This is a genomic window from Bradyrhizobium sp. T-12, assembly GCF_058314695.1.
The window spans coordinates 3,782,884-3,892,715 of sequence record NZ_CM177756.1; the positions used below are offsets into that span (position 1 = coordinate 3,782,884).

General features: G+C 64.7%; 116 protein-coding genes, 5 tRNA genes and 1 pseudogene (1 of these 122 running past the window's edge). 51 read left to right on the forward strand and 71 right to left on the reverse strand.

Translation table 11 applies throughout. The features are described 5' to 3' along the window. Positions 1-161: 161 nt before the first annotated feature. The 7 genes from AC0WRY_RS17765 to AC0WRY_RS17795 form a co-directional block, all read right to left on the reverse strand. A complete protein-coding gene (locus AC0WRY_RS17765) occupies positions 162-341 on the reverse strand; it encodes a hypothetical protein (RefSeq protein WP_194402124.1) in 180 nt (59 codons plus the stop codon). A gap of 214 nt (positions 342-555) precedes the next feature. Then, a tRNA-Asn gene (locus AC0WRY_RS17770) sits at positions 556-630 on the reverse strand. Positions 631-766: 136 nt separating this feature from the next. After that, positions 767-1,135 (reverse strand): hypothetical protein, encoded by a 369-nt coding sequence (locus AC0WRY_RS17775; RefSeq protein ID WP_194402125.1) that lies wholly within the window; start codon positions 1,133-1,135, stop codon positions 767-769. A 210-nt stretch (positions 1,136-1,345) separates the two neighbouring features. After that, a complete protein-coding gene (locus tag AC0WRY_RS17780; protein ID WP_194402126.1) occupies positions 1,346-3,046 on the reverse strand; it encodes a flotillin family protein in 1,701 nt (566 codons plus the stop codon). 20 nt (positions 3,047-3,066) lie between these two features. After that, a complete protein-coding gene (locus AC0WRY_RS17785; protein WP_194402127.1) occupies positions 3,067-3,729 on the reverse strand; it encodes an OB-fold-containig protein in 663 nt (220 codons plus the stop codon). A 10-nt stretch (positions 3,730-3,739) separates the two neighbouring features. Continuing rightward, the gene (locus tag AC0WRY_RS17790) at positions 3,740-4,903 is read right to left on the reverse strand and encodes a PspA/IM30 family protein (RefSeq protein ID WP_194402128.1); all 1,164 of its coding nucleotides are present in this window, start codon (positions 4,901-4,903) and stop codon (positions 3,740-3,742) included. 402 nt (positions 4,904-5,305) lie between these two features. Beyond that, positions 5,306-5,566: a hypothetical protein gene (locus tag AC0WRY_RS17795; protein WP_194402129.1), complete on the reverse strand. Its 261-nt coding sequence runs from the start codon at positions 5,564-5,566 to the stop codon at positions 5,306-5,308. Between the two features lie 263 nt (positions 5,567-5,829). Between AC0WRY_RS17795 and AC0WRY_RS17800 the strand changes: the two genes are divergently transcribed. Beyond that, a complete protein-coding gene (locus AC0WRY_RS17800; RefSeq protein ID WP_194402130.1) occupies positions 5,830-6,027 on the forward strand; it encodes a hypothetical protein in 198 nt (65 codons plus the stop codon). An 86-nt stretch (positions 6,028-6,113) separates the two neighbouring features. On the opposite strand, the gene AC0WRY_RS17805 is transcribed toward AC0WRY_RS17800, so the two are convergent. The 7 genes from AC0WRY_RS17805 to AC0WRY_RS17835 form a co-directional block, all read right to left on the reverse strand. Continuing rightward, complete coding sequence (locus AC0WRY_RS17805) at positions 6,114-6,260, reverse strand: hypothetical protein (RefSeq protein WP_194402131.1); 147 nt, start codon at positions 6,258-6,260, stop codon at positions 6,114-6,116. 203 nt (positions 6,261-6,463) lie between these two features. Next, positions 6,464-6,537 (reverse strand) — tRNA-Cys (locus tag AC0WRY_RS17810). 98 nt (positions 6,538-6,635) lie between these two features. Continuing rightward, positions 6,636-7,367, reverse strand: coding sequence for a tRNA-uridine aminocarboxypropyltransferase (locus AC0WRY_RS17815; RefSeq protein ID WP_194402132.1), 732 nt, complete (start codon positions 7,365-7,367; stop codon positions 6,636-6,638). Positions 7,368-7,404: 37 nt separating this feature from the next. Continuing rightward, the gene (locus AC0WRY_RS17820) at positions 7,405-10,509 is read right to left on the reverse strand and encodes an efflux RND transporter permease subunit (protein ID WP_491120187.1); all 3,105 of its coding nucleotides are present in this window, start codon (positions 10,507-10,509) and stop codon (positions 7,405-7,407) included. Then, complete coding sequence (locus AC0WRY_RS17825) at positions 10,509-13,658, reverse strand: efflux RND transporter permease subunit (protein ID WP_194402134.1); 3,150 nt, start codon at positions 13,656-13,658, stop codon at positions 10,509-10,511. Before AC0WRY_RS17825 ends, AC0WRY_RS17820 begins: the two co-directional genes overlap by 1 nt. A gap of 37 nt (positions 13,659-13,695) precedes the next feature. Continuing rightward, positions 13,696-15,129, reverse strand: coding sequence for an efflux RND transporter periplasmic adaptor subunit (locus AC0WRY_RS17830; protein WP_194402135.1), 1,434 nt, complete (start codon positions 15,127-15,129; stop codon positions 13,696-13,698). Further along, positions 15,119-16,603, reverse strand: a complete 1,485-nt coding sequence (locus AC0WRY_RS17835) for an efflux transporter outer membrane subunit (protein WP_194402136.1) — start codon at positions 16,601-16,603, stop codon at positions 15,119-15,121. The genes AC0WRY_RS17830 and AC0WRY_RS17835 overlap by 11 nt, the downstream gene beginning before the upstream one ends. Before the next feature lie 721 nt (positions 16,604-17,324). On the opposite strand from AC0WRY_RS17835, the gene AC0WRY_RS17840 reads away from it, so the two are divergent. After that, a complete protein-coding gene (locus AC0WRY_RS17840) occupies positions 17,325-18,359 on the forward strand; it encodes a cysteine synthase A (protein WP_194402137.1) in 1,035 nt (344 codons plus the stop codon). A gap of 60 nt (positions 18,360-18,419) precedes the next feature. Here AC0WRY_RS17840 and AC0WRY_RS17845 read toward each other — a convergent pair whose 3' ends face one another. The 7 genes from AC0WRY_RS17845 to AC0WRY_RS17875 form a co-directional block, all read right to left on the reverse strand. Continuing rightward, complete coding sequence (locus AC0WRY_RS17845) at positions 18,420-20,657, reverse strand: O-linked N-acetylglucosamine transferase, SPINDLY family protein (RefSeq protein ID WP_194408307.1); 2,238 nt, start codon at positions 20,655-20,657, stop codon at positions 18,420-18,422. A gap of 135 nt (positions 20,658-20,792) precedes the next feature. Continuing rightward, complete coding sequence (locus tag AC0WRY_RS17850; RefSeq protein ID WP_194402138.1) at positions 20,793-23,036, reverse strand: O-linked N-acetylglucosamine transferase, SPINDLY family protein; 2,244 nt, start codon at positions 23,034-23,036, stop codon at positions 20,793-20,795. Between the two features lie 115 nt (positions 23,037-23,151). Beyond that, positions 23,152-25,392, reverse strand: coding sequence for a tetratricopeptide repeat protein (locus tag AC0WRY_RS17855; protein WP_194402139.1), 2,241 nt, complete (start codon positions 25,390-25,392; stop codon positions 23,152-23,154). A 100-nt stretch (positions 25,393-25,492) separates the two neighbouring features. Continuing rightward, positions 25,493-26,230, reverse strand: a complete 738-nt coding sequence (locus AC0WRY_RS17860) for an amino acid ABC transporter ATP-binding protein (protein ID WP_194402140.1) — start codon at positions 26,228-26,230, stop codon at positions 25,493-25,495. Positions 26,231-26,241: 11 nt separating this feature from the next. After that, a complete protein-coding gene (locus AC0WRY_RS17865) occupies positions 26,242-27,762 on the reverse strand; it encodes an amino acid ABC transporter permease (protein ID WP_194402141.1) in 1,521 nt (506 codons plus the stop codon). Beyond that, on the reverse strand, positions 27,759-28,964 hold the full coding sequence (locus AC0WRY_RS17870) for an amino acid ABC transporter permease (protein WP_194402142.1): 1,206 nt from the start codon (positions 28,962-28,964) through the stop codon (positions 27,759-27,761). The genes AC0WRY_RS17865 and AC0WRY_RS17870 overlap by 4 nt, the downstream gene beginning before the upstream one ends. Before the next feature lie 24 nt (positions 28,965-28,988). Beyond that, the gene (locus AC0WRY_RS17875) at positions 28,989-30,005 is read right to left on the reverse strand and encodes an amino acid ABC transporter substrate-binding protein (RefSeq protein WP_194402143.1); all 1,017 of its coding nucleotides are present in this window, start codon (positions 30,003-30,005) and stop codon (positions 28,989-28,991) included. Positions 30,006-30,397: 392 nt separating this feature from the next. Between AC0WRY_RS17875 and metC the strand changes: the two genes are divergently transcribed. Together metC and AC0WRY_RS17885 are read left to right on the forward strand one after the other, a co-directional pair. Beyond that, positions 30,398-31,582 carry a cystathionine beta-lyase gene (gene metC / locus AC0WRY_RS17880; RefSeq protein ID WP_194402144.1) on the forward strand — a complete coding sequence of 395 codons (1,185 nt, stop codon included), beginning with the start codon at positions 30,398-30,400 and terminating at the stop codon, positions 31,580-31,582. Positions 31,583-31,761: 179 nt separating this feature from the next. Next, entirely contained in the window at positions 31,762-33,453 is a 1,692-nt protein-coding gene (locus tag AC0WRY_RS17885; protein WP_194402145.1) for a Na/Pi cotransporter family protein, read from the forward strand. A gap of 9 nt (positions 33,454-33,462) precedes the next feature. On the opposite strand, the gene AC0WRY_RS17890 is transcribed toward AC0WRY_RS17885, so the two are convergent. The 6 genes from AC0WRY_RS17890 to AC0WRY_RS17915 all read right to left on the reverse strand — a co-directional run bounded on the left by AC0WRY_RS17890 (position 33,463) and on the right by AC0WRY_RS17915 (position 44,680). Continuing rightward, positions 33,463-33,801 (reverse strand): lipid-A-disaccharide synthase N-terminal domain-containing protein, encoded by a 339-nt coding sequence (locus AC0WRY_RS17890; protein WP_038957186.1) that lies wholly within the window; start codon positions 33,799-33,801, stop codon positions 33,463-33,465. Next, positions 33,798-34,535 (reverse strand): glycosyltransferase family 2 protein, encoded by a 738-nt coding sequence (locus tag AC0WRY_RS17895; RefSeq protein ID WP_194402146.1) that lies wholly within the window; start codon positions 34,533-34,535, stop codon positions 33,798-33,800. Before AC0WRY_RS17895 ends, AC0WRY_RS17890 begins: the two co-directional genes overlap by 4 nt. 66 nt (positions 34,536-34,601) lie before the next feature. Beyond that, entirely contained in the window at positions 34,602-35,447 is an 846-nt protein-coding gene (locus tag AC0WRY_RS17900) for a phosphatase PAP2 family protein (RefSeq protein ID WP_194402147.1), read from the reverse strand. Between the two features lies 1 nt (position 35,448). After that, on the reverse strand, positions 35,449-37,191 hold the full coding sequence (locus tag AC0WRY_RS17905; protein ID WP_194402148.1) for an ArnT family glycosyltransferase: 1,743 nt from the start codon (positions 37,189-37,191) through the stop codon (positions 35,449-35,451). Positions 37,192-37,241: 50 nt separating this feature from the next. Next, positions 37,242-39,464 carry a penicillin-binding protein 1C gene (gene pbpC, locus AC0WRY_RS17910; protein ID WP_371746085.1) on the reverse strand — a complete coding sequence of 741 codons (2,223 nt, stop codon included), beginning with the start codon at positions 39,462-39,464 and terminating at the stop codon, positions 37,242-37,244. Positions 39,465-39,475: 11 nt separating this feature from the next. Beyond that, entirely contained in the window at positions 39,476-44,680 is a 5,205-nt protein-coding gene (locus AC0WRY_RS17915) for an alpha-2-macroglobulin family protein (protein WP_491120196.1), read from the reverse strand. Between the two features lie 399 nt (positions 44,681-45,079). Here AC0WRY_RS17915 and AC0WRY_RS17920 point away from each other — a divergent pair. Further along, a tRNA-Arg gene (locus AC0WRY_RS17920) sits at positions 45,080-45,156 on the forward strand. Between the two features lie 140 nt (positions 45,157-45,296). Then, positions 45,297-45,533: a hypothetical protein gene (locus AC0WRY_RS17925; RefSeq protein WP_246776259.1), complete on the forward strand. Its 237-nt coding sequence runs from the start codon at positions 45,297-45,299 to the stop codon at positions 45,531-45,533. A 34-nt stretch (positions 45,534-45,567) separates the two neighbouring features. Here AC0WRY_RS17925 and AC0WRY_RS17930 read toward each other — a convergent pair whose 3' ends face one another. Beyond that, positions 45,568-46,851, reverse strand: a complete 1,284-nt coding sequence (locus AC0WRY_RS17930; protein WP_194402151.1) for a PLP-dependent aminotransferase family protein — start codon at positions 46,849-46,851, stop codon at positions 45,568-45,570. A 115-nt stretch (positions 46,852-46,966) separates the two neighbouring features. Between AC0WRY_RS17930 and AC0WRY_RS17935 the strand changes: the two genes are divergently transcribed. Beyond that, positions 46,967-47,194: a DUF2171 domain-containing protein gene (locus tag AC0WRY_RS17935; RefSeq protein WP_028136547.1), complete on the forward strand. Its 228-nt coding sequence runs from the start codon at positions 46,967-46,969 to the stop codon at positions 47,192-47,194. 130 nt (positions 47,195-47,324) lie between these two features. On the opposite strand, the gene AC0WRY_RS17940 is transcribed toward AC0WRY_RS17935, so the two are convergent. Beyond that, the gene (locus tag AC0WRY_RS17940) at positions 47,325-47,543 is read right to left on the reverse strand and encodes a hypothetical protein (RefSeq protein WP_194402152.1); all 219 of its coding nucleotides are present in this window, start codon (positions 47,541-47,543) and stop codon (positions 47,325-47,327) included. A 277-nt stretch (positions 47,544-47,820) separates the two neighbouring features. Then, positions 47,821-47,970, reverse strand: coding sequence for a hypothetical protein (locus AC0WRY_RS17945; RefSeq protein WP_211417115.1), 150 nt, complete (start codon positions 47,968-47,970; stop codon positions 47,821-47,823). A gap of 258 nt (positions 47,971-48,228) precedes the next feature. Between AC0WRY_RS17945 and AC0WRY_RS17950 the strand changes: the two genes are divergently transcribed. Further along, a complete protein-coding gene (locus tag AC0WRY_RS17950; RefSeq protein ID WP_194402153.1) occupies positions 48,229-48,390 on the forward strand; it encodes a hypothetical protein in 162 nt (53 codons plus the stop codon). 387 nt (positions 48,391-48,777) lie between these two features. On the opposite strand, the gene AC0WRY_RS17955 is transcribed toward AC0WRY_RS17950, so the two are convergent. The 3 genes from AC0WRY_RS17955 to AC0WRY_RS17965 all read right to left on the reverse strand — a co-directional run bounded on the left by AC0WRY_RS17955 (position 48,778) and on the right by AC0WRY_RS17965 (position 50,287). Then, complete coding sequence (locus tag AC0WRY_RS17955) at positions 48,778-49,548, reverse strand: hypothetical protein (protein WP_194402154.1); 771 nt, start codon at positions 49,546-49,548, stop codon at positions 48,778-48,780. Between the two features lie 197 nt (positions 49,549-49,745). Then, positions 49,746-49,964, reverse strand: coding sequence for a DUF2273 domain-containing protein (locus tag AC0WRY_RS17960; RefSeq protein ID WP_194402155.1), 219 nt, complete (start codon positions 49,962-49,964; stop codon positions 49,746-49,748). Between the two features lie 86 nt (positions 49,965-50,050). After that, entirely contained in the window at positions 50,051-50,287 is a 237-nt protein-coding gene (locus AC0WRY_RS17965; RefSeq protein ID WP_194402156.1) for a hypothetical protein, read from the reverse strand. Positions 50,288-50,546: 259 nt separating this feature from the next. On the opposite strand from AC0WRY_RS17965, the gene AC0WRY_RS17970 reads away from it, so the two are divergent. From AC0WRY_RS17970 to AC0WRY_RS17980, 3 genes are all read left to right on the forward strand, one after another. Further along, positions 50,547-50,894: a DUF6481 family protein gene (locus AC0WRY_RS17970; RefSeq protein WP_194402157.1), complete on the forward strand. Its 348-nt coding sequence runs from the start codon at positions 50,547-50,549 to the stop codon at positions 50,892-50,894. A gap of 107 nt (positions 50,895-51,001) precedes the next feature. Next, entirely contained in the window at positions 51,002-51,268 is a 267-nt protein-coding gene (locus AC0WRY_RS17975; protein ID WP_194402158.1) for a hypothetical protein, read from the forward strand. A gap of 38 nt (positions 51,269-51,306) precedes the next feature. Beyond that, positions 51,307-52,311, forward strand: a complete 1,005-nt coding sequence (locus AC0WRY_RS17980) for a hypothetical protein (RefSeq protein WP_491120204.1) — start codon at positions 51,307-51,309, stop codon at positions 52,309-52,311. 73 nt (positions 52,312-52,384) lie between these two features. Here AC0WRY_RS17980 and AC0WRY_RS17985 read toward each other — a convergent pair whose 3' ends face one another. Then, entirely contained in the window at positions 52,385-52,627 is a 243-nt protein-coding gene (locus tag AC0WRY_RS17985) for a pentapeptide MXKDX repeat protein (RefSeq protein ID WP_194402160.1), read from the reverse strand. 332 nt (positions 52,628-52,959) lie between these two features. Here AC0WRY_RS17985 and AC0WRY_RS17990 point away from each other — a divergent pair, with 332 nt between their 5' ends. The 3 genes from AC0WRY_RS17990 to AC0WRY_RS18000 are packed head-to-tail and all read left to right on the forward strand — an operon-like array spanning position 52,960 to position 55,888. Beyond that, on the forward strand, positions 52,960-53,982 hold the full coding sequence (locus AC0WRY_RS17990; RefSeq protein ID WP_194402161.1) for a TRAP transporter substrate-binding protein: 1,023 nt from the start codon (positions 52,960-52,962) through the stop codon (positions 53,980-53,982). Then, the gene (locus AC0WRY_RS17995; protein ID WP_491120207.1) at positions 53,979-54,533 is read left to right on the forward strand and encodes a TRAP transporter small permease; all 555 of its coding nucleotides are present in this window, start codon (positions 53,979-53,981) and stop codon (positions 54,531-54,533) included. The genes AC0WRY_RS17990 and AC0WRY_RS17995 overlap by 4 nt, the downstream gene beginning before the upstream one ends. Beyond that, the gene (locus AC0WRY_RS18000; protein ID WP_194402163.1) at positions 54,530-55,888 is read left to right on the forward strand and encodes a TRAP transporter large permease; all 1,359 of its coding nucleotides are present in this window, start codon (positions 54,530-54,532) and stop codon (positions 55,886-55,888) included. Before AC0WRY_RS17995 ends, AC0WRY_RS18000 begins: the two co-directional genes overlap by 4 nt. A 131-nt stretch (positions 55,889-56,019) precedes the next feature. Here the strand turns inward: AC0WRY_RS18000 and AC0WRY_RS18005 are convergent, their stop codons facing one another. After that, a complete protein-coding gene (locus tag AC0WRY_RS18005) occupies positions 56,020-56,703 on the reverse strand; it encodes a GntR family transcriptional regulator (RefSeq protein ID WP_491120209.1) in 684 nt (227 codons plus the stop codon). A gap of 233 nt (positions 56,704-56,936) precedes the next feature. Between AC0WRY_RS18005 and AC0WRY_RS18010 the strand changes: the two genes are divergently transcribed. From AC0WRY_RS18010 to AC0WRY_RS18025, 4 genes are all read left to right on the forward strand, one after another. After that, positions 56,937-57,545: a TRAP transporter small permease gene (locus AC0WRY_RS18010; protein ID WP_491123483.1), complete on the forward strand. Its 609-nt coding sequence runs from the start codon at positions 56,937-56,939 to the stop codon at positions 57,543-57,545. Continuing rightward, positions 57,545-58,810 carry a TRAP transporter large permease gene (locus AC0WRY_RS18015; protein WP_194402165.1) on the forward strand — a complete coding sequence of 422 codons (1,266 nt, stop codon included), beginning with the start codon at positions 57,545-57,547 and terminating at the stop codon, positions 58,808-58,810. Before AC0WRY_RS18010 ends, AC0WRY_RS18015 begins: the two co-directional genes overlap by 1 nt. 24 nt (positions 58,811-58,834) lie before the next feature. Further along, positions 58,835-59,818, forward strand: a complete 984-nt coding sequence (locus AC0WRY_RS18020) for a TRAP transporter substrate-binding protein (protein ID WP_491120212.1) — start codon at positions 58,835-58,837, stop codon at positions 59,816-59,818. Between the two features lie 74 nt (positions 59,819-59,892). Then, positions 59,893-60,819 carry a dihydrodipicolinate synthase family protein gene (locus AC0WRY_RS18025; RefSeq protein ID WP_491120214.1) on the forward strand — a complete coding sequence of 309 codons (927 nt, stop codon included), beginning with the start codon at positions 59,893-59,895 and terminating at the stop codon, positions 60,817-60,819. Positions 60,820-60,978: 159 nt separating this feature from the next. Here AC0WRY_RS18025 and AC0WRY_RS18030 read toward each other — a convergent pair whose 3' ends face one another. Genes AC0WRY_RS18030 through AC0WRY_RS18045 form a run of 4 tightly spaced genes read right to left on the reverse strand, consistent with a single transcriptional unit; the run spans position 60,979 to position 66,715 of the window. Beyond that, the gene (locus AC0WRY_RS18030) at positions 60,979-61,890 is read right to left on the reverse strand and encodes a hydroxymethylglutaryl-CoA lyase (RefSeq protein WP_491120216.1); all 912 of its coding nucleotides are present in this window, start codon (positions 61,888-61,890) and stop codon (positions 60,979-60,981) included. A gap of 15 nt (positions 61,891-61,905) precedes the next feature. Continuing rightward, a complete protein-coding gene (locus AC0WRY_RS18035; RefSeq protein WP_491120218.1) occupies positions 61,906-63,909 on the reverse strand; it encodes an acetyl/propionyl/methylcrotonyl-CoA carboxylase subunit alpha in 2,004 nt (667 codons plus the stop codon). 4 nt (positions 63,910-63,913) lie between these two features. Next, positions 63,914-65,518, reverse strand: a complete 1,605-nt coding sequence (locus AC0WRY_RS18040) for a carboxyl transferase domain-containing protein (protein WP_194402170.1) — start codon at positions 65,516-65,518, stop codon at positions 63,914-63,916. Positions 65,519-65,542: 24 nt separating this feature from the next. Continuing rightward, positions 65,543-66,715: an isovaleryl-CoA dehydrogenase gene (locus AC0WRY_RS18045; protein WP_194402171.1), complete on the reverse strand. Its 1,173-nt coding sequence runs from the start codon at positions 66,713-66,715 to the stop codon at positions 65,543-65,545. A gap of 100 nt (positions 66,716-66,815) precedes the next feature. Between AC0WRY_RS18045 and AC0WRY_RS18050 the strand changes: the two genes are divergently transcribed. Then, positions 66,816-67,844, forward strand: a complete 1,029-nt coding sequence (locus tag AC0WRY_RS18050) for an AraC family transcriptional regulator (RefSeq protein ID WP_194402172.1) — start codon at positions 66,816-66,818, stop codon at positions 67,842-67,844. Positions 67,845-67,990: 146 nt separating this feature from the next. Here the strand turns inward: AC0WRY_RS18050 and AC0WRY_RS18055 are convergent, their stop codons facing one another. The 3 genes from AC0WRY_RS18055 to AC0WRY_RS18065 form a co-directional block, all read right to left on the reverse strand. Continuing rightward, positions 67,991-68,284: a DUF3551 domain-containing protein gene (locus AC0WRY_RS18055; protein ID WP_194402173.1), complete on the reverse strand. Its 294-nt coding sequence runs from the start codon at positions 68,282-68,284 to the stop codon at positions 67,991-67,993. Between the two features lie 277 nt (positions 68,285-68,561). After that, positions 68,562-69,053: an Lrp/AsnC family transcriptional regulator gene (locus AC0WRY_RS18060; protein WP_194402174.1), complete on the reverse strand. Its 492-nt coding sequence runs from the start codon at positions 69,051-69,053 to the stop codon at positions 68,562-68,564. Between the two features lie 254 nt (positions 69,054-69,307). After that, positions 69,308-69,613 (reverse strand): ETC complex I subunit, encoded by a 306-nt coding sequence (locus AC0WRY_RS18065; protein ID WP_014495449.1) that lies wholly within the window; start codon positions 69,611-69,613, stop codon positions 69,308-69,310. Between the two features lie 256 nt (positions 69,614-69,869). Between AC0WRY_RS18065 and AC0WRY_RS18070 the strand changes: the two genes are divergently transcribed. Further along, on the forward strand, positions 69,870-71,033 hold the full coding sequence (locus AC0WRY_RS18070; protein WP_194402175.1) for an OpgC domain-containing protein: 1,164 nt from the start codon (positions 69,870-69,872) through the stop codon (positions 71,031-71,033). A gap of 189 nt (positions 71,034-71,222) precedes the next feature. Then, positions 71,223-71,600, forward strand: coding sequence for a translational machinery protein (locus AC0WRY_RS18075; protein WP_246776260.1), 378 nt, complete (start codon positions 71,223-71,225; stop codon positions 71,598-71,600). Positions 71,601-71,684: 84 nt separating this feature from the next. Here the strand turns inward: AC0WRY_RS18075 and AC0WRY_RS18080 are convergent, their stop codons facing one another. From AC0WRY_RS18080 to AC0WRY_RS18100, 5 genes are all read right to left on the reverse strand, one after another. Next, positions 71,685-71,879, reverse strand: coding sequence for a hypothetical protein (locus tag AC0WRY_RS18080; RefSeq protein ID WP_194402177.1), 195 nt, complete (start codon positions 71,877-71,879; stop codon positions 71,685-71,687). A gap of 787 nt (positions 71,880-72,666) precedes the next feature. Next, positions 72,667-72,743 (reverse strand) — tRNA-Pro (locus AC0WRY_RS18085). A 97-nt stretch (positions 72,744-72,840) separates the two neighbouring features. Then, a complete protein-coding gene (locus AC0WRY_RS18090) occupies positions 72,841-73,326 on the reverse strand; it encodes a DUF192 domain-containing protein (RefSeq protein ID WP_194402178.1) in 486 nt (161 codons plus the stop codon). A 145-nt stretch (positions 73,327-73,471) separates the two neighbouring features. Then, the gene (locus AC0WRY_RS18095) at positions 73,472-74,134 is read right to left on the reverse strand and encodes a cold-shock protein (RefSeq protein WP_194402179.1); all 663 of its coding nucleotides are present in this window, start codon (positions 74,132-74,134) and stop codon (positions 73,472-73,474) included. A gap of 197 nt (positions 74,135-74,331) precedes the next feature. Beyond that, positions 74,332-75,093 (reverse strand): SIR2 family NAD-dependent protein deacylase, encoded by a 762-nt coding sequence (locus AC0WRY_RS18100; RefSeq protein WP_194402180.1) that lies wholly within the window; start codon positions 75,091-75,093, stop codon positions 74,332-74,334. Positions 75,094-75,335: 242 nt separating this feature from the next. Here AC0WRY_RS18100 and AC0WRY_RS18105 point away from each other — a divergent pair, with 242 nt between their 5' ends. Continuing rightward, positions 75,336-75,500: a hypothetical protein gene (locus tag AC0WRY_RS18105; protein WP_194402181.1), complete on the forward strand. Its 165-nt coding sequence runs from the start codon at positions 75,336-75,338 to the stop codon at positions 75,498-75,500. Positions 75,501-75,581: 81 nt separating this feature from the next. Here the strand turns inward: AC0WRY_RS18105 and AC0WRY_RS18110 are convergent, their stop codons facing one another. Beyond that, the gene (locus AC0WRY_RS18110) at positions 75,582-75,872 is read right to left on the reverse strand and encodes a hypothetical protein (RefSeq protein ID WP_038946706.1); all 291 of its coding nucleotides are present in this window, start codon (positions 75,870-75,872) and stop codon (positions 75,582-75,584) included. 195 nt (positions 75,873-76,067) lie between these two features. Here AC0WRY_RS18110 and AC0WRY_RS18115 point away from each other — a divergent pair, with 195 nt between their 5' ends. Both AC0WRY_RS18115 and AC0WRY_RS18120 read left to right on the forward strand, forming a co-directional pair. Beyond that, positions 76,068-76,385, forward strand: coding sequence for a hypothetical protein (locus AC0WRY_RS18115; protein WP_246776261.1), 318 nt, complete (start codon positions 76,068-76,070; stop codon positions 76,383-76,385). 87 nt (positions 76,386-76,472) lie between these two features. Then, on the forward strand, positions 76,473-76,598 hold the full coding sequence (locus AC0WRY_RS18120; protein ID WP_256438845.1) for a hypothetical protein: 126 nt from the start codon (positions 76,473-76,475) through the stop codon (positions 76,596-76,598). A gap of 15 nt (positions 76,599-76,613) precedes the next feature. Here AC0WRY_RS18120 and AC0WRY_RS18125 read toward each other — a convergent pair whose 3' ends face one another. Both AC0WRY_RS18125 and AC0WRY_RS18130 read right to left on the reverse strand, forming a co-directional pair. Next, positions 76,614-76,811, reverse strand: a complete 198-nt coding sequence (locus tag AC0WRY_RS18125; RefSeq protein ID WP_194402182.1) for a hypothetical protein — start codon at positions 76,809-76,811, stop codon at positions 76,614-76,616. Between the two features lie 330 nt (positions 76,812-77,141). After that, positions 77,142-77,456: a hypothetical protein gene (locus AC0WRY_RS18130; RefSeq protein ID WP_194408502.1), complete on the reverse strand. Its 315-nt coding sequence runs from the start codon at positions 77,454-77,456 to the stop codon at positions 77,142-77,144. A gap of 61 nt (positions 77,457-77,517) precedes the next feature. Here AC0WRY_RS18130 and AC0WRY_RS18135 point away from each other — a divergent pair, with 61 nt between their 5' ends. Next, entirely contained in the window at positions 77,518-77,706 is a 189-nt protein-coding gene (locus AC0WRY_RS18135) for a hypothetical protein (RefSeq protein ID WP_194402183.1), read from the forward strand. 61 nt (positions 77,707-77,767) lie between these two features. Here AC0WRY_RS18135 and AC0WRY_RS18140 read toward each other — a convergent pair whose 3' ends face one another. Next, positions 77,768-77,905, reverse strand: a complete 138-nt coding sequence (locus tag AC0WRY_RS18140; protein WP_194402184.1) for a hypothetical protein — start codon at positions 77,903-77,905, stop codon at positions 77,768-77,770. 511 nt (positions 77,906-78,416) lie between these two features. Here AC0WRY_RS18140 and AC0WRY_RS18145 point away from each other — a divergent pair. Further along, entirely contained in the window at positions 78,417-78,593 is a 177-nt protein-coding gene (locus AC0WRY_RS18145; RefSeq protein ID WP_194402185.1) for a hypothetical protein, read from the forward strand. A gap of 50 nt (positions 78,594-78,643) precedes the next feature. Here AC0WRY_RS18145 and AC0WRY_RS18150 read toward each other — a convergent pair whose 3' ends face one another. Beyond that, positions 78,644-78,940 carry an HU family DNA-binding protein gene (locus AC0WRY_RS18150; RefSeq protein ID WP_018323108.1) on the reverse strand — a complete coding sequence of 99 codons (297 nt, stop codon included), beginning with the start codon at positions 78,938-78,940 and terminating at the stop codon, positions 78,644-78,646. Positions 78,941-79,297: 357 nt separating this feature from the next. On the opposite strand from AC0WRY_RS18150, the gene AC0WRY_RS18155 reads away from it, so the two are divergent. Beyond that, positions 79,298-79,789, forward strand: a complete 492-nt coding sequence (locus AC0WRY_RS18155; RefSeq protein WP_194402186.1) for a hypothetical protein — start codon at positions 79,298-79,300, stop codon at positions 79,787-79,789. A 112-nt stretch (positions 79,790-79,901) separates the two neighbouring features. Beyond that, positions 79,902-80,204: a hypothetical protein gene (locus AC0WRY_RS18160; protein ID WP_194402187.1), complete on the forward strand. Its 303-nt coding sequence runs from the start codon at positions 79,902-79,904 to the stop codon at positions 80,202-80,204. A gap of 155 nt (positions 80,205-80,359) precedes the next feature. Here AC0WRY_RS18160 and AC0WRY_RS18165 read toward each other — a convergent pair whose 3' ends face one another. The 6 genes from AC0WRY_RS18165 to AC0WRY_RS18190 all read right to left on the reverse strand — a co-directional run bounded on the left by AC0WRY_RS18165 (position 80,360) and on the right by AC0WRY_RS18190 (position 81,881). Then, the gene (locus AC0WRY_RS18165; protein ID WP_194402188.1) at positions 80,360-80,737 is read right to left on the reverse strand and encodes a hypothetical protein; all 378 of its coding nucleotides are present in this window, start codon (positions 80,735-80,737) and stop codon (positions 80,360-80,362) included. A gap of 10 nt (positions 80,738-80,747) precedes the next feature. Next, positions 80,748-80,915, reverse strand: a complete 168-nt coding sequence (locus tag AC0WRY_RS18170; RefSeq protein WP_194402189.1) for a hypothetical protein — start codon at positions 80,913-80,915, stop codon at positions 80,748-80,750. Positions 80,916-81,056: 141 nt separating this feature from the next. After that, a complete protein-coding gene (locus AC0WRY_RS18175; protein WP_256438846.1) occupies positions 81,057-81,182 on the reverse strand; it encodes a hypothetical protein in 126 nt (41 codons plus the stop codon). Further along, positions 81,182-81,316 carry a hypothetical protein gene (locus tag AC0WRY_RS18180; RefSeq protein ID WP_256438847.1) on the reverse strand — a complete coding sequence of 45 codons (135 nt, stop codon included), beginning with the start codon at positions 81,314-81,316 and terminating at the stop codon, positions 81,182-81,184. The genes AC0WRY_RS18175 and AC0WRY_RS18180 overlap by 1 nt, the downstream gene beginning before the upstream one ends. 110 nt (positions 81,317-81,426) lie before the next feature. Beyond that, a complete protein-coding gene (locus AC0WRY_RS18185; RefSeq protein ID WP_194402190.1) occupies positions 81,427-81,651 on the reverse strand; it encodes a hypothetical protein in 225 nt (74 codons plus the stop codon). After that, on the reverse strand, positions 81,648-81,881 hold the full coding sequence (locus AC0WRY_RS18190; protein WP_194402191.1) for a hypothetical protein: 234 nt from the start codon (positions 81,879-81,881) through the stop codon (positions 81,648-81,650). Before AC0WRY_RS18190 ends, AC0WRY_RS18185 begins: the two co-directional genes overlap by 4 nt. A gap of 97 nt (positions 81,882-81,978) precedes the next feature. Here AC0WRY_RS18190 and AC0WRY_RS18195 point away from each other — a divergent pair, with 97 nt between their 5' ends. The 8 genes and pseudogenes from AC0WRY_RS18195 (at position 81,979) to AC0WRY_RS18230 (ending at position 87,040) form a co-directional block, all read left to right on the forward strand. Beyond that, a complete protein-coding gene (locus AC0WRY_RS18195; protein ID WP_194402192.1) occupies positions 81,979-82,170 on the forward strand; it encodes a DUF3072 domain-containing protein in 192 nt (63 codons plus the stop codon). A 58-nt stretch (positions 82,171-82,228) separates the two neighbouring features. Continuing rightward, complete coding sequence (locus tag AC0WRY_RS18200; RefSeq protein ID WP_155253518.1) at positions 82,229-82,381, forward strand: hypothetical protein; 153 nt, start codon at positions 82,229-82,231, stop codon at positions 82,379-82,381. A gap of 35 nt (positions 82,382-82,416) precedes the next feature. Further along, positions 82,417-82,569, forward strand: a complete 153-nt coding sequence (locus tag AC0WRY_RS18205; RefSeq protein ID WP_194402193.1) for a hypothetical protein — start codon at positions 82,417-82,419, stop codon at positions 82,567-82,569. A 724-nt stretch (positions 82,570-83,293) separates the two neighbouring features. After that, positions 83,294-84,166, forward strand: a pseudogene (locus AC0WRY_RS18210) (tannase/feruloyl esterase family alpha/beta hydrolase); the annotation flags it as partial. A 54-nt stretch (positions 84,167-84,220) separates the two neighbouring features. Then, the gene (locus AC0WRY_RS18215) at positions 84,221-84,760 is read left to right on the forward strand and encodes a tannase/feruloyl esterase family alpha/beta hydrolase (RefSeq protein ID WP_371746363.1); all 540 of its coding nucleotides are present in this window, start codon (positions 84,221-84,223) and stop codon (positions 84,758-84,760) included. Positions 84,761-84,821: 61 nt separating this feature from the next. Next, the gene (locus AC0WRY_RS18220) at positions 84,822-85,526 is read left to right on the forward strand and encodes an NAD-dependent epimerase/dehydratase family protein (protein WP_491120232.1); all 705 of its coding nucleotides are present in this window, start codon (positions 84,822-84,824) and stop codon (positions 85,524-85,526) included. Positions 85,527-85,660: 134 nt separating this feature from the next. Next, positions 85,661-86,113, forward strand: coding sequence for a VOC family protein (locus AC0WRY_RS18225; protein ID WP_194402196.1), 453 nt, complete (start codon positions 85,661-85,663; stop codon positions 86,111-86,113). A 288-nt stretch (positions 86,114-86,401) separates the two neighbouring features. After that, the gene (locus tag AC0WRY_RS18230) at positions 86,402-87,040 is read left to right on the forward strand and encodes a glutathione S-transferase family protein (RefSeq protein WP_194402197.1); all 639 of its coding nucleotides are present in this window, start codon (positions 86,402-86,404) and stop codon (positions 87,038-87,040) included. Positions 87,041-87,166: 126 nt separating this feature from the next. Here the strand turns inward: AC0WRY_RS18230 and AC0WRY_RS18235 are convergent, their stop codons facing one another. Genes AC0WRY_RS18235 through AC0WRY_RS18245 form a run of 3 tightly spaced genes read right to left on the reverse strand, consistent with a single transcriptional unit; the run spans position 87,167 to position 87,901 of the window. Continuing rightward, positions 87,167-87,334: a hypothetical protein gene (locus tag AC0WRY_RS18235; RefSeq protein WP_194402198.1), complete on the reverse strand. Its 168-nt coding sequence runs from the start codon at positions 87,332-87,334 to the stop codon at positions 87,167-87,169. A gap of 4 nt (positions 87,335-87,338) precedes the next feature. After that, positions 87,339-87,590, reverse strand: coding sequence for a hypothetical protein (locus tag AC0WRY_RS18240; RefSeq protein WP_194402199.1), 252 nt, complete (start codon positions 87,588-87,590; stop codon positions 87,339-87,341). 56 nt (positions 87,591-87,646) lie between these two features. Next, on the reverse strand, positions 87,647-87,901 hold the full coding sequence (locus tag AC0WRY_RS18245) for a PilZ domain-containing protein (RefSeq protein WP_194402200.1): 255 nt from the start codon (positions 87,899-87,901) through the stop codon (positions 87,647-87,649). Between the two features lie 225 nt (positions 87,902-88,126). Here AC0WRY_RS18245 and AC0WRY_RS18250 point away from each other — a divergent pair. The 8 genes from AC0WRY_RS18250 to AC0WRY_RS18285 all read left to right on the forward strand — a co-directional run bounded on the left by AC0WRY_RS18250 (position 88,127) and on the right by AC0WRY_RS18285 (position 94,938). Then, positions 88,127-88,201: transfer RNA gene (locus tag AC0WRY_RS18250), tRNA-Glu, on the forward strand. A gap of 101 nt (positions 88,202-88,302) precedes the next feature. Beyond that, positions 88,303-88,974: a hypothetical protein gene (locus AC0WRY_RS18255; protein ID WP_491120236.1), complete on the forward strand. Its 672-nt coding sequence runs from the start codon at positions 88,303-88,305 to the stop codon at positions 88,972-88,974. Between the two features lie 211 nt (positions 88,975-89,185). Next, positions 89,186-89,812: a PilZ domain-containing protein gene (locus AC0WRY_RS18260; RefSeq protein WP_194402201.1), complete on the forward strand. Its 627-nt coding sequence runs from the start codon at positions 89,186-89,188 to the stop codon at positions 89,810-89,812. Positions 89,813-89,935: 123 nt separating this feature from the next. Then, positions 89,936-90,943, forward strand: coding sequence for an acyl-CoA desaturase (locus tag AC0WRY_RS18265; protein ID WP_491120238.1), 1,008 nt, complete (start codon positions 89,936-89,938; stop codon positions 90,941-90,943). Between the two features lie 182 nt (positions 90,944-91,125). Further along, positions 91,126-91,383: a hypothetical protein gene (locus AC0WRY_RS18270; protein WP_491123484.1), complete on the forward strand. Its 258-nt coding sequence runs from the start codon at positions 91,126-91,128 to the stop codon at positions 91,381-91,383. A gap of 546 nt (positions 91,384-91,929) precedes the next feature. Next, positions 91,930-92,970, forward strand: a complete 1,041-nt coding sequence (locus AC0WRY_RS18275) for a PrsW family glutamic-type intramembrane protease (RefSeq protein WP_194402204.1) — start codon at positions 91,930-91,932, stop codon at positions 92,968-92,970. A 69-nt stretch (positions 92,971-93,039) separates the two neighbouring features. Next, on the forward strand, positions 93,040-93,618 hold the full coding sequence (locus AC0WRY_RS18280) for an HdeD family acid-resistance protein (RefSeq protein WP_194402205.1): 579 nt from the start codon (positions 93,040-93,042) through the stop codon (positions 93,616-93,618). Positions 93,619-93,852: 234 nt separating this feature from the next. Beyond that, the gene (locus tag AC0WRY_RS18285; protein WP_194402206.1) at positions 93,853-94,938 is read left to right on the forward strand and encodes a 3-deoxy-7-phosphoheptulonate synthase; all 1,086 of its coding nucleotides are present in this window, start codon (positions 93,853-93,855) and stop codon (positions 94,936-94,938) included. Between the two features lie 57 nt (positions 94,939-94,995). On the opposite strand, the gene AC0WRY_RS18290 is transcribed toward AC0WRY_RS18285, so the two are convergent. The 3 genes from AC0WRY_RS18290 to epmA are packed head-to-tail and all read right to left on the reverse strand — an operon-like array spanning position 94,996 to position 97,435. Then, entirely contained in the window at positions 94,996-95,247 is a 252-nt protein-coding gene (locus AC0WRY_RS18290; RefSeq protein ID WP_194402207.1) for a hypothetical protein, read from the reverse strand. A 32-nt stretch (positions 95,248-95,279) separates the two neighbouring features. Next, entirely contained in the window at positions 95,280-96,374 is a 1,095-nt protein-coding gene (locus AC0WRY_RS18295; protein WP_491120241.1) for a lysine-2,3-aminomutase-like protein, read from the reverse strand. Further along, positions 96,371-97,435: an EF-P lysine aminoacylase EpmA gene (gene epmA, locus AC0WRY_RS18300; protein WP_491120243.1), complete on the reverse strand. Its 1,065-nt coding sequence runs from the start codon at positions 97,433-97,435 to the stop codon at positions 96,371-96,373. Before epmA ends, AC0WRY_RS18295 begins: the two co-directional genes overlap by 4 nt. Positions 97,436-97,597: 162 nt before the next feature. Between epmA and efp the strand changes: the two genes are divergently transcribed. The 3 genes from efp (at position 97,598) to AC0WRY_RS18315 (ending at position 100,872) form a co-directional block, all read left to right on the forward strand. Next, a complete protein-coding gene (gene efp / locus AC0WRY_RS18305) occupies positions 97,598-98,164 on the forward strand; it encodes an elongation factor P (protein WP_194402209.1) in 567 nt (188 codons plus the stop codon). 24 nt (positions 98,165-98,188) lie between these two features. Then, positions 98,189-99,811: a M23 family peptidase gene (locus AC0WRY_RS18310; RefSeq protein WP_491120246.1), complete on the forward strand. Its 1,623-nt coding sequence runs from the start codon at positions 98,189-98,191 to the stop codon at positions 99,809-99,811. A gap of 80 nt (positions 99,812-99,891) precedes the next feature. Beyond that, the gene (locus AC0WRY_RS18315) at positions 99,892-100,872 is read left to right on the forward strand and encodes a DUF808 domain-containing protein (protein ID WP_491120248.1); all 981 of its coding nucleotides are present in this window, start codon (positions 99,892-99,894) and stop codon (positions 100,870-100,872) included. 4 nt (positions 100,873-100,876) lie between these two features. Here AC0WRY_RS18315 and AC0WRY_RS18320 read toward each other — a convergent pair whose 3' ends face one another. After that, entirely contained in the window at positions 100,877-101,380 is a 504-nt protein-coding gene (locus tag AC0WRY_RS18320) for a cupin domain-containing protein (protein ID WP_211417151.1), read from the reverse strand. Between the two features lie 21 nt (positions 101,381-101,401). Beyond that, on the reverse strand, positions 101,402-101,881 hold the full coding sequence (locus AC0WRY_RS18325; protein ID WP_491120250.1) for a carboxymuconolactone decarboxylase family protein: 480 nt from the start codon (positions 101,879-101,881) through the stop codon (positions 101,402-101,404). A gap of 54 nt (positions 101,882-101,935) precedes the next feature. Between AC0WRY_RS18325 and AC0WRY_RS18330 the strand changes: the two genes are divergently transcribed. Then, positions 101,936-102,466, forward strand: a complete 531-nt coding sequence (locus tag AC0WRY_RS18330; RefSeq protein ID WP_491120252.1) for a MarR family winged helix-turn-helix transcriptional regulator — start codon at positions 101,936-101,938, stop codon at positions 102,464-102,466. A gap of 35 nt (positions 102,467-102,501) precedes the next feature. Here the strand turns inward: AC0WRY_RS18330 and AC0WRY_RS18335 are convergent, their stop codons facing one another. Next, positions 102,502-102,753: a hypothetical protein gene (locus AC0WRY_RS18335; RefSeq protein ID WP_211417154.1), complete on the reverse strand. Its 252-nt coding sequence runs from the start codon at positions 102,751-102,753 to the stop codon at positions 102,502-102,504. Positions 102,754-102,824: 71 nt separating this feature from the next. Further along, a complete protein-coding gene (locus tag AC0WRY_RS18340) occupies positions 102,825-103,085 on the reverse strand; it encodes a hypothetical protein (protein WP_194402216.1) in 261 nt (86 codons plus the stop codon). A gap of 143 nt (positions 103,086-103,228) precedes the next feature. Here AC0WRY_RS18340 and AC0WRY_RS18345 point away from each other — a divergent pair, with 143 nt between their 5' ends. After that, entirely contained in the window at positions 103,229-104,458 is a 1,230-nt protein-coding gene (locus AC0WRY_RS18345) for a lytic murein transglycosylase (RefSeq protein WP_491120255.1), read from the forward strand. 64 nt (positions 104,459-104,522) lie between these two features. Here AC0WRY_RS18345 and AC0WRY_RS18350 read toward each other — a convergent pair whose 3' ends face one another. The 3 genes from AC0WRY_RS18350 to recJ form a co-directional block, all read right to left on the reverse strand. Continuing rightward, a complete protein-coding gene (locus tag AC0WRY_RS18350) occupies positions 104,523-105,314 on the reverse strand; it encodes an aldolase (protein WP_491120257.1) in 792 nt (263 codons plus the stop codon). A gap of 96 nt (positions 105,315-105,410) precedes the next feature. Next, positions 105,411-106,220 carry an SDR family NAD(P)-dependent oxidoreductase gene (locus AC0WRY_RS18355; protein WP_491120259.1) on the reverse strand — a complete coding sequence of 270 codons (810 nt, stop codon included), beginning with the start codon at positions 106,218-106,220 and terminating at the stop codon, positions 105,411-105,413. Between the two features lie 64 nt (positions 106,221-106,284). Next, a complete protein-coding gene (gene recJ, locus AC0WRY_RS18360; protein WP_491120261.1) occupies positions 106,285-108,126 on the reverse strand; it encodes a single-stranded-DNA-specific exonuclease RecJ in 1,842 nt (613 codons plus the stop codon). A gap of 278 nt (positions 108,127-108,404) precedes the next feature. On the opposite strand from recJ, the gene AC0WRY_RS18365 reads away from it, so the two are divergent. Together AC0WRY_RS18365 and AC0WRY_RS18370 are read left to right on the forward strand one after the other, a co-directional pair. Next, on the forward strand, positions 108,405-109,481 hold the full coding sequence (locus AC0WRY_RS18365; RefSeq protein WP_194402221.1) for a methyl-accepting chemotaxis protein: 1,077 nt from the start codon (positions 108,405-108,407) through the stop codon (positions 109,479-109,481). Positions 109,482-109,779: 298 nt separating this feature from the next. After that, positions 109,780-109,832, forward strand: the 5' portion of a protein-coding gene (locus tag AC0WRY_RS18370; RefSeq protein WP_491120262.1) for an SDR family oxidoreductase. 691 nt of this gene lie beyond the right edge of the window; 53 of the gene's 744 nt are visible here — the first part of the coding sequence; its start codon is at positions 109,780-109,782; its stop codon lies beyond the right edge, outside the window.

Consider the following 109,832-nt stretch of genomic DNA (forward strand, 5'->3'; position numbering starts at 1 on the left):
CTCGCGGTGCCTTGTCGAGGCGGTGCGATCGACAGCTCCAGCCGTCGGTCGCGAGCCAAAATTCGCGGCATCTTTGGAACATGCCCGCCGAAAACGCAACATGACACTCGCCCCTAGACCCGGGGCTTTCCGCAACCTCCCGATCGCAGGGGCAACCAGCCCTACTCGATTGCCACCGCGAGGCGGCCGATCAGAGCTGCGACCTCATCCAGCCGCGCCGAATTGGGCGTCTCGACCGCACGCGCCAGACAGGCGAGGCATTCATCGTCGCTGAGCTCGGGAATCTCGGCCGGCAGAATCGAGGGGGCCATCTGAGAACGGTCGACCTGGATGTCTGTCATGGGAATCAGCTCCGTAAAATTCCGGCAGCTGTCGAAGCTCGATTTCAATTGAGTCGATTTGGCGCCGCCCGCATGGCGTGACGACGCCCATCCACACATCTGCTTGAATGCGATTCCAGGCAGGAATCGCTAAGGCGCTGCTCAGAAACCACTGCAACGAGGTCGCCCGCCGCATGAGGACGCGGCTGCAACTCATTGAATTTACGGCAAGATTTGGCTCCCCGGGCTGGATTCGAACCAGCGACCATCCGATTAACAGTCGGATGCTCTACCGCTGAGCTACCGAGGAAAAGGCGAACCAGTCGTTCGCGCGGGGCTGCGTATAACAAAGCCGCTTGCGCTTGCAAAGGACGAATTCGTCATCATCCGAACGTAGCTGAGGAAGGGCCTGAAAGGTCCCTCCTCCAGGCCGTGACGGCCGATCGCTATTCCGCGAGAAACGAGGTGGTCTTGGTGCCGGGGTCGTAGCGCAGCCGAAGCGCGGTCATCTTGCAGAGATTGACGTTCTTCCACAGCACCGCCTCGTCGTAGTTCTGCCAGTCGACGCGGATGTTCCAGACGCAGCCCTCGTCGTCCTCGTCGAACTCGACATAGGTGCTGGCCTGGTTCTGCAGCACCTTTTCGAGCTCGTTCTCCCACTCGTCCAGCCCATCGTCCGGCGCGTTGAAGCCGAGGAATTTGATGGCATAGCCGGTCTCGTTGACGACGGTGACGTTGCGGGCGTCAGCCGCGAACGCGGGCATGGCGGCGACCGATAAACCGATCGCGATCAATCCAGACAGAAAATACTTCATGTGAAAAATCCTCCGATCGAAACAGGCCTCGGCGCCCGGCGTCGATCGGCGCAGGCGCCGCGGCAACAAAAAGCGTTGCCTCGAGACATGTCCGGAGCGCGATCGAAGGGTTCAACACGCCGTCGATCTGCACTCCGGAACGTTGCGCGACGCGAGACGCGCAGGACTTGTTTCTATCGTTTCGAATTCTCCGCAGCAATGAACGGGCATTCATAGATCGGCGGCGTTTGCCTTCGCCGGCGCAGGCGCAGGCGCCGGCACAGCTGCGCCGTTGCTCTTCCCGGTCACCGCGCCGACCAGCGCCTGCACGGGATCGTCGCCCGGCGCAAAGCCGCTCTGGCGCAGGATCTCGTCGATCATCGGACGCAGCGCGTGGACCTTGAGCAGCTCGCCGGCGAGCCCTTCGCCGAAACCGACATTGCCTCCGCCGGCGCCGTTGCCGCCGAACGCACCACCGGTGTGCAGGATACGGACGTCCTTGAGGTTTGCGATCGGCTTGACCATCTCGGCCAGCGCCAAGGGCATCGTCTCGATCCGCTTCTTGGCGATCTCGAAGTCGATGACGTTGCTGCCGAGCTTGTTCTGCGCCTCGTTCTTCATGGTGATGACGGCGGCCTCGGCCTCACCGATGTTGCGGACGCCGACGGCCTTGATCTTGTTGGATTCGGCTTCCGCGGTGGCCAGCGTCTTCACGGCCTCGGCGCGATCGAGCGAGGCCTTTTTCTCGGCCTCGGCCGCGACGATCAGCTCGGTCGATTTGCGTTCGGCCTCGGTGCGCGCGGCCAGCACCTGGGTGAGACGGGCACGATCGGCGACCTCGACGGCGCGCGCCGTGACGACCTTTTCCTCCGCGGAGACGGCGATCGCTTCGGCGGTCTTGGCTTCCGCGACGGCTTCCGAGGTCTGCTTGCTCTTGGCCGCGATCTGGATCTCGTTCTCCTGCGTGGCGATCTGGATCTCGCGCTGGGCGTCGGTCTTGCGCTTGTTGATCGCCAGATCCGACTCGATCACCGCGGTTTCCTTGACCTGCTTGGCGCCGGCCTCCTTCTCGGCAACCGCCCTATCGGTATCGATGCGGGCGTTCTCCTCGGTCAGGCGCGCGGTCTGGGTTGCGGTCGCGACCTCGGCGCGGGTGCTTGCGGTCTTGTTGGCGATGTCGCGCTCCTGGGAGAGCTCGGCCTCTTTCTTGGTCCGCTCGATGCCGAGGGTCTGCTGCCGCGCCTCGAGGTCCTTCTGCGCAATCGCGACCTCGTTGTCGCGCACGATGGCGTTGCGGTCGCGGCGACGGGTCTCGGTGACGGTCTTCAATTGGGTCAGGCCTTCGGCGTCGAAGAAGTTCTCCGGATTGAAGAACTTGACGTCGGTCTGGTCCAGCTTGGTCAGCGACACCGACTCCAGTTCGAGACCGTTCGACTTCACGTCCGACTCGACCGTGGACTGCACGTGCTTGACGAAGTCCGATCGCTTCTCCTGAAGCTCCAGGATGCTCATGGTCGCGGCGACCGAGCGCAGGCCGTCGACGAACTTCGCCTCCACCTGGTTGCGCAGCGCCTCGGCGTCGTTGGTCAGCGCGCCCAGCGTCTGGCTTGCCAGCGCGATGCTCTCCTCGTCCGGACGAACGCGGACGTAGAACTCGGCGACGATGTCGACACGCAAACGGTCCTTGGTGATGAGGGATTCCCGCTCCTTGCGTTCGACGGTGAGCCGCAGAGTCTTCAGATTGACGCTGGCATAGGAGTGGAAGATCGGCAGGATCATGGCGCCGCCGTCGAGCACGACTTTCTTGCCGCCGAGGCCGGTGCGCACGAAGGCCTCGTCGCGCGTGGCGCGCTTGTAGAGGATGGTGAAGACGATCCCGAGGACGACGATCAGCGCGACGCCGATCATGGCCGGGACTGCGATGTCGAACATGATATTCTCCAATGAATGACCTAGCTGCTGCTTAGAGGTGGCTTCGACGGCTTAAGTTCATCCTCGGCCTTCACCGCAACGAAGCGGGTACCGTCGCGATCGACCAGCAGGACCATGGTTCCCTGCGGCAGCGGCGAGGACGACGGCGCGGCGACCGCCCAGACGAAATGGCGGTTGCCATGGATATCGGCCACGCTGACCTTGCCGGGCGGGCCCTGATCGAGCGGGCCGATGACGACCTCCCCGACGCGGCCGACGAGGTCGCCGAGACCGACGACATAGCTTTCATCCTTGGGAATGACCCGCGCGATGGCCCTGCTCGCGGAGCGCACCAGCGGCACCGAGACGGCAACCGCTCCGACCGAGGCGAGCGTCGCCGGCAAGGGGCCGGCCACCATCCGTGCGATGTCCTGGATCAGGAAGCCTGTGATGGAGAAAGCGCCGAGCAACAGCAACAGAAAGATCAAGAGCGGCACGCCGCCGACATTGATCCAGGAGATCGCGTTGATCACGCCATTGTCGCTGGGATGACCAAAGTCGATGTTGGTGCCGAGCATCTCGCTCAAGGAGGCGCCGACCAGCATCGAGACCACCTCGATCGAGCCGACGATGACGATCATGGCCGCCGCGATCGCGAACGGCCTGACCTCCGGCGACATGACGTGTTCGAGCAGAGCGCTCATGACACGGCACTCAGGAGCGCGACTTCAGCCGCGCCAGCCTCGCCGCAATTTCCTTGTCGCGATGGAGGGTGCTGAGCTCGTCGATGTCGCTCGAATAAGGGATGCCCGGCGGCACGCCGGTGGCCCGCGCCACCGCCTTGCCCGCACGCAAGGCCTTGGCTGCAGCGGACGTGCCGCCCTGCTTGCGGGGCGACGTCGAGCCCTGCTGGCTCGCGGCCGCCTCGCTCTTTTCGAGATCGGCGCGGCGCTGCTCGGCGTCCTGGAGTGCCGACAGCACCGCACGCAGCGAGGTGACACATTGCTCGATCTTCTCGTTGTTCTCGTCGATGGCGCGGGAGAGCACCTCGAACTGCGCCTCCAGATCCATCTGCCGTGCGATGCCGGCACGAGCGAGGTCGTCGCGGCTATCAGCGATCGCCCCTTCGATCTTGGGCACGAGATCGGCCATCTCGCGCTCGATCTCGGTGCGGCGCGCGCTGAGGCGGTATTCCTCGGCACGCGCGGCGGCGAGCGCGTCGCGCGCTTCGCTCTCGGCGCGCTCGATCTCGCGGATGGCCTGGCCGACCACCTTGAGCTTGTTCTTGCCTTCCGCCTGCTCGATCGCGTCGTAAGCGATGCCGGCGATCAGGCGCCCGACCCGGGACAGGAAATTGTCGGGGGCGGCAGCGATGGTATCCATAGCGTTCTCCTCCTCTGGCAGAGTGTTCGGCGTGACGCCGTAGTGAACTTCGAAACCGTCATCGGTACGGACCAGGCGCGCGGGTACGCTGTGTCCCCAGCCCTCGGCATAGCCGGCGTAGTCGAAGGGCACGCTGAAGCGCCCCTCGACGGTCGCAATCGAAATGGTCGCGGGACCCTTGATCTTGGCGAGCTTGTCGTCGAGCGGCAGACGGCGGCCCTGTGCCGCGCGATATTCGGCCCGGTCGCGCAGGCCCAGGGTCACGAGGCGCGAGGGCAGCGCGGTCGCCTTGCGGATCGGGTCATAGGCGTGAGCATGCAGCAGCACGACGTTGGAGCCGACATTGTGGCTCCGCGCGACCTCGTCGAGGATCTCCATCATGCGGTCGTAAGCCCCGAACGTCGCCTCCAGCGCGGCCTTGGCGACCGGGTCGGGGGCAAGCCTGTAACGCAGCGCGGCCGGCGCGTTTCGGGGTGACTGGCTCATGGAAAGCACTAAAGCACCATTTTGGTGCTTTAGGAAGGGGAGACCTGATCACGTTTCCCTGATCCACATGCACGCTACCTGTTAGTCGTCCTGCCCCGGAGCCGCGTTCAAGACCCCACTCACCTGCAGGTCACGGCCGATCAAGACTTCTTGCATCCGCGGGTTGCAATTTGAGACGAAATGCCGGGAGCGTTCGGCACGACTTTTTGCGTCTCGCTCCGGTCTCGTGTCCGGACGCGTGCACCGTAAAACGCTCGGGGTACGAGACCTGCGTTCACCTACCGCTCTCTCAGGGCGACCGGCACCTGCCACCGGTCCACAGCCTGTCCGCAGCATATCCACAGGACCGGTAGCGCGGATTCGTCAGCCAACCGGACGACTTGCTGCGCACAAACCCACAGTCCCGCTAAATCAACCGCCGGCCTGGTCGAACACGCTTCGGCAAGCCTCGCTCAAGCTGGAGCGGTTACGGCGCAGGCAGGCCGTGATGGCGCGGACATTGGGAATTTCGCCGGCGCAAAGCCGGTAGACATCGGGCGTACAGGCCCGGCGCTGCTCCGCCGTCCCTTGCGCGTGGGCAGCGGGGGCGAACAGCGCCAGGAACAGCCCGACGGTCGAGGCGCGGCGCGCCCGGCACTTCACACCCGCAAACCGCAAGAACCTCGCCTTCATGACCAGTCTCCTGTCTGCCCTACCCGCCTCCCGGCCTTGCTGGCCGGCGTCGTGCGAAGGGGTAGGAGAATTAAATCGCGGAGGATGTGATCTCTTTCACACTGGGGATGCTGGGGTGGAACGTAGGTTCCCGACGGGACTTCTTTAGAAATCGCTAACCAATCGGGGCCAGATCGCCGGATCGTTAAAATGCGAACGATCGGCTCAATCGGGTAACAAACCGGCTTTGCGACATTGCGCCATCCGCGTTTTGCGAGGGTGCGATGAGAAGCGAAGCCGAATTCAACTTGCTGCTGGATGCCGTCCGGGACGCCATGCTCATTGAAGATTTCGCTCCCGCGCCGGAGGAGGAATTCGTGCCCCGCACGTGGAGTTTCGACGCGACGCCCAAAGCCGCCAATGACAATGAGGGCGCCTGGCCCCTCCTGCCGTTTCCCGACGGCTGGTACGCGGCCTGCTGAGGGCTTTCTCTTCGCGGTGAACCGAACGCCCGCCTCGCGGGCGTTTTGCTGTGGAGGCCTACGCCGGACGCCCGGCTCGGCAACGATCAATTCTTGACGCGATCCTCGCCATCCTGCGGAGCCCGGTCCGGTGCGGCCGATGGGAAGATGCTGTCATAGATCGCGCGGGCCTCACGGATGAGGCGCGCCCGCTCCAACTCGGATTTCGGGACAAATCGGACGATGTCGCCCATTTGTGGCTCCAGTGCTCGGGTGACGAGACGCATCACTTCGCAGATGCGAACTCTATGCCAGCCGGCCTGAATCGGAGGTTTCCGGCAGGCTCCGGGCAAACCCGGTGATCGCGCCACCGCGCAGCTTGGCGGAGCGCGGGCGCGCAGCATCGGCGGGATCCGCGCCGAGCTTCTAATTATGCCGAGAGATCAGAGGGTTGTGATGGAGGCCACGACCAGAATTGAACTGGTGTACACGGTTTTGCAGACCGTTGCGTAACCACTCCGCCACGTGGCCCCGTAAGGCCGGAGCAATATAGGGGATCAATGGGTTAGGCAACTGCCTTCATCTGACTTTGACCGGAGGCTGTCCCGTACAGGGGATGCGACCCGAAGTCAGGCTCGTTTGCGTCGCCGGAAGTCGCGCCGGGCTTTCGGGACAGGCTTGGGGGCCAATTCCGGCATCTCGGCCTGGACCTCGCGGTAGCGCGTCAACAGTCGTTCAAAGCTCGCATGCAGCGTGTCGGCGATATCAGGGCGCCGCTCGAGGCCCGCGAGAATCGTCGCCGCGGCCTCGATGGTCGACAGCCCATCCTTGCGCGGCTCCTTGCGCAGGCGCCCGTAGCGGGAGGGATGCGCCGGATTCAGGATCACGCGCTGGCACTTGAGCATCCAGGGATTGCGCCACCACAGCGCCTTGGCCTGGCTCCAGGTGCCGTCGAGCAGCACGACACCTTCGAGCTTGCCGAGGATTGCGCGCTGGTTCTCCGCGATCTCGCCCTTGCGGTTGAGTGCGAGGATCTCGCCTTCCGCTTCGAGATCGGCGGCGCGTGCCGAGCCGAGGTAGAGCACGGCCCAGCGCGCGGCGTTCTCGACCGGCCGTCCCAGTGCCTTGGACAGGCTCGGCCAGGACAGTCCGACCCGCACCGTGGCATCGGCGAAATGCTTCGCCAGCAGGCGCGCGGTGCCGAGCGCCCTGTCCTGCTCCTGCGGATGTTGCAGGATCAGGAGCGACAGTCGGTTTTCAATCGGCGTGACGCTGTCGCAGATGCACAGCGGCATCGGCTTCTGGCAATGCGGGCATTCGGGAATCGGATCGGCGCTAGCCGTATCGGGTGGGTTCGACATGGGCGCCGCTATACGCTTGAAGCGCGGCATCAACAACCTATTCCGCGGGCGCAGGCAGCGGGCGCGGCGCGGACCGGCGCCGCAGGCGGTCGATCAAGAGGTAGATCACGGGCGTCGTGTAGAGCGTCAGGATCTGCGAAACGAACAGGCCGCCGATGATGGTGATGCCGAGCGGCCGGCGCAACTCCGTGCCGGGACCGGTCGCCACCACGAGCGGAATGCCGGCAAACAGCGCCGCCATGGTCGTCATCAGGATCGGGCGGAAGCGCGCTTGGCAGGCCTCGAAGATCGCCTCCGCCGACGACAGGCCGCGCTGGCGTTCGGCGTCGAGCGCGAAGTCCACCATCATGATGCCGTTCTTCTTGACGATACCGATCAACAGGATGATGCCGACGAAGGCGATCACCGTCAGCGGCGTGTTGGTGAGTTGCAGGGCGAGCAGTGCGCCGAGCCCGGCCGAAGGCAGCGTCGAGATGATCGTGAGCGGATGGGCAAGGCTCTCATAGAGCACCCCGAGCACGATATACATCGCCACCAGCGCGCCGAGGATGAGCAGCGGCTGGCGGCCACTGGTCTTGGCGAAGTCGCCGGCATTGCCGTCGAAGCTGCCGCGAATGCCTTCGGGCATGTGCAGTTCCTCGACCGCCCGCTGGATGTTCTGGGTCGCCGCCTGAAGCTGGACGTTCGGCAGGAGGTTGAACGACACCGTGGTCGAGGGGAACGACTGCGAATGATAGACCGCGAGCGCGGCAAGGCCGCGCGTCGCGTGCACCACGGCCGACAGCGGCACCTGCGCATCGCCCGCGCCCGCGACATAGATCCGCTCGAGGTTGGAAGGATCGACCTGGAATTTCGGATCGATCTCCAGCACGGTCATGTACTGGTTGCGCTGGGTGTAGATGATCGAGATCTGCCGCTGCGAGAAGGCGTTGTTCAGCGCGTTGTCGATGTCCTGAACCCTGACGCCGAGCGCAGAGGCCTTCTGGCGATCGATGCTCAGGGTCAATTGAAGCCCGCCGGGATCGCGGTCGCTGGAGATGTCGGTGATACCCTCGACGCTCTCCATGCGCTTGGCGACGATGGGCGCCCATTTCTGCAGCAGACTGAGGTCGGTGCTGGTCAGCGTGTACTGGTAGTCGGAATCGCTCTGCCGCCCGCCGGCACGAACGTCCTGGGCGGCGAACATGAAGAGACGGATGCCGGCCACGGGATACAGCGCGCCTCTCAGACGGTCGATCACGACCTCCGTCGAGACGTGGTCGCGCTCCGCCGGCGGTTTCAGGCTGATATACATGATGCCGCGGTTCGAGGTCGCTCCCCCCGGCCCGCCTCCGGCGCCGACGGTCGAGCCGATGCCGGCCACGGCCGGATCCTTCATCACGATTTCGGCGAGCCGCTGCTGCAGACCGAGCATCGACTGGAACGAGATATCGGCCGAGGCGCGCGTTGCCCCGATCACGAAACCGGAATCGTCGGTCGGGAAATAGCCCTTGGGCACCTTGATGTAGAGCGTCACGGTGAGGCCGATGGTGGCGAAGAACACCAGCAGCGTCGCCAGCGGGTAGTCCAGCACGGTGCGCAAGGTTTTGGCATAGAAGGCGACGATGCGCGACAGCGAGCCCTCGATGATGCGATCGAACAGCGTCGCCGTGCCGGACGTGGGCTGCCGGATGTAATGCGCGCAGATCATCGGCGTGACCGTGAGCGAGACCAGCGTCGAGACCAGAATGGCGAAGGTCAGCGTCAGCGAGAATTCGCGCAAGAGGCGACCTACGATGCCGTCCATGAAGATCAGCGGCGTGAACGCCGCGACCAGCGACAGGCTGATCGAGACCACCGTGAAGCCGATCTGCCTGGCGCCCTCCTGCGCCGCCCGGAACGGCCGCATGCCGTGCTCGAGATTGCGATACATGTTCTCGATCATGACGATGGCGTCGTCGACCACGAAGCCGACGGAGATCGCAAGCGCCATCAGCGACAGATTGTCGATCGAGAACCCCGCGATCCACATGCCGGCACAGGTGCCGGCCAGCGCCAGCGGCACCGAGATGCCGGCCGCGATCGTCGGCGTCATGCGCCGCAGGAACACGAACACCACGACCATCACGAGGACCGCGGTCGCCAGCAACGTCCATTGCATGTCGAGCACGCTGGCGCGGATTGTGCCGGTGCGGTCGACCAGGGTGGATATCTCGACCCCGGCCGGAATCCATTGCCTGAGCTCGGGGATCAGCGCCTTCACCCGGTCGACGGTGTCGATGACGTTGGCATCGCCCTGCTTGGTGATCTGGATCAGCACCGCCGGCTGTTTGTTGAACCAGGCGATCGAGCGCGCGTTGCGGACGGAATCCTCGATGTCGGCGACGTCGGACAGCCGCACGAAATTGCCATTGGCACTCTTGATGACGATGTCGCGGAACTCTTTCGCCGTGCGCATCTGCTTGTTGAGCGCCAGCGTCTCGCTCTGGCGTTCGCCGTTGAAGATGCCGACAGGACCGAGCGGATTGGCGTTGATGATCGCGGTGCGGACGTCGTCGGTGGCGATGCCTGCGTTCGAGAGCGCCACCGGATTGAGCTGGACCCGGACCGCCGGTTGATCGGCGCCGCTGATGGCCACGTTGCCGACGCCCGGAACCTGCGAGATGCGCTGCGCCAGGACCGTGTCGGCGACGTCGTAAATTGCGCTGGCGGACAGCGTGTTCGAGGTCAGTGCCAGCACGAAGACGGGCGCGCCGGCCGTGTTGGCCTTGCGAAAACGCGGCAGCGTTGGCAGGTCGCTCGGCAGGTCGACCATGGCGGCGTTGATCGCCGCCTGCACGTCGCGCGCGGCCTTGTCGATGCTGCGGCCGATGTCGAACTGGAGCTGGATGCTGGTGTTACCGAGCGTCGAGGTCGAGGTGATCTGGTTGATGCCCGCGATCTCACCCAGCCGCCGCTCCAATGGCGAGGCTACCGTTGCCGCCATCACGGCCGGGTCGGCGCCCGGCCGGCTTGCCGAGACGAAGATTGCTGGGAAGTCGACGTTCGGGACCGAGGCGACGGGAAGGAACTCGTAGGCGACCACACCCAGCAGGAACAACCCGATCGACAGCAGCGTGGTCGCGACCGGGCGGCGGATGAAGGGCTCCGAGATCGATGCCATCACTGCATCCCCTCGGTCGCGCCCGCCACGGGCGGCCCGCCGGATTCGGCCGGCGGCAGCGCCTGCTCGAGGCGGCGGTTGATGCGGTCGAGCGCGAGGTAGATCACGGGCGTCGTGTAGAGTGTCAGGAGCTGGCTGAGCAGCAGGCCGCCGATGATGGAGATGCCGAGCGGGAAACGCAGCTCGGCACCGGTGCCACTCTCGATCGCCAGCGGCAGCGCGCCGAACAGTGCCGCCAGCGTCGTCATCATGATCGGGCGGAATCGCAACAGGCAGGCCTGCACGATCGCCTCGTTCGGCGACATGCCCTGCCCGCGCTCGGCCTCGAGCGCGAAGTCGATCATCATGATGGCGTTCTTCTTGACGATGCCCATCAGGAGGATGATGCCGATCAGGCCGATCACCGAGAGGTCCTGCCCGCACAGCACCAGCGCCAGGATCGCGCCGACGCCGGCCGAGGGCAGCGTCGACAGGATCGTGATCGGATGGATGTAGCTCTCATAAAGCACCCCGAGCACGATGTAGATCGTGATTACGGCGGCGAGCAGCAACCATGGCTGGCCGGCCAGCGCCTTGGCGAATTCGGCGGCATCGCCCGCGTAGACGCCGACGATGCTATTGGGCATGCCGATCCGGGTCTCGATCGTCTTCACGGCGTCGACGGCATCGCCGAGCGCGGCTCCCGGCGCGAGGTTGAAGCTGAGCGACACCGAGGGGAACTGGGCCTGGTGCGAGATCGCCAGCGGCGCGGTGGTGCGCTTCAGCGTCGCCACGGCCGACAGCGGCACCTGGGCGTTCGGTGCGCCGGCGGTCGCGCTCGCGGCGCCCGGCAGGTAGAGCTTCGACAGGATCGAGGGATCGCGCTGGTACATCGGCAGCGCCTCCAGTACCACGCGGTACTGGTTGGCCTGGCCGTAAATGGTCGATATCTGCCGCTGCGCGAAGGCGTCGTTGAGCGTATCCGTGATTCCTTGCAGGCTCACGCCGAGCTGGCCGGCGCGGGTGCGATCGACGTCGAGCTGCGCCCGCAATCCGCCCTCTTGCGCCTCCGAGGAGACGTCGCGGAACAAGGGATCGCGCCGCATCTCCGTCACCAGCTTGCGCGCCCATTCCGACACCAGCGTCGCATCGGTGCCGGTCAGCGTGTACTGGTATTGCGAGCGGCTCGACTGGGTCGAGATCTGCACGTCCTGCACCGGCTGGAAATACACGGTCATGCCCGGGATGCCCGCGACCCTCTCCTTCAACCGGGTTATCACGACCGCGACGTCATCACGCCGCTCGCCGCGCGGCCTCAATCCCATGACGAGCCGGCCGACATTGGTGGTCGGATTGACTGAGCCCGCCCCGATCACCGAGACCACGCCGACCACATCGGGATCCGCCTTGATGGCGTCGGCCGCCTCGGCCTGCCGCTTCTGCATCTCCGCGAACGAGACGTCGGGCCCGGCTTCCGTCACCGCCGTGATCGAGGCGGTGTCCTGCAACGGCAGGAAGCCCTTTGGCGCGACGACGTAGAGGACCAGGGTGGCGATCAGCGTGGCGAAGGTCACGACCAGCGTGGCGCGCTGGCGCTCCAGCACCCAGAGCAGCGTCCGGTGATAGGCCTCGACGGTGCGGTCGATGAAGCGGCTGATCGCGGCCAATCCCGGCACCGACACCTCCTCGTGGGCGTGCTTGAGCAGGCGCGAGCACATCATCGGCGTCAGCGTCAGCGAGACTACCGCCGAGGTCACGACCGCGATCGTCAGGGTCAGCGCGAACTCCCGGAACATGCGTCCGACCAGGCCCGACATGAACAGCAGAGGGATGAACACCGCGATCAGCGACACCGTCAGCGAGATCACGGTGAAGCCGATCTCGCTGGCACCCTTGAGCGAGGCCTCCATCGCGCTGTCGCCGTTCTCCATGTGGCGGACGATGTTCTCGATCATGACGATGGCATCGTCGACGACAAATCCGGTGCCGATCGTCAGCGCCATCAGCGACAGATTGTCGAGGCTGAAGCCGGCGAAATACATGATGCCGAAGCTCGTGATCAGCGACAGCGGCAGCGCCACGCCTGCGATCACGGTTGCGCGCAGCGAGCGCAGGAACAGCAGCACCACCAGGGTCACCAGCACGACGGCGAGGACGAGCGTGAACTGCACGTCGCGCACCGAGGCGCGGATGGTGACGGTGCGGTCGGAAACGATGGTGAGGTTCACCCCGGCCGGGATCGCACGCTGCACCTTGGGGATCTCGGCGCGGATCTGGCCGACGACGTCGATCACGTTGGCGCCGGGCTGGCGCTGGATGTCGATGATGACGGCCGGCGTGCCCTGGTACCAGCCGCCGGTGCGGTCGTTCTCGAGGCCATCGACGATCTGCGCGACGTCGGCGATGGTGACCGGCGAGCCGTTGCGATAGGCGATGATGACGGGCCTGTAGGCGTCGGCCGCGGCGATCTGGTCGTTGGCCGCGATGATGTAGGATTGCTGGGCGCCGTCGAGCGAGCCTTTCGGCCCCGAGACGTTGGCGTTGGCAATCGCGGTGCGCAGATCCTCCATGGCGATGCCGTAAGCGGCGAGCCGCGCCAGATCAGCCTGGATGCGCACGGCCGGTTTCAGCCCGCCGAGCACCGAGACGCGTCCGACGCCGGAGATCTGGCTCAAACGTTGCGCCAGAATGGTGTCGGCAATGTCGCTCATCGCCCGCAGCGAGATGGTGTCCGAGCGCAGCGCCAGCGTCATGACAGGCGCGTCCGCGGGGTTCACCTTGGCGTAGGTCGGCGGATAAGGCAGCGTCTTCGGCAGCACGCCCGCCGCGGCGTTGATCGCCGCCTGCACGTCCTGGGTCGCGCCATCGATGTCGCGGTTGAGATCGAACTGCAGCGAAATCTGGCTGACGCCGAACGAGCTCGTCGAGTTCATCGCCGACAGCGACGGGATCTGCCCGAGCTGTCGCTCCAGGGGCGCTGTGATCAGCGAGGCGATCACGTCGGGGCTCGCGCCGGGAAGCTGCGTCGTCACCTGCACGGTCGGGAAGTCGACCTGCGGCAGCGCAGAGACCGGCAGCGCGAAATAGCCCAGCAACCCGCCGATCAGAAGCGCGATGCCGAGCAGCGAGGTCGCGATCGGCCGGCGGATGAAGGGTTCGGAGACACCCATGGGTTCTGCCTGCCGCCTCAGGCGGCCGTTGTCGGGATCATGGCTGCTTGGCTCCTGATCCTGATGCCCCAGGACTTGATGTAGGCCCCGGAGCCGGCCCGGTCTGTCCCTTCTGGTCGCCCTCGCTGCTGTTGCGCTTGGCGCGGAACTCGCCGGTCTTGCCCTGCCCGTCCTTCTGGCCTTCCTTCGAGCCTTCCTTCTGACCTTCCTTGGCCCCATCCTTCTTTTGCGCGTCCGGCCCGCGCGCTCGCTTGCGCGGGGCGAGATCGGCCGACGGGGTCTGGTCGTCACGGCCGATGATCACCTTGGAACCATCGGACAGATTGGCAAAGCCCGTGGTGACGACCCGGTCGGTCGCTGACAGTCCGCTGGCGATCACGGCGTCATGCTCGTTCTGCTGGGTCACCGCGACGGGCTTGGCCGAAACGACGTTGTCCTCGCCGATGACATAGCTGAATGTCCCAATCGGGCCGCGCTGCACGGCCGACGTCGGGATCACCAGCGCCTGCATCAGCGTCTCGACCTTGAGGCGGACATTGACGAACTGGCCCGGCCAAAGCTGGTAATTGGCGTTCGGAAACTCCGCCTTGAGTTTGAGCGTGCCGGTGGTCTGGTCGACCTGATTGTCGATACCGGTGAGCTTGCCGGTGTCGATCACGGTGGTGCCGTCATTACCGAACACGTCGACCGCGAGCGTGCCTTTCGCCGCGGCCGCGTTGACGCGCATGATCTGCTGCTGCGGCAGGCTGAACCACACCGCGATCGGCTGCAATTGCGTGATCACCACGAGACCCGTGGTGTCGGACGCATGGATGATGTTGCCCTGGTCGACCTGACGCAAGCCGGCACGACCCGAGATCGGCGCCACGATCTTGGTGTAGCTGAGTGTTGCCGCCGCATTGTCGATCGCGGCCTGGTCGGCCTTCACCAGGGCCTCGGTCTGCGCGACCAGCGCGCGCTGGGTGTCTGCCTGCTGCTTGGAGCCGGCATTGGAAGCAGCGAGCTGCTCGTAGCGCGTCAGGTCGATGCGCTGGTTGGCAAGCTGGGCCTGGTCCTGCGCCTTCTTGGCGACGGCCTGGTCGTACTGCGCCTGGTAGATCGCCGGATCAATCTCGCCGACCACGTCGCCCTTCTTGACGTCCTGGCCCTCGGTGAAGTTCACCGCAATCAGCTTGCCGTCGACCTGCGAGCGCACGGTCACGGTGTTGAGCGCGCGGATCGCGCCGACGCCGTCGAGATAGACCGGCACGTCCTGGATGCGGGGCGTCGCCGCCAGCACCGGGACCGGCAGATCGGGCCGCTGGTTGCGGCCGTTCGCCTGCTGCGGCTGCTGATGCCAGATAGTCCAGCCGAGATAACCGAGCCCACTGAGGATCGCGAGCGTGATCAGGGTCATGACGAAGCCGCGGCCGCGCGACCGTCTCGCCGTCCCCTCCTCTGCGCCTTGCTTGCTATCCGGCTTAAAGAGCATTGACCGGTTTCTCCATTCGCGGCTCCCAGCCGCCGCCGAGCGCCTGATACAGGCTGACGATGGCGAGCAAGCGGGCCAGTTGCGCCTGTGACAGCGCGTCTTCCGCCTGGAACAGGGTCAGTTGGGTGTTGAGCACGGTCACGATGTCGGCGGTGCCGGCGCGCAATTGCTGCTCAGAGAGATCGAAGGCGCGGCGCGAGGCGACGACGACGTCGCGCTGCAATTGCAGCTTGATCGTGGTCTGCTTGATCGAGAACAGCGCATTGTCGACGTCGGCAAAGGCCTGCACGATGGTCTTGCGGTAGGTCTGCAGCAGCTCGTCCTGCCGTGCCTTGGCAAGCTCGAAATTGCCGAGGATCTTGCCGCCGTCGAAGATGGGCTGCGTGGCGCTGCCGACGAGCTGGAAGAAAGCCGCATGCGGTTGGAACAGCGAGACCAGCGCCGAGCTCTGATAGCCGCCATTGCCGGTGAGCTGGATGGTCGGAAAGAACTGGGCGCGGGCGTTGCCGATATTGGCGGTCGCGGACGCAAGCTGCGCCTCCTGCCGACGGATGTCCGGCCGCTGCGTCAGCAGCTCCGACGGCAGGCCGGGCGTCACGCGCGGGATCGCGACCCGGTCGAGCGAGCCGCCGAGCACGCGCACGCTCTCCGGCGGTCGCGAGACCAGCACGGCGAGCGCGTTGACGTTCTGGTCCAGCGTCTGGCGCAGCGGCGGCACCAGGGCCTTCTGGTTGGCAAGCACGCTCTCCTGCTGGGCGACATCGAGATCCGTGCCGGTGCCGGCCTTGCGCCGCTCCCTGACCGCGTCGAGAATGCGCTGCGCGCTTGCGATGTTGCGCTGTGAGGTCCTGATGCGGTCCTGCGAGGCCAGCACCTGGAAATAGGCGTTGGCGACGGCCGCCAGCGTCGTCAGCGCGACGGTGTCGCGATCGAAGCGGTTGGCATTCGCCGTCTCCTGGGCCGTCTGCAGCGCATCACGGTTCTGGCCCCAGAAGTCGAGCTGATAGCTGGCGCTCAGCGAGGCCGAATAGTTGACGACCTCGCGGCCGCCGATGGACAGGCCCGAGGAGCTTGCGCCCGAGGTGCGCGAATAGGTTTCCGATCCGCCCGTCGACACGCTGGGCAGCAGCGCCGCGCCCGCCTGCCGCGCCTGGGCGTCGGCCTGGACGATGCGCGCAACCGCCGCGGCGATGTCGAGGTTGACGGTCTGCGCCTCGTCCATCAGCTGCGTCAGCTCGGCGGAGCGGAAGCCGCGCCACCAATCCAACGACGGCGGCGCATCGCCCTTGCTCGCGTATTTGTAGTGCGTGGGAACATCGAGGGCGGGATCAGGCAGATCCTGGGTCAGAACGCAGGCGCCAGATGTGGCGGCAAGGCACAGCACCGCAAGCCAGCGTGCGGCGCGCCGCGTCCGGGATGGAGACCCTTTGGACCGCCGCATGGCGATCGCCGGAACATCCTGTGTCACATCCACCCCCCGCCGGGCAGATCGAGCCGCCGCGCAACCGGATTAACCGATTCGCGGCGGGACGGTCGGGGGGCTTTGGACAACTCGTTCACAGGGGTGATGCTTTCTGCGGAACCTGAGGTCCATACTAGCCGGGCGCGGAACGGCGGGACAGTGCCGCGGTTGCGAAAGGCACGGGCCAACGAACACGGATCCAACATACGAAAATGCAAAATGTCGTTGTCTCGCAGCCATTTCTGCCACGGCGAAACATCTGGAAATGCGAGCAAGCTTACTAAGATTTCATGTGATATTGCTGCCACACCGGCTGCTGAGCCCTTTGAGGCGAGGTCCCCTCGCACCTTGAGCTCGATCGTGCCTGGTCGCCACCTCACAACATCGTCAGTGGGCGCCGACGAGAACCCCTCCTCGTGTCGAGATTTCCTCGACCTTCCACCCTGTCGACGCGTTTGGAACGCGAGCCGCTCGCCCGTGGCAAAAACTGTTCGCAAGACCGATCATCGCGAGCGTATCGTTTCGTGCTCCTTCGGGACCTCAGTCATTTCCTCCTAGCGATATCCCACCGCGCGCCCCGGCGCACCGGCAACGATCTCGCCTCAACAGAATATCGTTGTTGGGACAGGAGCTTCAGCTGGTTTCGCCGCAGCGCAAAAGCCTTCCCCTTTGGTCCCCCAAGCACTAGGTTCTGACCAACCAGATCAACCCCCTTAGTAGCGATTTCCCTGACATGAGCATTCGAAACGACGTTGTCGAAGCCATCGGCAACACCCCGCTGATCAAGCTGAAGCGCGCCTCGGAGCTGACCGGCTGCACCATTCTCGGCAAGGCCGAGTTCATGAATCCCGGCCAGTCGGTCAAGGACCGCGCCGGCAAATGGATGATCCTGGAGGCCGAGAAGCGCGGCGAGCTCAAGCCCGGCGGTCTCGTGGTGGAATCGACCGCCGGCAACACCGGCATCGGACTCGCAGTCGTCGCGAGTGCGCGCGGCTACCGCACGCTGATCGTGATTCCGGAAACGCAGAGCCAGGAGAAAAAGGACTTTCTCAAGCTGTGCGGCGCCGAGCTGATCGAGGTCCCGGCCCTTCCCTACGCCAATCCCAACAACTACCAGCATGTCGGCCGCCGTCTCGCCGATGAGCTGCGCAAGATCGAGTCCAACGGCGTGCTGTTCGCAGACCAGTGGAACAACCTCGACAACGCCAAGGCGCATTACGAGTCCACGGGACCCGAGATCTGGGAGCAGACCGGCGGCAAGGTCGACGGCTTCGTCTGCTCGGTCGGCAGCGGCGGTACGCTCGCGGGCACCAGCCGCTATCTGAAAGAGAAGAACAAGAATGTGCGGATCGCCTGCGCCGATCCTCACGGCGCCGGCATGTACGAATACTTCAGGACCGGCGATGCCAAGGCGACCCCGGGCGGCTCGATCACCGAGGGCATCGGCCTCAACCGCGCGACCGCCATCGTCGAGAGCGCGAAGGTCGATGACGCCTATCTCATTCCCGACGCGGAAGCCGTCACGGCAATCTACGGACTGCTGCAGCATGAAGGCCTCTGCCTCGGCGGCTCGACCGGAGTCAACATCGTCGGCGCGATGCGCCTCGCCAAGCAGCTCGGGCCCGGCAAGACGATCGTCACGGTGCTGTGCGATTCCGGCAGCCGCTATCAGTCGAAATTGTTCAACGCGGATTTCATGCGCGCCAAGAACCTGCCCGTGCCGGAGTGGCTGGAGAAGCGCAGCAACATCAAGCCGCCCTTCGTGTGATCGTCACGCGCCCTCGGGTCGGGGCGCGCGCGTTCGCAAACCGGGCGCGGTTCGGCCGGTTTACGCGACCTCGCCGCGTTCCGCAGCCGCGGCACAATAGTCGCGCCAGAACTGGCGGTAGCCCTCCTCGACCTTGCGCGTGTAGATCTCGACATTGCCGGCAGGCGAGGCTGCGATCCGGGCCGGCAACTCCGCGCGCAACTTCGCCAGATGCTCGGGCTGCGAGGCAAATCTGCGGGCGATCTCGACATAGCCCTCGTCATCCTCGGCAACCCAATCACCAAGGCCAACGGCGGTCACGATCGAGGCGCCGGCACGCGAGGAGGCACCGATGCCGAGCTTGGCGATGACGGGAACGCCCGCATAGAGGGATTCCCAGGTGCTCACGCCGCCGTTCTGCGGAAATGGATCCAGCGAAATATCGACTAGCGCGAAGGCCCGCAGATGCTCGGCGCGATCCGACGAGCCGAGGCAGATGATCTGCTCCTCGGCAACCCCGTGCGCCACAAATCGTGCGAGGAGGCCGTCGCGCACCAACGGATCGTCGAGCAGGGTATGCTTGATGATGATTTTCGATCCGGTCACCTCGCGCATCACCTTCGACCAGACGCGGATGGCGTCGTCGGAGATCTTGTTGACGCGGTTGAACACGCCGAACGTGACATAGCCGTTGCGGAGCATGGGAAGCTGCGAAGGCGCCACATCCAGGATCGGATCGGTCGTGATCAGGCATGGCAGGTCAAAGACCTTTTCGACCAGCAGAGGCCGCGCCGGTTGCGGAATGAAGACGGGGTCCGCTAGCACGTAGTCCATGGTCCGAAGGCCCGTTCCCGTCGCGTGTCCGAAGCCCGTGACCTGGATGGGAGCCGGCTTGCGGGCGAAGACCTGGAGCCTGTTGCCCGACGAATGCCCGGACACGTCGATCAGGATATCGACCTTGTCGGCCTGAATACGATCGGCCAGTTCGTCGTCGAACATCTGCCAGGCATCGACCCAGACGTCCGCCGTCGCCCTGAACTCGGCTGTCACAGCGTCGCGTGTCGGCGAACACGAATAACAGACGATCTCGAAGTTGGCATGATCATGATGGCGCAGCACTGGCAGCAGGCCGAACGCCGCCGAGTGGTACCAGAATTCGGACGAAACATAGCCGATCACGATCCGCCTGTCGGGGTCGATCTGCCGGGGTGCGAGCTTCCTTTGCGGCACCCGGGCGCCGATCGCTTCGCCCCAGGACTTTCGCGTTGCCTGCTGGATCGTGAAATCGGCCTCAGGGAGAAAGTCCAGAAAGTAGATCTTCCGCGCCATCAAGTCCGGGTCCGGCGCGATCGCCAACGCCGCGTCGAGATGCTCGATTGCGGAGGCGATCTCTCCCTGATTGGCAAAACAGGAGCTCAGCAGCGCCATTGCGATCGTGGAACGTGGATTTTGCTCGAGCAAGGTCGTGCAGGCCAGGATCGCCTGCGCGGTGTTTCCGATGCTGAGCGAGGCCTCCGCCTTTCCGCGCAAGGCCACTTCAAACCGCGGCGAAAGTGCAAGTGCCGCATCGAAATCCGCAGCGGCCTGTTCCGGCCGCGACAGTGCCGCGTTGAGGCGCCCGCGTTGCGCCAGAATCTTCGCCGAATCCGGCTTGATCGCGAGCGCGGCTGCGAGCGCGGCTTCCGCCTCGTCGTAACGCCTCAGCTCGATACTGACCATGCCTTTACCGATGAGCGCCTCGACGTGGCGCGGCTGAAACAACAGCGCGCGATCAAAGCTCTCCCGCGCGCGGTCAAACCGAAACAGCGCCAGCTCAGCGACACCACGATTGCAGAACGCGTCGGCATAGTCGGGCTTCAGCTTGATCGCGCGCTCGTACATCTCGATCGCCTGCTCGGGCAGGCTCATCTGGAGCAAGGTGTTGCCGAGGCCGGCCAGGGCCGGCGTAAAGTTCGGCTTCAGCGCGATCGCCTTCTCCTGACAGGCTCGGGCCGCCTCCAGTTTCTGAAGGGCGAAGTAGACGGAGGCGAGATTGCTTTGCGCCTCGTGTGAACGAGGATCAATCGCGATCGCGCGTTCGAGCAGCTGTTGCGCCTCTTCGAGGCGCCCGCCCTGTTGAGCGCACACGCCGAGCAAATGCGTGGCGTCGAAATGATCCGGAATGGCTTGCAGGATCTGGCGGCAGAGTGCATCGGTTTCCGCGTACCTGCCCTGGCCATAGGCGCTCGCCGCGGCGGAGATGATGGCGTCGACCTGCTTCTTCAACTTCTTCTGCAACCGCGCATTCTGGAATGCGCGCGCGCCGGCGCTGCTCAAGATATCTCTCCGAAAGATGGTTCGTAGCGAGTCTAACTGATTCGTGTCCCGGGCCGGCCGGTCGGTACGACCGGAGGTCCGTCACGATATCCGGGGCACGGCAACCGGTTCCGGAACCGCGTGGCGCGTCCGGCCGGTCTATGCAGCGTCGCCGCTTTCGGAGGCCGCGGCGCAATAGTCGCGCCAGAACTTGCGGTAGCCCGCTTCGAGCTCGCGCGTGTAGATCTCGACATTGCCGGCGGGCGAGGCTGCGATCTGGGCCGGCAGGCCCGCACGCAATTTCGCCAGATGTTCGGGCTGCGAGGCAAACCTGCGGGCGATCTCGACATAGCCGTCGTCATCCTCGGCGACCCAGTCACCGAGGCCCACGGCCGCCACGATTGAGGCGCCGGCACGCGAGGACGCGCCGATGCCGAGCTTGGCGACCACGGGAACGCCCTTGTAGAGGGATTCCCAGGTGCTGATGCCGCCATTCTGCGGGAAGGTGTCGAGGGAAATGTCGATCTTGTCGAAAGCCATCAGGTGGTCGTCGCGTGAGGTGGTGCCGAGGCACGTGATGCTCTCCTCGGCAATGCCCTGCGCGATGAAGCGTGCGACCAGGCTGTCGCGCAGCAGCGGATCATCGAGCAGACCATGCTTGAGGATGATCTTCGATCCCGGCACCTCCCGCATGATGCGCGACCAGACACGGATCGCATCATCCGAGATCTTGTAGATGCGGTTGAACACGCCGAAGGTGACGTAGCCGTTGCGCAGCATGGGCAGCTCGGAGGGCTGCAGGTTGGTGACCGGCTCCATCGTGATCAGGCACGGCAGATCGTGGATCTTCTCGGGAAACAAGTGCCGGGCCGATGGCGGAATGAAGATGGGATCCGCGAGCACATAGTCCATCGTCGGCATGCCCGTGCCCGTCGCGTGACCGAAGCCCGTGGCCTGGATCGGAGCCGGCTTCCGTGCGAAGCATTGCAGCCTGTTACCGGTCGTGTGTCCCGAAACATCGATCAGGATGTCGACATTGTCGGCCTGAATACGATCGGCGAGCTCGTCGTCCGAAAGTCCCCAGACATCGACCCAGACGTCAGCCAATGATTTGAACTTGGCGGTGTACTCGTCCGCTCCCGGCCATGAGTAATAGCAGATGATCTTGAACCTGGCGTGATCATGATGGCGCAGCACTGGCAGCAGGGTGAGTCCCGCCGAGTGTTGCCGGAATTCGGCCGCGACATAGCCGACGGTAATCTGCTTGTCTGGATCGAGCGGCCGCTTCGGCAACTGCCGTCGCGCCACCTTGGATCCGATCTGATCCCACCAGGATTTTCGCACCGCCTGCTGGACCACGAAATCGGCCTCGGCGCGGTAGTCCTCCAGGAAGATCTTGCCTCTGATCGCATCTCCATAGTCCGGTCGGAGCGCCAGCGCGCGATCGAGATATTCGATCGCGGCGTCCATGTCGCCCTGGTTCGAATAAGCGAAGCCCATCAGCGCCATTCCCATTTCGGAGCGCGGATTTCGCTCGATCAGGGTCGTCGCGGCCGCCATCGCCTGCGCGGTCTTTCCCATCACGAGGCAGGTCTGGGCCTTGCCCCGGAGCGCCAGCTCGAGCTTGGGCGAGATCGCGAGCGCCGCCTCGAAATCCGCAAGCGCGGGCTCCAGGCGCTGCAGCTCGTAACTGAGCCGCCCGCGTTGGGCCAGGATCCGAGGCGCGCCCGGCTTGATCGCAAGCGCCGTGGCAAACTTGGCGGCGGCCTCATCGTAGTGCCGGAGTTCCATGCTGACCATGCCGCTGCCGACGATGGCCTCAGCGTGACGCGGCTGAAACAGCAAGGCGCGATCGAAACTCTCCTTGGCGCGCATGACCTGCCCGAGCACGATCTCGACCATGCCACGGTTGCAGAGCGCATCGGCATAATCCGGCTTCAGCTTGATGGCGCGCTCGTGCGTCTCGAGCGCCTGCTCGTACTGCCCCATATGCATCAGCGTGTTGCCGAGATTGGTCAGCGCGACCACGAAATTCGGCTTCAGCGCGATCGCCTTCTCCTGGCAGCGCCGCGCCTCCTCGTAATTGCCGAGATCGAAGTGCACGGTCGCGAGGTTGTTGTGGGCATCGTGCAGGCGCGGATCGAGCGCAATCACGCGCTCCAGCAGCTCCTTCGCCTCCTCGAGGCGCCGGCCGTCATGGGCGCACATGCCGAGCAGGTGGATGGCATCGACGTGATCCGGAAGGGCTTTCAGAATCTCACGGCACAGCGCCTCGGTCTCGGCATATCGCCCCTGGCCATAGGCGTTCGCCGCAGCGGCGATGATGGCGTCGGCCTGCTTCATCAATTTCTTCTGCAATCGCGCATTCTGGAACGCGCGATTGCCGCCGCCGCTGTTCTGCAAGGTGTCTCTCCGGAGGATGCCCTGGGCCGAGTCTAGCTGATTCGCGCCCCTGGCCGTTCGGTCCAGCGGACCAACATCGCCCCCGGGATTTCCCGGGGCTCAGCGCAAGATCGGACTATGCCGTCTCGCCGCGTTTCGAGGCGCCGGCACAATGATCGCGCCAGAACCCGCGGTAGGCCGCTTCGACCTCTCGCGTGTAGAACTCGACGTTGCCGGCGGGCGAGGCTGCGATCCGCCTCGGAAGATCAGCGCGCAACCTCGCCAGGTGAGCGGGCTGCGCCGCGTATTTGCATGCGATCGCGGCATAGCCGTCGTCATCCTCGGCGACCCAATCATCGAGGCCGACGGCCGCCACGATGGAGCCGCCGGCCCGCGCCGAAGCGCCCTTGCCGAGCTTGGCGACGACGGGAACGCCCGCATAGAGGGATTCCCAGGTGCTGATGCCGCCATTTTGCGGGAACGTGTCGAGGGAGATGTCGACCTTCGCAAAGGCCAGCAGATGCTCGTGGCGCGTGGTCGAGCCGAGGCAAGTGATATTCTCTTCGGCTATGCCGTGGGCCACGAACCGCGCGATCAGGCCGTCGCGCAACAGCGGATCATCGAGCAGCCCGTGCTTGATGACGATCTTCGAACCCGTCACCTCGCGCATCACTTTCGACCACACCCGGATCGCCTCATCCGAGATCTTGTAGATGCGATTGAACACGCCGAAGGTCACATGGCCGTTGCGGAGCATGGGAAGATCCGAAGGCGGCACATCCAGGATTGGATCAATCGTGATAAGGCACGGCAGATCGTGGACTTTTTCGGCCAGCAGATGCCGGGCCGATTGCGGAATGAAGGTGGGATCCGCGAGTACGTAGTCCATGGTCTGAAGGCCCGTGCCTGTGGCGTGGCCGAAACCCGTCACCTGGATCGGTGCAGGCTTGCGGGCAAAGACGCCGAGCCTGTTGCCGGCCGTGTGTCCGGACACGTCGATCAGAATGTCGATCTGGTCGGCCTGGATGCGATCGGCCAGTTCCTCGTCCGAAAGCTGCGCGGCGTCGACCCAGACGTCTGCGAGCAACCTGAACCTCTCGGTGATCTCGTCCTGTAACGGCCAACAGGAATAGCAGACGATCTCGAACCTCGTGTGATCATGATGGCGCAGCACCGGCAATAGGGCGAACGCTGCCGAGTGGTTCCTGAACTCCGACGCGACATAGCCGACGACGATCCGCCGGTCCGGATCGAGCTGAGGGGGCTGCAGTGTCCTTTGCGGCAGCCGGGCACCGATCGCGTCCCACCAGGATTTCCGCACCGCTTGCTGGACCGTGAAATCGGCTTCCGACAGATAATCCAGGATGAAGATCTTGCGCGCGATGGCATCCGCATAATCCGGCGAGATCTCGAGCGCCGCGTCGAGATGCTCGAGCGCCGTCGCGACGTCGCCCCGGTTCGCATGGCAGGCGCCGAGAAGCACGATTGCGTAATCGGATCGCGGATTGTCTTCGAGCAGGGTCTTGACGGCCGCAATCGCCTGCGTCGTGTTCCCCAGCAGAAGGTTGACTTGCGCCTTCCCGCGCAGCGCAAGCTCGAGCCGCGGCGATTGCACCAGCGCTGCATCGAAGTCGACCGCCGCCTGCTCCAGCCGGTACAGATCGAAGTTCAGCCGTCCGCGCTGCGCCAGAATCCGAGGTGAACCCGGCTTGATCGCCAGCCCTGCCGCGAGGGCGGCTTCCGCCTCCGCGTAGTGCCGAAGCTCGATGCACACCATGCCCTTGCCGGCGAGCGCTTCCGCATGCCGCGGCTGAAACACGAGGGCGCGGTCGAAGCTCTCCTTGGCGCGCGCGAAGCGGCCGATCATCAGCTCTGCCATGCCACGGTTGCAGAATGCATCGGCATAGTCCGGTCGCAGCCTGACCGCTCGTTCGTGCAATCCGATCGCCTGTTCGCCGAGGCCGAGGTTCAGCAGCGTATTGCCGAGATTGGTCAGGGTGATCGGACAATTCGGCTTCAGTGCAATGGCTTTCTCCTGGCAGGCGCGGGCGCCTTCGAACTTATCGAGCGCGAAATACACGGCCCCGAGATTGCCATGGGCATCAGGCGAGCGCGGATCGAGCTCGACCGCGCGTTCAAGCAGCCGCCGCGCCTCCTCGAGCCGCCCGCCCTCATAGGCGCGCAGGCCGAGCAGGTGCGTGGCGTGGAAGTGGTCCGGAACCTCTTTCACGATCTCGCGGCAGAGCGTCTCGGCTTCCGTAAATCTGCCCTGCCCGAGCGCCTCCACCGCCAAGGACATGACGGCGTCCGCCTGCTTCCTCAACTTCTTTGCCAATCGCGTATTCTGGTAGGCGCGCGCGCCGACACTGCTCTGCAAGGTCTCTCTCCGGGGATGGCCCGAAAGGACGCAAAGCTGATTCGGATGGTGCCAAGCTGGTGGGGCGGCTAGACCTGCGAGGTCTGGGAATGCAGGGCGTTCACCGCAGAATCTGGCTCAGGAACAGTTTCGTGCGGGCGTGCTGAGGCGCCGCAAAGAACTCGTTGGGCGTGTTGGCCTCGATGATCTGGCCGGCATCCATGAACACCACGCGGTTGGCGACCTCGCGGGCAAAACCCATCTCGTGGGTGACGACCAGCATGGTCATGCCCTCCCCGGCGAGGTCCACCATGGTGTCCAGCACCTCCTTGACCATTTCAGGGTCGAGCGCCGAGGTCGGCTCGTCGAACAGCATGACCTTCGGATTCATCGTCAGGGCGCGGGCGATGGCGACGCGCTGCTGCTGGCCGCCGGACATCTGTCCCGGAAACTTGTTGGCCTGATGCGGGATCTTGACCCGCTCCAGGAACTTCATGGCGGTCGCCTCGGCGTCCTTCTTCGGGATGTTGCGCACCCAGATCGGTGCCAACGTGCAATTGTCGAGGACCGTGAGGTGTGGGAACAGATTGAAGCTCTGGAACACCATGCCGACTTCGCGGCGCACGGCGTCGACGTGCTTGAGGTTGGGCCCGAGCTCGATGCCGTCGACGACGATCTCGCCCTCCTGGAATTCCTCGAGCGCGTTGATGCAGCGGATCAGCGTCGACTTGCCGGAGCCCGAGGGCCCGCAGATCACGATGCGCTCGCCCTTGCGGACATCGAGGTCGACGTCTCGCAGCACGTGAAAGTCGCCGTACCATTTGTTGAGGCCGGAAATCTTGACGATGGGGTCTGACATGGGGACCTCGATCAGTTGCGACGGTGAGCGTTGAGGCGATGCTCGACGAACAGCGAGTAGCGCGACATTCCAAAGCAGAAGATGAAGTAGATGATCCCGGCGAAGGCAAAGCCCGTGAACGCGGTCGAGGGCGTCGACCATTTCGGATCCGAGAACGAGGCGCGAAGCGAGCCCAAGAGGTCGAACAGCGCGACGATCGAGACCAGCGAGGTGTCCTTGAACAGGGAGATGAAGCTGTTGACGAGGTTCGGAATGACGTGACGCAGCGCCTGCGGCAGTACGATCAGCGAGGTCGTCTTCCACCAGGACAGTCCCAGGGCCGCCGCGGCCTCGCCCTGCCCGCGCGGGATCGCAGCGAGCCCGCCGCGGACGTTCTCGGCCTGGTAGGCGCCCGTGAACAGCGCGATGCCGATCAGCGCGCGGACGAGGCCGTCGACGGTGAAGTTGCCCGGCAGGAACAGCGGCAGCATGTAGGTGGCGAAGAACAGCACGGTGATCAGCGGCACGCCGCGCCAGAACTCGATGAAGGCGATCGAGAAGATCCGGATCAGCGGAATCGTGGAACGCCGGCCGAGCGCCAGCGCGATGCCGATCGGCAGCGAGGTGACGATGCCGGTGACGGAGACCACCAGCGTCACCAGCAGGCCGCCCCACAGATTTGTCGCCACGACCGGCAATCCGCCGTGGTCGAGCCCCATCAGCTTGATGACGGCGGCGATGGCGATGAAGGTGGCGATGCTCGATCCGAGCGCGTTCCATCCCGTCCGCAGGCCGCCGCCGAGGACAAACGCGATCAGCGACACGACCAGGGACGTGACGACGAAATCGGTCCAGACTGACTGGCCCGTGCCCTGGATCTCGTCGCGCAGCCAGGTCAGCGGAAAGATCAGCCAGGAAATCACCGTGCCGACCAGCACGACGAGTTGGCCGACGACCCACAGCAGCGGGGCGACGGCGGACGTCTTGCTGAGATTGAGCAGGGCCTGGCCGGCATTGACGATGCTCTCGTCGAATAGCTGCAGCACGTCAGCCGTCCAGCTGAGGCCAAAGCCCTTGATGCCGCCGCCGTGCAGCAGGAAGAACGCGACCACCGGAAAGGCGAGGAAGAACAGGCTGGCGTTGAGCCCCTTTGCCGGCAGACGCGGCACGAGCAGCGGCACCAGCAGGATCACCGCAAGCACGAATGTGAGGTTCACCCGCCAGCGCTCGGCCTCGGGATAGAAGCCGTAGATCAATTGCGGCAGCTTGGCCTGGATGTAGGGCCAGCATGCGCCGACCGCAAAGCCGGCGTTCTCCGTGAGGCAGGCCGCGCGATCCTTGCCGCTCCACACCGCATCGACCATCAGGAACTTGACCGAGGGAACGATGGTGAAGCACAGCAGCAGCGCGCCCACGATGGTGAGCAGGATGTTGGTCGGCGAGTTGAACAGGCGCGTCCGCATCAACCCGACGAAGCCCGTGGTCTTCACCGGCGCAGGACGCTCGGTGAGCAGGTCCTGACGGACGAAGCTGCTGGAGGCGATATCGCTCATGCGCCCAAACTCCGGCTGACGCGCCAACCGTAGACGCTCATGATCGCGCTGGTGAGCAGCGAGATCAGCAGATAGATGCCCATCGTCATGGCGATGATCTCGATCGCCTGCCCGGTCTGGCTCAGCGATGTGCCGGCGAACACGGAGACGAGGTCAGGATAGCCGATCGCGACCGCCAGCGACGAGTTCTTGGTGAGATTGAGGTACTGGTTGGTCAGCGGCGGCACGATCACGCGCATGGCCTGCGGTACGACGATCAGCCGGAGCGTGGTGCCGCGGCTGAGGCCCAGAGACGATCCCGCCTCCATCTGCCCCTTGTGGACCGACAGGATGCCGGCGCGCACGATCTCGGCGATGAAGGCGGCGGTATAGGTCGACAGCGCCAGCGTCAGCGCCACGAACTCCGGAATGATGCGCGAGCCGCCGGCGAAATTGAAGCCCTTCAGCTGCGGCAGCTCGAACGTGAACGGCAAACCCGACACCAGCATGGTGGCAAGCGGCAAACCGACCAGCAGACCCAGCACATAGGGCCAGATGCGGATCATCCGCCCTTCCTGGAATAAGGCGCGCCGGGCATAGAAGCGCAAGGCCAAGGACGCGACGATGCCGAGCGCCAGCACCGCCAGGAACGGCTCGAGGCCCCTCTCACCGATCGGGCTGGGGACGACGAGGCCACGATTGCTGACAAAGGCAATGCCGAACAGCGAGATGCTCTGCCGCGGATTGGGCAGGGCCGCGAGCACCGCGAGGTACCAGAACAGGATCTGGAACAGCAGCGGCAGGTTGCGGATGATCTCGACATAGATCTCGCCGACGCGCGACAGCAGCCAGTTCGGCGAGAGCCGGCACAGCGCGACGATGAAGCCGATCAAGGTGGCGAAGAAAATACCCACCACCGAGACGATGAGCGTGTTCAAAAGTCCGACCACGAACACGCGCAGGAACGTGTCCGAGCCGGTATAGGAGATCAGGGTCTGGTTGACGTCGAAGCCGGCATTGTTGCGCAAGAAGCCGAAACCGGCGGCAATGTGCTGGTTTTCGAGGTTGGCGCGGGCGTTGGAGACGATCTCATAGCCGATCCAGCCCAGGATCGCCGCAAAGGCAAACTGGACGGCGATGCCGTTCCAGCCTGCCTTGCCGCCCAGAAGGCGCCTGATCTTCAGCGCGATCTGGGGCGGCGGTTTTCGGGCCTCGGTGGTCATGCTGCCGCTGCCAGCGGAGGGCGGTCAGCGGATCGGCGGCGCGTACTGAAGACCGCCCTTATTCCAGAGATTGTTGAGGCCACGGTTGATGCCGAGCGGCGAGCCTGCGCCGACATTGCGATCGAACACCTCGCCGTAATTGCCGACCGCCTTCACGATGCGCACCACCCAGTCCTTGGTCAGCCCGAGCTGTTCGCCGAAATTGCCGTCGGTGCCGAGCACGCGCTTCATCTCGGGATTTTCCAGCTTGGCCTTCTCGTCGACGTTCTTCGAGGTCACGCCGAGCTCTTCGGCGGTGAGCATCGCGAACAGAGACCACTTCACGATGTCGAACCATTGGTCGTCGCCGTGGCGCACCATCGGGCCGAGCGGCTCCTTCGAGATGATCTCGGGGAGCACCATGTGCTCATTGGGATTGGCGAGCTTCAGGCGATTGGCGTAGAGGCCGGACTGGTCGGTGGTGAAGACGTCGCAGCGCCCGGCCTCATAGGCCTTGACCGTTTCGTCGTTGGTGCCGAACGCGATCACCTCATACTTCATGTTGTTGGCCTTGAAGTAGTCGGCGAGATTCTGCTCGGTGGTGGTGCCGGTCTGCACGCAGACCGAGGCGCTGTTGAGCTCGAGCGCCGAATTCACCTTGAGCGACTTCTTCACCATGAAGCCCTGCCCGTCATAATAAGTCACGCCGGTAAAGTTGGCGCCGAGCGAGGTGTCACGCGAGATGGTCCAGGTGGTGTTGCGCGACAGCACGTCGATTTCGCCGGATTGCAGCGCGGTGAAACGGTCCTTGGCGGACAGCGGCACGTACTTGACCTTGCTGGCATCGTTGAAGATCGCCCCGGCGATCGCCTTGCAGACGTCGACGTCGAGGCCGGTCCAGTTGCCCTTGTCGTCGGGCGAGGAGAAGCCCGGCAGGCCCTGGCTGACGCCACAGGACAGCATGCCCCGGTCCTTGACGGTCTTGAGCGTTTGCGCATCAGCGGTTTGGGCGGACAGACCGGCGGCGAGAGCAAAAGTGATAGCCAGGGTTACGCGTTTCATGGGCTTTGGGCCTTTCAAAGTCGTCTCAAGGAACGTTGTCTCAGGATCAACCCTGCCGGGCCGGGCGTATCAAGACCAGCCCTGCAAGAGTCATGCTGGAAAACCTTGCCGAACATTCGCCGATCCCGGGAGGCCATACCTTAATCCCCGCCGCTGGCGCCCGCCCTGTTGTTCGGCTGTGGCGCAAGGTTCGGTCAGACGATGGATCGAAGGTCGCGGCAGGCCCCTCAACATGCGGCGACTGAATAGCACCTGCGCATCTCAGAACGACTGGCGTGCCGGGTCAAGGGGTTGACGGGACTCTTCTGTGTTCTGTTATTAACGTCAGCGGCCTTTCGGCCGGCCCCTCAGGCGCCACGCCCGAGCGGAAACGCGGTTTTGAAAGCAGACGCATGGATTCCTCGCACCCCCAAGAGCAGCAGGCCGAGACCCGGCTGGTCACCTCCGGCCGCGACACCAAGGCGCAGAAGGGGTTCGTCAATCCGCCGGTTTTCCACGGCTCGACCGTGCTCTATCCGACCGCCGAGGATCTGCACGCCCATCGCGGCGAGTTCACCTATGGCCGGCACGGTTCCCCCACCACCAAGGCGTTCCAGGAGACGCTGCTGGCGCTGGAGGGGCCGCAATGCGCCGGCGTCGGCATCGTGCCGTCCGGGCTGTCGGCGATCTCCACCACCCTGCTCTCGGTGCTGAAGGCCGGCGACCACGTTCTGGTCGTCGACAACGTCTACCGGCCCTCGCGCAATTTCTGCAACGGCATGCTGGTCCGCTACGGCGTCGAGACCACCTACTTCGATCCGCTGATCGGCGCCGGCATCGAGAAGCTGTTCAAGCCGAACACCCGTGCGGTGCTGGTGGAGGCGCCGGGCTCGCAATCGTTCGAGATGCCGGACATTCGCGCCATCGCCGAGGTGGCGCATGCCCGCGGCGCGCTCGTCATCGACGACAACACCTGGGCGACGCCGCTCTATCACCGCTCGCTCGACCAGGGCGTCGACATCAGCATGCAGGCCGCGACCAAATATATCGGCGGTCATTCCGACATCATGTTCGGCACGATCTCGGCCAATGCCAAGGCATGGCCGATAGTCTCCGAAGGCATCCGCCTGCTCGGGGTCTGCGCGGGCCCCGACGATGTCTTCCTCGCGCTGCGCGGCCTGCGCACGCTGTCGGTGCGCCTGGCGCAGCATCATCGCTCCGGCCTCGACATGGCGCGTTGGCTCGCCGGCCGACTCGAGGTGGCGCGCGTGCTGCATCCGGGCCTGGAGACCGATCCCGGTCACGCCATCTGGAAGCGCGACTTCACCGGGGCATCCGGCCTGTTCAGCATCGTGCTGAAGCCGGCGCCGCAGAAGGCGGTCGACACCATGCTCAACACGCTCAAGCTGTTCGGCATGGGCTTTTCCTGGGGCGGCTTCGAGAGCCTTGCGATTCCCTTCGACTGCGACGCCTATCGCACCGCGACCAAATGGTCGCCGGGCGGTCCGACCCTGCGCCTGCACATCGGGCTCGAGAGCGTCGACGATCTCAAGGCCGATCTCGATCGCGGCTTTGCTGCCCTCAAAGCAGCAATGTGAGCTTGCTCACAGGGCATTGCGCCTGCGCACGCGGCAACGGACGGAAGCGGACGCACTGACGTGCGCCGCGGGAGCGTCAGCCACCTGTAAACGTTAACGCCGACGCGCCAACAAATGGTTTGATCCCCAGGCATTTGGCGCTAGCCTCACCAATCGACTCTCATCCGGACAGACGGAGCATGGGAACGTTGGTTCTGCTCGATCTTATGGGCGGCGTGGCGCTGTTGTTGTGGGGCCTGCATATGGTCCACAGCGGCATTCTGCGCGCTTTCGGCCCTGACCTGCGGCGCCTGCTCGGCAAGGCGCTGAGCAATCGCGTCAGCGCCTTTGCTGCCGGCCTCGGGCTCACCGCGCTGCTCCAGAGCAGCACGGCGACCGCCCTGATCACGAGCTCGTTCGCGGCCGAAGGCCTTGTCAGCCTCGCCGCCGCGCTCGCCATCATGCTGGGCGCCAATGTCGGCACGACGCTGATCGTGCAGGTGCTGTCGTTCAACATCGCAGCCGTTGCGCCGGTCCTGTTCGTGCTCGGCCTCGTCGCGTTCCGCTCCGGCCCGCGCTCGCGGATCAAGGACATCGGCCGCGTCTGCATCGGCCTCGGCCTGATGCTGCTCTCGCTGCACATCCTGCTCGACACGCTGGCGCCAGCCGAGAACGCGCCCGGCGTCCGCGTCGTGATGTCGGCCATCACAGGCGATCCCATTTTGTGCATCGTCATCGCCGCCCTCGTCACCTGGGCGGTGCATTCGAGCGTCGCCAGCGTGCTCCTGATCATGTCGCTGGCCTATTCGCAATTCATCACGCCCTACGCAGCGCTGGCGCTGGTGCTCGGGGCCAATCTCGGCAGCGCCATCAATCCCGTCTTCGAGGGCGCCAAGCGCGACGATCCCGCGAGCTACCGCCTGCCGGTCGGCAATCTCGTCAACCGCGTGGTCGGCATCGCGCTCGTCCTGCCGTTCCTCGGCCCGATCGCCGAGCACATGCACGCCTGGCAGCCCGATCTGGCCAAGATGACGGCGGCCTTCCACATCGCCTTCAATGTCGGTACGGCCGTCCTCTTCATCGGCCTGCTCGACGCCATGTCGCGCCTGCTCACCCGCCTCTTGCCGGATCGCGTGCAGGAGGCCGACCCGGCCAAGCCGCGCTATCTCGACGAAACCGCGCTGGAGACGCCGTCGCTGGCACTCGCCGACGCCGCCCGCGAGACGTTGCGCATGGGCGATCTCGTCGAGGTCATGCTGCGCAAGGTGATGGCCGCGATGATGACGGGCGATCGTGCGCTGGTCGACCAGGTCTCGAAGATGGACAATTTCGTCGACGGTCTCGACGAGGCCATCAAGCTCTATGTGACCAAGCTGATGCGGGGCAGCCTCGACGAGAGCGAAGGACGGCGCGCGATGGAGATCATCTCCTTCGCCATCAACCTCGAGCATATCGGCGACATCATCGACAAGAGCCTGAGCGAGCTCGCGACCAAGAAGATCAAGCGGCGCTTCCAGTTCTCGGCGGAAGGGGCCGACGAGCTCGCCGCCTTCCACAAGCGCACGATGGATTCGCTGCGGATCGCGTTCGGCGTCTTCATGTCGGGCGACGCCAACGAGGCGCGCAAGCTGCTGGTGGAGAAAACCGCGCTGCGCAACACCGAGCTTGCCGCGGTCGAGCGCCATCTCGACCGCCTGCGCGAGGGCCGCCCTGAAACCATCGAAACGACGTCGCTGCATCTCGACGTGCTGCGCGACCTCAGGCGCATCCATTCGCATATCTGCTCGGTCGCCTACCCCGTGCTGGACGCGGCGGGCGTGCCCTATCGCAGGACCGAGGCGGAGACGGCCGCCCTGCCCGCCTCGGGCGCGGCCTCGGCGTTGCCGCGCTAGCGCCTCTGCTCAGCGCTCCAGCGTCTTCGAGGCCCTGCCGCGGTTCTTGATGATCAGCATGATGTTGCGGATATAGATGATCGTCGCCAAGGCTTGTCCGAGGATGATGACCGGCTCGCGCTTCACGACGCCGTAAACCAGCGTCATCAGCCCGCCGCCCATCGAGCAGAACCAGAACGCCATCGGCACCACGCTGTTGCCGGCGCGCTCGCTCGCGATCCACTGCACCAGGAAGCGCGCGGTGAAGAACAGCTGCGCGACGAGGCCGAATGCCAGCCAGAAATCGAACTTGGCGACGAAGACGTCGTAGAGATAATTGCTCAGCGCCTGACCGTATTGGATGATCATGCGTTCACCTCAGTCACATCTGGTGTCGGCTTCTTGCGGCGGATCAGCCACCACACGCCGGCGAGATCCATGATGCCGATCCACAGCCGGTCGAAGAAGCCGTAGTTCGACACGCCGGAATGGCGCGGCCGGTCGATCACGTCGACATAGGCGATGTCGTAGCCTTCGCGGCGGACCAAGGCCGGCAGGAAGCGATGCAGCCCATCGAAATAGGGCATCATCAGGAAAACCTCGCGCCGGAATGCCTTCAACCCGCAGCCGGTATCGCGCGTGCCGTCCTTCAGGATGGCGTTGCGGACGCCGTTGGCCACGCGCGACTGGAATTTCTTGAAGCCGGTGTCCTTGCGTCCGACGCGCTGTCCGGCAGCGAGGCCGACGCGCCCTGCGCCCTTCTCGACCGCGGCGATCAGGTCGGGCAGGAAGGCCGGATTGTTCTGGCCGTCGCCGTCGAGCGTCGCCACGATCGTCCCGCGCGCCGCGCGCACGCCGCTGCGCACGGCCGCGGATTGGCCGCCCGATCTGGCATGGCGGAGCTGACGCAGATTGTGCCGCTGCGCCATCAGCGCCGCGATCCGTTCGCCGGTCGCATCGGTCGAGCCGTCGTTGACATAGATGATCTCGTAGGCCCAGCGGCCGTCGAGCGCCGCGCCGATCTCCGCGATCAGCGGCGCGATGTTGTCGGCTTCGTTGCGCACGGGAACGACGATGGAGACCGAAGGCTGGGACGTCGACAAATCGAGACTCGTGGTTGGAATTGGCCTGCCCTTCGGGGAACCGGCGGCCCCGGCAGGCAGCCGCTTTTATGGGGCGGATGCCCCGTGGGCAACCCTTTTGAGGCGTCCCGAGACCGCTCCCGTAAGCGGCACGATGGTGCCATCGGCGCGGATGGCAAAGCCCAGCCTTCGGGCCGCGAACCAGTAGCGGACTGCCATGGCGCCGACCGTGCCGATCAGGGCGCCGGCCACGACGTCGCTCGGGTGATGCGCGACCAGCACCAGCCGCGTCAGCAAGATCACGATTGCGTAAGTGAACATGAACACGCGCAGGCGTGGCCACAATGCCGATACCGCAAAGGCCAGCGCGAACGCGGCCACGGCATGGCCTGACGGCAAGCTGGCATAGGCCCCCGTCCCCTCGAACGGGACGAAGTTGAACGGATTGGCCTTGCCGCCGACAAAGGGGCGTCCGCGACCGACGATGTATTTCAGGATCTCGGCAACGAATGCCGACACGGCAATCGACAGAAACACAAATTGCAGCCGCGTGCCGAGACCTAGCAGCAGCGCGCGGCGAGTCCCGTGCAGTCCTGCCGCAACGAGCGCCAACACCACCAGCGCGGCCCCCAGCACCGAGAGCAGATACTCGTCCTTGCCGAAATCGGTGAGGATGCGGATCGGCCACAGGCTGGGCGTGCCGCGCGCGGGCATCAACTGGATCTCGGTCTGGTCGAAGGCGACCATCAGCACGATGACGAGGGCTGCGCCTGCCGCGCTGAGCCACAGCGAATGCCGCGCCAGTTTTCGCGCGGCTTCCGCGCGGCGTGAATGCGAGGGCGTGCGAACGAGCTGCGCCAGCGCTTGCTTCGAGACGGCGAGCAATTGCGCGGGATAGCCCGGACGCGGCGCGGGGCTGGTCGTAACAGGCATCCTATTCGGTGCCTTCGGAACGGAAGATCGCGATCGAGATCGCGCGGCCTTGCGAGAAATTATAGCCGTCGATACGGGTCCCGACCTTGTAGCGCAGTCCGATCGCCTCGGCACGCTGCACGAAGCTGCGCTCCGAGCGCTGCTCGATCAGCGCAAACCGGCAGCTTCCCTGCCGCAGGAAATCCGCCGCGCCCGAGCCGTCGGTGAGCAGCGTCTGGGTGCCCGTCAGGAACACGAGGCTCGGCTCGTGATAGCCCGCCGCCGCCGCCTTGGGCCCGACGCAGGTGACGTTGCGGAGCGCGCGGGCAACCTCGATGCTGGGAAACAGCGGCACCAGCGAGGGCAGCACGATGCCATACACCGTCACCGCCAGCATCAAAGCCGCAACCAGTGCGTTGAGCAGCGAGCGCTCGGCGTGATTGTTGTCGTAGAGCCACCAGGCAAGCAGGCCGAAGATCAGGGACGCCGCGATGAACGGCCAGGCCACGAAGGCCGGCTGCCGCGTCAGCATCACAGCGCCGACCACCGCGATGATCGATGCGGCCGCGGGGATCGCGAACCACCAGGCCGAACCACGCATCAGCCAGGAACGCGACAGCACGCGCCGCTCCACGGCGCCTGCGGTGAGAATGGCGATCGCCGGATAGAGCGGCAGCACGTAATGCGGCAGCTTGGTCAGCACCGCCTCGAACACGATCCAGGACGGGATCAGCCAGGCCAGCAGAAACTGCGCGCCGGGCTCACGCCGCGCCCGCCACACCGCGGGCGCCGCCATCGCCGCCAGCGGCGCGCCGGGCCAGAACGTGATCCAGAACAGCGCCAGGTAAAGGCCGGGCGGCGCGCCGTGGGATTCCTGGGCGCCCAACTTGCTGAGCATGTCGCCGCCGACGGAATCGGCGAAAAAGGCATCGCCCGCGCGCCAGAAGATCGCGACGAACCAGGGTAGCACCAGCACCAGCATCCACATCAGGCCCCAGACCGGGCGCAGCTTCCACAGCCAGGAGGCGTCGCGGTCCTGGATCGCCAGCGCGACGATGGTCAGCCCTGCGAACATCAGGATCAGCGGACCCTTGATCAGGATGCCAACGGCAAGCGCGGTCCAGAAGATCGCGGGCCAGCTCCAGGGCGGATGGGTCTCGTCCTCGGCGCGCTGCCAGGACAGATAGGCCCGCGCCATCGCCCCCATCGCGGCGACCACACAGAGCAGCAGCATCGCGTCGGTCTTGGCGAGCCGCGCCTCGACGCCAAGCAGCACCGAAGCGCACATCATCAGCGCCGCCAGCACCGCGGCGCGCCGCGTGACGAAGCCCAGCGCGGCCCAATAGGTCATGAGCACGGCGCCGATCGCCCCGAACAGCGACGGCAACCGGTAGACCCAGATCCGCAATTCGGCTTTCGGCAGCTTGAGCATCGAGGCCGCTTCCACCGTCGCCGATTGCAACCAGTAGATGCCGACCGGCTTCTTGTAGCGGACGTCCTCCTGGAAGCGGATATCGACATAGTCGCCGCTCTCGACCATCTGCTTGGTGGCCTGGGCGAACCGCGCCTCGTCGCGATCGATCGGCGGGATCGTGAAGAAGCCCGGCAGGAACAACAGCAGTGCGCAAAGCAGCAGGAAGGCGACGGCGCGGGCGTGGCTGACTGTCACGACATCGAGCATGCGCACGAGCCGGCTGCCCGGATTTGCGGGCGATTTCGGCTCGCGGGGCGCTCCAAAACGGGGGGCTGGATAGGTCTCGGCCATTGGTTCCGCTTACGCTGAAACCGTCATCGCCACAACCGCTTGAGGCAGGTTCATTGAATTCGAATGACGACTGTGTCCGCGGCGCCAGTGGCATCGATCACGGTGAGCCGCGCAAAGCCGGGACCGGGTGGATCGATCAGCCGCTGGCGGCGGCCGTCGATCTCGCCGAGCGCCGTGCCGTTAACCATGACGGTCATGGGCAGAACGCCGCCGGCGACCTTGACCGGCATTGCCGCACTCTCCTGCCCTCCGGAGCGATCGACATCGATCCGCGAACCATTCAGCGGAAACTGGATGTGCAGCGTCTGCTCGCGGCCGGTCCGCACCAACTCGCCGACGGGGCGGAACCGCTTCAGCGGCAGCGGCAGCTTGGCGTTGCTGGCAACAAGGGTTCCCCTAGGCGGCTTCGGCAACGGGACCAGCGTCTTGCCGGTGCGGGCAAAGGCATCGAACAGGATCGGGGCCGCGGCGACGCGTCCGATCAGGCCCGGAACCGGCGCGCCATCGGGCCGCCCGACCCAGACGCCGATGGTCATCCGGCCGTCGAACCCGACCGACCAGGCGTCACGATAGCCGTAAGAGGTGCCGGTCTTGAAGGCGATGCGGTTGTGCGCGGCGTTCTCGGGCGGCGGCGTTCCCAACAGCACGTTGCCGACCTGCCAGGCCGCGACCTGATCCAAGAGCCGGAGCGGCTCGCGGTCGTCCTTATCAGCCATGACCTCGCGCAGCGGCTTTGTGGTGCCGAGACGGGCGAAGCCCGCGTAGAGCTGGGCGAGATCCTGCAGCGTCACGCCGACGCCGCCGAGCCCCATGGCAAGCCCCGGCGCTTCGTCCTTGGGCAACACGAGATTGCCGCCGGCCTGGCGCAGCCGCGAAGCGAGCCGACTCGAGCCGACGCGGTCGAGCAGCACGATCGCCGGCACGTTCAGCGACAATTGCAGCGCCTTCCGCACGGGCACCGTGCCCTGGAAGGTCATGTCGAAATTTTCCGGCGCGTACGAACCGAAGCGGACGGGACGATCGTCGATCAGGCTTTCCGGATGAACGAAGCCGTCCTCGAAGGCGAGCCCGTAGATGAAGGGCTTCAGCGTCGAGCCCGGCGAACGGATCGCGCGGGTCATGTCGACCTGCCCTGCCCGGCTCTCGTCGAAATAATCGGCCGAACCGACGCGGGCGAGCACGTCGCCGCTCTCATTGTCGATCACGATGATGCCGACCGAGATGTTCGCGCCCAGTGCAAGGGCGCGGTCGCGCGCCAGCGGCTCCAGCACCTTCTGCAAGTTCGCATCGAGCGTGAGCTTGATGACCTGCTTGTCCTTGACCGTCGATAGCGCAGTGTCAGACGCATGCGGCGCCAGGATCGGCATCGGCTTGCGCAGTTTCGGTACAGGCACGGCCTTGGCCTGCCGTGCGTCGTCTGCGCTGACCACCTGCTCCTCGACCATGCGGTCGAGCACGCGGTCGCGGGCCTTGCGCGCGGCCTCGGGATGGCGGTCGAGCCGGCGCGTCTCCGGCGATTGCGGCAGCGCCACCAGCAGCGCGGCTTCGGCCAGCGACAGACGCTTCGGCTCCTTGCCGAGATAGCCGATCGAGGCGGCGCGGATGCCCTCGAGATTGCCGCCATAAGGCGCGAGCGCGAGATAGAGATCGAGGATCTGTTCCTTACTCAGGGTTCGCTCGATCTCGATCGCACGCACCATCTGCCGCAGCTTGGCATAGAGCGAACGCTGCCGCCGCGGCTCCATCAGCCGGGCGAGTTGCATGCTGATGGTCGAGCCGCCCGAGACGATGTGGCCGCGCGTCGTGAGCTGGAGCGCAGCACGCCCCAGCGCCAGCGGGTCGATACCATCATGGGCGTAGAAGCGCTGGTCTTCATAGGCGAGCAGCAATTTCAGGTAGGTCGGGTCGACATTGGCCTTGGCATCGACCGGCAGCCGCCAGCGGCCATCCGCCATCGCATAGGCGCGCAGCAGCTTGCCGTTGCGATCGACGATCGTGGTGGAGACTTGTCGCGCTTCGTCGAGGGGCAGAGGGCCGAGAGAGTAGACCCAGCCGACCAAGCCGATGATGGCGAGGATGAAGGTGAACGCAGCGACCGACAGGACCCGAAAGGCAAACCGCCCTCTCTGACCGTCATGGCCGGGCTTGACCCGGCCATCCACGCCGTCGCCCACCGCCCGTGCGGCCGTGGATGCCCGGGGCATCTGCGCGAAGACGCGCTTCGCGCTCTTGCCCGGGCGTGACGACTGAGTATGCGGCTCCGTTGCGCTCATTCAACCACCACTCACTTCGCCGCCCGCACCTCGACACTGCCCGTGCCCGTCCGGCCATAGCGCGAGGGGTTGTACATGTCCTCGACATAGGCCTGCGGCAGCACGTATTTGCCGGGCGAGACCACGCGCACGACATAGGCCACGGTGAACACCGCCTTGGAATCCGAGGCACGGTCCACGGCGGCGGTGAAGCGGTCGTCGCGGAACTCGGTGTTTTCAGGCTCCTCGCCGTCCTCGATCCAGTCCAGCGTGCCGCTGTCGCCCGACGAGACCAGCTTCGGGTTGTCGATCTCGAGGCCGGCCGGCAGATAGTCGGACACCATGATGTGGCCGTACTCGGGCTTCGCCTCGGTGATCTTGAGCACCACCGCGAAGCGCTGGTTCTGCTTCACCTTGCTGATATCGGCGGGCTTGCCGTCAAGCGTGAAGTAATTGCGCTCGATCTTGAAGCCGTTCGAGGCCGCCGGCTCCGGCGTCACCGGCGAGCCCGACACCGAGACGACCGCCTGCACCGGCGCATCGCCGGTGTTGGTGATCTTGAGCGGCTTGCCGCTCAGCGTATCCGCCTTGTAGCTGCGATAGAGCGCAGTCTTGACCGGCTGGCCGTCGACTTCCATGGACAGGTTCTCCTTGGCGAGAGCGCGCGCCGCCAGCACCAGCCACGCATTCTCCTGCGTGGAGGTGTAGGGCGTCAGCCCGCGCGCGGTCTCGACCCGCGACACAGCCTGCGTCAGCGTCGCCTTCGGCGCGTTGCCTTCGCTCGCAAGCGACACCAGGGCCGCGGCGTCGCGCAGCTGCGAGCCATAGTCGGTGCGGCCGAACTCCAGCACCGGCTTTGGCGCGAGGCTGTCGAGCGCGGCACCATAGACCCGTTCGGCGCGGTTGCGGTCGCCGACCAGAGCGAGCGCCGCTGCAAGCTGCGACTTCGCGATCGGCGTCGCGAGATTGTTCAGCTTGGTGTCGGCGAGATAGCGGAGGTCGCCGATCGGCGCCGCACCGTTGCGGGCGAGCACGTAGAGGCCGTAAGCGAGATCGCGCCCGCCGTCCTTCTCCGGCTCGTTGCCGTTGACCACGGAGTTTCTGACACGGTCCAGCGCGTTCTTGAACAGCACGTCCGGCACCGTAAAGCCCTTCTCGCGGGCACGGGTCAGGAAATCCGTCACGTACGCATCGAGCCAGGCATCGTCGCCGCCCGCCGACCACAGGCCGAACGAGCCATTGGAGCCCTGACGGGCCAGGAGCCGCTCGATCGCGTCGCGGATGCGCTGGTCGACCTCGGTGTCCATCGCGAGATGCGCGCCGGCAGCCAAGTCGTTGACATAGAGCAACGGCATGGCGCGGCTCGTGATCTGCTCCGAGCAGCCATAGGGATAGCGGTCGAGCGCCTTCAAGATCGTCGCCGCATCGAGCGCGATGGACAGGCTCGCCGAGACCGAGACGCTGCCGGTGCCCGGCACGAGGTCGGAGAACATGTCCGAGGTCAGCGTCAGGCTCTCGCCCTTTGCGAGCGTCCGGATCGAACGCCGCGCCAGCACCTGCGTCGCCGCCTTGACGTCGAACGCATAATGGCGCGCCAGCGTCAGGCCGCTCGGCCCCTTGATGTCGACGTCGAGCGTCGCCTGCCCGGCCGCGGTCGCGTCGACCGCGAGCGAGAACGAATTGCGCTGCTTGGCGGCGAGCTTCACCGTGGTTGCGGGATTGCCTGACATCTTTACCGGCCCGCCCGTCTTCACGTTGATGACGTAGTCGCCGGCCTGGCCCTCGACATTGTCGATCTCGAGATTGACCGTGCCGTGGTCGCCGTTGAGCAGGAAGCGCGGCAGGGTCGTGGTCAGCACGACGGGGTCGCGGATCACCACATCGGTGTTGGCGCGGCCGAGCTTGGTGGCTGTCCACGCCACCGCCATCACGCGCGCGGTACCCGCGAACTCCGGAATGTCGAAGCTGACTTCCGCGGTACCGTCAGCGGCGACGGTCACGATGCCCGAATAGAGCGCGAGCGGCTTTTGCGTGGGCGGCGAGCCCTGCAATTCGCCTGCACCGGCATCGCCGCCGGACTTGATCTGACCACGCGTGCCGGACATGCCGTCGATCAATTGCCCATAGAGATCGCGGATCTCGGCGCTCAGGCGGCGCTGGCCAAGATAGTAATCATCCGGCGCCGGCGGCTTGTAATTGGTGAGGTTGAGGATGCCGACATCGACCGCGGCGATCACGATCTTGGCGTCCTCGCCCGGATTGAGCCCGTCGAGCTTGACCGGAATCTTCAGTGCCGAATTCGGCCGGATCAGCGCCGGCGGCGACAGCTTCACCTGCAACGTGCGGGCCTGCTTGTCGATGCCGAACCATTTCAGCCCGATCGCTCGGCCCGGCATGCGCTGGGCGGCGGCATCCAGCGGACGACGCAACGTCGCCACCACGTAAGCGCCGGTGCCCCAGTCCTTGCCGACCGGCAACTTCACCTGTGCGGTGCCTTCCTTGACGTCAATGGTCTGCGTCGTGAGCAGGCGGTCGCCGAGCACGTTGATGGTCAGCTTACCGGCGCTGCGGACATTGACCGACACCGTCATGGTGTCACCGGAGGCGTATTGCGGCTTGTCGATCGAGGTCTCCAAGAGGTCCGGCGTGTCGGCGCTGCCGTCGGAATACCAGCCGACATCGAACTGCACCGAGGTGACAGGGCCATCGGCATCGTTCGACTTCACGTCGAGCCGGTAGCGGCCGGGTTGCGGGCTGAGCGAGATGCGCGCCGGCTTGTCGGCGGCAACGGCGACGTCACCGTCAGCGACGCGCGAGGTCGACTTGACCGGCTCGTACTCCCAGTAATTGTTCTGGCGATACCATTGGTAGCGCGACTCCATCTTCAGGAGCTCGTAACGCAGGCCGTCGCGGCGCAGCCGCTCACCCTCGGGCGAGACGAACACGACGTCGAACTCGGCCTTGTCGCCCTCGGCGACGTTCTTGTCGCCGAACAGTGGCTTGATGCCGATCTGCGCCACGCTGGGCGCAACCGGCAGCACGATCTTGCGTTCGACGGCGCGGCCGCCAGTCTCCACCATCCGCACGAAGATCTGGGCCTCTTGCGGGCGGGTCGAGGCCGGCTGCTTGTCCAGCGTCACCGGGAAGGTCGCAACGCCATTGGCGTCAGCTTCCGGCAGGTTCTCCAGCGGCGTGCGCTCGTTCGAATTGGTCTCCTCGTCGGCGACGCCGAACTGGTAGCCGGCAAAGCCGGGACGCTCGGACGCAGGCGCGATCAGCATATCGCCTTCGAGCGCGAGGCCCGAGGCCGGCGCGCCATAGAGGAAATGGCCGTCCGCCTTAAGCTCCACAGGAGTGTTAGCTTTGATCAGCTTGTCCTTGGCAGACAAGTCGAATTCGATCCGATCAGGAACGTAATCCTCGACCATGAAGGTGGTCTCGCCGACCGAAGAGCCCTTCGGATCGGTGAACGCGCGTGCCCGCCAGGTCCCGGTCGGCACGGCCGAATTGAGCGGCACGGCCAGCGTCCGGCCGCCAGCGCCCTGGTCGGCCAGCACGGCCCGGCGGAATTCGACGCCGTCGGGGCGTTCGATCACCAGCGTCATCGGCCCGCCGGTCACGGCATTGCCCTGCCCGTCGCGGAGCAGCGCGGTAAGATAGACGGTTTCGCTGGAACGGTAGACGCCGCGCTCGGCATAGACGAAGGCATCGGCCCCGGCCGGCACCACGCGGCCGGAGACGCCGCGGTCGGACAGGTCGAAGGCGGAGGACTTCAGGCTGAGGAAGGCATAATCGGCCTTCTCGCCGGTGACGGTCAGCATCGCCGGCGACAGACCGCCCTCGCCGCGCGCAAGGCCGGCCTCGAACAGGACGTGGCCGCTGTCGTCGGTCTTGCGGGTCGCCAGGATCTCGTTGTTGCGGGCAATCAGTCGCACCTCGGCCTTCCCGACCGGATCGGTCGAAGCCAGCGAGTTGACGAACACGTGGATACCGTCGTTGCCGGAATAGGCGGACACGCCGAGATCGGAGACGATGAACCATTGCGTTGCGAGCTGGTATTCGTCGTCCGAGCCCGGGCCCTTGGCGGCCGCCGTCATCACGTAGACGCCGGGCTGGAGCTCGCCGAGCGCCTGGTCGACCGGGAACGCCGTGGTGACGTCCTGGTTCAGCGTCATCGCCGTCGCAAGCTCACCGGTCCAGACCTTCACGCCGCGCTCGTCGCCGAGATCGCTGAGCTGATACTTGGACAGCGTCTTCTGGAAGTCGCTGTCGACCACCGTGTTGATCAGGTTGCGGTCACCGATACGGAACACGTTGATGTTGACCGCGGGCGTGTTGACGCTGACCACGGGAATGCCGCGCTGGCCTGTTCGCGGCAGCACATAGGCCCGGCTGGTGAAACGCACGAAAGGCTTACGGTCGCGCACATAGATATTGAACTCGGCCGATTTCGGCAGGCCTTCCTTCACCGTGGACGGCAGACCGGCGCGCAAATTGATGTTGTAGCGCTCGCCATGCTTCAGCCCGTCGACGCAGAGCTGCTTTCCCTCGGCCGACAGCGCCGGCTTGTCCTGGCCCGCCAGCGCCAGGAACGGCGCGAAGTCGGTGCGCTTGGCCAATTCCTCGGAGAACTGGAAGCAGGCGCGCGGGCTCGCCGAATCCGAGTCCACGGTGTAGTCGAGCAGCCGGAAGCCGTGCTCGTCGCGCATCTTCTCGTATTGGCCGCGGACGTCGGCGACCTCGCGCATGTCGAGCGACAACCGCAGCGCATCCAGCGCCGGCCGCCACAGCTTGCGTTCGGCCATCGCCTTGCCGAGCACGGCGAGCGCGTCGGCCTCCTCGCCCGGATTGCCGGCGCGCTGGTAGGCGATATAGGCCGCGGTCGAGGCGCGCTCCAGCAGGAAGGTCTGCTCGCTCGAGCTCTTCGGCGAGATCTGGAAGATCACCTTGGCGAGCCGCAGCCAGTTGCCGGTGTCTTCCGGCGTGGTGGCCGCGATCTGGCCGAGCACCGATAGCCCCGTGCGATAATCATTGCGCCGGAAAGCGGCGTCGGCGTCCGTCTTCAGCGTCGCATTGGTCTTGGCGATCGGCCCCGCCTCGCTCTTGATCTGGGCCTCCAGCTTGATCGCGGAATCGGCGAGGTCGTCGCGCTTGAACGCCTTGTCTGCGGCTTGCGCCGCGCAAAGGCCGAGCGCCAGCGTGGCGCAGAATGTGACGGCGCGAACAAGACCGATCATGATGGACTCCCGGAAATCGCGGACAGCCGCCCGCAGGCAGCATGAAATGCGCGGAAAGGTGACGGACTCAAGGCGATGGAACCAAAGGTGCAAATCGTCGCATTCGCCATGAAAAGGCAAGCCCAGAGGAGACCGATCGAGATAATGCTGTGCACGCCGTCCTGATGGCGCAGCAATACCTGACCCGTCGTCCGGCGGCCACATCCCGGAAGCTGGCCAGCGTTCCCGGCGATGTGATCCATCGTCCAGTCCGCTGCCGCTCAACCCGGCACCCTGACATGCCACCGTCTCGCTTTGTCGCGCCATTGAGGAAAACGGTTCGGTTCAGGCTTGGCGAAGGATGATATTTTTCATAATGGCATGGTAGATGAGCAGCCCCCCGCCTGGGCGGCTCAAGACGGTCCCGTAGCTCAACTGGATAGAGCATCAGATTTCTACTCTGAGGGTTGCAGGTTCGAATCCTGCCGGGATCGCCAGTCCATCATCGATCAACCGCCTTCACGAACGCGTGGGTAACCATACGCGGGCCTTTGAACGTCGCCGATCAGGCCTATGTATGCGCCGGGCGAGTTGCGCCCGGTTAAGGACTCCGATGCTTCCAACGGAATGGACGAGAATGGCGATCGCATCGGCGGTGGCGATCGTCGCGATGTCGTATCTGGCAATCGACGCAGGCGTCGTGAATACCAGCGTGGTCACAAGGCCCATCAAGGTGGCTCAGGCATCGATCGTTGGCGCTGCGATGGGCCAGCATCACCTGGCCTTCGCCGTTCAGGAGTGGGCACGACCCAGCCGCGCAAGCTACGATAGCCCCGAAAAGCCGGCCGTGGAGCATTGCCTGGCGATCGACTGATCGAAGCGCCCCTGCACGGGGCTATCGGCGAAATTCATCCTGCATCACCCGTCGACTGACGAGCCTGCCACCACCGCGCAATGGCCGCGGTAAGATCGCCCCACAATTCCGTCGGCAAATCCGAGACTGCCACCCGAACGCTGTAGCGGTCCGTGGTCGCGTCGTGAAACCACTCGGTCGCGGCGAAGTCGAAGCCGAAGCTGCCGGCATGGCGGATCGGGAAGCCTTCTGCGCGAAGATCGTTGCTCATGTCCTCGGCGGCCTGCCGCGCGCTCGGCTCATCGAGGGGGCGGCTTCCCCGGAGGGTGACATAGAGACCGTGGGCGAAATGGAGTTCGGCCGCGAGCGCCGGGAGCTTCGCAGCAAAATGGCGGGCCATGTGTCGGCCGTTGCGCAAGATCGCGGCCACGCGCCGCTTCGTGAGGGCCAGATAAGCCGCGCTGCCCACAAAGGGCGGAAAGTGCGCCGGCAACGCCGCACAGCCGAGCAGACGCACCGCGTTGCGCGTTTCGGCCGAAAGACGGGACCAGGGGAATTTCGTTCGCGGCTCATGCTCATTGTTCTGCACGAAGACCGCCGAGCCGAGCCGGCCATATTCCGCCCCGAGCGAATCGAGCTTGTTGTGGCTTCGCACCAGCACCAGCGGAATTCCGGATCGCCGGGCCCAGCTCAGGACGCGCCGGATCCGGCCCGACCGGCCGGCGAAGCAGGTCGTATCAAAGATCAGAAGATCGAGGCCGGAGCCGTCACAGCGTAGCACCGCTTCAAGCGCGCCAGCGACGGAGCAGGAGTCCAAGAGAAGAATCCGCGGCGAATCCGCCGGAGCAAGCGCATCGCGTAGCGGCAGATCCAAAGCCCGGAGTCGCAAATGAGGAACAAGGCCCCGGATCAGTTCCTGCGTTTCACCGTACGAGCCCGGAAGCACCAGGATATCGGCCTTCGCGACGATTTGCGCGGAGGCCAGCAGCACGGCGGAGATCGCGGCCATGCCCGAGGCAGTATAGATCGCCGTGCTCGCAGAGCCGCTGTCGAGCTCATAGAATGACGGACCGCGTACCGTCAGATCGGCCCGCTGATAATCGTAGCTGAACTCGAATGGCCCGCTCGCGGGAGCGGCCGTATGCGACCAGGCCGTCTCCGTCGCTTTCCATTCGTGCAACTCGTGCTCCGCCCTCAGCGCCGCCGTAAGCTGGAATTTGGACGTGACGACATCGTCGACCGATCGCGGACGCGCCAAATCGAGCCGATGTCTCAGGCAGCCGTTCAACAGCCTGAGTTCCTCATGCTTCCGTTCGAGATAGGCCTGAATGGTCTCTATGCGCGTCTTGATTGATCCGATCGCATTTCAACGTGCGGAAAGCCTCACGGGTCCAACGCGCGCGCTGCAACGAACGCCGACGTCCGCAGTTCAGACCTAAGCTAAGGAGAAACACATGGCTGACATCAGAGAGCACATGAAAATCATCGGCAAGGACGGCGCTCATGTCGGCACCGTCGACCGCGTTGAGGGCAACCGGATCAAGCTGACGCGGAAGGACAGCCCGGAAGGTCACAAGGACCATCACCACTATATTGACACGAAATATGTCGGTGCCGTCGAAGGCGATGTCGTCAAGCTTTCAGTGAATGCCGACGCAGTCCCGAAGTCGGAAGCCGCCTGAGACTTAAGCCCCTTCGGGGGCTTTTTGTTTGTTCACGATCCGACTCCGCTTCGTTCCCAAAGCACGAATCGCAACCGGAAAAACCAGCGCGACGCATGTCTTAATGCCGCGTTTCATTCAACCAACTTGTTCAAGCATCCAGCGTCACGAGCTGCGGCCGCAAGCGGTACGCGTCGATCGCGGCATTCGACAGCAGCAGCCTGCGCCGCTCTCCTCGCAGCATCATGCGGTCGATCCTGTTCAGGATGAATTGGGCTGCCTCCCGGTGCTCACCCGTGAGCAGGCCGGATCGGTCGAGATATTTCCAGGCAATCTCGAAAGACTGAGCGCGTAACTCGAGGTCGGTCATAGCCGGCCAACGTCCACAAGGAAGGGACGTTCCTATTCGAACGGAAGCCAAGCAGGCCATGCAGCGCCACGCGCATCGAACCTCGGTCGAATAAAATGTAAAAGTCGCGCGGAACGAGATCAGGACGAGCGCGTTGACGGCATGAAATCAGGTGGTGCCGATCTGCCAGCCCCGATCGGCTTTGAAGGGCCCCGTGCTTGTCCCCCCGAGCACGGGGCTTTCTCATGCGGATCAAGAAGTGACCGGCCGCTCCTTCACCGCCAAATTCGAGAATCCTTCAGTCCGCCCGCTCCTCGCGCCGCTCGCGCGCGAGCTCGTGCCAGGCCAAAGCGAGCTGGATCAGGCGTTGCCGGTCGGCACCTTCCGATGCCGCCGCCCGCTTCATCGCGGCCTCGGCCTCCTGCTGTGGGTCGTACTTGGTACACATGAGGCCGAGCCTAGCCGGCCATCTGGACAAGCGCATGGCAATTTCGTCCGTATGATTGCGGGGTAACGTCCCGTCTTCCGGACGGGCGAGTGCCCGGGCCCCCTCACCTCGTGAAATGCTTGCGCTGATTACGAAGCCGTGAGCTGGGCTTCATTCCGATGATCTGTGAACGGTGTCACAGTCTTGGCGTGGCAGTTCGGCTAAACAATGTGTCGACGCTTCCAGGAGAGCGCGAAGGCATCAATGGTGTTTTCCGTCATGGCACAAGAAGCAGCAACCTCAGCCAACGTTCCGACGCCGCGACAAAGGGGCGACCTGCTCGGCCTCGCCTATCTCGGGACCATCGGCATCGTGATGCTGGCCTGGATCTCCGGCCTGGTCTGGGGCCTGATCGCGTTCTTCAACTGGCTCGTGTCCTGACGCGAGGCGACACGTCGTTTTCACGAACAAGGCTCTTTCACGAGCAGGCCTCTTTCATGAGAGGGATCGCGGCCGAGATCGCGATCTAGAACAGGCAGTGCAGCACCTGCCCTAGCTTGACCCCGCCACACACGATCATAGCCCAAAGCGCCAGGCTGATCTGAATTGCATCCAGCATGTCCCACGTCCCCGCGAATCGATTCCCGCCGTTTCTTTTTCTTTTGAGAATCGCGTGAAGCGTCGAACGGAGCCAGTGCTATTTTGAGGCAGTTATTGTGCGCCGCCGAACGTCGCGCCGACACACACATCCAGACAACGGCCTGATCATGCCAAAATAAAAGAGGCGGGCTTTGCCCGCCTCTCGCAAATCAGGATACGACCCGTGCCTTACCGACAGGCCCGCGGATCGGCCGGCACGTACTGTCCGTCCGGGTAACGGTAGTAGCAATTGCCCTGTGCCCAGTAGTAGCCGGGCTGCGATGCGGCCGCGGCGCCCGTGATCGCGCCGGTAGCGCCACCGAGAACCGCGCCGGCTGCAGCCCCTGTTGCATTGCCCGAGATCAGTCCGCCCAGCACACCGCCGACGATGGCGCCGCCAAGCGCGCTCGCGCCGGGATCCGCCGGTGGCGGCGGGGGTGGCGGTGCATAGGTGACCGCAGGCGGCGGCGGAGCATAGGCCACCGGCACGTCGTCGTAGTACTCCTCCGAGATGTAGGCTGGCGGGCCAGACATGCGCTGCGGATAATAATACCACACGCCACCAACGTCCCACCACCAGCCGGAGCGGCCGTTGTGAACCTCGTGGCGCCAGCGCCCGCCATCCCAGGCGCGGTTGCCGCGATAGGCATGTCCGCCCCAGTCGCGGGTCGGCGCGGGGCCCCTGGCGTAGTTACGTCCGGGCGGCGGGCCGCCCGCATTATGCGGACCGGGACTGGATTGAGGCCGGCTTTCCGGCTGCGGCGCGGGCCGGGCAGCCTGCTGCGGCGGGCTCCTGCGCATATTCTGATTGTTCGGAGACGGCGCCCCTGCGCTCGGGCCTGCCGGAGGCTGACCGATTTCCCTCGAGGGCCTCGCGTCCTGGGCCTGCGCCGGCAGCGCGAGCAACGACATGGCCGAAACCAAGGGAATGATGATCTTCATGTGGTTGGACGCACTCATGCGTGCTTGCCCCCTGCTCTTTCGATTGCTCTCGCAATTGCCGTGGTGCCTGGCGCGATAGACGATTCGGATCGCGCCGGGCTTGATGCCGGCTGACATAGCTGACCTGCTTTGATCAGCGAAGTCCCGTTACAAATGATTAAGATCACGGCAATTTTTGGCCCCGCCGGGCTGCAAAACATCACGCTGAAGCGCTTCTAGCGGGCCGGCTCGATCACGTTGCAGTTGCGGCGCCCGGACATCAGGCAGTCCTGCATCTTGCTGGCCGCGGTAAGGTCTCGGACAAGCCACCAGCCGATTCCGAGGATCACGATCGCAATGATCAGACCGGCGATGGCGCCGCGGCGGTTGTCGCCGGATGGAGGCTTCGGGCGGAATTTCGGCTTCTCGCCCGGTTCGGGCTTGGACGTGGGCATGGCTACCTGATCGCGCGGGCACGCCGGCTTATCACCTCTGCGACGTCCCGTCACATACCGATCGATCGCTTCAGTCCAGCTCGGGGTCAGCCCCGGGTCGCCCGGATCGCATCCTTGCGGGAGGTTTCGACCGCCGGGGTCGCCTGCTCGCCTCGCGGTGCGCAGGTCGTGAGCACGAACGCGGTCTGGGTGCACTCCCAGCCGGCCCCCAGGACGGCGCTCTCGATAGGCTGCGGACGCGCGAGCAGCAGCATCGCACCGGCCACGGCGACCAGGGCGAAGGCAATTGCGAATGCCCGGAGGGTTAATCTTGAGATCGTCATACCCGTGCTCCGTATCGGGCGGACGCTAGGCGTCGCCCTCGTGTCCCCTTATGAGGGACATCACAATTCGGCAGTTTTTCCGGGCTACGAGAGATCGTCGGGGATGGCGATTTCGTTGACCTGATCGGCTGCGATTATGGGTGGCTTCGCGACGCGCAGCGATGTACACGCTTCTGTGTCGCGCGGCGCCTGCTATGCCCAGCCGACGTACCAACAGGCACTGATGTAGGATCGAAAGCGAGGAAGACAAGGCTCGTCGATGAGTGGATTCAGGGAACCCGGCTTCACAGACCGGCAAAAGGCGGCGCAGGAAGCCCGCAAAAATCTTTTGAACAAATTCAAATCCCAACCGGGGCCTGATGATCCCGCGGTTGCGGCGAAGCGTGCCGAACGCGAGGCCCTCGCGGCCAAGCGTGCCGAGGCAAAGGCCGCGCGCGAGGCTGAAAAGGCCGAGCAGAAGCGCCAGGAGGAAGAGGCAAAGGCCGCCGAAGCCGCGCGGATCGCCCGCGAGGCCGAGGAAGCTGCCGAGAAGGCCGCGGCTCTCGAAGCCGAGCAGAAGGCCAAGCGCGACGCACGTTACGCAGCCCGCAAGGCCAAGCGCAAGTAACCACAATGGGATGAGCGCAGAGGGTAAAACCACCCTCGCGCCACGCCTGCGTCGGTGCTATACTATATTGCGGCAGCCGATCGGAATCGGACGCGAGGTAGACTTGCATGGGCTCTAATTCGTGGGGCGCCGACAAGGTCGGAAGTATCGATGTGTTCGGCACGTATTTGAACGAAATACGGGGCTCGACGCTGATGGAGCGCATCCTTGATCTGACCACCCACAAGGGTGCGCTGCCGATCAGCATTCTCGTAAAGCACCTGGACGGAAATCCGCAGGAAGTCGTCTCCGCGCTCATGAAGGCCGAGGAGCTCGGCTACGTTCGACTCGAGAAGCAAGCCGACGAGACGATGGTGATACCGCTTACAAAATAATTGTTCGAAGTCGCATCTCAACCGGAAGGGGGCTGAGGATGAGCGACACAATTGTATTGATTTTGGTTCTCTGTGTAGGCGCAGCAGCTGGCGCAATCGAACTGGTCGGGCGTTATCGCGACGAACCTGCGCGTGCTCTTATTTCGGTGGGAGCCGTGATCTATGTTGCGGTCAACGTCATCGCCGCCGTTATCGGACTTTACCTGCTGCGAACGGTGGGAAAGAGCCTCATCACCGAGACCGACCAGCTCAACCGCTCGATCTACGAAGTGCTGTTGGCCGGCATCGGCTCCATGACATTTCTGCGATCATCAATCTTCAAGATCCGACTGAACGATACTGAGGTCGCCGTCGGCCCGGCCGCTCTGCTCGATGTTTTGCTTCTCGCAGCGGATCGCGGCGTGGACCGCCGGCGCGGAAAGGCCCGCGCCCAGGAGGTCAGCGAGGCCATGGCGAATGTCTCGTTCGAGAAGGCCATCACCACGCTGCCGCCATTCTGCTTTGCGCTCATGCAAAATCTCAGCAAGGACGCTCAGAAGGAATTTTCGGATCAGGTCAAGGAAATCCAGCAAAATCCCTCGATTGACCCACACGTCAAATCGCTGCTGTTGGGCCTCGCCCTCATGAACATCGTGGGGGTCAACGTCGTCAGGACGGCGACCAAGCAACTGGCGAACTTCATCAGCTACCCCAGGGATGCCGAGGCTCCGAAACCAGACGGTCGTCGCTTCAACGAGCTTCTCACTGAAGTGACGCGATCCTGGACCGGCACCGGGTCGACCGGTGCCGAAGCCGCAAGCGCAGGTGCGACAGATGAAGCAACGGCGCGCCCAGCTAGGGCGGGCACAGCGGCTGGGCCCGTTGCCCCTCAACCGCCACGTGGCGGACTTACGGGCGCAGGCGCGTCCGTGGAGGAGGCGAAGAGCGCTCCGCCGTCGGGCGAACCCATCGTGGTTCATACCGAGGATGACGCGGAACCGGAGGGGACCGAGCCGCAATCCGATGCGCCCGGCGACAAGCGGAGCCCTCCGCCCGCCGGCTGAGACAGGACAGACTCAGTTTATGATTAAGGTTTTTCGGCCGCCGTAACACGGCGGCCGAAAGCGCGACGATGCTTCACTTCTTCATCATCCCATCGTCCTTCTTCATGCCGTCCTTCGACATGTGATCCTTCTTCATGCCGTCGTCCTTGGACATGGTGTCCTTCTTCATCATGCCGTCCTTGGACATCGTGTCCTTTTTCATCATGCCGTCATCCTTGCCCATCTTGTCCTGGGCGAAAGCGGCCGGCGACAGCGCAAGGCCAAGCGAGAGAGCGGCAGCCGAGACGCCGAGCACGATGCGGGTGCGAATGGTCATGGATTATCTTCCCTTCGAGATGGTGTTGGTCAGCGACGGACGCCGCTAATCAATCTCGACGGATGGACCGTCTGCGTTGTTACGCCGCCGTCGCTAAATTTTAGCGAGCCGGTCTGCGATCCGCCGTTCGAAGGAGCCCGGAGCCTGTCGCGGGGACCGGAAGTGTGCAGCGCAGCACAGCCGACACTTGCCGCGGCATTCGGTCTCGAACTATCAGATGAGAGAATATCGGGTGAAAGACCGGCTAGGATGGGCCTACGCACCGGTCACACATGACCCGCCCAATCACGCCAACAAGAATCGTTCAAAGAAACGTTCAAGGGGATCACACCATGATCACGCGCCGCCATCTGATCGCGACCGCCGTCGCCGCACCGGCCATTATCCGCCTCGGCACCGGGACCGCGCAGGCCGCAACCACGCTGAAGATCTCGCACCAGTTCCCGGGCGGCACCATCGACAAGGGGGACTTCCGCGACCGCCTCTGCCGCATGTTCGCCGCTGAAGTCGCCAAGCGCAGCAATGGCGACATCGCGGCCGAGATCTATCCGAACTCCTCGCTGATCAAGACCAATGCGCAGTTCTCGGCGATGCGCAAGGGTGCGCTCGACATCTCGCTCTATCCGATGCCCTACGCCGGCGGCGAATTGCCGGAAACCAATATCGGCCTGATGCCCGGCCTCGTCACCACCTACGACCAGGGCATGCGCTGGAAAAAGGAGCCGGTCGGCAAGGCGCTGACCGACTTCCTCGCCGACAAGGGCATCATCCTGCTCACCTGGGTCTGGCAAGCCGGCGGCGTCGCCAGCCGCTCCAAGCCGATCGTCGCACCGGAAGACGCCAAGGGCCTGAAGGTGCGCGGCGGCTCGCGCGAAATGGACATGGTGCTCCAGACTGCCGGCGCCTCGGTGCTGTCGGTGCCTTCGAACGAAATCTACGCGGCGATGCAGACCGGCGCCTGCGATGCCGGGATCACCTCCTCGACCAGCCTGATCTCGTTCCGCCTCGAAGAGGTCGCGAAGTCGCTGACGTCAGGGGCCGGTGCCTCCTACTGGTTCATGCTCGAGCCGCTGATGATGTCGAAGGCCATCTTCGATAAGCTGCCGAAGAACCACCAGGACATCCTGCTCACGGTCGGCACCGAGCTCGAAGCCTTCGGCCGCAAGGGTGCGCAGGATGACGACGTCGAGGTCGCCAAGGTCTACGAGAAGGCCGGCGCCAAGGTCTCGGCGCTCGATGCCGCGACCGTCGGCAAGTGGCGCGACATCGCCCGCGACACCGCCTGGAAGGACTACAGCGCCAAGACCACGACCGCGGCCAACCTGCTCAAGCTCGCCACCGACGTCGCCGCATGAGCCACGGTCCGCTTCCGGATCGTGACGTCCGCACAACCGTTGCCGCAGGGACCGGCCCTGCGGCGACAATCGATCGCGGTCTTGCCATCCTCAACAGCATCATCGTCTTGTTCGCCGCGGTCGCATTGGTCGCGGCCTGCGCCATCCTGAGTTACAGCGTGCTCAGCCGCGCGCTGTTCAAAGCCGCCAATTATTGGCAGGACGAGGCTGCGGTGTTCCTGCTGGTCGGCGCGACCTTCATGACGGCGGCGTACGTGCAGCAGAACCGCGGCCATATCGGCATCGAGGCCTTCGTCGGCTTGTTGTCGCCGCTGGCGAACAAGGTCCGGCTCTGGCTGGTCGACCTCGCCACTTTCCTGTTTTGCGCCTTCTTCACCTGGAAGTCCTGGACACTGGCCCATGAAGCCTATGTCGACGGTCAGGTCTCGAACTCGATGTGGTCGCCGCCGCTCGCCATCCCCTATTCGCTGATGGCGTTCGGCATGAGCCTGCTCTGCATCCAGATCCTCGTGCAGCTTGCGCTGCCCTTCACCGGAGCCAGGCGTTCATGAGCGTGTTCGGTATCGGCGTTGCCTACGGCGTTGCGACGCTGCTGGTTATGTTCTCAGGGATGCCGATCGCGTTCGCGCTCGGCGCCGTCGCGGTCGTGTTCATGGGCATCTACATGCCCTCGGCCTCCCTCGATACGGTGACGCAGAACGTCTACGAGGAAATGGCTTCGATCACGCTGTTGTCGATCCCGCTCTTCATCCTGAAGGGCGCCGCGATCGGCAAGTCGCGTGCCGGCCAGGATCTCTATTCGGCACTGCATGCCTGGCTGCACCGTGTGCCCGGCGGTCTCGGCGTTGCCAACGTGTTCGCCTGCGCGCTGTTCGCGGCGATGGCAGGCTCCTCGCCCGCCACCTGTTCGGCGATCGGCTCGGCCGGCATCCCCGAGATGCGCAAGCGCGGCTATTCCGGCGGCTTTGCGGCCGGCATCATCGCCGCCGGCGGTACGCTCGGCATCCTGCTGCCGCCCTCGATCACCATGATCCTGTTCGCGGTTGCCGCCGAAAAGTCGCTCGGGCGGCTGTTCCTCGCCGGCATCGGCCCCGGCCTGCTGCTGGTCTCGCTGTTCGGCTTCTATGCGGTGTACCGCTTCCGCCGCGAATATGCGGCGGCCGAAGCGATCTACAAGAACGGCGGCCCGGAGGCTCCGATCCTCGCCCGCGACGAATACACGCTGGCCGAACGTTTCAGCGTGCTGCCGCGCGTGATCCCCTTCGTGCTGCTGCTCACCGGCGTCATGATCGCGCTCTATGGCGGCTACGCCACGCCGTCGGAAACCGCCGGCCTCGGCGGCCTCCTCGCACTGGCGCTGATCGCGGCGATCTACAGCGTGTGGCGGCCGAGCGACCTTGCGCCCATCATGAAATCGACGATCCGGGAATCAACCATGCTGATGATGATCATCGGCATGTCGCTGCTCTATTCCTACGTGATGAGCTATCTGCACATCTCGCAATCGGTCGCCGAATCCATCGTCGCGATGCACCTGCCGCGCTGGGAGCTGCTGTTCGCGATCCTCGTCATGGTGGTCGTACTCGGCTTCTTCCTGCCGCCGGTCTCGATCATCCTGATGACCGCGCCGATCATCCTGCCCCCCTTACGCGCCGCCAATTTCGACATCATCTGGTTCGGCGTGGTCATGACCATCGTAATGGAGATGGGCCTGATCCATCCCCCCGTCGGCCTCAACATCTTCGTCATCCGCAACGTCGCGCCGGACATTCCCTTGCGCGAGGTGATCTGGGGTACCCTGCCCTTCGTGCTGCTGATGATGCTCGCGGTGCTGCTGCTGTGCATCTTCCCGGGGATCTCGACCGGGCTGCCGGATCTGGTGATGGGGCCGGACGGGAGCAGGTAGCGGCGACCACAACTGCCGTAGGGTGGGTTAGACCGGCGGCTGCGCGAAGCGCAGTCGCTGGGCGTAACCCACCTCTTCTCTCTCCTGAGAGATGAACAGTGGTGGGTTACGCTTCGCTAATTTAACCCATCCTACGATTTCTCCTTCCGCCGCGCTTTCGGCGCGTTCGCCACAACCTGCAACAGATCCTTGCGCACGGCCTCGATGTGCCGCTCCAGGAAGCGGCAGGCGTCCTCTACCTTTCCGGCGCGGCAGAGCGCGATCAGCTCGGCGTGCTCCTTCTCGGCCGTGCCCATCGCCTTGGTGTTGGAGAGCTGCAGGCGCGTGTAGCGGTCGCTGGTCTGGAGCAGCGACAGCACGATCGCGCGGGTGCGCGGCTGCGGGGCGTGGACGTAGAGCGCCATGTGGAAGTCGGCGTTGAGCTGCCCCCATTCGCTGACGTTGCGTGCCTTGATTGCCTTCTCGAAACTCCTGTGGATGTCGTCGAGTCCGTCGAAATCGTCAGCGGTGAAGCGCGGCGCCGACTGCGCCAGCAGGCGCGGCTCCAGAATGCAGCGGAGATCGAACACGTCGTTGATCTCGTCCAGCGACAGCTCCGAGACGATGGCGCCCTTCTGCGGCACGATCCGCACCAAGCCTTCGGCCTCGAGCTGGAACAGCGCTTCGCGGACCGGAATGCGGCTGACGCCATAGGCCTCGCCGAGCGCGTCCTGGCGCAGCTGCGATCCCGCCGGATAGGTGCCGTCGAGGATCGCCTGCCTGAGCTGGTCGACGATCGCGGCCGACAGGGTGCGATGCTTCAGAGGCTGCTTCATCTGACCTTCTGTTGTCCTTTTTTCGACTCGCTCAGTCGACGCGGTCCCTGTCTTGCATGGCGGGGTGCCCAGCAAAAGCCAAGCAGGCCGCAAAAACGAGATGCTCAGCAAAAGCGCGGGGTGACGCCGAAATGACCGCAATCTCTGTTTGACTCCCAAAATGTATAAATTATACATTTGCCAATCGCACGATAAATCTTTCGGGGGTTGGGGCCTTCATGATCGAGCAGACGATGCCGGCCACGCGCGCGCTTAGCGTCCGACGTACGATCGTCCGGATGTCGAGCGCCCTCCTCGCCTTCGAGCGGCTGGCGCTGATGGTCCTGATGTATCTGCTCACCGGCCTGATCCTGGTGAACGTCGTCACCCGCTACTCGCATTTCCCGATCTACTGGATCGACGAATCCGCTGTCTATTGCGTGGTCTGGCTGACCTTCATCGGGGCATCCGCGATGACCCGGCTGCGGCTCGATTTCGCGGTGACCATGTTGACGGAGCGGCTTTCGCCGCAGCACCAGAAGATCGCCAAGGTGATCTCGACCGGCCTCGTCGTCGTGTTCGGCCTCGCTTTGATCGTCACCTGCGTGCTCTGGATGGACCCGGTCGGCCTTGCCCGCGTCGGCTTCGACGGGCGCAAGCTGGCAGGCGAGACCTTCAACTTCCTCTACACCGAGCGGACCCAGACGCTGAACTGGCCGACCTGGGTGATGTACCTGACGCTCCCGATCTTCGCGGTGTCCATGACCATCCACGGCCTCGCCAATCTCCTGGAAGACCTTGGATTGGTGCCGCGCACGAAGCTGAGCGGTTTTCAGCTCTCCGAGCTCGACGGGGTCAATTGATGGTTACGTCAGCGGCCTTCATGGCATTCATGCTGGTCGGCGTGCCGATCGGCCTTTGCCTCTGCCTCGCCGGCCTTGTCTACATCGCGGCGTCTGGCAATCCGGTGCTGTTCCAGTCCTACCCGCTGCAGCTGTTCGGCGGCGTCGACAGCTATGGCCTGATCGCCATTCCGCTCTTCATCCTGATCGGCGAGATCATGAACGGCGGCGGCATCACAAGGCGCATCGTCGACATGGCGATGGCGTTCGTCGGCTCGCTCAAGGGCGGGCTCGCCTACGTCAACATCCTCGCCAACATGTTCATCTCCTCCATCCTGGGATCGGCGACAGCGCAGGTCGCGATCATGGCGCAGATCATGGTGCCGGAGATGGAGAAGAAGGGCTATGACAAGACCTTCGCGGCCGGCCTCACCGCCTATGGCGGCATGCTCGGTCCGATCATCCCGCCATCGGTGATGTTCGTGGTCTATAGCGTGCTGGCGCAGGTCTCGGTCAGCGACATGCTGATCGCCGGCATCGTGCCGGGCGTCATCCTCACCGTGATGTTCTGCCTGGTCATTGCGCTAATGGGCTACATCTACAACTATCCGCGCGCGGATTATCAGACGCCGCGCCAGCGCGTCATGACGATCCTGCGGACGTCACCGACGCTGCTGATCCCGATCGTCATCGTCGGCACCATTCTTGGCGGCCTCGCCAACGCGACCGAATCCGCCGCCGTCGGCGCGGTCGCCGCCGCGCTGGTCGGAAAGTTCTGGACCAAGGAATTCGAGTTCTCCCAGCTGCCGCAGATGATGCTGCGCAGCGCGATCTATTCGGCGATCGTGCTGTTCCTGGTGGCGGCCGCGGCCGTGTTCTCCTGGGTCTTGATCTTCGGCAAGGTGCCGCAGGAGACCGCCGCCTGGATCCAGACGGCAGCGAAAGACCCCGTCAGCTTCATGCTGATCTGCAACGTCATCCTGCTCGTGATCGGCACGGTGATCGACGGCATCCCCGGCCTGATCATGACGGTGCCGATCCTGCTGCCCGTTGCGACCGAGGTCTATCACATCGATCCCAGGCATTTTGGCGTGGTGGTGGTGATCAACCTGGTGCTCGGTCTGCTGTCGCCGCCGGTCGGGCTCTGCTTCTTCGTCGCGGCCGCCGTCACCGGCGCCAAGCCCGGCAAGATGTTCATGGTGACGCTGCCGTTCTTCGTCATCTCCTGCGTCCTCCTGGTGCTGCTCTCGCTCTACCCCTCGCTCTCGCTGATCCTCGTCAAATAGGCTCGTTCAAAAGGAAGTCCGACCATGCCGTTGTCACGCCGCCGCTTTCTCGCCGCCAGTGCTGCCGCATCAATGTTCGCACCGTCGCTGGCGCTGGCCCAGGCCAAGGAATTCCGCCTGGGCCTGATCACGCCGAACGGTCACTCCTGGAACAAGGCCGCGCTCAAGTTCGGCGACGAGCTCAAGGCCGCCTCCAATGGTCGCCTGACCCTGACCGTGTTTCACTCCGGCCAGCTCGGCAACGAGACCGCGATGATGCAGCAATTGCAGTCCGGCGCGCTCGACATGGGCTTCATCCAGGCAGCAGAACTCGGCTCGCGCGTGCCGCATATCGCTGCGATCAACGCGCCCTACATCGTGCGCTCGACGCCGGCGGTCGCGAAATTCGTGCGGCATCCGGCGGCGGTCAAACTGTTCGAGGTGCTGCCGCAGGAGACCGGCACGATCGGGCTCGGCTGGGGTATCACCGGCATGCGCGCGGTGTTCTCATCCAGGGACCTGAATTCGCTCGCCGACATCAAGGGCATGAAGCTGCGCATCAATCCGACGCCGGTCTATCGCGATTTCTATTCTTCGCTGGGCGCCGCGCCCACCCCGATCCCGACGCCGCAGGTGTTCGACGCCATGGCCAACGGCCAGGTCGACGGCCTCGAGGCCGATCTCGAATTCTCCTGGAACCAGCGCTTCGACAAGGTCTCCAAGGTCATTCTGCAGATGAACGCCGTCTTCATGCCGATGGCGGCCGTCGTCTCCGGCCGGGTCTGGCAGTCGCTGCCGCCAGCCGACCGCGAGCTGATCACCAAACTGGTGAAGTCGACGCTGGACGCGCAGATCGACGAGTTGGCCGGCAACGAGCCAACGCTGATCGAGAACTTCAAGAACGCCCCGATCCCGATCCGCCAGGTCCCGGCCGGCGACACCGAGGCCGTCATTGCCGAGTTCGACAAGATCTGGCTGCCCAAGGCGCCCGTCCTCGCCGAGCTGCGCAAGATCGGCGCGACGCTCTGAACCATCCGTCATCCCTATTTCGCCACGACCGGCGGCCCCAGCCCCCCCGCCGGCAATACACTTGGAGTGAACTCATGAGCCGCCACGTTTCCTGGGAAGGCGTCTTCCCGGCCGTCACGACCCAATTCAACGACGACCTGTCGCTCAATATCGATGCAACTGCCAAGGTGATGGACGGGTTGATCCGCGACGGCGTCTGCGGCCTGATCGTCTGCGGCTCGGTCGGCGAGAACACCTCGCTCGAGCGCAAGGAGAAGGTCGCGATCATGGAGACCGCCAAATCGGTCGCGGCCGGCCGCGTGCCCGTGCTGTGCGGCATTGCCGAATTCACCACGGCCTTCGCGGTCGAGACCGCCAAGGAAGCCGCGCGCGTCGGCATCGACGGCGTCATGGTGATGCCGGCGCTGGTCTACTCCTCCAAGCCGCACGAGACCGCCGCGCATTTCCGCGCAGTCGCGAGCGCAACCGACCTGCCGGTGATGCTCTACAACAATCCGCCGATCTACAAGAACGATGTCACCCCCGACATCCTGGCCTCGCTGGCGGACGTCGAAACGGTCGTCTGCTTCAAGGACTCCTCCGGCGACACGCGGCGCTTCATCGACACCCGCAACATGGTCGGCGACCGCTTCGTGCTGTTCGCCGGCCTCGACGACGTCATCGTCGAGAGCGTCGCCATGGGCGCGGTGGGCTGGGTCTCCGGCATGTCGAATGCGTTTCCGCGTGAGGGCGAGACGCTGTTTCGCCTTGCCAAGGCAGGCCGCTTCGCCGAGGCCATGCCGCTCTACGAATGGTTCATGCCGCTCTTGCATCTCGACGCGCGCCCCGACCTCGTCCAGTGCATCAAGTTGTGCGAGCACATCATGGGCCGCGGCACCGCGCTGACCCGCCCGCCCCGCCTCGCGCTGCTGCCGCACGAGAAGGCCGAGGTCGAGGCCATGATGGCCAAGGCGCTGAAGAACCGGCCGCGCCTGCCGGATGTCGGCCTGAAGGCGGCGTGAGGGCAGGCCTCCTAGGGTGGGCAAAACGACTTGTCCGCCGTAGCTCGAAGAGCGAAGGCGAAAGCGTGCCCACCACCTGGCTCCACCATGAGAAGATGGTGGGCACGGCGCGATACGCCTTTGCCCACCCACGGCACCTGCGCTCGCAATGACGGCGACCTAGGAAGCCGCCCGCTTCCTCTTCGCATTCAGCGCCGACGCCACGCGGCTCACGGGCGGCTTGCTCAGCACACCGGCCATCGCGTTCGTCGCCGCCAGCAGCTTGTCCATGTCGACGCCGGTCCTGATGCCCATGCCTTCGAGCATGTAGACGACGTCCTCGGTCGCAACGTTGCCGGTCGCGCCCGGCGCGTAGGGACAGCCGCCGAGACCGCCGGCCGCGGCATCGATGACGCGGACGCCCTCCTCCATCCCGGCATAGAGATTGGCGAGGGCCTGGCCGTAAGTGTCGTGGAAATGCATTGCCAGCTTTGCGGGGGGAACGTTGGCGGCAACCGCGCGCAGCATCTCCTTCGCCTTGACTGGCGTGCCGACGCCGATGGTGTCGCCGAGCGAGATCTCGTAGCAGCCGAGGTCGAACAGCGTGCGCGCGAGATCGGCGACGGCCTTCGGCTTGATCTCCCCATCGAACGGGCAGCCCAGCACGCAGGAGATATAGCCGCGCACCGGTATGCCGTCAGCCCTGGCGCGCGCCAGCACCGGCTTGAAGCGCTCGATGGACTCGGCGACGGTGCAATTGATGTTGGCCCGCGAGAAGCCTTCGGAGGCCGCTGCGAACACCGAGACCACCTTCGCGCCCGCGGCGCGCGCGGCATCGTAGCCCTTCTCGTTCGGGACCAGCACGTGGAATTCAGCGCCCGTCACGTGGGTGATACCGCGCAGCACGGCATCCGAGCTTGCCATTTGCGGGATCGCCTTGGGCGAGACGAAGGCGCCGACCTCGACCGTATCGAGGCCAGCCGCGACCAGGGCCTCGATGAAGGCGATGCGGGCTTCGACGCTGACCGGAACCTTTTCGTTCTGAAGCCCGTCGCGCGGCCCCATTTCGACGATGCGGACCTGGTCGCTCATGTCACGCTCCCCAAGTCATTCTTCCGACGGCTCGACCACGGCAAGCTCGATGCCCTCCTGCACGATGTCGCCGACCTTGCATTTGACGGACTTCAGCACGCCGGCATAGGGCGCGCGCAGCGTCTGCTCCATCTTCATCACCTCGAGGGTGAGGATCGGTGCGCCCTTTTCGAGCGTCGCCCCCTCCTCGGCCAGCACGGCGACAACGGTCCCCGGCAGCGGCGCCGCAATCTTGTCCTCGCCGGTGTGCTCCTCGCTCTCGCCCCCGAACGGATCGACCCAATGCAGGTCGAAGCGGCCGTTGCGCGTGCGCAGATACAGCTCATGGCCGTCGATCACGGCCGCGACGGACGATTTCACGCCATCCAGCGTCAGATCGAAGCCGCCATCCTTCGCGGCAATCGTGAACGCCAGCTCGCGCTCCCCGATCACCAGCGTCGACGGCCCGCTTCCGTAGTTCAGGATGATCTTCTGCTCGTGGCCATGGCCGACGCGAAAGGCAAAACTGCGCTGGCGACGGCCGACCGGCTGCCAGCCGAATGTTTGCCAGGGCGAATGCGCCTCCGCCTGCGATGCCTGTCGCTCGTCGTTGATCACAGCGGCCACCGCAGCGCACAGCTCGAGTTCTCCGGGCGCCGGCGACGCCGACGTCAGAACGGCGAGCTCGCGCTCGATGAAGCCGGTGTCGATCGCATTGGTCCGCACCTTCGGGTGCGTCATCAGCGCCGACAGGAACGAGATGTTGGTGACGATGCCGCGAACGTCGGACTCTTCCAGCCCCCTGTTCAGCCGCTCGATCGCGACATCGCGCGTCGGCGCCCATGCGATCATCTTGGCGAGCATCGCGTCGTAATACGGCGAGACGCTGTCGCCCTCGCGATAGCCGGCATCGATGCGCAGGCCGCCGGTTTCCTCCGGCAGCCGCCAGGTCGAAATCCGGCCGACCGACGGCATGAAATTCTTGGTCGGATTTTCCGCGTAGACGCGTGCCTCGACGGCATGGCCGTTGAGCTTGATCTCGTCCTGCTTGAGCGGCAGCGCCTCGCCGAAGGCGACGCGCAATTGCCATTCGACGAGGTCGATGCCCGTGATCAGCTCGGTCACGGGATGCTCGACCTGCAGGCGCGTGTTCATCTCGATGAAGAAGACGTCCTTGCCGTCGGAGACGAACTCGATCGTGCCCGCGCCGACATAGTTCACTGCGCCTGCCGCCTTTCGCGCGGCTGCGCAGACGGTCTCGCGCTGGGCGGCGTTGAGCGTCGGCGACGGCGCCTCCTCGATCACCTTCTGGTGCCGGCGCTGCAAGGTGCATTCGCGCTCGAACAGCGACAAGAGATTGCCGTGGCTGTCGCCGATCACCTGCACTTCGATATGCCGGGGATTGTCGACATATTTCTCGATCAGCATGCGGTCATCGCCAAACGCGGCCTTTGCCTCGCGCTTGGCGCTGACGATTGCGGGCCCGAGTTCGTCTGCCGAACGCACGATGCGCATGCCGCGGCCACCGCCGCCGGCGGACGCCTTCACAAGGATGGGGAATCCGACCTTCTCGGCCGCCTTCGCCAGCGTCGCATCGTCCTGGGCTTCGCCGTGATAGCCGGGCACCAGCGGCACGCCGGCCTTCTCCATCAGCGCCTTGGAGCCCGATTTCGAGCCCATCGCATTCATCATCTCGGCGGTCGGGCCGACGAAGACGAGGCCGGATTCGTAGCAGGCCTGTGCGAACTCGGCATTCTCCGACAGGAAACCATAGCCGGGATGCACGGCTTCGGCGCCGGTCTTGCGCGCCGCCTCGATCAGCCGCTCGATATTGAGATAGCTGTCGCGGGCGCGCGCGGGCCCGAGCAGCACGGCCTCGTCCGCGAGCGCGACATGCATCGCATCGCGGTCGGCCTCGGAATAGACCGCGACCGTGCGCAGGCCCATGGCGCGGGCGGTGCGGATGACGCGGCAGGCGATCTCGCCGCGGTTGGCGATCAGGAGCGTGCGAAAACGCCGGTAGAGCTTTGAGCGGTCCATCGCATCACATCCTGAACAGGCCGAATTTCGTCGGCTCGATCGGCGAATTCGACGCCGCCGAGAGGCCAAGGCCGAGCACGAGACGGGTGTCGGCGGGGTCGATCACGCCGTCGTCCCACAGCCGTGCAGTGGCGTAATACGGATGCCCCTGGCTCTCATACTGGTCTCGGATGGGCTTGCGGAATGTCTCTTCCTCGTCCTTCGACCAGCTATCGCCCTTGGCCTCGATATTGTCGCGGCGGACCTGGCTCAGCACCATCGAGGCTTGTTCGCCGCCCATCACCGAAATGCGCGCGTTCGGCCACATCCACAGGAAGCGCGGCGAGTAGGCGCGGCCGCACATGCCGTAATTGCCGGCGCCGTAGGAGCCGCCGATCACGACGGTGAATTTCGGCACCGAGGCGGTCGCAACCGCCGTCACCAGCTTGGCGCCGTCGCGGGCGATGCCGCCAGCCTCGTATTTCTTGCCGACCATGAAGCCCGTGATGTTCTGCAGGAACACCAGGGGAATGCCGCGCTGGCAGCACAGTTCGATGAAATGCGCGCCCTTCAGCGAGCTCTCGCTGAACAGGATACCGTTGTTGGCGATGATGCCGACCGGATAGCCCCAGATATGGGCGAAGCCGCACACCAGCGTCGTGCCATAGAGCTTCTTGAACTCGTCGAACTCGGAACCGTCGACGACACGCGCGATGATGTCGCGCACGTCGAACGGCTTGCGGCCGTCGACCGGCACCACGCCATAGATCTCCTCCGCGGCAAACAGCGGATCGCGCGGCTTGTGCATGTTGAGGTTCGGCCGCGTGGATGGCTTCAGCGTCCCTATGATGCGCCGGGCGATACCGATCGCGTGGGCATCGTTCTGGGCGTAATGGTCGGTGACGCCCGATTGCCGCGAATGCACGTCGGCGCCTCCGAGCTCCTCGGCGCTGACGACCTCGCCGGTCGCGGCCTTCACCAGCGGCGGGCCGCCGAGGAAGATGGTGCCCTGGTTGCGTACGATGATGCTCTCGTCCGACATCGCGGGAACATAGGCGCCGCCGGCGGTGCAGGAGCCCATCACGATCGCGACCTGGGGAATGCCAGCTGAGGACATTTGCGCCTGGTTGTAGAAGATGCGGCCGAAATGCCGCTCGTCCGGAAAGATCTCGTCCTGCAGCGGCAGGAAGGCGCCGCCGGAATCCACCATGTAGACGCAGGGAAGGTTGTTCTGCCGCGCGATGTCCTGGGCGCGCAGATGCTTCTTCACCGTCAAGGGGTAATAGGTGCCGCCCTTGATGGTGGCATCATTGGCGACGATGACGCATTCGCGCCCCGCGATGCGCCCCACCCCTGTCACGACGCTCGCCGAATGCACGTCGCCGCCGTAGAGGCCGTAGGCCGCGAGCGGCGACAGCTCCATGAACGCGGTGCCGGGATCGACCAGCAGGTCGACGCGCTGACGCGCCAGCATCTTGCCACGCGATGTGTGACGGTTGCGCGAAGCCTCGCCGCCGCCGCCAGCGACCTGGGCGAGCTTCTCGCGCAAGTCTGCGACGAGGCCGCGCATGGCCTCGGCATTGCGCGCAAAGTCAGATGAAGAGGTATCGATGCTGGAATGAAGCGGCATGATGATCCCAATTGTGTGGAGGTCTTAAGCCGTCTCGGCCATCAGTTCGCGGCCGATCAGCATGCGGCGTACTTCCGAAGTCCCGGCGCCGATCTCGTAGAGTTTTGCGTCACGCCACAGACGTCCCACGGGGAATTCGCTGGTGTAGCCGACGCCGCCGAGCGCCTGGATCGCCTCGCCCGCCATCCAGGTCGCCTTCTCCGCGGAATAGAGGATCGCGGCAGCCGCGTCCTTGCGCAGGGTTCGCGCGTGGTCGGCGCGGTCGCAGGCGCGCCCGACCGCATAGACATAGGCGCGCGTGGCCTGCCAGGTCGCATACATGTCCGCGAGCTTGCCCTGCATCAGCTGGAAATCGCCGATCGGCTGGCCGAACTGCTTGCGTTCGTGCATGTAGGGCACCACCGCATCCATGCAGGCCGCCATGATTCCGAGGGGGCCGCCGGACAGCACCGCACGCTCATAGTCGAGGCCGGACATCAGCACCCTGACGCCCTCGCCCACCTTGCCCATCACGTTCTCCTCCGGCACCTCGCACTCGTCGAAGAACAGCGGATAAGTGTTGGAGCCGCGCATGCCGAGCTTGTCGAGATGCTGGCCGTGGGTGAAGCCCTTGAAGCCCTTCTCGACGAGGAAGGCCGTCATGCCGCGCGGGCCGGCTTCCGGATCGGTCTTGGCGTAGACCACCAGCACGTCGGCGTCGCCGCCATTGGTGATCCACATCTTCGAGCCGTTGAGCAAGTAGCGGTCGCCGCGCTTGTCGGCGCGCAGCTTCATCGAGACCACGTCGGAGCCGGCGCCGGGCTCCGACATCGCGAGCGCGCCGACATATTCGCCGGAGATCAGCTTCGGCAGATAGCGCTGGCGCTGCGCGTCGTTGCCGTTGCGGCGGATCTGGTTGACGCAGAGGTTGGAATGGGCGCCGTAGGACAACCCGACGGCGGCCGAGCCGCGCGAAATCTCCTCCATCGCGACGATATGGGCCAGATAGCCCATGCTGGAGCCGCCATATTGCTCCGGCGCGGTCATTCCGAGCAGGCCGAGGTCGCCGAAACGCTTCCACAGGTCGGCCGGGAACAGATTGGCCTTCTCGATCTCGGCGGCGCGCGGGGTGATCTCCGCCTCCACGAACGCGCGCAGCGTGTCGCGCAGCATGCCGATGTCTTCGCCCAGATCGAAATCGATGCTCGGGATGTTCAAGGCGATTCCTCCGTATTTTGGGGACCGAACCTAGCGGGGTCAGGGCCCTTCTGCGGTCGAAAAGGTTGCATTTTCCGCCAAACTTGGCGAGGATTTTCCCATGCCCTTTCAAGCCGCAACCGCGATCCCGCGCCGCGCCGTCACCCCTGCCGCCTTCGTCCGCGGCGTGGTGGCCGCCTACGAACGGTACGGCCGCGATCCGGCCGAGGCGCTCAGCCGGGGTCAGGTAGCGCCAGACCTTGTCAATTCTCCGGACGGGCGGATCACGGCAGCCCAGTTCGAGGCCCTGGCGGGCCATGCCATGCGCGAGCTCGACGACGAGGCGCTCGGCTGGTTCTCGCGGCGCCTGCCGTTCGGCACATACGGCATGCTGTGCCGCGCCTCGATCACGGCGCCGACGCTGGAGGTCGCGCTCAAGCGCTGGTGCCGGCATCATCGCCTGATCACCGAGGACGTGCTGCTCGACCTCGAGGTCGGCGAGGAGACCGCGGAGGTCTCCATCCGGGAGCTGCGCGATCTCGGGGCATTGCGCGAATTCTGCCTGGTCACGCTGCTTCGCTACGTGCTCGGCTTCTCCTGTTGGGCCGTCGACTCCAGGATCGCGCTGCGCGCCGCGGAATTCCCGCACGCCGAGCCCGGCCATGTCTCGGTCTATCCGACCATCTTCTGCCGGAACATCCGTTTCGATGCCGACCGCGCCCGCATCGTCTTCGACAAGCACTATCTCTCGCTGCCGCTGACGCGCAGTCCGAGCGATCTCGACAACATGCTCAAGGGTGCGCTCAGGCTGACAGTGCTGCCCTATCGGCGCGACCGGCTGCTGGTCGAGCGTGTCCGCCGCGTGCTCCGTCATGCGCGCGGACGCAGCCTCGGCGCCGAGGATGTCGCAAGCGAGCTTGCGCTCTCCACCCGCACCATGCATCGCCGCCTGCGCGAGGAAGCAACCTCGCTGCGCGATCTCAAGGAGGAGGCGAAATTCGAATTGGCAAAGCAGGAGCTGATGCGCGGCCGCACGCCGATCAAGCGGATCGCCGAGATCGCAGGCTTCCGCAACGAGAAGAGCTTTTCCCGCGCCTTCCGCAGCTGGACCGGCGCAAGCCCACGCGAGTTTCGCGGGCGGTATCGCTGAGAGGTCATCGGCAAGAGCGCATTGCGCCTTTCCGCACGATGCCGGGGGCGTGGGCGCTCCGCCGCAGCGACCTGCCCCTCAGACGTTTACGGCCTCCGGGATGATCCCGAAGGCCGTAATGGTCGAAGCCACCAGTCCGAACCCGGTCAATTCGAATTGGTCTGCGCGCCGGGCCGAAGCTTGGGATGCTTTGCCTGCTTCGGTTGGAAGGCCAGCGCGTCGTTGGTCTTGGCGCCACCGCTCTGCGCGCACACGCCACCGATACCGCCGGCAGCGGCGCGGCAGGCCTCCATCGTCGGATAGCCGCAGCCGTGAGCGGCCTGGGCGCCATTCGTGATGCAATAATCTTCCGCTTTCGCAGTCGGCGCCGTCTGCACCAGAAACGCAGACGCAAACAGCGTCGCGGCGGAAACTGCGAACGTTTTCGAAACCGAGGTCATGTTGTCTTGTCCTAGTTGGGAAGTCCCACATAGAGCTCCCGACATGCGACGCGCGTCGATCGCTCATTCCCCGCATGTAGGCCAATCAACGGAACCATCAATCACGGTTCAGCGCATTGCAGGGATGTGATAATCACATTTCTCAGTTAGGTTATTTAATCAGCAATATAGTGCCGATGCAACGCGCATGTGCAGGCCGGCCAGGCCGAAGACGATCGCCTCCGACTTCATCGCAATTGATTCAAATGCGATGCGGCTCGCCCGGTAGCGTGACCTGCTAACTCGCAGACGCTGCCGCGTCATCCTGCAACGGCAGCGGCACGTCCTTGGCAACACCCAGCACCGGGAAGCTGCGGACGTTCTTCACGTCGGGCATCGCCGCGAAATGCAGGAGCTGCTGGCGCATGCTCTCGACGCTCGGCGCGACGCATTTCAGGAGATAGTCGGTGTCGCCGGAAATCCGCCAGCACTGCTGGATGCGCGGGATCGCCGATATCGAGCTCTCGAACGCCTCCAGCACCGGCTGCGCCTGGCTGCCCAGCTGGATCGAGACGAACGAGACCACCTCATAGCCAAGCCGCCGCTCGTCGAGGACGGCCCGCACCGCGCGGATCACGCCGCGGCTGAACAGCGATTTTAGCCGCCGCAGGCAGTTCGGCGCGGACACGCCGACGCGCAGCGCCAGCTCGTTGTTGCGCACCCGCCCGTCCTGCTGCAGCTCGGATAAGATCTTCAGATCGACGCCGTCGAGCTGCTCACGCCCCGCCATCCCCTGCCCTCGTCATGAGCCTGTCACGGCCGCCAGCGAAGCACGCGGGGGAATTGGTGCCAAGGGGTTGGAGCTGCGCATGGCGCTCCCGTGTACGAGCAGCATACCTCTCAGTGTCATGGCGGGCATAGCCGTCCGAAGGACGGCGTCGCTTCCGCTCGCCTTTGTCCGACCTTCGCCTCGCCGAAGCGGCTTCGGCCGCGCAGGCGGGCCAAGCCGGGCATGACGAATTCGGCGTAAGTGGATGCAGGTGGTTAGTGCGTCCAGGGCTCGCCGCGACGGAACGAGAAATTGTCGGCGTAAGCGACCGGGCGGCGGATCGAATCCTGCGGCTCGATGACCTGGTAGGCGATGCCCTTGCGCTCGCAATAGGCGACCGCCTCTTCCTTGCTGTGGAAGCGGAGCGTGATCTGCTGCTTCATGTCGCCCGACGAGGTCCAGCCCATTAGCGGCTCGACCGAGCGCGGCTGCTCCGGCTCGTAGTCCAGCTGCCATTCCTTCGTCTTGGACCGGCCGGATTGCATCGCGTTCTTGGCGGGCTTGAAAATGCGTGCGGTCATGGGTGGTCCGGGCCTCGCTTTTCGTCTTTCGTTCGATTTCGATGCGTCAGGGTGGCAGTTGGTGCAAACCTCAGGGATAGTATAGAGACACCGGTTGGGAACTGCTTGGTGATTCCGGTCCCCGTAGCCTCTGCGACGGTATAGTCATTATGCTGCACCGTGACAATTGCGTACCCGCCTTCCGCGCCGGGATCCCGCCCGGCGGCACCGTCTCCCCGACCTCAGCCTGTCCGCCCCCCTCGAGAGCTCCCCTCGCATGGCCTTCCTGAACATCAACGCCACGCTTCCCGACAAAGGCCGCGATCTCCGGCTCGACCTGTTTCGCGGCGTCGCGAACTGGGCGATCTTCCTCGACCACATCCCGGACAACGTCGTGAACTGGATCACGACGCGCAATTACGGCTTTTCCGACGCCGCCGATCTGTTCGTCTTCATCTCCGGCTACACCGCCTCCTTCGTCTACGCGCGGATGATGCTGGACCGCGGCTTCCTCGTCGGCGCCACCCGGCTGACCAAGCGGGTCTGGCAGCTCTACGTCGCCCACATCATCCTGTTCGTGATCTATATCGCCTCGATCAGCTATCTGGCGCTGCGCTTCGGCGACAGCGAGATGATCAACGAGTTCAACGTCGCCGGCCTCGTCGACAACGCCACCGAGACACTGCGCCAGGGCCTGTTCCTCCGCTTCAAGCCGCTCAATCTCGACGTGCTGCCGCTCTACATCGTGCTGATGGGACTGTTTCCGCCGGTGCTGTGGTTCATGCTGCGCAAGCCCGACCTGACGATGGTGCTGTCGATCGTGCTGTGGCTGGTCGCGCGTCATTTCGGCTGGAATCTGAACGCCTATCCGGCCGGCCAGTGGTACTTCAACCCGTATTGCTGGCAGGTGTTGTTCGTGTTCGGCGCCTGGTGTGCGATGGGCGGCGCGCGGCGCTCGATGACGCTGATCAACGCGCCGGTCACGCTCTATCTCTGTCTCGGTTATCTCCTGTTCGCGCTGGTCATGACCATGGCGGGCCGCTTCCCCGCCTTCGGCGGCTTGTTCCCGGAATGGCTGTTCTCGGCCTTCAACCCGAACGACAAGACCAACCTTGCGCCCTATCGTTTCATCCACTTCGTCGTGATCGTGATCCTGGTGATCCGCTTCGTGCCGAAGGAATGGCCGGGGCTGGAATGGAAGGTGTTCGATCCCCTGATCGTCTGCGGCCAGCAGTCGCTCGCCGTGTTCTGCGTCGGCGTGTTCCTGTCCTTCGTCGGCCATTTCGAGCTGTCGATGAGCTCGGGCTCGCTGCTCGCGCAGATCTTCGTCAGCGTCGCCGGCATCGCGATCATGACGACGGTGGCCTATTACATCTCGTGGTCGAAGAAGCAGGACAAGCCGCTGAAGCCGCCACCGCCGAAGCCGGCCACCGCGGGCTGAACCGGGAACGCTGCCGCTCGGAGCACGCCGTTTTGGTCGGCCCGACGGCCGTCGACCGGGATCGATTGACCTGGGTCAACCGGGGGTGGCGCCGACCGGCCTAATGTCGTCGCGACAGGCGCCGCCGCACCGATGTCGGCGGCTTCCCTCGGACAAGGCTCAAAGCACATGCCCTCTCATTTTCACGCCGTGGTATGGATCGACCATTCGCAGGCTAGGATCTTCCATCTCGGCCTGAGCGGCTCCGACGAAATCACGTTGCACCCGCAAATGGCGACGCGTCATCTTCATCACAAAGCGAACGCCGTCGGGAGCGGTCACGCCGCGCCCGACAAGGCGTTCTACGCTGAAGTGAGCAAAGCCCTCGACGATGCCGGGGAGATTCTCCTCATCGGCCCGGCGAGTGCAAAGACGGAGCTTGCCAACCACATTCGCGCCAACGCGCCCGATATCGCCAAGCGCATTGCTGCGGTGGAAGCGGCCGATCATCCCGCGGACGCCGAAATCATCGCCTACGCCAAACGACATTTCAAACTGCCGCTGCCGCGCGTGCAGGCACCGGGATAGTCCGGACGAGCGGCATTCGGCCCGGGCCGGACGGCCTCAGCAACAAGCCGGGGCGCGGTGATGGCTCATTGCGGGCTCATCGCGTCAGGCCGCTTCCTCACCGTCGAACTCCGTGAATTTCTTGTAGATCCAGTCGCGGCCGTCGTGACGACGCCAGACCTTGCCGTACACGAGCTGCCCGTTGATCGAGCGGCGGGGCACGATCACCGTCCAGAGGTGCCAGATCTCGCTCCAGCTCGACTGCGGCCCGGCGGTTCGGAGATTGTGGTCGAAAGACATGGCATAGAACTCACTGACGCAGAACTCACTGGCGCAGACCTCAACTGATGCGAACGCCGCGACGAATTGTGGTCTTGTGAGAGCACGGTTTGCAGCCCCCGTCGGGAGCCCAGACCGATCTGATAATGATCGCCGGAGCGGCCGCAACAGCCGCTCGTCCTTAACCTAACCGGTCAACCTTACCTCCCGTGGCATATGGCCAAGAGCGGTTGAAAGCCGGCGCCGACTTAACTAGAGTGCGCGCACGATTTGAGAACGACCGTGCCGTCTTGGGCGCGTGGTTATTTGATTGAGCTGACGTCCAATTTTGCGATTGAATTTTCGAGAAGATCGTCAGGGCGACCACAATGAATTTGCAATGTGCACGTCTGCGCCTGGCGCTGCGATCGGCGCCGCCTGCGTCGATCGCGAGAACACCAGCGAAAGACCCGCCGACAGCCGCCAACGACAACCAGATGGTCTGGCCGTTCGTCCCGTTTCCGGCGGGCTGGCACGCATCGGGTTGATTGGCCGGATCTCACAGGAATGACGTCCGAAAAGCGCAACGCCGCGCAAGCGGAATATCATCGCTTGGCGGCGTCCGTTTAGATATTGGGCGCTGAAATCCCCAACACACATATGTCTACGGCGACAGCCAAAGGTTCGATGAGACGCCGGCCATTCCATGCCGGCCAGCGGCCCCAATTCCTTGAAACTTCGCACGGAGGTCGCGGAGCGGCGTCACGCACCGCTTGTCAGAATCAGGTCAGAACCGCAGCGAAAAATTCAGGAAAATCAACGTCGGGACTGGTCGGGGCAGCTGGATTCGAACCAACGACCTGCAGTACCCAAAACTGCCGCGCTACCAGGCTGCGCTATACCCCGAATGTCCGGCGAGCCACGTCGATACACGCTTCCAAAGGCGCCAGCAAGCTTACAAACCAGCGCCAGCACGGCTGCCGGTGCCGCTCGCCGGCCGGCCCTATTTGCTGCCGAACAGCGGGTGGCCGACGCGGTCGCCGGGGCGGATGCCGTATTTCTGCGCCGTTCCCGCCACCACCTCGAGGACGGCTCGGGCCGGCCCCTTGGACGAGATGATCCTGGTCGACAGCGGCTCGGTGTTCTCGGCGATGCGCAGGATGCGGCCGTTGGCGCCGATGAAGATCATGTCGAGCGAGACATAGGTGTTCTTCATCCACATCGAGATTTCTTGCTCGGGATTGAAGTCGAACAGCATGCCTTTGCCGTCCGCAAGCTCCTTGCGGTACATCAGGCCGGTCTGCTTCTCCTCCTCGGTGGTCGCCATTTCGACCGAGAACACCTGCACGCCGTTCTTGGTGACGATCTCCAGCGGCTGGAAGCTGGCGGCGCCGGCGGGCGCGCTGACGACGGCACAGCCGGTGATGACGAGGATGGCGGCGAGCCAGCCCTTCAGAGCGGACCGGACAGCCTTTCGATCAAAATTCATGGGAGACACTCGAGGCGTGGGACTGGAACGAGTGCTTACGCGGCGGTCGCCGGAAAAGCCAGAGGCGCGCCGGCCTGCCGGCGCGCCTCTATTGCTCACGATTGCGGGATGAAAGCTCGCGCACAATCGAATGTGCGTCTCGCACCTAGTGCGACTGTAATCCCGGCGATCCGGTCTCGGGATGGATCTCGGCGGCCATCATGCCCTTGGAGCCGGGCCCGAAGCGGACCAGGACGTACTGGCCGGGCCTGAGCTCCGTCATGCCGAAGCGGCGCAGCGTCTCCATGTGCACGAAGATGTCGGGCGTGCCCTCGCCGCAGGTCAGGAAGCCGAAGCCGCGCAGCCGGTTGAACCATTTGACCTGGGCCCGCTCCAGCCCGCTGGTCGGGGTGACCGTGACATGGGTGCGCGGCGGCAGCATCTGCGCCGGATGGATCGCGGTCGACTCGTCCATCGAGACCACGCGGAACGCCTGGTAACCCTTGGCGCGCTGGATGCACTCGACGACGATGCGGGCGCCCTCATAGGCGGTCTGGAAGCCGTCGCGCCTAAGCACGGTAACGTGCAGGAGCACGTCCGGCCAGCCATTGTCGGGAACGATGAAGCCGTAACCTTTGGAGGCGTCGAACCATTTGATGACGCCGTGGACTTCGACGAGGTTGGCGCTGGCTTCGCCCAACCCGCTGAAGGGATTGAGGCCGCTGTCGCGGCCGGCGCCGCCGTGCTCACCCGGCGTGATCCGCCCGGGCGATACTCCCTGCCCGGGAACCCCGAGCTTTTTGGACTCAAATCCGTCCGACGACCCCATAACCCCGGACCCCACACTGTCATGCGACCCGCCTCAGCAGCGGTGTCGAATCACGCGTCTTTCGAGAACCTTCTCAACTGGACGCGACGCGAATCTTTCGACTCAAAAGATAACACTCCCGGTTGCGAGGCATAGACAAAAAAGAGATTCGCCGGAACCTATGAACAGCTTGCACAGCCGCGAATCAAATTGATGCCTCAATTGCCGACAAAGGGCCCGAGCGTTTCGCCGATGTCGTGATGGATGACGAGGTCGGCGATGTCGTCTTGCTCGGTCGGCTCGCGATTGATGATCACCAGACGTGCACCGGCGTTCTTCGCCATCATCGGAAAGCCCGCCGCCGGCCACACCACGAGCGAGGAACCGATGGCGATGAAGAGGTCGCAGGCTTGCGACAGCGCGGTCGCGCGCTGCATTTCGTCATCAGGCATCATCTGGCCGAAGGAGATCGTGGCGGTCTTCACCGGTTCGTCGCAGGCGGCGCAGTTGGGTGCGGCGCCCTCCTCGTCGAAACGACGCTTCACCCAGTCGAGCGGATAGGCCTGCCCGCATCCGATGCAGCGCGCATAAGTGGTATTGCCGTGAAGTTCAATCACGTGCTCGCCGGCGAAGCCGGAGGCCTGGTGCAGATTGTCGATGTTCTGGGTGATGACGGCGGGAACCTTGCCGGCGCGGTAGAGCGAAGCGAGCGCGCGATGGCCGCGGCCGGGCTTTGCCGCCGCGAACACCTCTTCCATCGCAAAACGCCGGCGCCAGGATTCGTCCCGCGCCTGCCGGCTTGCGACGAACTCGCCGAACTCGATCGGACGATAGCGCGTCCAAAGTCCGCCCGGGGAGCGGAAGTCCGGAATGCCGCATTCGGTCGAGATGCCGGCGCCGGTGAACGGCACGATGACTTTTGCCTCGGCGATCATGTCGCCGAGCCGTTCAACGCCGCTCTGAATATCCGATGCAATCAATCGCGGCCTCCCCGATTCGTCTTGCCCTGGCAGCAACATGCGCAAGCGGCAAGATTGTTGACGCTCTTATCAAGCGCTAACGCGATGCGCTCGGCAATTTTTTCCGGCCCTCGCTTATCACAATCCTGCAATGCCTCCTCCCCATTGACGCCCCATTCAGGAGCATCAATGGATGCGTGAATGCGACTCAAGATGATGCGGCGGCGTACTTGAGTTCAGTTAGTAAACCCGAGGGGATGGCTATGACCGAAGACGAACAACGCAAAGCCCGTGAGCGCGATGAGATCGCCGCCCGTGTCGCCGCCTTCCGTGCCACGCAGGAAAAGTTCAAGCGCGAGCGCGAGGAGTATTTCGTGTCGACGCTTGAGAATGCCCGCAAGGTCGAACGGCCCTCGCTTTGGCCGTAAGACGTATCTGATCAATATAATGCGCATGAAAAAAGCCCGGAGCATCGCTCCGGGCTTTTCGCTTGTTACGCTTGTCAGTCGTTACCAATGGCGCCAGTGGTGATGGTGCCGGTAGTACGGTCCGCCGCCGTAATAGGCGTAGGAGCCAGGCCCGTAATAATAGTCGGGGCCGTCATAATAGCCGTAGCGAGGGCCGTAATAGCCGTACGGATGGGACGCTGCGACCGCGCCCGCGGTGATTGCGCCGGCGGCGAGGCCGAATGCGAGGCCCGGGCCGATGCCGCGCCCGCGTGCCTCGGCAGGTGCAGGGGCTGCAACCGCGGTCACGCCGACGGCTGCGACGGTGGCCAGAACTGCCAGTGTCTTCTTCATGCTCTCCTCCTTCGCGTCTTGCCGAGATAACGACGAGCGCCTGCGATAGTTGCGCGCAGGGCGCGGAACCGGCCCTGCAAAAAAATCGGCTGCGGCCGGAACGAAACCGCCGGGTCCGCGTTGCCCTTCCAAGTGCGGGAGCCTCCGCCATCCGGGTTGAGGCAACAGCACGAAGACCCCGTCGGCATCTCCGCGATGCCGGCGGGGTTTTTCCGTTTCACGGGAGCAATTGGCAGCACACGACATTGGCTGCCAGCGGGGCGGACGATCGAGGAGGAAGGTTTGCCATTATCCGCTTTGCTGGCCCGTATCCGCAAACTGGTTCCAAGATCCGACGATCGGCATTACGACGAGATCGTCCGCAACTTCGGTGTCGGCACACTGCACCCGCCGCCGACGCCGATGAGCGACCGCGAGCTGGCGCGGGCCATCGCCGAGTTCCTGAAAGACAAGCCGTCGAGCGAATCCGTTGCGGCCCTCGGCCGCCGCCTCGACCCCTCCTCTCCGGTTTGAGTTGCTTCGAAGTTTTTCGGCGGGAGCATGGAACCAGAAATACGCGCGGACGTTGAATCCTCTTCACGTAAAGTGGAAGTGGCCGACATGCCCGCCTGGCTCGAAGTCTTGCTCAACCTGTCCGGCTACGCCGGCTTCGTGGCGCTCGCCTCGCGCGGCACCGCGTGCCCGCGCGAGGCCGCCGACAATCGCAGCTACAGCGACGACCGCTAATTGGCGTGCGCCGATCTAATTGGCGTGCGCCGCTTGGCCCGCCGTGCGCACCAGCCGATCGGCCTTGACCGCGACGCGCGTGTCCTCGACCTGCGGCCGCAGTGAGAAGCTGACCACCACGAAAGCGAGACAAAACAGCGTGCCGACAATGGCGACGCGCCGGTAGGTGTGCCGGTCGCCCTGGTAAAAAGAAGGCTGTGAAAAAGGTGTCATGACAAAATTGCTTCTTGGCAAAGTCGTTTCTTGCTTGTCCTTGCCAGACACCTACCCCAAGCAGCGCCAAGCGCAACGCGATTGGGCTTTTAACCTAACCGAATAGGGTTATCGGCTTCCGCGCAAATGATCGTTAGGATTTGCGCGAAAGCGCCGCTCGCGGCGAGCCGCTTTCGATATAGCGAAGCCGAGGTTGCGCCAGCGCGACTTGCCGACCGGCTTTGTTCCAGCTTCGACACTCTTTCGTTCTCGAAGAACGAATCGGAATCGAAGAAACCGGCGCGGAGCAGGTCTTAATAAAACTTACCAGCGGCGCGCGGCACGACGCGATCACGGCGTATCGGGCGATGTCGTATCGGGAGATATCGTCTCAGGAAATGTCGCATCGGAAGACGCCGCATCAGCAGACGTCGGTGGCACCTGCGGCACCGACGGCCTGGCTTTGCGCGTGCGCGGGTGCCGATCATACCAGAACACTTTTGCGATCTCGGCGAGAAACCAGCACTCATCCATCTCGCTCTCCCTCGCCTCACCCCTTACGGAGTAGACGCCGAGAGAACTGTGCGAGACCTCACGCTGTCCTGTTCTGAGACGCGCGGCCGCATCGCTGCCAACAGGCGCAGCTTGTTCTGCATCCGACTCCATTTCGTTCTCGAAGAACGAATCGGAGTCGGAAAAATCAGCGCGAAGCGATTCCTAACGATCGATGAAAGCGCGCGACGCCACGTCTTCGGCGGCAGGACTCGTCGCCAACACAATCTTCGGCGACAAGAATTTCGAGGCGACCGCAAACACGATGACGATCTCGCGGCACGGCTCGCATCGAAAGCTGTTGGCGGAAACCGCCGTCATCGGCTTGGCGCATCGCGGGCATGTCATACGGGCCGAACGCTGACGGCACAGGTTCGTTCCTGCGCCTCCATTCCCGCATGTGCGACGGTGTCCATCGGCGCAGATCAAGCCGCCCGCTTCGCTTTGCCCTTCTCCGAGAAGCATTCCAGGATCTGAATGCGGAGCTCTTCGGCCGCCGGACCTTCGAGCCTCCTGAGTTCGTTCCAGAGCCTGATCACTTCGCGCTGCTTTTCGACGGTCATGAGTCGCCTCCCATCTGTCTACCTAAGATGGCTCACTAGAACAAAATGAGAACAAAAAGTCCAGTCCCTCGCGCGATGTCCCCTGGCATGCGCGGTCCCCTGGCATGCCGCGTTGAACCTATTCGGTGCAGCGCGGACCCATGGGAGCCGGGGATTTCAGCGCCCAGTCATATGGCAGCGCCGCCGTGGACGAACATATGCCGTCACCGCGGCGCCGTTGCTTTTTGGATTTTCAATTTTAAGTTAGAGCTACGGCTGGCGGCCAGGCGCTGAAATCCCAACGCCGTCAGCCAAAAGAGCCCCGCGCGAAAGCGCGGGGTTTTCTTTTGACCGGGGTTGTCTTTTGACCAGGGCCTTCTTCAGACGATGTGGCCGACGGCCGCCCACTGCAGCAACGGGAACGAATTTTCCGTCTTTCGCATTGACGGCCGAACCAAGCGGCGCTGCCCGTCGCGCGAGACAGCGCAGCTGCGAAAGACCCCGCACCGCGCCCGTCACTCTCGAGGCGCCGATGATCTGCGAGTTCTGCGAGGCCGAGATCCCGATCGGGCTTTCAGTCTGCCCGGCTTGCGGGACACCGCAGAGCGCACCCGGACAGGCCGACCGGCGCGCGCTGTGGTTTGTCCTGATCGTCGTGGTGATGTTCGGCATCGCCGTCGCCGAGCACCATTTGTTCGTCGGCAATTGATCGCTACGCCGTCTCGCAGACGAGCCGGCGGCAGCGACCTCGCCGGCGCCTCAGACGGCGTCCTTGGCGACCTTCAGCGGCGAGGCCTTGACCGACTTGCTCGCGGGCTTGGCCGCAAACTGCATCGGCTCCTTGGTGAAGGGATTGACGCCCATGCGGGCTTCGGTTGCCGGCTTGTTCACCACCGACATCTTCACGAAGCCGGGAATGACGAACTCACCGGACTCGTTGAGCTCCTTGTATCCGACCGTCGCCATGTATTCGATCACCGACTTCACGTCGTTCTTCGAAAGCTGCGTGCCCTCGGCAATTGCATCAATCAATTGGGTCTTCGTCATCTTCGCCATGTCTGAATTCCTTTTGTGCGCGCGAGCAACTTTCGCTGTGGACGCGGCCTGAAGCGCGGGGGGCGCGCTGCTGATTTCATGCCAGAGGTCATGAAGTGACGGGGCTTAGAACCCATCGAGGCCGAAAACGCAAGCAGGGGTTCTGCGGGGTTCCCGACTTCCTGTGCAAGATGTCGCAGGACCCGCCGCTTTCCTTTTTGAACCATTTTGCGGCTGGCGCGTCATATCATTGAAGTCCCTAAGCTTCACCCCACCAGAGAGCCCCGCTTCCCCCAGGCGGGGTTTTCGTTTTTTTGGGGGGCATGGCAGATCGCCCCGGCTGCTATAAGAGCCTTGGGGGTTTCTCGTGGGGTGCTCGTGAAGGTCGCTATCGTCATCGCAGGCTTGATCGTCGTTGCTGTCGCGGCTCTCGTCGCGATCCAGCCGAGCTTCCTGAAGCCCGCGTCCCTTGCCCTCGTGAAGAAGTCCGACATCTTCGGCTTCTCGCCCGGGATGGCGTTCGAGGAGACCAGCAAGCTCGTCAATCAACGCCACTATCTCTGCCGCCCGGGCCGCAACGCCTCCACCCTCGAATGCGACATCAACGGCGCCAAGGTCACGGTTGAAAGCGACGAGGCGGACGCCAGGCGCCCGATCTGGCGCGTCAATGCGACGTTGAACAATCCGGGGGAGCAGGACGCCGCGGTCAAATCGATCTCCGACCAGTTCAACGCGCAGGCCATCAAGGACCGGGAGGGATGGACATGGATCGTCGGCCGCGGGCTCAAGCTGAGCTATGACGGCCTCGCCTTGAACCTCGTCGACGAGGCCGCGGAGGCCCGGCTCCGCAAGGCGGAAGCAAAGCGCTAGGGCGTGACGTCACCTCGTCGTGAAACTTGTGGCCCGGCTCGCCTTGTTGACACTTCAGTAACCCAACGCCGCCAAGCTCCATTCAGTCTCGTTGCGTTGGAGTATCCTCACAGTGCTGGATTTTGAAGAGCTGCGTGAACTCGCAGCCGATGTTCGTGTTTTTGTCGAGCTCGCCGAGGACAAGGCCGAAGCGCTCAAAGCGGTCATCGCGGCCTATGACGTGGTCCTGGCGATCTTCCCCACCCACGAGGGCATGGGCCTCCATGTCATCAAGGGCAGCGAGATCCTAGACAGGATTGCAAAATCAGGCAGCCATGCGATCTACAGCCACACGGCGGTCGCGGTCCCCGACCTGCAACATGCGCAAGCGCTCAAGCTGCTGACGGCTCCGGTCGAACAACGGATCGCAGCCTAAGCATCATCCCGACCCGGAGGCCCCGTTAACGCAAAGCGCGAAGCGGTTTTCCGGGAAGTTCATCCGCAAACAACAACCCAAGGCGCGATGATCTCATCGCGCTTTGGTTGCCGGCAGCCGGCCCGGCTGCCGTCGCCGGAGCTGCCGAGGTCCCGTCAGCGCAGCCGGTTCAAGACCTGGAGCGGGATCCATGATCCCAGCACCATGATGATCGCAATGGCCGCGACGACGACATATTTCAGCGGATTCTGCGACGAGGCGAGCGAACCTTCGAGGTGGAGGTAGGGGAGCACGAGGTCCATCGCCATTCCGACGAGGGCTATCGCAACCAGGGCGCCAAAAGCGCAGACAAGGACGTTGACGATCCATCCGATCGCCCCGCGCCCGTTCGACCACGCCTCGTAAATCGCGACCGCCAGCATCACCACAACAAAGACCAGCATGAAGCTCATCGAGCCGCCGACGCTCGACGTCGGGCCGAAGACCTCCAGCAGCAGCATGGCCACCACGGCAAGCAATGTGATCGTCTTCACCGCGCTCCCCTCATCCGTGCTCCAGCAGCAACACCGCGGAGCCGACCACGATACAACCAAGGCCGAAGATCGCCGTCGCGATTTCGACAGCATTTTCCAGGCCGAAGAACCTGACGGCGGCGCTCCATGCGGCCGACAGGAAAATATCCACGATCGCGCTGAGCAAGGCTTGAAGCATAGCCATTGGTCGCGCCGGCGGCGCTGGGGTTCGGCGACGACGGTGGATTAAGTTTCGTCACAGCCGCCTCCCGTTAGACCAGGGCGATCGCACTTGAACATTCAGCAGAGGTCGTGAGCAGCGCCTCTCCCACACCGCCAATCAGCTTGGCGGCACCACGGGCACGCTCGGCCGCCCGGCGATGGCAGGCTTTCTCGTGAGGCTCCGCCTGATCCAGAAAAACAGCTCGACCGCGATATCGAAGATGGCAGTGGCATAGAAATCCATCACGACCTCTTCAGCGCGATCGCGCCGGCGCAGCCGCCGACCGCCAGGAGAACGAAGAGCGGTGCGCTGAGATACCCGCCGCGCACAGCCTGCAGGCTGGCGAGAACAAGCAAGGCGATGATGGCGTATCGCATGACACACTCCTTTCGTCGGAGCGTGCCGATATCGGCGCGCCTGCGCCGTGATGGGCATCACGGTTGTCCGAGCAACGCGTTGAAGTCCGCAACCTTCGAAGTCACAGCCCCTACGGAATGTCGCCGGTCTTCCGGCTGCTCCCAATCGAGACCGGCTTGTTCAGGAAATACTCGCGGTTGCCGGTCGCGGCTTCCGCATATTGGTCGATCGCCACGATGATCGCCTGGACGTGAGCATAGCACCACCCTTCCCGCGTCGCCCTGCGGCGCACGTCCTCGAGCGCGATCAGGAACGGCGACAGCTCTCTCTCGTCGTCGAACCATCGTCTGCTCACCACGTCCTCCCGCCGAGCACCCTGCCCTTGGCCGAGCGCGGCTCTGCCGCCTTCAGCGCGTCGCGCTCGGCGCAAAGAGTCTCGACCTTCGCCTCCATTCGCGACAGCAGCGCTTCAGCCGAGGCCGTGCCGATGCCGGCTCGCTGAAGCTGAAGGATCTCCTTCCTCTGCCTGCCCAGCTGGATACGCATCCGTTCGATCTCCCGCCTGAGATAGTCCAGGTCCGGCATTGTTCCGCCTCGCGAATTTTGACTTTGGCTGATGAGAACAAAAACGGAACGAGAAGTCGAGTCCGACGTTGTACGGAGACGGAAAAGGAGACGAGCAATGGCCGAAAATACCCAGAAGGACCCGAAGGACTGGGTTTCCGGGGATGATCCGATGACCGGCGCCCAGGAATCCTACCTAAAGACCCTCGCCGAGCAGGCGCACGAGAGCCCGCCCAAGGACGAGCTGACCAAGGCCGAGGCCTCGGAGCTGATCGACGAGATGCGGCAAAAGGCCGGGCTCGACGAGTGACGCCTCCAATTGCGGAAGCCGGGCCTCGTGTGTATGCAAACGAAATTGGGAATCGAAAATGCCTTATTTCGTTTGCGCCCGCGACGGAGCGGGCCAGATCATTTTGAAGAGAGACACCAGGGAAGCGGCCGAGAAGAAGGCCGCCGAGCTCCGCGACATGGGCTATTTCGAAGTTGAGATCATTGCCAAGGGTGTCGAGAAGGCGGCCTGAAGGAACCGGCGCGCCGGCGGCCGAGTTGGTCGGGCATGACCAAGGAATCACTCCAGCATCAAGCCGATCGCGCCGAAGCTCTCGCCGCGCAAACTGCGGATGGCGAAATCAGGGAAGCACTGTTGAAGGCTGCGGCGGAATACCGGGCGCAGCTTGAGAACGGTGACGGCGAAGCCGAGTCGAAGTGATGCGTTCGGGTCTCGGCACCGCGCCCCTTTAGGAACAACTCCGACAAACCGGAATTCATTCAACAACCGGTGCCGGCATTCTCCCCCTGCATGCCGACACCGACAGCCCCGTGGCGCCGCCGCCGCGGGGCCTTCCTTTAGCAGGTCATCATGAGCGACCGCACAGGCAACGAACCTGCACCCCTGGTGCTCTTCGGCATCGCCATTCTCCCGATCATCGCGGTGCTGGCGTGGTTCGCGTTCTGATTATCATCGGCGATGTTTTGAAGCGCAGGGCGCGCATGGCTCTAAGCTCGTAGGATGAGAAGCCCTGTTGCGGGACCAAACATGATGGGTTTCACAAGTGCTCTCCCCATTCTACGAGCTGGAAAAATTGCAGCGTCCTTCTGGAACAACGTCTGCAAGCGGCGTAGTGATCGACTTCATCGGCGAGAGCGAGAGCGATCGAAGGCCTGCGCCGCTGGACTGCACCGCCCGAATGACCCAAGATAGTTTTGGTGTCAGTGCAGCAGATCGGCCGGCGCGAGTTACGTGCGCCGCAATAAAATTCAGAAAGCGGCAGGGAGCAACGATGCAGCGAAAAAGAAACGTGGCGCTTGATGGTGCGATGGCTGGCCTGGGTCTGGTGGCGGCCATCATGGTCATTGCGATCTCGCCTGCATGCGCCGACGATTCCGCCAACATACCGCCCGCGCTCAAATGCGCTGAACTGACCGGCTGGAAGATGCCGGGATCAACGGCAACAGTCACGAAGGCCGAGCTGGTGCCGGAGGCGCCGCCGGGGACGGTGCAGCCGTCGCCGCCGGCGCCGGCCACCGTATCGGTGGCGCTGCCGCCGAACTGCCGCGCGGATGGCGTGATCGATCAGCGCGTCGGCGTCGAGGGCAAGTCCTACGCGATCGGCTTTGCCGTTGCCCTGCCCGATCGCTGGAATGGACGGTTTTTGTTTCAGGGCGGCGGCGGTTTGAACGGCTCGATCCGGCCGCCGCTGGGTTACCAGGCGGCCGGCGAGGTGCCGGCGTTGGCGCGCGGCTTTGCCGTGGTCTCGACCGATAGCGGTCATCAAGGCGCGGTGTTCGATGCCTCGTTCCTGAAGGACCAGGAAGCCGCGCTCAACTTCGCCAATGCATCCGTCGGCAAGGTGACGATGGCCGCCAAGGCAATCGTCGCGCATTACTATGGCCAGCCCGCAAAACGGTCCTATTTCACGGGGTGCTCGACCGGGGGCCGTGAAGGCATGCTGGCGTCGGCGCGCTATCCCGAACAATTCGACGGCATCGTCGCCGGCGCGCCTGCGATGCGCACCGGCAACTCGAACATCGGTCTCGCCTGGGCCAACGCTGCCTTCAGCCAGATCGCGCCGAAAGATCCGTCCGGCAAGCCGGAGCCCGCCAAGACGTTTTCCGCGGCCGAGCGCAAGCTGATCACGAACGCGATTCTCGATGCCTGCGACGCCGAGGACGGCGTCAAGGATGGACTGATCTTCGACGGCAAGGCCTGTCAATTCGATCCCGCGGTCCTCACCTGCAACGGCGACAAGACGGATTTCTGCCTAGCGCCGCCGCAGGTCGATGCCTTGAAGAAAGCTTTTGCCGGACCGAAGAATTCACGAGGCGCGCAGGTCTACCCGCCCTTCCCGTGGGACAGCGGCGTGGCCGCCGAAGGCGTTGCCATTCCCGGCATCCTGACAACAGGCGCGCGCAGCCCGGTCGGACCGCCGGTTTGGGACAGCATCGACGTCGATCAACTCGAAGACCGGGTCAACGCGAGCGGGTTGGATCGCCTCACCAACACCGCCTACTGGACCAACCTTTCGAGCTACTTCGGCCATGGCGGCAAGCTGCTGTTTTACCACGGCGTGAGCGATCCCTGGTTCTCGGCGCTCGACACCGTGAATTACTACGAGCGCATGGCGGCGGATTCCGGCGGCATGGAATTGGTGCGGGAGAAATCGAGCCGGACCTTCCTGGTGCCCGGCATGGGTCACTGCTCGAGCGGCGCAGCGCTCGAGCGTTTCGATCTCCTCAGCGCCGTCGTGAACTGGGTGGAAGACGGCAAGGCGCCCGATGCGGTGATCGCGGCGGGACCAGCCTTTCCCGGCCGCAGCCGGCCGCTTTGCGCCTATCCGCAACATGCGCAATACAAGGGGCAAGGCGATCCGGACAGCGCAGTGAGTTTTGAGTGCAAGTAGCTCGTAGGATGGGTAGAGCGAAGCGAAACCCATCGAGAGCCTTGTCGCGTGACGAAACAGGATGGGCTTCGCAAGTGCTCTACCCATCCTAGGCAAGGTAGCTCGAATGAAATCCGCACTTGTCTTCGGCGCGACCGGCTTCATCGGCTCCCATTTGCTGCGCGACCTGTTGGACAGTCCCGACTATTCGCTAGTTGTCGCGGTGGCCCGCAAGCCGCTGGCGGTGACCCATCCAAAGCTCACGGTGCTGATGGGCGATCTCGCCTCCCTGCCCGCACTCAAGCCGCAATTGGTTTCGGACGAGATCTTCATCGCGCTTGGGACGACGCGCAAGCACACCCCTGACGAGGCCGAGTACTACAAGATCGATCATGATTATCCTTTATTGGCGGCCGAGATCGCCAAGGCGAACGGCGCGCGGTCGGTGTTTCTGGTCACGGCCGTCGGCGCCAACGCCGGCTCCGGCGTCTTCTATCTCAGGACTAAGGGCGAGGTGGAGCGGGACATTCTCTCGCTCGATTTCGAGCACACGCATATTTTCCGCCCGTCGATGATCCTCGGCGCGCACGACGAGGACCGCCCGCGTGAACGCCTCCTCATCGCGATATGGGGCGCGCTCAATCCGCTGCTCGTTGGCCCGGCCGACTGCTATCGCGGGCTCACCGGAAACGACATCGCGCACGCCATCGCCAAAGCCGCGCGGCATCAAACCGATAAGGTGCGAATCTATCATTGGAAGGAGATGGCGGCACTGCTTCGAACGTGATGCAGTCCGAACCGCACCGGCACCGCTCACGCACATTTGCCCCCGCCCCCTGCCCCTCCTCTCCTTTTCCTGCTATTTCCTACACCGCCGTCCGGGCCCAAGACAAAACCCTCCACCCCCAGGGAGCAACAACCATGCGATACCTCCACACCATGCTGCGCGTGCGCAATCTCGATGTCGCGCTGAAGTTCTATGTCGATGCTTTCGGGCTGAAGGAGGTGCGGCGGATCGAGAACGACAAGGGGCGGTTCACGCTCGTCTTCCTGTGCTCGTCCGATGATCTCGAGGCGCTGAAGAAGCAGCCGCAGACGCGCGGCGCGCCGCTGGTCGAGCTGACCTGGAATTGGGACGAAGAGAAGTACGGCGAGGACCGCTTCTTCGGCCATCTCGCCTATGAGGTCGACGACATCTACGCCACGTGCGAGAAGCTGCAGAAGGCCGGCGTCACCATCAACCGGCCCCCGCGCGACGGCAACATGGCCTTCGTCCGCTCGCCGGACCTGCACTCGATCGAGCTGTTGCAGAAGGGCGAGCCGAAGCCGCCGCAGGAGCCGTGGGTCTCGATGCCCAACACCGGCCATTGGTAGGCTCGCGGGAAGGAACAAGCGCTTAGCCCCGGCGTTCACTCTCCGACAATGCGATTGGAGGAGGAATCCATGGGACGCGGAATTCTGCTGTGGCTGCTGGGCGTGCCGATCCCGGTGATCATTCTGTTGTGGCTGTTCTTCGGCCGCTGAGCCACCGGTTCGACTTTGCAATGAAAGCTCCGCCGCGTGCGGAGCTTTTTGCATGAGAGGCGCGCGGCAATCGCGCGTCGCGCGCTTCAGGAAATTCCGCTATCACCCGCAAGCGAGAACGCCGCGGGAGACGCTTTCATGCCTGACACCAAGCTGACAATCTGGGGCCGCGCCAATTCGGTCAACGTGCAGAAAGTGCTGTGGTGCCTCACCGAACTCGGCCGCGCTTACGAGCGCATCGACGCCGGCATGAGTTATGGCAGGACGCGCGAGGCCGAGTATCTCGCCATGAACCCCAATGCGCGGATCCCGACGCTGGTCGAGGGCGACTTCGTGCTGTGGGAGTCCAATTCGATCATGCGCTATCTCTGCCTCGCGCATGGAGGCGGCACGCCGCTCTATCCCGAAGCGCCGAAGCAGCGCGCCTCGGTCGACCGCTGGCTCGACTGGACGCTGTCGACCGTGCAGCCGGTCGACCGCCCGGTGTTCTGGGGCATCGTGCGCACGGCGCCCGCCGAGCGCGACATGATCCAGGTGCAGCGCGATGCCGATGCCGCCGCCGAGGTCTGGGCGATCGCCGACCGCCTGCTCTCCTCGCGCCGGTTCATGGAAGGCGAGGCGTTCACGCTGGCCGACATCGCACTCGGCTCCTATGCGCGGCGCTGGCTCGGCGTCGAGGGCATCTCCCGGCCGGCGCAGCCGCACCTGACGCGCTGGCTCGCCGAGCTCGGCAAACGGCCCGGATTTGCACAACATGTCGCACCGCCGATGTCGTGAGCCGGCGGCGCGGCGTAAGCCGCTGTGACAATGCGATGAATCCGCATTTCGACGCGAGCGAGGAGCGTCAACCCGGCACTTGACGGCTACTGTGCATGGGGTTGTTTTCGCGTTTTCGTTTTTGGCCTAGCGCCAGCCGCGCTCGACCAGCAGTACGCAGGCGATCAGCACCAAGGTTACTGCCGCGATGGCCAGCCGCGCGGTCCAGCTGAAGCCGCGGCCGATCCACCACAGCAGCGCGCAATACATCAGGACAGGAACGAGGATGTCGAGGCGCAGCAGATCCGCCGGCATGGCCTCAGCGCCTGACGGTGGTGTCGATGCTGATCGAGCCGCCGATCTTCACGCAGGTGCCGGTGCCCTCGACCATGACGAAGCGCGGGCCATAGGAGGCGCAGGAGCCCGCCCTTGCCTTGCCGGCCGCGCCCTTCAGCGGTGCGGTGGTCGTGCCCGCCTGGGGCCGCTCGGCAGGGGGCAGACGCAGGGCCTCCGCGGCCACGGCGGCGGACGTGACGAGCAGCGAGATCAGGGTGAGGAGCGGCGTGCGCATGGCGGCGTTCTAACCCGACGAGGCGTGGCGCGCCATCGGGGCGGCGATGCCGGCGATCAGATGAACTTGATGCCGGCCGATTTGCCGCGGCGCCAGACCACCTGGCAGCTCCGCCCGGTGCGCGCATCGCGTGCGAAGGCGAGCCGGATCACGCCCGGGAGCTGGCTCGCATCGTCGTCGAGCGTGATCTTGGCGCCCGAATCGGAGATGTCCTGGACCAGGCAATGCCGCGCGGCGAAGCCGCCGTCGAGCGTGATCCAGGCGTGCTGCGACAGCAGCTTGCGGGCTGCGCGCTTTTTCGGCGGTGGCATTGGCGAGAGATCTCCCCTTCCAGCGCTACTCACGGAACCCTAAGAAACCGTTGAAATCGCCTCCTGATCATCCCTCGGCCGAGGCTATCCACCGGAGCCAAAAGAGCGGCCCGAACGGCTTGCCCGGAGGCAGAAAGGCCACTATACGTTCGCCCGCTGCAAGCCGCCGGGCCCTGTTCGGCCGGCCAGCGGCCCTGCCGGGAACAACGGCAAGGCCCTGAGTTTGCTCCCTTCGTCTATCGGTTAGGACGCCACCCTTTCACGGTGGAGAGAGCGGTTCGATTCCGCTAGGGAGCGCCAGCGCGCAAGGCGGCGGCCATTAGCCGTCGGCATTTCACCGCTCCCCATGAACCTGTCCGCCGCTCGCCAGCGACCAATGTCCATTGGAACCGGTCTGGCCCATGGCACAACGCTACCCCGAGATTGAAGCTTCGTCCGGCGCGTCCGCAATGACGCCGGGCCTTCCGCCGTGGCTGAGCCATCCCCGCCCGCACCCATCGGACCGCCGCGCCAAGATGCTGGAGCACATTGCGCGAGCCAGATCGCTTCCTCAGCGCCAAGCCGGAGTCGCATCAGTGCCCCTGCCATCTGGCGATGGCATTGCGAACGTTTTCGGCGATGTCCTCGGCCATGCGATCCTGTTCGGCGTCATCGCTCTGCTCGTCCAGTCGCGCATTCCTCTTTATCTCGGGGCGTTCATCTTCCTGAACGACGATGGGCGCATCGAGCGCACGCTGGCAGCGCTCGGTATCCGGCTCGAGCCCGAAACGATCGGCGCAGACATCGTCAAGCGCTTCCCATTCTGGTTCGGGTTTTTTGCGTTGCTTGGCGTTTTGAAAGGCGCCGGCCCCGCCTGGCTCGCGCCATGGATGCCTCCAGCGGAGCCGTGGTCTTCCCTCGCAGCGATTGGTCTGCTGCTTGCGCTCGTCGAAGCATCTTCGGCGCTCGCGATGCGGCGGGCTTTGCCGCTTGTGGGATTGGAGATCAGCCCGAGCGGCTTGACCTGGGCGACGATTCAGTTCGCCCTCGCTGTCGTCGCGCTGGCCTTGCTGGTGCAGTCGGGATTTCTGTAGTCGCCGCGCTGCGCGGTAACAACGTACTCAATGACGACGTTGTGAGCGGAGCTTGCGGCAAAACGGGTCGTTATGCCGCGCTTTCCGCTGCATGGAGTCGGCGCGCGTTAACCGGAAATTTACCCCCGCTTTTGAGCGCCGGTATCATTTGCTTAGAATTTGATCGCTACCGTGGAATTACGGAATCGATCCCGAACATCATTGGTCCCCCATGTCCGTCGCAGAGTTCCTCAGGCAGCGTGCAGTGGACGTCACCGTGAACGGCAGCTACTCGCTGCCGCGCTGGTATGATTGCGAGGGCAAGCTGCGTAGCTTCGCCTGCCGCACCAAACGCGTCTCGCCCTTCCGCATGATCGTGGACGTGCCTGTTGTCGGCAAGGTCGGCGAGCGCCTGACCTCCTACTTCCAGGATTTCGGCGAATTCCAGTGCACGATCAGCGCGACGCTGAAATCAGGCTTCCTGATGGAGCTCGACATGACGCGGGCGCGGCGCGCCTGGATGTCGGAAAAGCTCACCTGGCTCGAGAAGAAGCAGAAGGACGAGAGCGTCCAGGAGTTGCGGCGCGACGCCCGCTTCGTCCCCCAGGTCTCCCACACCTTCCTGACGCTCGCCGACGGCAGCACCCATCCGTGCTTCATCATCGACGTCTCGACGGCGGGGGTCGCGATCTCATGCGAGTACGACCCACCGGTCGGAACCCCGCTTGCCGTCGGCGCCTGCGTGGGCCGGGTCATCCGCAAATTCGACCACGGCTTCGCGGTCAAATTCGCCGAGAAACAGCCGCGGGAGGACCTGGTCCGCCTCGTCGTGCGCTCGCCGCTGAAGCAATCGGCCTGAACCGGACCGGCCAATCTTAACTCTTTCTTAACTAAACACTGGAGGCGGCGCCCCTCGCACGATAGGGTGTGCCCCAGTACGTCCGCAATCACTGCGGGCCCTCGAGTTACCGGAAGTCCTGGAATGTCCATCGCTGATGCCGAGTTCGTCCCGGCAGAGACCACGCACAAGGCGCCCACCGCGGCCAAGCCGCAGCTTCCACCGGGCGTCGTCACTGAGGGACCGCTCGTGCAAGCCAAGCTGCGCGAGAGCTATTTCCTCCTCGGCATCCTCTATGTCGGCGCCGTCGCCGGCATCGTCTGGGCCATCACGCAAGGCATCGGCAAGGTCGAGCTCTTTACGTTCGGCTGGATGTTCGCGCTGACGACGTTCGGCATCGGCGCCGGCATGCATCGCCTGTTCGTCCATCGCAGCTTCCGCACCGGCCCGATCATGCGCGTGTTCTTCTGCGCCATCGCCCAGATGGCGGTGCAGGGCTCGATCGCCAAATGGGTCGCCAACCACCGCCGCCATCATCTTTATGCCGACGATGTCGGCGATCCCCACAGCCCGCAATTCGACGGCTTCGGCAATCGCTATGTCAGCGCGCTCAAAGGCTTCCTGCACGCCCAGGGCAGCTGGGTGTTCGACCAGGCAACCACCGACAACGAATACTATGCCAAGGACATCCTCGCCGACCCGATCGCGATGTTCTTCGTGCGCACGCGCTGGGTCTGGTACGGGATGTCGGCGGTCTTCATCCCCGGCGTGATCGGCTACACCTTCGGCGGCGTGCACACCATGATCGGCTGCGTGCTGTTCTCCGGCCTGCTCCGCGCTTATCTGCTGATCCTCACCAGCCAGCTCACCGGCTCGGTCTGCCACGCCTATGGCTATCGCCGCTTCGAAGTCGACGATGCCTCGACCAACGAGTTCGTCACCACGATCCTCACCTTCGGCGAAGGCCTGCACAACAACCATCACCGCTTCCCGCGGGACGCCTACATCTCGCACGCCTGGTGGGAGATCGATCTCAACGGCCTGATCATCCTGGGCCTGGAAAAGATCGGCCTCGTCCACGACGTCTTCCACGCCTCGCACCGTCAACTGGAGCGGGCGGCGGACGCAGAGGCGGCCTCGACGGCGCGCTGAACCGGCAGGCGGCCGGCCATCCTCTGGCCGTCCCGCCTCCGCATCGCTGCCCTATCGCGGCCCCATTGCGGGATCAGCTTTTTACGGTCCGCGCCACGTGCCGGACGTCATGTGCGGACTTGCGATCGGGGGACCGGATGGCAGTCGACAAGATCACCGTTGATAAGACCACGGTCGATAAGATCACGGTCGATAAGATCACGGTTGATAAGATCACCTGGGACAGGGTCGGCCGGGTCACCGAGCCCGGACGCTACATGTACACCTTCGGCTGGCTCACCATCACCGCCGGCGATCTGGAGATCTGGAAGCTCTACCCCCAGGCCGCGTTCACGCTTCTGGCGCAACCGGGAGGCCCGGACGCAACCCTGGGCGAGGAATTCCATCTCGGCGCCTTCGACGTCGCCCCCGGCGCGCCGCCGCCGTTCACCACCCACTGACGACGAAAAGCGCCGCTCGTTGCGGGAACGCAGGGCGTGGCCGTTGCTTTATCATCGCGATGATACACATCCCCGCCGTCGATCAGGCCTTCCTGCTGTTGCTCATCGTGCTCTGCCTCGGCACGTGCCTCGTGCGCGTCTTCTGGGAGCTGGAACAGGCGCGGACGCGCCGGATCGCCTCGCCGCCCCGCGGGGACTCACGACGCCACTAGCCGACCTGCCCGGCCATGCCCACCTGATGACCTCTCCCGCCGGGCGCTCCACCAGGAGTGGCGGAGACAGCTGCGCAGTGAATCAAAGAAATCTGCGCATATCATTGATCCGACTTATCAATCACGCTCCATCCCGGTCGGCGAGGCCGTTGCCATGGCTGACGAACTCCTTCTGTGATGCAATTGATTACGCTTGTATTCTACAGCCCCGGCGGGTGACGGCAGATGAACGGAAGCTGTCGCGCGCGTTAAGTGAGCCGACAGCGACCGCATGACACATGGTCGCATCGGTGAATGTAGATAAGCGGACCAAGGGAACCTATTTTCGGCGCCGATGTACCTGATTGAAGCATTGCCCACCGTCATCGGAACTGCTGCCATCGCCCCGGCGCTGCTGATGCTGTGGCTTGTCATCGCCGCTGAAGAGCGCCCCGGCCCGCCCGCTCAGGTCTGGACCGCATTCCTGTTGGGTGCGGCCAGCATCTCGCTGCTGGGCCTCGCCCGCGCCCCCTTCGCCAAGATGGTCGCGGCGCCCGACGACCCCTGGGCGGCGCTCGCCATGCATTCGATCTTCGGCGTCGCGCTCCCCGAGGAAGCCGTCAAGGTGATCGCCATCGTGGTGATCTCCTCGACCAAGCGGCGGACCTTTGCCAACCCGATGGACACCGTGGTCTATGGCGCCGCGGTCGGCCTCGGCTTCGCGGCTTATGAGAACCTGGCCTATCTGGTCCAGCACGCCGAGATGTGGCGCTCGCTGGCCGCCTTGCGCAGCGTGCTGACCGTGCCGTTCCACGGCGCGCTCGGCATCATCGCCGGCGCCTACCTGACGATCGCGCGCGCCGGCACGGCGCTGGGCGCGAACCGCCATCATCGTGACTGGGCTCGCCTCTCTAGCCGCCTTCTGATGCTCGCCGGCCCGCTCGCGCTGCATTCGGCCTTCGACTTTCCGCTGCTGACCTTGCAACGAATGCCCGACCTCGATCCGACGCTGCGGATGTGGCTGGGCGCCGCGAGCCTGCTGATCGGCTTCAGCTCGATCGCCTTCGCGATCCGCCTGGTCCGGCGCGTCGCCCGCCACCATGCACCTCGCACCGACATAGCGCGGGAGCGGCTCAGCCAGCTCCGCCGGATGTGGGCGCTGCTGCTGGCCGGCGGCGGCGTCGGGTTCCTCGGGCTCGCCTTCGTGCTGACCTCGATCCACCACTGGCTGATCAACCCCGAACGCAACCTGACGCTGGCCCTGATCCCGATCGGCTTCGTCTCTATCCTGCTCGGCCTCGCGCTTCTGGTTGTCACAAGCGCGATCTACATTCTCGGCCGCAACCGCATCCGCACCAGCGCGGAAGGCTTTTCGTCGGCGCCTGGGGGCGGTTGATCCACCGCATGGCGAGCGCGCCGCGCGCGTACTAGATTGAGCACAGCCCATACGATCTGGAGCCTGCCGATGACATCGCCCGAGGATTTTTCACGGCTGCAATCCGCCATGAACCAGACGGTCAAGGCGCATTGGAAGGCCTTCCTGTTCGAAGGCATCCTGCTCGCCGTTCTCGGCGTCGCGGCACTGATCCTGCCGCCGCTCGCCAGCCTTGCGATCGCGATCTTCCTGGGCTGGATGTTCCTGATCAGCGGCATCGGCGGGCTGATCGTGACCTATTGGGCACGCAGCACGCCGGGCTTCTGGTGGTCGTTGATCTCCGCTGCGCTCGCCGTGCTCGCCGGCCTGCTGCTGCTGGCCCGGCCGATGCAGGCCGTGCTGACGCTCACCATCGTGGTTGGCGCCTATTTCCTCGCCGAGGGCGTCGCCACCATCATGTACGCGCTGGAGCACCGCCGCGAGCCCGGCAGCCGCTGGTCGTGGCTGCTGATCTCGGGCCTCATCGACATCGCGATCTCGTTCATGGTGATCACGGGGCTGCCGAGCTCCGCGGAATGGGCCATCGGCATCCTCGTCGGTATCAATTTGCTGTTCGGCGGCGCCAGCCTGATCGGCATGGCGATGGCGGCACGCAATAGCAACACCTGAGGCGCCTGGTCGCCTACTGCTCCGATTGGGGGGTGACAACGTGGCAATGGCGCGCTATATGGCCCGGCATGATCACCGTCGCCACCAGCTATTTTTGGTACTTTAGCTACGACAGCTCGCTGGCGGCAGGAGGATCGCGCTCAATCTGAAATATTGCAGCAAACGTCCGAACAAGCCGCCAGACCTGGCGGCTTTTTTATTGGCCGGCAGGTTCGAAACAAACAGGAGCCCGCCGTGCTGAGCACGACCGACGATCTTCGCATCCGCGAATTGAAAGAACTGAGCACCCCGGACGAGGTGATGCGGGAGGTCCCGCGCACGCTCACCGCCACCCGTGTGGTGATGGCCGCGCGCAACGCCATCCACGCCATCCTGAGCAACCAGGACGACCGCCTTCTGGTCGTCGTCGGCCCCTGCTCGGTGCATGATCCCAGGGCCGCGCTCGATTACGCCGAGCGCCTCGCAAAGCTGCGCGAGGATCTCGCCGATCAGCTCGAGATCGTGATGCGGGTCTATTTCGAGAAGCCGCGCACCACGGTCGGCTGGAAGGGCCTGATCAACGATCCCGATCTCGACGGCAGCTTCGACATTAACAAGGGCCTGCGGCTGGCGCGCAACGTGCTGTCGGCGGTGAACAATCTCGGCCTGCCCGCCGGCGCAGAGTTTCTGGACATGACGACGCCGCAATACATCGCCGACCTCGTGTCCTGGGCCGCAATCGGTGCACGTACGACCGAGAGCCAGATTCATCGCGAGCTGGCCTCCGGCCTGTCGTGCCCGGTCGGCTTCAAGAACGGCACCGACGGCAATGTACGGATCGCAGCGGACGCGGTGAAGTCCGCCTCGCATCCGCATCATTTCATGGCCGTGACAAAACTCGGCCGCTCCGCGATCGCCTCGACCGCGGGCAACGAGGATTGCCACATCATCCTGCGCGGCGGCAGCAAGCCGAACTACGACGCGGCAAGCGTCGCAGCGGCCTGCAACGAGCTGGCGAAATCGGGCGTCGCACCGCTGGTGATGGTGGATGCGAGCCACGCCAATTCGAGCAAGAAGCCGGAGAACCAGCCGTTGGTCATGGCCGACATTGCCGGCCAGATCGCCGGCGGTGAGAACCGCATCATGGGCGTGATGATCGAGAGCAATCTTGTTGCCGGCCGCCAGGACGTCGTGCCGGGCAAGCCGCTCGTCTACGGCCAGAGCATCACCGACGGCTGCATCGACTGGCCGACCACGGCGACGGTCCTCGAGCAACTCGCCGACGCGGTCGAGGTCCGCCGCAACACCCGCCGCGCCGGATTGCACGAGCGGTCGGCGTAAGGTTCGCGCAAATGCGGGCGGGGCGAGTCGTGGCGCCCTGCCCGCAAATATTATGGATCAGCAGCCGCGGCAGATGCTCTTGATCTTCTTGTCGAGCGCCTGGTTTTCCTTGCTGAGCGGATCGTTGGGATCGGTCACATTCTTCTCGCTCGGCACGTCCGAGACGCGCGGCTGGCGATGGCCCACGGGAGCCTGCGGCAGAGATCCGGAGCTCGCACCGCTTGACGTCGATCCCTTGGTGCCGGTCTGCGCAACCGCTGCGCCGCCGACCAAGACCACGAGCGATGCTGCCAGCATGATCTTCTTCATGTCCGATCCTCCATTTCTCAAGCCGGCGCTTCTCACCGCTCAGGCGGATAGAGATGAACGTCGCCGCAATAGTCCACGATACGATAGCGCTTTTCGGCTCCCGCTTCACCCGCGCCGGGTGCGGTATTTTGTGCCGCCGATATGTAGCTCGGCCCTACCGGCGATTTGCCGGCGCCGCCGGGAATGTCGATGACATAGTCCGGCTGACACAGTCCTGACACCCGCCCGCGCAACTGCCGCATCAAATCCTGTCCCGCCGCCAGCGTCGTGCGCAGATGCGCGGTGCCCGGCGCGAGATCGCCGTGATGCAGATAATAGGGCTTGATCCGGCACTCGACGAAAGCGCGCATCAAATCCGACAGGGCGGCGATGTCGTCATTGACCCCGCGCAACAGCACGGACTGGCTCACCAGCGGAATTCCGGCATCGACGAGCCGCGCGCAGGCGGCACGCGCCGGCCCCGCCAGTTCGCGCGCGTGATTGGCATGCACGGCCAGCCAGGTGGTCGCGCCGTCGACCTTGAGCGCCGCAACCAGCTCGTCGCTGATGCGGGCGGGATCGGCCACGGGCACGCGGGTGTGAAGGCGGATGACCTTGACGTGATCGATGGCCGCGAGGTCGGCCATGATCTCGCCCATCCGGCGCGGCGACAGCATCAGGGGATCGCCGCCGGTCAGGATCACTTCCCAGATCTCGCCATGAGACCGGATGTATTCGATCGCCGCGCGATAGGCGTCATCCGACAGCGCGCTTTCCTTGCCGGGCCCCACCATCTCGCGGCGGAAGCAGAAGCGGCAATAGACCGCGCAGACGTGAACGAGCTTGAACAACACGCGATCGGGATAGCGATGCACGATGCCGGGAACCGGCGAGTGCGGATGATCGCCGATCGGATCGGCGTTTTCGCCCGGCTGCATCTCGAGTTCGGCAGCGGTCGGCACGAACTGGCGGGCGATGGGGTCGTCCGGATCGGATGTGTCGATCAGTTCGACCAGCGCCGGCGTGATCGCGACCGCATAGCGCGCGGCCACGCGCTCGAGCGCGGGCAGCTCTGCGGCCGGAGCAAGATGCTTGGCCACGAGTTCGGCCGGCTCACGCAGGGTTCGGGCAAGATTGCTGTTCGTCATCTCTCGCCTGACGTTTCATTTGCAGGCGGCGTCCAAACCACCTGATCAATTCGCGATGCGCCGCTGGCCAGCATCACCAGCCGGTCGAAGCCGAGCGCAACACCGCTCGCCTCCGGCATGGCCGCAAGCGCGGCCAGAAAGTCCTCATCCAGCGGATAGGCTTCGCCGTAGCGGCGCTGCTTCTCAATCATCGACTCCGTGAAGCGTTTGCGCTGCTCCTCGGCATCGGTCAGTTCCCCAAAGCCGTTGGCGAGCTCGACACCGCACGCATAGACCTCGAAGCGCTCGGCAACCCTGGGATCCCCAGCCTTCACCCGCGCCAGCGCCGCCTCTGGAGATGGGTATTCGAACAGGATGGTCAAACGGCCCTGCCCCAGCTGCGGCTCGACATGCTCGACCAGAACCTTGCTGAAGATGTCGGACCAGGTGTCGTCCCCGGCGATTCGGACCTTCCCGGCGGCCGCCCCGGCGAGCGCGGCACGGTTACCCTCGCTGCCCGAAATTGTCGACAGCAGATCGATGCCGGCGAAACGCTCGAAGGCCCCTGCAACCGTCAGAAGCTCCGGCTCGGCGAAGGGATCGGCGGTCCGGCCCCGGAACGCGAAAGTCCCGATCCCGGTCGCCTGCGCGGCGCGGGCGATGACCACCACGGTGTCGGCCATGATGGCGTCATAGGGAGCGCCTGCCCGATACCATTCCAGCATGGTGAATTCGGGCAGATGCAGATCGCCGCGCTCGCGGTCCCGGAACACCCGGGCGAGCTCGAAGATCCGACTCTCGCCCGCCGCCAGCAGCTTCTTGCAGGCGAATTCGGGTGAGGTCCGCAGGTAACGGGTGGCGCGGCCGCCATCCGGCCGTATCAGCTCGGTTCGGGGGGCGTGCAGATGGGTCTCATTGCCCGGAGAGACCTGGAGAACCGAGGTTTCGACCTCGACGAAGCCCTGCTCGGCGAAAAAGTCCCGTATTGCGCCGGTAATGGCCCCCCTTGCCCTCAGGAAGGGCCGCCGGTCGAGGTGACGGTCGGGCGACCAGAACGGTGAGATGGGCTTGTCCCCAGCCATTAACCGACCACCCCGCGCGCGAGCAAAACGCTGGCATCTAACGGCAAAATCAGTATGTTGCGGCCCGAAACGGGCGCCGAGGTCCGATTTGAGGCCCCAAGTCCCCCATCGATTTGACCATGTCCTGGCCAGTGCCGGGCCAAGCAAGCAGGAAATATAGCTTTGAGAGTCATCGCCAGTTCTATTCGCAAAGGCAACGTGATCGAGCAAGACGGCAAGCTCTATGTCGTCGTGAGCGCCGAGAACATCCACCCCGGCAAGGGCACCCCGGTCAGCCAGATCGAAATGCGCCGAATCTCGGACGGGGTAAAGATCTCCGAGCGCTACAAGACCACCGACCAGGTCGAAAAGGCCACCATCGAAGAGCGCAACTACACGTTCCTGTATGAAGATGGCGACGGCTACCACTTCATGAACCCCGAAACCTACGACCAGGTCCAGGTCTCCAAGGACGTCGTCGGCGACGCGGCCGCGTATCTTCAACCGGACATGACCGTCAAGCTGTCGACCCACGACGTCAACGTGGTCTCGCTCGCGCTGCCGCAGCGCGTGACGCTGGAAGTGGTCGAGACCGAGCCGGTGACCAAGGGCCAGACCGCCTCCTCTTCCTACAAGCCCGCGGTGCTCTCCAACGGCATCCGCACCGCCGTGCCGCCGCACATCTCGGTCGGCACCCGCATCGTGGTGATGACCGAAGACGGCTCCTATTCCGAGCGCGCCAAGGACTGACGGGGAACAGAAGGGTCGCAACAGGTGGCGCCGGGGGGCGAGACAGTGGTTGGGAAGGGTTTCCGCTTCGTCTCGCACCTTCTGGCGTCGCTTTCGCTCCTCATGGCCTCTCCACTCGCTGCGGATGAATTCCGCAGCCCCTCGCTCACGGCTCTGCGCGTCGACTGGCGCGCAGCGCTCGACCAGCTCCGTACCGAGATCAACAGCCGCCCACGGGTCGCGGACGACTTCATCTTCGCGCCTCGCCGTTCGGTACCTCGCTACGATCCGCGCGCGACGCCCGCATTGGTGCAGCTCAACGCGGTGTCCTCGCGCTTCTTCACCGGCATCACCCGCAGTCCCGTGCCCGTGCTGCTGCCGTTCGACGCCGCCACCTACCTCGAGGCGCAGCGCAGCGGCGCGCCGGCGATGCTCGCGCTCTCGCGCTACCAGGCGGACTTCAATCCCGTCGACATGTTCGATGCAGGCCCCGCCGGCTATAGCGCGACCTTCTCGCTGGAGCCCGGCGCCGGTGACGGCATGCCGGCACGCGTGTTCGCACGGCCCGTCGAAGTGCAGATCACGGGCTCGGCGCTGGTCTACGACATAGCCGATCCCTCGGGCGGCAAAGGCGAGCCGGTCAAGCCGCTCGCGACGCTCTACCCGGACCTGCGCAGGTTCATCCGGGAGGGCTATGTGCGCTACGCCTTCACCCGTTTCGGCGTCGCCTATGTCGTGTCGATCCAGTGTCTCGACAGCGTGGCCAAGCCGCGGCGGCTCGCCTGCAAGGAGGCCTATCCCGTTGCCGAACGATTCCTGAAGGCCCTGCGTGTCGCCGGCGGCCAGCGGATGCGGCCATTGACGGATATTGCCTCCAACATCCTCGATCGTCCGGCGGAGCGTTCACCGGACTTCAGCTACCGGCCGAGCGGCGACATCATCCCGAACACCGGTTATCGCAAGCAGGGCGGCCACCCAGACGCGATGGCCTATGCCCAGATCCGCTTTCCCCTCGAAAAGGCGCCCGCCTTCGTGCGCTCGCAATCATACGGCAAGCGCGACAAGAGCGATGGCCCGACCGCCTATCCCTGGCGCGACAATTTCTGCGAGTCACGCAGTTTCGAGGTGTGGCAATGTGGCGGAGGCTACGGCCATCAGGGCGAGGACATCCGCGCCGCGGACTGCCCGCCCCCCGGCGACGGCCGAGAACCCTGCGATCCCAAGCAGCGCGGCGTCGTCGCCGTGCGCGACGCCATCGTGATCCGCGCAGCCAAGGACCAGGCCGCGACGCTTCAAGTCAACAGCCGCACCGAGCACATCCGCTTCCGCTACATGCATATGAACCCGCACGTGATGAACGCCGACGGCGTGCTCAACGGCCGCCTCGTCACCGAAGGCGAGAAGATCGGCGTGATCTCCAACTATCTCGACCATCCCGCCGGAACGTCGATGCACCTGCATTTCGACGTGCAGGTGTTCACACGCGACGGCTGGATCTGGGTCAGCCCCTACGTCACACTGGTCTCCGCCTATGAACGCCTGATCCACGCCCGCGGCCGCGAGGTTGGACCGGAGATCGCGGTCACGTCACAGCCGGTCGCCCATGCGCTGCCCGAGGATGTGCTCAAGCCGGACCTGCGCGAGGGATCGAGCGGCGAGGAGAACTGACGGCGTGCTCGTTCGTTGCCGGAGCGTGCAAGAGCATCTTGTCGCGCGCTCCGCCCGCTCGAACGAAGAAGGACAGGTTGATGAGTGTCGGACTGATCGGTCTTCTCGATGATATCGCGGCGATTGCAAAGGTTGCAGCAGCTTCGCTCGACGATGTGGCGAGCCAGGCTGCCAAGGCAGGCACCAAGGCGGCCGGCGTGGTGATCGACGACACGGCCGTCACGCCGAACTACGTGATCGGTTTCGCCTCGAAACGCGAATTGCCGATCGTCGGCAAGATCGCGGTTGGGTCGCTGCGCAACAAGCTGCTGATCCTGCTCCCCATCGCCCTGTTGCTCGGCTATTTCCTTCCCGCCGCGGTCACGCCGCTGCTCATGCTGGGCGGAGCCTTTCTCTGCTACGAGGGCGCCGAAAAGGTGCTCGAAGCCGTGATGCCGCATCATGCGCCCGACCACGAAGCCCAGCTTCAGCCGATCGCGCTCAATGCCCGGTCGGTCGAGGATGAGAAGGTCGCGAGCGCCATCAAGACCGACTTCATCCTGTCGGCGGAGATCATGGCGATCACGCTGGCGGCCCTTCCGGCGGGCAACATCTGGACGCAGGCGCTGGTCCTGGCGCTGGTCGGCTTCGCGATCACCGTCGGGGTCTACGGCGTGGTGGCCCTGATCGTGAAGGCCGACGATGCCGGCCTGGCTCTTGCGCGCTATGAGGGCGCCTCAGTGCCTGGCGGCGCGATCCGCTTGCTTGGACGCGCGCTCGTTCGCGGCATGCCCACCTTCCTGGCGGTACTGAGCACCATCGGCACCGCCGCGATGATCTGGGTCGGCGGCGGCATCATCCTGCACGGCATCGAAAAATACGGCCCGCCCGCGGTCGGCCGCATGGTCCATGCCGCAACCGAGACTGCCGCGCATACTCTTCCATCGATCGCCGGCATCGTCGAATGGTCGGTCGAAGCCGCCATTTCAGGCGTGCTCGGACTGCTTGTGGGCGCACTTGCGATTCCGGCAGTCCAATACGGTCTCTCACCTGCCTGGAAGCGGTTGAGGCGGCCGGCCTGACTAGTCATTCCAAGAACGTCGTGAGCTGCGCACCCTCATCCGCGACGAACACCGCGATCAATTCCGCCGGCTCGGTCAAGCTGGCATTAGCGGAGACCAGGTGCGTCGCGCCCGGCGGCTCGAAGAAGGACTGGCCGACGCCGAAGGTCTCGACCGGGCCGCCGCCGAGCTGGGAGCGGATCTCGCCCTTGGTGATGTAAGCCGTCACCGAGCCTGCGTGGCGGTGCGGCCGCGAAAACCCGCCGGGCCCGTAGGAGACGCGCACGATGGTGACGCGCTTGCCCGGAACGTTAGGCAGCGCGTATGAGCCGATCGGCTCGACCTTGTCGAGCGGCGAGCCCTCCGCGGCGCTGGCGCAGAGTGGGGCCAATGCGCCCGAGACCGCGTCCATCGTCACCGGAAGCGCTTTGCCGATCGCCAGCGCGCAGGCGAGCCCCGCGACGACGGCGAACACTGTTGAGCGTGACGGCGCCGGGCGTTGCACGGCAGAGAAACTCAGGGCTGTCATCGTGACCTCCTCGCGTGCTGTTCAGGATGCCGCAGCATTCGCGGCCACCGGCCGCGACGCCGGCGTCCAACGGAATGCGGCACCAAAACGGTTCCAGACGTTGATCGAGGCGACTGCCGAGGTCAGGTACATCAGCTCGGTCTGTGAGAACTCACGGGTAGCATCCGTGTAGACCTCCTCGCCGACGCCCTCGGGCAGCAAGGTCAACGCCTCCGCCCAGGCCAGCGCTGCACGCTCGCGCGCGGAGAAGATCGGCGCCTCGCGCCAGACCGCGACCAGATGAAGCTTGTCGACGGGAACGCCAATCCGCTCCGACAGCAGGACGTGGTGCTGCACGCAGAAGGCGCAGCCGTTGATCTGAGAGGCGCGCAGCTTGACGAGTTCGACGAGCTGCTTGTCCAGGCCGGCCTTGGTTGCGAGTTGACCGAGCGCGAGCACCACATCGTAGACGTCGGGCGCGATCTTCTTGAAATCCTCGTATTCGCTGCGGGCATGCGACATTGCGGTTCACCTCGTCTTATTGTAAGTGTCCTTATATCTTATAAGAGCTCTGATATGTCGCGCAAGACTGCCGCCGCCACAAGATCGAAAATTGCCCGCAAGCTGCCCGGGCCCGCCGACGACGGCACGATACATGTCCCCGCGCCCGGCGAAGGCAAGCGCGGCGAGCAAGGCTATCTCGGCTATCTCTTGCGCCAGGCCCACGCCGCGGTTCGGCTGACGATGGAACGGACCCTCGCCGATCTCGGCGTGACCTCGCCGCAATTCGCGGTGCTGACGATGTTGAACGCTTATCCTGGGCTGTCAGGCGCCGACGTCGCGCGCCTCACCTTCCTGACGCCGCAGACCGTCGGCGTCATCATCCGCAATCTCGAACGTGACGGCGCGATCGTGATGACGCCGCATCCCGTTCACGGCCGCATCCAGCAATGGACCCTGACGCCGCGCGGGGCGACGCTTTTGAAGGCGTGCCGGGAGCGTGTGATCGAATTGGAGAAGCGCCTTGCTCGGGGCCTGGATATGAAGACGGAGACTGCAATCCGGCGCTGGCTCACCGGCATCGCGACCGAGCTGCAAGGGGATTAGGCGCCCTGAATCCCGCCGCTTGCGACCGCATGACTCTACCCCCCTTTCAGCACATCCTTTACCTCGCCGTCGGGCCAGGCTTCGCCTGCGGCGATCACCCGCACGCGGGTGCTATCGGCAGCGCTGACCAGCACATGCGAACTCACCCGGTCGCCGCTCGGCTCCAGGTGCAGCTCCGTTTCGGGCTTCCAGCTCAGCGTCGTCGCGAGATCGCCGGGAAAGATCTGCCACTGCGATCCGTCGTCGAGCTCAACGACGTGGCTTTCCGCATGCGCGCGTATCTTCATTCCACCCCGAATTGCCATTGAGCGGCTAGCGTGCGGAAGGCGGGCCCCGGACCTACCGGGGCCCTGCTCCGTCAGTCGTTGTCGTGATGGATCACGGTCTTGCTGCGATTGCCGAATTCATCCTGCTTCTTGATCACCGTGGTGCGTTCAGAGGGCTCGCGCTCCCTGATGACGGTGGTGCGGTCGCGATCACGGTCTCGCTCGCGGTACTCATGGGACTGACCAACCGTCACGCCCGCGCCGACCGGGCCGACATGAACGCCGACTTCATCCGCGAACACGGGCGTCGCAACGGCGGTGACCAGGGCGGCGGCAAACAGATATTTCCTCATATTCTCCTCCTCATCTCGTGCGGAAGGAATGCGGGACTGCGACAGTTTGTTCCGACGGAACGAGCAACAGAGGCGACACCGAATCGTGCACGCTGTTCCAGGAACCGACTCACACGGGCCGTGTTTCCGGCTAGAATGTGCCAATGAAACAAGCTGATTCCTCGCCCCGTCAAACGCGCCGCGCGCTTCTGAAATCCACGCTGGGCGCGACCGCCCTGCTCGCATTCCCCACGAGCGTTTGCGCTGCGCCTCCGGGATTCGAGGAATGGCGCGAGAGCTTTCGCGCACGCGCCATGGCGAAGGGCATTTCCGCCGCGACCTGGCAGCGCGCGATGGGGCGGGTCGAGCCCGACATGAGCGTGTTCAAGCAGATGCGCAACCAGCCCGAATTCCACGAGCAGGTCTGGCAATACATCAATCGCCGCGTCTCCGATTGGCGCATCATCAACGGCAAGATCGCGCTGAAGAACAACGAGGCGCTGCTCGCCCGCGTCGAGCGCGATTTCGGCGTCGAGCGTGGCACATTGCTGGCACTGTGGGGCGTCGAGTCCGCCTATGGCGATCCCCTCGTGCAGCAGAACCACATGACGCCGGTGTTTCCCTCGCTCGCCGCTCTCGCCTGGAACGAGCCGCGCCGCAAGGCCTATTGGGAAACCGAGCTGATCAACGCGCTGCGCATCGTCGACAAGGGCTGGAGCACGCCCGAGGAGATGAAGGGTTCATGGGCCGGCGCGATGGGGCATTCGCAATGGATGCCGGAGGTCTGGCTCAATGTCGGCATCGACTATGACGGCGACGGCAAGGTGTCGCCCTTCGGCAAGCCCGACGACGCGCTGGGCTCCACCGCAAAATATCTCGTCAATCGCGGCAAGTGGCATCGCGGCGAACATTGGGGCTATGAGGTGCGCGCGGCCGGTAATATGAGTGGCAGCCGAACCTATGCGGCTTGGCAGGCAGCCGGCGTCACCCGTGCCGACGGCCAGCCTTTCCCGCAGCCGAACGCATCCGCGCAGATGTGGACGCCCGTTGCGGGCGGGCCGACGTTTCTGCTTGGACCGAATTTCTACTCGGTGAAGAGCTACAACCCTTCCATGAATTACGCGCTGGCGATCTGCCATCTCGGCGACCGCTGCCTCGGCGCGCCGCCCTTCATCCAACCATTCCCCGGCTCCGAGCGCGCACTGACGCTTGCCGAGGTGCAGGAGATGCAGACGCGCCTGACCAAAGCCGGCTTCGACACCGGCGGCACCGACGGCCGCGTCGGCAACGACACCATGAAGGCGATCAAGGATTTCCAGCAGCGCGCGGGGATCACGCCGGCGGATGGCTATGGCGGACTGAAGGTGCTCGCGAAGCTCCGGCAGGGGTCGTAGGCCGACGCCCTCTCCCGCGTCATTCCGGGCTCGCGCTTCGCGCGCCCCGGAATGACAGCTTGCCTCAATGCCGGTACTGCGGCTCCTCGGCATCCAGCTGCCGGCGGATCGCAGCGAGATGCAGCCGCGCGGATTCGCTGTCGCCCTCGCGCATCTGCCTGTAGGTTTCCACCGCGATCGCCGGGTCCACCGGCAGCACTTTCCGTCCCGTCGACATTGCCAGCACCTGCACTTCGGCGGCGCGTTCGAGGTAGTAGAGATCGTCCCAGGCTTCCGCGATGGTCGGGGCCAGCACCATCACGCCGTGATGCTTCATGAAGACGATGTCGGCGTTACCCACGGCCGAGGCGATCCGCGCGCCTTCGCGGTTGTCGAGTGCGAGGCCGTTATAGTCGCGGTCCACGGCCGTCCGGCCATAGAATTTCAGCGCGGTCTGGCCGGCCCAGATCAACGGGTCGCCCTCGGTCATCGACAGCGCCGTGGCATAGGGCATGTGGGTGTGGAACGCGACTTTCGCGCGCGGCAGCAATCTGTGCATCTCGGCATGGATGAAGAACGCGGTCGCCTCGGGCACGCCCTCGCCGTCGAGCACGTTGCCGTGGAAGTCGCAGATCAGGAGCTTCGACGCGGTCAGCTCGCGAAAGGCGTAGCCATAGGGGTTGACGAGGAACAGATCGTCATGACCGGGCACCACGGCCGAGAAGTGGTTGCAGATGCCCTCCTCAAAACCGTTGCGCGCCGCCATGCGGAAGCAGGCAGCCAGATCCTCGCGCGCGGTGCGGATCGCATCGTTGGCGAGGTCCGGCCGGTTGGAGCGGAATGGCGCGGGTGAGGACGCGTGAAGGCTATGCGCCATGGCGAAGGACACCTCTGTCGGACGGGAGCTATCCGCGTTGTACAGCGGCCGCGCCGGCGCGTCAGCCCCTGCGCGTGCCACCCTGCCCTGCGCGGCTCAGGCCCGCCGCGGCACGCCTCCGGCGTTCATGCCGCCGTCGATCACGAGCTCGCTGCCGGTGACGTAGCGCGAGGCATCGGAGGCCAGATACAGCACGCCGGAGGCGATCTCCGCGGCCTGCCCGGCGCGGCCAAGCGGCGTCGCGACCTTGGCCCGCTCGTCCGGATCGATCGGCGCGTTCTGCCCGGCCCCGGTCGCCCCCGTCGGGATCTTGCCCCAGATCGGGGTGTCGATGATCCCTGGATGAACCGAGTTGACGCGGATGCCGTCGCCCGCCGCCGCGCATTCCATCGCGATCGACTTGGCGAACAGCCGCACGCCACCCTTGGTCGCCGAATAGGCCGACAAGCCGGGCGCGCCGCGCAGGCCCGCCAGCGAAGACATCATGACGATCGAGCCGCCGCCACGCTTGCGCATCAGGGGCAGGCAGTGCTTCACCGAGAGAAAGACACCGTCGAGATTGATCGCGTTCTGCTTGCGCCAGTCGGCGAGCGTCATGTCGACGATCGAGGGCACGGCAATGCCGATGCCGGCATTGGAGACCATGATATCGAGCCGGCCGTAGCGCTTGGCGACCTCGTTGACGATTTCGATCCAGCGCTCCTCGCTGGTGACGTCCTGCTCCAGGAAGATCGCCTTGCCGCCGGCTTTCGTCACGCGCTTGGCGAGTTCCGGCCCGCGCAGCTCGTCGATGTCGGTGATGACGACGGTGGCGCCCTCGCGCGCGAACAGCTCGACGATGGCTTCACCGATGCCCGAGGCGCCGCCCGTCACCAGCGCGACCTTGCCCTCAACCTGCCCTGCCATGTTCACTCCCTTTTTTGTTGTTTGAGCGATTTGGTTTTAGCGCATGATCTCGTCGGATCTTGCGTCATCTGATTACGGATGGCCCCTGGTCCGGTAGCGCGACGTCGACGACGCGGAATTGCACCCGCTCGGCACCCTGGTAGCGATCGACCGAGAGCGAGCCCGCGACATGCAATGGCTGGCCGCGATTGGCGAGCAGCGCGTTGCCGAGCTTCTGGCCGATCGAACGGAACGCGATGCCGTTGACGATGGCGCCGTCGCCCGACTTGAAGCGCAGCCGCAGATGCGCCTGGCCGACCTCGTCGGCAAAGACGAGCTGATGTGCCGGCAGCGCCAGCACCGGCTCCGGATTGCCGCTGCCGAAGGGACCGGCGCGGTTGAGCGTCGCCGCAAGCTCGGTCGTCACGGCGCGCGCGGAGACGGCACCGTCGATATAGAGTTCGTTGACGTGCCGCGCCTCGGCGACGTCCTGCGCCAGCGCGTTCTCGAGATAGGCGCGAAATTCGGCGAGCTTCTCCTTCCGCAGCGTCACGCCCGCGGCCATCGCGTGGCCGCCGCCCTTGAGCAGGATGCCGTCGGCCACCGCCTGCCTTACCGCCTTGCCGAGATCGACCCCGGCGATCGAGCGGCCCGAGCCGGTGCCGATGCCACCGGGCTCCAAGGCAATGGCGAAGGCCGGCCGCGCAAACTTCTCCTTCAGGCGGGAGGCGACGAGGCCGACGACGCCGGGGTGCCAGCCTTCGGAGGCCGTGACGATCACGCCGAGCTTGTCCTCCAGCCCGATCGAGGCCAGTGCCTCGGCTTCGGCCTGCGCTTCCGCGGCCTGCTCGATGACGCGGCGCTCGCTGTTGAGGCGATCGAGCTCGGCGGCGATCCGCGCGGCCTCGACGCTGTCGCCTTCGAGCAGCAGCCGCACGCCGAGATCGGCGCGGCCGATCCGGCCGCCCGCGTTGACGCGCGGCCCCAGCATGAAGCCGAGATGCCAGGCCTCCGGCGGCCCGTTCAGCCGCGCCACGTCCATCAGCGCGGTATGGCCGACATGATCGCGGCGCCGCATCGCGATCAGGCCCTTGGCGACGAAGGCGCGGTTGAGGCCGATCAGCGGCGCCACATCCGCAACCGTGCCGAGCGCGACGTGATGCAGCATGCCGAGCAGATCGGGCTCGGGCATCTCCGCGCTCCAGAAACCGCGCTGGCGCAGCTCGCGATTGACCGCGACCAGCGTCACCAGCACGAGGCCGACGGCGGCCAGATGGCCGAGCCCTGAGAGATCGTCGAGCCGGTTCGGGTTGACCAGCGCGTCGACCTCCGGCAGCTCCGTGCCGGCCTGGTGATGGTCGATCACGACCACGGACATGCCGAGGCGCTTGGCTTCAGCGAGCGGCTCGATGCTGGTGGTGCCGCAATCGACGGTCACGAGCAGCGTGGCGCCTTTCGCCGCCAGCCCGCGCACGGCCTCGACGTTGGGGCCATAGCCCTCGAAGATGCGGTCGGGAATGTGGATCAGCGGATCGAGGCCGCAATGGCGCAGATGCCAGGCGAGCAGCGCCGCAGAGGTCGCGCCGTCGACATCGTAATCGCCGAAGATCGCGACCGTTTCGCCCTTCGCTGCGGCATCCGCGATCCGCTTGGCGGCTGCCTCCATCTCCGTCACCGTGAACGGGTCCGGCATGAGCTTGCGGATGGTCGGATCGAGGAAGTCGGCGACGGCATCGATCTCGACTCCGCGGCCCGCCAGCACCCGGGCCAGCAGCTCCGGCAATTGATGCTGCTGCACGATGGCGAGCGCCTTGGCCGCTCCGCGCGCATCCAGCCGGTCGCGCCAGAGCTTGTCGGTGAGCGAGCGCGCCACGCCCAGGAACGCCTGCGGCGCTTCGACGGGTAAGGCGGTGGCGGGCGGCGTCATGAGTCGCAGTCGGTTTGAGGAACCTGCGGCCGACGATGTCGCGTCGGTCCGGCTAGCAGGACGATTGACCCGGAATCCCCAGGGATTTGCAATCTCCGCGGCGCACAAAGCGGTGGATTGCCGATTTGCTGCGCTGACTGACTATCATTTGAGCAGTCCGCAAAACAGCAAATTAAGCAGGCGTTAGGCGGAATCTTCGAAAAAGACTTGTATTCGATCTGTAATTTCTAGTTCCGGGTTCGTTGCAGATCAGACCTCATTGCCAAGGGAAATCCCCGATGTCTGCTGCGCTGGGTCTGAAAGCCAAGCCGCTCGCCACCGAACCCGCTGACGACGATTCCGACATCTCCGCGCTGATCAACCGCCTCACCGCGGAGGTCAACCAGATCGCGGTCGACAAGACCAAATCGATCCAGCAGATCACCAACCAGATGAAGATGCTGGCGCTGAACGCGCTGATCGAGAGCTCGCGCGCCGGCGCGCAAGGCGCGGGCTTTGCCGTGGTGGCGCAGGAGGTGCGCGGCGTCGGCCAGCAGGTCGAGACCATCGCACGCGAGCTCGAGACACAGCTAACGAAACGGACGGGCGACCTCGTCTCCTCGATCGAGCAGATGAGCCAGCGATCGCGCGGCGAGCGCATGATGGATCTGTCGCTGAACGCCATCGAGCTGATCGACCGCAACCTCTATGAACGCACCTGCGACGTGCGCTGGTGGGCGACCGATTCCGCCGTGGTCGATTGCGCGGCCTCCCCCGGCGCTGCAGCCGTCTCGCATACCTCGCAGCGCCTCGGCGTGATCCTCGGGGCCTACACGGTTTATCTCGACCTCTGGCTCTGCGACCTCGACGGCAACGTCATCGCCAACGGCCGGGCCGACCGCTTCCGCGTCGTCGGCCAGAACGTCGCCCACACCAAATGGTTTCGCGAGGCGCGAACCTTGCGCTCCGGTGACGACTACGTTGCCGGCGACGTCGAGAACCAGCCGCTGCTCGGCAACGCGCAGGTCGCGACCTATTGCGCCAGCGTCCGCGCCGGCGGCCAGGCCAATGGCGCCCCGATCGGCGTGCTCGCCATCCATTTCGACTGGGAGCCGCAGGCCCGCGCCATCGTCCAGGGCGTCCGCGTCGGCGACAGCGACAAGGCCCGCGTGCTGCTGGTCGATTCGAATCTGCGCGTCATCGCGGCGTCCGACGGACAGGGCATCCTCAGCGAGCGCATCTCGATCTCCCTGAACGGCCAGCGCTCCGGCGTCTATCACGACCGCGGCGGCTCGCTGGTCGCCTTCCATGCGACGCCGGGCTACGAGACCTATCGGGGGCTCGGCTGGTACGGCGTGATCATCTGCGGGGCCTGAGGCGCCGCTCGATTCAAAAACGCGAAAACAACCCCATGCACAGTAGGCTGGGGTTGTTTTCATTGACGTTTTCCGCTGGCCAAAATACCTCACAAGAACGCTTTGACGCGTCGGGCAAGACGGCGGCGTCAAAACAGCGGCGTTTATGGCATCGGGCATGACCATTCCCGCAACGCCATCGCGAGGCAGGCCGCTCCCAGGCAAAAGCTCGCCTTATTGCTCGGATAGGCTGTGCGCAGCATCACGCTGATCGACGGACCGTGAGTGCTCACGTCGTCCTATGCCCTGGAGATCTTTCATGAAGATTGTCGTGATCGGGGGAACCGGATTGATCGGATCCAAGCTCGTGGC

Bases quoted from the DNA above. Each gene is read 5' to 3' on its own strand.
- AC0WRY_RS18125 (WP_194402182.1), bottom strand. From the start codon at position 76,811: ATGACACCTTTTTCACAGCCTTCTTTTTACCAGGGCGACCGGCACACC.
- AC0WRY_RS17815 (WP_194402132.1), bottom strand. From the start codon at position 7,367: ATGTCGAACCCACCCGATACGGCTAGCGCCGATCCGATTCCCGAATGC.
- AC0WRY_RS18010 (WP_491123483.1), top strand. From the start codon at position 56,937: ATGCCGGCCACGCGCGCGCTTAGCGTCCGACGTACGATCGTCCGGATG.
- AC0WRY_RS18275 (WP_194402204.1), top strand. From the start codon at position 91,930: ATGTACCTGATTGAAGCATTGCCCACCGTCATCGGAACTGCTGCCATC.
- AC0WRY_RS18035 (WP_491120218.1), bottom strand. From the start codon at position 63,909: ATGGACCGCTCAAAGCTCTACCGGCGTTTTCGCACGCTCCTGATCGCC.
- AC0WRY_RS18340 (WP_194402216.1), bottom strand. From the start codon at position 103,085: ATGAGGAAATATCTGTTTGCCGCCGCCCTGGTCACCGCCGTTGCGACG.
- AC0WRY_RS18055 (WP_194402173.1), bottom strand. From the start codon at position 68,284: ATGACCTCGGTTTCGAAAACGTTCGCAGTTTCCGCCGCGACGCTGTTT.
- AC0WRY_RS17875 (WP_194402143.1), bottom strand. From the start codon at position 30,005: ATGAAACGCGTAACCCTGGCTATCACTTTTGCTCTCGCCGCCGGTCTG.
- AC0WRY_RS18015 (WP_194402165.1), top strand. From the start codon at position 57,545: ATGGTTACGTCAGCGGCCTTCATGGCATTCATGCTGGTCGGCGTGCCG.
- AC0WRY_RS17860 (WP_194402140.1), bottom strand. From the start codon at position 26,230: ATGTCAGACCCCATCGTCAAGATTTCCGGCCTCAACAAATGGTACGGC.
- AC0WRY_RS18235 (WP_194402198.1), bottom strand. From the start codon at position 87,334: ATGCCGGCGGATCTGCTGCGCCTCGACATCCTCGTTCCTGTCCTGATG.
- AC0WRY_RS17950 (WP_194402153.1), top strand. From the start codon at position 48,229: ATGGCACAAGAAGCAGCAACCTCAGCCAACGTTCCGACGCCGCGACAA.
- AC0WRY_RS17785 (WP_194402127.1), bottom strand. From the start codon at position 3,729: ATGAGCGCTCTGCTCGAACACGTCATGTCGCCGGAGGTCAGGCCGTTC.
- AC0WRY_RS17905 (WP_194402148.1), bottom strand. From the start codon at position 37,191: ATGGCCGAGACCTATCCAGCCCCCCGTTTTGGAGCGCCCCGCGAGCCG.
- AC0WRY_RS17995 (WP_491120207.1), top strand. From the start codon at position 53,979: ATGAGCCACGGTCCGCTTCCGGATCGTGACGTCCGCACAACCGTTGCC.
- epmA (WP_491120243.1), bottom strand. From the start codon at position 97,435: ATGGCTGGGGACAAGCCCATCTCACCGTTCTGGTCGCCCGACCGTCAC.
- AC0WRY_RS18000 (WP_194402163.1), top strand. From the start codon at position 54,530: ATGAGCGTGTTCGGTATCGGCGTTGCCTACGGCGTTGCGACGCTGCTG.
- AC0WRY_RS18070 (WP_194402175.1), top strand. From the start codon at position 69,870: ATGGCCTTCCTGAACATCAACGCCACGCTTCCCGACAAAGGCCGCGAT.
- AC0WRY_RS17780 (WP_194402126.1), bottom strand. From the start codon at position 3,046: ATGTTCGACATCGCAGTCCCGGCCATGATCGGCGTCGCGCTGATCGTC.
- AC0WRY_RS17955 (WP_194402154.1), bottom strand. From the start codon at position 49,548: ATGAGTGCGTCCAACCACATGAAGATCATCATTCCCTTGGTTTCGGCC.
- AC0WRY_RS17885 (WP_194402145.1), top strand. From the start codon at position 31,762: ATGGGAACGTTGGTTCTGCTCGATCTTATGGGCGGCGTGGCGCTGTTG.
- metC (WP_194402144.1), top strand. From the start codon at position 30,398: ATGGATTCCTCGCACCCCCAAGAGCAGCAGGCCGAGACCCGGCTGGTC.
- AC0WRY_RS17925 (WP_246776259.1), top strand. From the start codon at position 45,297: ATGGCGATCGCATCGGCGGTGGCGATCGTCGCGATGTCGTATCTGGCA.
- AC0WRY_RS17945 (WP_211417115.1), bottom strand. From the start codon at position 47,970: ATGTGTACCAAGTACGACCCACAGCAGGAGGCCGAGGCCGCGATGAAG.
- AC0WRY_RS17830 (WP_194402135.1), bottom strand. From the start codon at position 15,129: ATGCTCTTTAAGCCGGATAGCAAGCAAGGCGCAGAGGAGGGGACGGCG.
- AC0WRY_RS17765 (WP_194402124.1), bottom strand. From the start codon at position 341: ATGACAGACATCCAGGTCGACCGTTCTCAGATGGCCCCCTCGATTCTG.
- AC0WRY_RS18020 (WP_491120212.1), top strand. From the start codon at position 58,835: ATGCCGTTGTCACGCCGCCGCTTTCTCGCCGCCAGTGCTGCCGCATCA.
- AC0WRY_RS17840 (WP_194402137.1), top strand. From the start codon at position 17,325: ATGAGCATTCGAAACGACGTTGTCGAAGCCATCGGCAACACCCCGCTG.
- AC0WRY_RS18135 (WP_194402183.1), top strand. From the start codon at position 77,518: ATGAAAGCGCGCGACGCCACGTCTTCGGCGGCAGGACTCGTCGCCAAC.
- AC0WRY_RS17870 (WP_194402142.1), bottom strand. From the start codon at position 28,964: ATGACCACCGAGGCCCGAAAACCGCCGCCCCAGATCGCGCTGAAGATC.
- AC0WRY_RS17975 (WP_194402158.1), top strand. From the start codon at position 51,002: ATGGGCTCTAATTCGTGGGGCGCCGACAAGGTCGGAAGTATCGATGTG.
- AC0WRY_RS17940 (WP_194402152.1), bottom strand. From the start codon at position 47,543: ATGACCGACCTCGAGTTACGCGCTCAGTCTTTCGAGATTGCCTGGAAA.
- AC0WRY_RS18365 (WP_194402221.1), top strand. From the start codon at position 108,405: ATGTCTGCTGCGCTGGGTCTGAAAGCCAAGCCGCTCGCCACCGAACCC.
- AC0WRY_RS18335 (WP_211417154.1), bottom strand. From the start codon at position 102,753: ATGAAGATACGCGCGCATGCGGAAAGCCACGTCGTTGAGCTCGACGAC.
- AC0WRY_RS18260 (WP_194402201.1), top strand. From the start codon at position 89,186: ATGTCCGTCGCAGAGTTCCTCAGGCAGCGTGCAGTGGACGTCACCGTG.
- AC0WRY_RS17935 (WP_028136547.1), top strand. From the start codon at position 46,967: ATGGCTGACATCAGAGAGCACATGAAAATCATCGGCAAGGACGGCGCT.
- AC0WRY_RS18230 (WP_194402197.1), top strand. From the start codon at position 86,402: ATGCCTGACACCAAGCTGACAATCTGGGGCCGCGCCAATTCGGTCAAC.
- AC0WRY_RS17820 (WP_491120187.1), bottom strand. From the start codon at position 10,509: ATGGCATCGATCTCGGAGCCCTTCATCCGCCGCCCGGTCGCGACCACG.
- AC0WRY_RS17960 (WP_194402155.1), bottom strand. From the start codon at position 49,964: ATGCCCACGTCCAAGCCCGAACCGGGCGAGAAGCCGAAATTCCGCCCG.
- AC0WRY_RS18065 (WP_014495449.1), bottom strand. From the start codon at position 69,613: ATGACCGCACGCATTTTCAAGCCCGCCAAGAACGCGATGCAATCCGGC.
- AC0WRY_RS17900 (WP_194402147.1), bottom strand. From the start codon at position 35,447: ATGCCTGTTACGACCAGCCCCGCGCCGCGTCCGGGCTATCCCGCGCAA.
- AC0WRY_RS18180 (WP_256438847.1), bottom strand. From the start codon at position 81,316: ATGCGATACGCCATCATCGCCTTGCTTGTTCTCGCCAGCCTGCAGGCT.
- AC0WRY_RS18220 (WP_491120232.1), top strand. From the start codon at position 84,822: ATGGGCTTCGCAAGTGCTCTACCCATCCTAGGCAAGGTAGCTCGAATG.
- AC0WRY_RS18225 (WP_194402196.1), top strand. From the start codon at position 85,661: ATGCGATACCTCCACACCATGCTGCGCGTGCGCAATCTCGATGTCGCG.
- AC0WRY_RS18255 (WP_491120236.1), top strand. From the start codon at position 88,303: ATGGCACAACGCTACCCCGAGATTGAAGCTTCGTCCGGCGCGTCCGCA.
- AC0WRY_RS18025 (WP_491120214.1), top strand. From the start codon at position 59,893: ATGAGCCGCCACGTTTCCTGGGAAGGCGTCTTCCCGGCCGTCACGACC.
- AC0WRY_RS17865 (WP_194402141.1), bottom strand. From the start codon at position 27,762: ATGAGCGATATCGCCTCCAGCAGCTTCGTCCGTCAGGACCTGCTCACC.
- AC0WRY_RS18350 (WP_491120257.1), bottom strand. From the start codon at position 105,314: ATGGCGCATAGCCTTCACGCGTCCTCACCCGCGCCATTCCGCTCCAAC.
- AC0WRY_RS18265 (WP_491120238.1), top strand. From the start codon at position 89,936: ATGTCCATCGCTGATGCCGAGTTCGTCCCGGCAGAGACCACGCACAAG.
- AC0WRY_RS18080 (WP_194402177.1), bottom strand. From the start codon at position 71,879: ATGTCTTTCGACCACAATCTCCGAACCGCCGGGCCGCAGTCGAGCTGG.
- AC0WRY_RS18355 (WP_491120259.1), bottom strand. From the start codon at position 106,220: ATGGCAGGGCAGGTTGAGGGCAAGGTCGCGCTGGTGACGGGCGGCGCC.
- AC0WRY_RS18105 (WP_194402181.1), top strand. From the start codon at position 75,336: ATGACCGAAGACGAACAACGCAAAGCCCGTGAGCGCGATGAGATCGCC.
- recJ (WP_491120261.1), bottom strand. From the start codon at position 108,126: ATGACGCCGCCCGCCACCGCCTTACCCGTCGAAGCGCCGCAGGCGTTC.
- AC0WRY_RS18315 (WP_491120248.1), top strand. From the start codon at position 99,892: ATGAGTGTCGGACTGATCGGTCTTCTCGATGATATCGCGGCGATTGCA.
- AC0WRY_RS17795 (WP_194402129.1), bottom strand. From the start codon at position 5,566: ATGAAGGCGAGGTTCTTGCGGTTTGCGGGTGTGAAGTGCCGGGCGCGC.
- AC0WRY_RS18040 (WP_194402170.1), bottom strand. From the start codon at position 65,518: ATGCCGCTTCATTCCAGCATCGATACCTCTTCATCTGACTTTGCGCGC.
- AC0WRY_RS17970 (WP_194402157.1), top strand. From the start codon at position 50,547: ATGAGTGGATTCAGGGAACCCGGCTTCACAGACCGGCAAAAGGCGGCG.
- AC0WRY_RS18200 (WP_155253518.1), top strand. From the start codon at position 82,229: ATGCCTTATTTCGTTTGCGCCCGCGACGGAGCGGGCCAGATCATTTTG.
- AC0WRY_RS17805 (WP_194402131.1), bottom strand. From the start codon at position 6,260: ATGGGCGACATCGTCCGATTTGTCCCGAAATCCGAGTTGGAGCGGGCG.
- AC0WRY_RS18110 (WP_038946706.1), bottom strand. From the start codon at position 75,872: ATGAAGAAGACACTGGCAGTTCTGGCCACCGTCGCAGCCGTCGGCGTG.
- AC0WRY_RS18295 (WP_491120241.1), bottom strand. From the start codon at position 96,374: ATGACGAACAGCAATCTTGCCCGAACCCTGCGTGAGCCGGCCGAACTC.
- AC0WRY_RS17990 (WP_194402161.1), top strand. From the start codon at position 52,960: ATGATCACGCGCCGCCATCTGATCGCGACCGCCGTCGCCGCACCGGCC.
- AC0WRY_RS17965 (WP_194402156.1), bottom strand. From the start codon at position 50,287: ATGACGATCTCAAGATTAACCCTCCGGGCATTCGCAATTGCCTTCGCC.
- AC0WRY_RS18170 (WP_194402189.1), bottom strand. From the start codon at position 80,915: ATGCTTCAAGCCTTGCTCAGCGCGATCGTGGATATTTTCCTGTCGGCC.
- AC0WRY_RS18345 (WP_491120255.1), top strand. From the start codon at position 103,229: ATGAAACAAGCTGATTCCTCGCCCCGTCAAACGCGCCGCGCGCTTCTG.
- AC0WRY_RS18320 (WP_211417151.1), bottom strand. From the start codon at position 101,380: ATGACAGCCCTGAGTTTCTCTGCCGTGCAACGCCCGGCGCCGTCACGC.
- AC0WRY_RS18060 (WP_194402174.1), bottom strand. From the start codon at position 69,053: ATGGCGGGGCGTGAGCAGCTCGACGGCGTCGATCTGAAGATCTTATCC.
- AC0WRY_RS18050 (WP_194402172.1), top strand. From the start codon at position 66,816: ATGCCCTTTCAAGCCGCAACCGCGATCCCGCGCCGCGCCGTCACCCCT.
- AC0WRY_RS18120 (WP_256438845.1), top strand. From the start codon at position 76,473: ATGCCCGCCTGGCTCGAAGTCTTGCTCAACCTGTCCGGCTACGCCGGC.
- AC0WRY_RS18245 (WP_194402200.1), bottom strand. From the start codon at position 87,901: ATGCCACCGCCGAAAAAGCGCGCAGCCCGCAAGCTGCTGTCGCAGCAC.
- AC0WRY_RS18005 (WP_491120209.1), bottom strand. From the start codon at position 56,703: ATGAAGCAGCCTCTGAAGCATCGCACCCTGTCGGCCGCGATCGTCGAC.
- AC0WRY_RS18090 (WP_194402178.1), bottom strand. From the start codon at position 73,326: ATGAATTTTGATCGAAAGGCTGTCCGGTCCGCTCTGAAGGGCTGGCTC.
- AC0WRY_RS17980 (WP_491120204.1), top strand. From the start codon at position 51,307: ATGAGCGACACAATTGTATTGATTTTGGTTCTCTGTGTAGGCGCAGCA.
- AC0WRY_RS17825 (WP_194402134.1), bottom strand. From the start codon at position 13,658: ATGGGTGTCTCCGAACCCTTCATCCGCCGGCCGATCGCGACCTCGCTG.
- AC0WRY_RS18145 (WP_194402185.1), top strand. From the start codon at position 78,417: ATGATCTGCGAGTTCTGCGAGGCCGAGATCCCGATCGGGCTTTCAGTC.
- AC0WRY_RS18195 (WP_194402192.1), top strand. From the start codon at position 81,979: ATGGCCGAAAATACCCAGAAGGACCCGAAGGACTGGGTTTCCGGGGAT.
- AC0WRY_RS17985 (WP_194402160.1), bottom strand. From the start codon at position 52,627: ATGACCATTCGCACCCGCATCGTGCTCGGCGTCTCGGCTGCCGCTCTC.
- AC0WRY_RS18325 (WP_491120250.1), bottom strand. From the start codon at position 101,881: ATGTCGCATGCCCGCAGCGAATACGAGGATTTCAAGAAGATCGCGCCC.
- AC0WRY_RS18280 (WP_194402205.1), top strand. From the start codon at position 93,040: ATGACATCGCCCGAGGATTTTTCACGGCTGCAATCCGCCATGAACCAG.
- AC0WRY_RS18095 (WP_194402179.1), bottom strand. From the start codon at position 74,134: ATGGGGTCGTCGGACGGATTTGAGTCCAAAAAGCTCGGGGTTCCCGGG.
- AC0WRY_RS18290 (WP_194402207.1), bottom strand. From the start codon at position 95,247: ATGAAGAAGATCATGCTGGCAGCATCGCTCGTGGTCTTGGTCGGCGGC.
- AC0WRY_RS18130 (WP_194408502.1), bottom strand. From the start codon at position 77,456: ATGGAGTCGGATGCAGAACAAGCTGCGCCTGTTGGCAGCGATGCGGCC.
- AC0WRY_RS18330 (WP_491120252.1), top strand. From the start codon at position 101,936: ATGTCGCGCAAGACTGCCGCCGCCACAAGATCGAAAATTGCCCGCAAG.
- AC0WRY_RS18175 (WP_256438846.1), bottom strand. From the start codon at position 81,182: ATGGATTTCTATGCCACTGCCATCTTCGATATCGCGGTCGAGCTGTTT.
- AC0WRY_RS17890 (WP_038957186.1), bottom strand. From the start codon at position 33,801: ATGATCATCCAATACGGTCAGGCGCTGAGCAATTATCTCTACGACGTC.
- AC0WRY_RS17800 (WP_194402130.1), top strand. From the start codon at position 5,830: ATGAGAAGCGAAGCCGAATTCAACTTGCTGCTGGATGCCGTCCGGGAC.
- AC0WRY_RS17915 (WP_491120196.1), bottom strand. From the start codon at position 44,680: ATGATCGGTCTTGTTCGCGCCGTCACATTCTGCGCCACGCTGGCGCTC.
- AC0WRY_RS18190 (WP_194402191.1), bottom strand. From the start codon at position 81,881: ATGCCGGACCTGGACTATCTCAGGCGGGAGATCGAACGGATGCGTATC.
- pbpC (WP_371746085.1), bottom strand. From the start codon at position 39,464: ATGAGCGCAACGGAGCCGCATACTCAGTCGTCACGCCCGGGCAAGAGC.
- AC0WRY_RS18150 (WP_018323108.1), bottom strand. From the start codon at position 78,940: ATGGCGAAGATGACGAAGACCCAATTGATTGATGCAATTGCCGAGGGC.
- AC0WRY_RS17775 (WP_194402125.1), bottom strand. From the start codon at position 1,135: ATGAAGTATTTTCTGTCTGGATTGATCGCGATCGGTTTATCGGTCGCC.
- AC0WRY_RS18205 (WP_194402193.1), top strand. From the start codon at position 82,417: ATGACCAAGGAATCACTCCAGCATCAAGCCGATCGCGCCGAAGCTCTC.
- AC0WRY_RS18030 (WP_491120216.1), bottom strand. From the start codon at position 61,890: ATGAGCGACCAGGTCCGCATCGTCGAAATGGGGCCGCGCGACGGGCTT.
- AC0WRY_RS18115 (WP_246776261.1), top strand. From the start codon at position 76,068: ATGCCGGCGGGGTTTTTCCGTTTCACGGGAGCAATTGGCAGCACACGA.
- AC0WRY_RS18240 (WP_194402199.1), bottom strand. From the start codon at position 87,590: ATGCGCACGCCGCTCCTCACCCTGATCTCGCTGCTCGTCACGTCCGCC.
- AC0WRY_RS18140 (WP_194402184.1), bottom strand. From the start codon at position 77,905: ATGACCGTCGAAAAGCAGCGCGAAGTGATCAGGCTCTGGAACGAACTC.